Source organism: Delftia sp. GW456-R20 (assembly GCF_001622915.1).
Taxonomy (GTDB): domain Bacteria; phylum Pseudomonadota; class Gammaproteobacteria; order Burkholderiales; family Burkholderiaceae_C; genus Comamonas; species Comamonas acidovorans.
The window spans coordinates 1682977-1796281 of sequence record NZ_LWCN01000004.1 but is presented as its reverse complement, the minus strand read 5'-3'; the positions used below and the strand labels follow the sequence as shown (position 1 = coordinate 1796281).

At 64.7% G+C, this 113305-nt stretch carries 97 protein-coding genes, 2 pseudogenes and 1 riboswitch (2 of these 100 running past the window's edge); of the genes and pseudogenes, 57 read left to right on the top strand and 42 right to left on the bottom strand.

Annotated features, from left to right (window positions below; genetic code table 11):
• On the bottom strand, nucleotide 1 holds a 1-nt sliver of the coding sequence (locus A4F85_RS13350) for a GntR family transcriptional regulator (RefSeq protein ID WP_063326854.1). The gene continues 710 nt to the left of window position 1, outside the view; a 1-nt sliver of its 711-nt coding sequence is all that appears in the window; only part of the start codon is in view: it crosses the left edge, with 1 base visible at nucleotide 1; its stop codon lies beyond the left edge, outside the window.
• 147 nt (nucleotides 2-148) lie between these two features.
• On the opposite strand from A4F85_RS13350, the gene A4F85_RS13345 reads away from it, so the two are divergent.
• From A4F85_RS13345 to A4F85_RS13325, 5 genes are all read left to right on the top strand, one after another.
• On the top strand, nucleotides 149-1135 hold the full coding sequence (locus A4F85_RS13345) for a Bug family tripartite tricarboxylate transporter substrate binding protein (RefSeq protein ID WP_063326853.1): 987 nt from the start codon (nucleotides 149-151) through the stop codon (nucleotides 1133-1135).
• Nucleotides 1136-1150: 15 nt separating this feature from the next.
• Nucleotides 1151-2104: an SMP-30/gluconolactonase/LRE family protein gene (locus tag A4F85_RS13340; protein ID WP_063326852.1), complete on the top strand. Its 954-nt coding sequence runs from the start codon at nucleotides 1151-1153 to the stop codon at nucleotides 2102-2104.
• Between the two features lie 90 nt (nucleotides 2105-2194).
• On the top strand, nucleotides 2195-3922 hold the full coding sequence (locus tag A4F85_RS13335; protein WP_063326851.1) for an acetolactate synthase catalytic subunit: 1728 nt from the start codon (nucleotides 2195-2197) through the stop codon (nucleotides 3920-3922).
• Nucleotides 3922-4689 carry an SDR family oxidoreductase gene (locus A4F85_RS13330; RefSeq protein ID WP_063326850.1) on the top strand — a complete coding sequence of 256 codons (768 nt, stop codon included), beginning with the start codon at nucleotides 3922-3924 and terminating at the stop codon, nucleotides 4687-4689. The genes A4F85_RS13335 and A4F85_RS13330 overlap by 1 nt, the downstream gene beginning before the upstream one ends.
• Before the next feature lie 199 nt (nucleotides 4690-4888).
• Nucleotides 4889-5881 (top strand): tripartite tricarboxylate transporter substrate binding protein, encoded by a 993-nt coding sequence (locus A4F85_RS13325; protein WP_063326849.1) that lies wholly within the window; start codon nucleotides 4889-4891, stop codon nucleotides 5879-5881.
• A gap of 131 nt (nucleotides 5882-6012) precedes the next feature.
• On the opposite strand, the gene arsH is transcribed toward A4F85_RS13325, so the two are convergent.
• From arsH to A4F85_RS31255, 7 genes are all read right to left on the bottom strand, one after another.
• On the bottom strand, nucleotides 6013-6729 hold the full coding sequence (gene arsH / locus A4F85_RS13320) for an arsenical resistance protein ArsH (RefSeq protein ID WP_082848205.1): 717 nt from the start codon (nucleotides 6727-6729) through the stop codon (nucleotides 6013-6015).
• Nucleotides 6716-7147, bottom strand: a complete 432-nt coding sequence (gene arsC, locus A4F85_RS13315; protein WP_012204210.1) for an arsenate reductase (glutaredoxin) — start codon at nucleotides 7145-7147, stop codon at nucleotides 6716-6718. Before arsC ends, arsH begins: the two co-directional genes overlap by 14 nt.
• Before the next feature lie 25 nt (nucleotides 7148-7172).
• Entirely contained in the window at nucleotides 7173-7502 is a 330-nt protein-coding gene (locus A4F85_RS13310) for an ArsR/SmtB family transcription factor (protein WP_012204211.1), read from the bottom strand.
• Nucleotides 7503-7591: 89 nt separating this feature from the next.
• Nucleotides 7592-8689 carry a DNA glycosylase AlkZ-like family protein gene (locus A4F85_RS13305; protein WP_063327977.1) on the bottom strand — a complete coding sequence of 366 codons (1098 nt, stop codon included), beginning with the start codon at nucleotides 8687-8689 and terminating at the stop codon, nucleotides 7592-7594.
• A gap of 53 nt (nucleotides 8690-8742) precedes the next feature.
• Nucleotides 8743-9675 (bottom strand): DUF4349 domain-containing protein, encoded by a 933-nt coding sequence (locus A4F85_RS13300; protein WP_016454707.1) that lies wholly within the window; start codon nucleotides 9673-9675, stop codon nucleotides 8743-8745.
• A gap of 128 nt (nucleotides 9676-9803) precedes the next feature.
• A complete protein-coding gene (locus tag A4F85_RS13295; protein ID WP_013803533.1) occupies nucleotides 9804-10631 on the bottom strand; it encodes a hypothetical protein in 828 nt (275 codons plus the stop codon).
• Nucleotides 10622-10756: a hypothetical protein gene (locus A4F85_RS31255; protein ID WP_269447119.1), complete on the bottom strand. Its 135-nt coding sequence runs from the start codon at nucleotides 10754-10756 to the stop codon at nucleotides 10622-10624. The genes A4F85_RS13295 and A4F85_RS31255 overlap by 10 nt, the downstream gene beginning before the upstream one ends.
• A 227-nt stretch (nucleotides 10757-10983) precedes the next feature.
• Here A4F85_RS31255 and A4F85_RS13290 point away from each other — a divergent pair, with 227 nt between their 5' ends.
• The 3 genes from A4F85_RS13290 to A4F85_RS13280 all read left to right on the top strand — a co-directional run bounded on the left by A4F85_RS13290 (nucleotide 10984) and on the right by A4F85_RS13280 (nucleotide 14450).
• On the top strand, nucleotides 10984-12228 hold the full coding sequence (locus A4F85_RS13290) for an SAM-dependent methyltransferase (RefSeq protein WP_063326847.1): 1245 nt from the start codon (nucleotides 10984-10986) through the stop codon (nucleotides 12226-12228).
• 484 nt (nucleotides 12229-12712) lie between these two features.
• Complete coding sequence (locus tag A4F85_RS13285) at nucleotides 12713-13486, top strand: SDR family oxidoreductase (protein ID WP_016453872.1); 774 nt, start codon at nucleotides 12713-12715, stop codon at nucleotides 13484-13486.
• A gap of 40 nt (nucleotides 13487-13526) precedes the next feature.
• Entirely contained in the window at nucleotides 13527-14450 is a 924-nt protein-coding gene (locus A4F85_RS13280) for a LysR family transcriptional regulator (RefSeq protein WP_156517021.1), read from the top strand.
• Here A4F85_RS13280 and A4F85_RS13275 read toward each other — a convergent pair.
• Complete coding sequence (locus A4F85_RS13275) at nucleotides 14404-15528, bottom strand: sterol desaturase family protein (protein WP_047325819.1); 1125 nt, start codon at nucleotides 15526-15528, stop codon at nucleotides 14404-14406. The genes A4F85_RS13280 and A4F85_RS13275 overlap by 47 nt on opposite strands.
• Before the next feature lie 659 nt (nucleotides 15529-16187).
• Between A4F85_RS13275 and A4F85_RS13270 the strand changes: the two genes are divergently transcribed.
• From A4F85_RS13270 to A4F85_RS31430, 6 genes are all read left to right on the top strand, one after another.
• A complete protein-coding gene (locus A4F85_RS13270; protein ID WP_269447118.1) occupies nucleotides 16188-19043 on the top strand; it encodes an SNF2-related protein in 2856 nt (951 codons plus the stop codon).
• Nucleotides 19043-20857: an AIPR family protein gene (locus A4F85_RS13265; protein ID WP_063326844.1), complete on the top strand. Its 1815-nt coding sequence runs from the start codon at nucleotides 19043-19045 to the stop codon at nucleotides 20855-20857. The genes A4F85_RS13270 and A4F85_RS13265 overlap by 1 nt, the downstream gene beginning before the upstream one ends.
• Before the next feature lie 10 nt (nucleotides 20858-20867).
• Complete coding sequence (locus tag A4F85_RS13260; RefSeq protein ID WP_063326843.1) at nucleotides 20868-22556, top strand: site-specific DNA-methyltransferase; 1689 nt, start codon at nucleotides 20868-20870, stop codon at nucleotides 22554-22556.
• Nucleotides 22556-25291 (top strand): DEAD/DEAH box helicase family protein, encoded by a 2736-nt coding sequence (locus A4F85_RS13255; RefSeq protein WP_063326842.1) that lies wholly within the window; start codon nucleotides 22556-22558, stop codon nucleotides 25289-25291. Before A4F85_RS13260 ends, A4F85_RS13255 begins: the two co-directional genes overlap by 1 nt.
• 11 nt (nucleotides 25292-25302) lie before the next feature.
• Nucleotides 25303-26193 carry a GIY-YIG nuclease family protein gene (locus tag A4F85_RS13250; RefSeq protein WP_063326841.1) on the top strand — a complete coding sequence of 297 codons (891 nt, stop codon included), beginning with the start codon at nucleotides 25303-25305 and terminating at the stop codon, nucleotides 26191-26193.
• A gap of 132 nt (nucleotides 26194-26325) precedes the next feature.
• Nucleotides 26326-27564, top strand: a complete 1239-nt coding sequence (locus A4F85_RS31430; RefSeq protein ID WP_442856601.1) for a phospholipase — start codon at nucleotides 26326-26328, stop codon at nucleotides 27562-27564.
• Nucleotides 27565-27774: 210 nt separating this feature from the next.
• On the opposite strand, the pseudogene A4F85_RS31150 reads toward A4F85_RS31430, so the two are convergent.
• Nucleotides 27775-27949 (bottom strand): annotated as a pseudogene (locus A4F85_RS31150) (helix-turn-helix domain-containing protein); the annotation flags it as partial.
• 89 nt (nucleotides 27950-28038) lie between these two features.
• On the opposite strand from A4F85_RS31150, the gene A4F85_RS13240 reads away from it, so the two are divergent.
• Nucleotides 28039-28449 carry a hypothetical protein gene (locus tag A4F85_RS13240; protein ID WP_063326839.1) on the top strand — a complete coding sequence of 137 codons (411 nt, stop codon included), beginning with the start codon at nucleotides 28039-28041 and terminating at the stop codon, nucleotides 28447-28449.
• Between the two features lie 37 nt (nucleotides 28450-28486).
• On the opposite strand, the gene A4F85_RS13235 is transcribed toward A4F85_RS13240, so the two are convergent.
• On the bottom strand, nucleotides 28487-28837 hold the full coding sequence (locus A4F85_RS13235; RefSeq protein WP_012204227.1) for an ArsR/SmtB family transcription factor: 351 nt from the start codon (nucleotides 28835-28837) through the stop codon (nucleotides 28487-28489).
• Nucleotides 28838-29187: 350 nt separating this feature from the next.
• On the opposite strand from A4F85_RS13235, the gene fusA reads away from it, so the two are divergent.
• Entirely contained in the window at nucleotides 29188-31290 is a 2103-nt protein-coding gene (gene fusA, locus A4F85_RS13230) for an elongation factor G (RefSeq protein WP_063326838.1), read from the top strand.
• Nucleotides 31291-31739: 449 nt separating this feature from the next.
• Here fusA and A4F85_RS13225 read toward each other — a convergent pair whose 3' ends face one another.
• Nucleotides 31740-32654 (bottom strand): inositol monophosphatase family protein, encoded by a 915-nt coding sequence (locus A4F85_RS13225; protein ID WP_016449664.1) that lies wholly within the window; start codon nucleotides 32652-32654, stop codon nucleotides 31740-31742.
• Between the two features lie 216 nt (nucleotides 32655-32870).
• On the opposite strand from A4F85_RS13225, the gene A4F85_RS13220 reads away from it, so the two are divergent.
• The 8 genes from A4F85_RS13220 (at nucleotide 32871) to A4F85_RS29645 (ending at nucleotide 44179) form a co-directional block, all read left to right on the top strand.
• The gene (locus tag A4F85_RS13220; protein WP_063326837.1) at nucleotides 32871-33698 is read left to right on the top strand and encodes an RNA methyltransferase; all 828 of its coding nucleotides are present in this window, start codon (nucleotides 32871-32873) and stop codon (nucleotides 33696-33698) included.
• Between the two features lie 35 nt (nucleotides 33699-33733).
• Nucleotides 33734-34558, top strand: a complete 825-nt coding sequence (gene cysE / locus A4F85_RS13215; protein WP_047218742.1) for a serine O-acetyltransferase — start codon at nucleotides 33734-33736, stop codon at nucleotides 34556-34558.
• Between the two features lie 62 nt (nucleotides 34559-34620).
• Nucleotides 34621-35283 carry a nitroreductase gene (locus A4F85_RS13210; RefSeq protein WP_012204232.1) on the top strand — a complete coding sequence of 221 codons (663 nt, stop codon included), beginning with the start codon at nucleotides 34621-34623 and terminating at the stop codon, nucleotides 35281-35283.
• A 63-nt stretch (nucleotides 35284-35346) separates the two neighbouring features.
• Nucleotides 35347-35472, top strand: a riboswitch (TPP riboswitch).
• 265 nt (nucleotides 35473-35737) lie between these two features.
• Nucleotides 35738-37681, top strand: coding sequence for a phosphomethylpyrimidine synthase ThiC (thiC, locus tag A4F85_RS13205; protein ID WP_063326836.1), 1944 nt, complete (start codon nucleotides 35738-35740; stop codon nucleotides 37679-37681).
• A 507-nt stretch (nucleotides 37682-38188) separates the two neighbouring features.
• Nucleotides 38189-39508: a glycosyltransferase gene (locus tag A4F85_RS29655; RefSeq protein WP_082848203.1), complete on the top strand. Its 1320-nt coding sequence runs from the start codon at nucleotides 38189-38191 to the stop codon at nucleotides 39506-39508.
• 86 nt (nucleotides 39509-39594) lie between these two features.
• Nucleotides 39595-40827 carry a polysaccharide pyruvyl transferase family protein gene (locus A4F85_RS29650; protein ID WP_082848202.1) on the top strand — a complete coding sequence of 411 codons (1233 nt, stop codon included), beginning with the start codon at nucleotides 39595-39597 and terminating at the stop codon, nucleotides 40825-40827.
• Between the two features lie 89 nt (nucleotides 40828-40916).
• Nucleotides 40917-43259, top strand: coding sequence for a glycosyltransferase (locus A4F85_RS13190; RefSeq protein ID WP_082848201.1), 2343 nt, complete (start codon nucleotides 40917-40919; stop codon nucleotides 43257-43259).
• Nucleotides 43256-44179 (top strand): class I SAM-dependent methyltransferase, encoded by a 924-nt coding sequence (locus tag A4F85_RS29645; RefSeq protein WP_197485490.1) that lies wholly within the window; start codon nucleotides 43256-43258, stop codon nucleotides 44177-44179. The genes A4F85_RS13190 and A4F85_RS29645 overlap by 4 nt, the downstream gene beginning before the upstream one ends.
• Nucleotides 44180-44183: 4 nt before the next feature.
• Here the strand turns inward: A4F85_RS29645 and A4F85_RS13185 are convergent, their stop codons facing one another.
• The 4 genes from A4F85_RS13185 to A4F85_RS13175 all read right to left on the bottom strand — a co-directional run bounded on the left by A4F85_RS13185 (nucleotide 44184) and on the right by A4F85_RS13175 (nucleotide 48056).
• The gene (locus tag A4F85_RS13185) at nucleotides 44184-45446 is read right to left on the bottom strand and encodes an ABC transporter ATP-binding protein (protein WP_063326832.1); all 1263 of its coding nucleotides are present in this window, start codon (nucleotides 45444-45446) and stop codon (nucleotides 44184-44186) included.
• Nucleotides 45436-46254, bottom strand: a complete 819-nt coding sequence (locus A4F85_RS13180; RefSeq protein WP_063326831.1) for an ABC transporter permease — start codon at nucleotides 46252-46254, stop codon at nucleotides 45436-45438. Before A4F85_RS13180 ends, A4F85_RS13185 begins: the two co-directional genes overlap by 11 nt.
• Nucleotides 46255-46333: 79 nt before the next feature.
• Complete coding sequence (locus tag A4F85_RS29640) at nucleotides 46334-47020, bottom strand: 2OG-Fe(II) oxygenase (protein ID WP_082848200.1); 687 nt, start codon at nucleotides 47018-47020, stop codon at nucleotides 46334-46336.
• 235 nt (nucleotides 47021-47255) lie between these two features.
• Nucleotides 47256-48056, bottom strand: a complete 801-nt coding sequence (locus A4F85_RS13175; protein ID WP_063326830.1) for an IclR family transcriptional regulator — start codon at nucleotides 48054-48056, stop codon at nucleotides 47256-47258.
• Between the two features lie 278 nt (nucleotides 48057-48334).
• On the opposite strand from A4F85_RS13175, the gene A4F85_RS13170 reads away from it, so the two are divergent.
• The 10 genes from A4F85_RS13170 to A4F85_RS13125 all read left to right on the top strand — a co-directional run bounded on the left by A4F85_RS13170 (nucleotide 48335) and on the right by A4F85_RS13125 (nucleotide 58331).
• Nucleotides 48335-49339, top strand: a complete 1005-nt coding sequence (locus tag A4F85_RS13170; protein ID WP_063326829.1) for a sugar ABC transporter substrate-binding protein — start codon at nucleotides 48335-48337, stop codon at nucleotides 49337-49339.
• Nucleotides 49336-50886, top strand: a complete 1551-nt coding sequence (locus A4F85_RS13165; protein WP_063326828.1) for a sugar ABC transporter ATP-binding protein — start codon at nucleotides 49336-49338, stop codon at nucleotides 50884-50886. The genes A4F85_RS13170 and A4F85_RS13165 overlap by 4 nt, the downstream gene beginning before the upstream one ends.
• On the top strand, nucleotides 50876-51892 hold the full coding sequence (locus A4F85_RS13160; RefSeq protein ID WP_063326827.1) for an ABC transporter permease: 1017 nt from the start codon (nucleotides 50876-50878) through the stop codon (nucleotides 51890-51892). Before A4F85_RS13165 ends, A4F85_RS13160 begins: the two co-directional genes overlap by 11 nt.
• 54 nt (nucleotides 51893-51946) lie before the next feature.
• Nucleotides 51947-52696: an SDR family oxidoreductase gene (locus tag A4F85_RS13155; protein WP_063326826.1), complete on the top strand. Its 750-nt coding sequence runs from the start codon at nucleotides 51947-51949 to the stop codon at nucleotides 52694-52696.
• Between the two features lie 18 nt (nucleotides 52697-52714).
• Complete coding sequence (locus A4F85_RS13150) at nucleotides 52715-53605, top strand: fumarylacetoacetate hydrolase family protein (RefSeq protein WP_063326825.1); 891 nt, start codon at nucleotides 52715-52717, stop codon at nucleotides 53603-53605.
• A gap of 7 nt (nucleotides 53606-53612) precedes the next feature.
• A complete protein-coding gene (locus tag A4F85_RS13145) occupies nucleotides 53613-54890 on the top strand; it encodes an L-fuconate dehydratase (RefSeq protein ID WP_063326824.1) in 1278 nt (425 codons plus the stop codon).
• 3 nt (nucleotides 54891-54893) lie between these two features.
• Nucleotides 54894-55811 (top strand): amidohydrolase family protein, encoded by a 918-nt coding sequence (locus A4F85_RS13140; protein ID WP_063326823.1) that lies wholly within the window; start codon nucleotides 54894-54896, stop codon nucleotides 55809-55811.
• Nucleotides 55812-55827: 16 nt separating this feature from the next.
• A complete protein-coding gene (locus A4F85_RS13135; protein WP_063327976.1) occupies nucleotides 55828-56604 on the top strand; it encodes an SDR family oxidoreductase in 777 nt (258 codons plus the stop codon).
• Nucleotides 56605-56620: 16 nt separating this feature from the next.
• Entirely contained in the window at nucleotides 56621-56968 is a 348-nt protein-coding gene (locus tag A4F85_RS13130; RefSeq protein WP_063326822.1) for an L-rhamnose mutarotase, read from the top strand.
• Between the two features lie 307 nt (nucleotides 56969-57275).
• On the top strand, nucleotides 57276-58331 hold the full coding sequence (locus A4F85_RS13125) for a porin (protein ID WP_063327975.1): 1056 nt from the start codon (nucleotides 57276-57278) through the stop codon (nucleotides 58329-58331).
• A 25-nt stretch (nucleotides 58332-58356) separates the two neighbouring features.
• Here A4F85_RS13125 and A4F85_RS13120 read toward each other — a convergent pair whose 3' ends face one another.
• The 6 genes from A4F85_RS13120 to yjgA all read right to left on the bottom strand — a co-directional run bounded on the left by A4F85_RS13120 (nucleotide 58357) and on the right by yjgA (nucleotide 65759).
• The gene (locus A4F85_RS13120) at nucleotides 58357-59754 is read right to left on the bottom strand and encodes an efflux transporter outer membrane subunit (protein ID WP_063326821.1); all 1398 of its coding nucleotides are present in this window, start codon (nucleotides 59752-59754) and stop codon (nucleotides 58357-58359) included.
• A gap of 1 nt (nucleotide 59755) precedes the next feature.
• Nucleotides 59756-61702, bottom strand: a complete 1947-nt coding sequence (locus tag A4F85_RS13115) for a MacB family efflux pump subunit (RefSeq protein ID WP_063326820.1) — start codon at nucleotides 61700-61702, stop codon at nucleotides 59756-59758.
• Between the two features lie 2 nt (nucleotides 61703-61704).
• Nucleotides 61705-62886: an efflux RND transporter periplasmic adaptor subunit gene (locus A4F85_RS13110; protein WP_013803516.1), complete on the bottom strand. Its 1182-nt coding sequence runs from the start codon at nucleotides 62884-62886 to the stop codon at nucleotides 61705-61707.
• A gap of 178 nt (nucleotides 62887-63064) precedes the next feature.
• Complete coding sequence (locus A4F85_RS13105; RefSeq protein WP_012204238.1) at nucleotides 63065-64276, bottom strand: ABC transporter substrate-binding protein; 1212 nt, start codon at nucleotides 64274-64276, stop codon at nucleotides 63065-63067.
• 207 nt (nucleotides 64277-64483) lie between these two features.
• Nucleotides 64484-65089, bottom strand: a complete 606-nt coding sequence (mog, locus tag A4F85_RS13100) for a molybdopterin adenylyltransferase (protein WP_063326819.1) — start codon at nucleotides 65087-65089, stop codon at nucleotides 64484-64486.
• Nucleotides 65082-65759, bottom strand: a complete 678-nt coding sequence (yjgA, locus tag A4F85_RS13095; RefSeq protein WP_034391380.1) for a ribosome biogenesis factor YjgA — start codon at nucleotides 65757-65759, stop codon at nucleotides 65082-65084. The genes mog and yjgA overlap by 8 nt, the downstream gene beginning before the upstream one ends.
• 66 nt (nucleotides 65760-65825) lie before the next feature.
• On the opposite strand from yjgA, the gene pmbA reads away from it, so the two are divergent.
• Nucleotides 65826-67235, top strand: coding sequence for a metalloprotease PmbA (pmbA, locus tag A4F85_RS13090; RefSeq protein WP_012204243.1), 1410 nt, complete (start codon nucleotides 65826-65828; stop codon nucleotides 67233-67235).
• Nucleotides 67236-67290: 55 nt separating this feature from the next.
• Here pmbA and A4F85_RS13085 read toward each other — a convergent pair whose 3' ends face one another.
• Genes A4F85_RS13085 through A4F85_RS13070 form a run of 4 tightly spaced genes read right to left on the bottom strand, consistent with a single transcriptional unit; the run spans nucleotide 67291 to nucleotide 71214 of the window.
• The gene (locus A4F85_RS13085; RefSeq protein ID WP_063326818.1) at nucleotides 67291-68130 is read right to left on the bottom strand and encodes a fumarylacetoacetate hydrolase family protein; all 840 of its coding nucleotides are present in this window, start codon (nucleotides 68128-68130) and stop codon (nucleotides 67291-67293) included.
• Nucleotides 68131-68177: 47 nt separating this feature from the next.
• The gene (locus tag A4F85_RS13080; protein WP_197485488.1) at nucleotides 68178-69158 is read right to left on the bottom strand and encodes a Bug family tripartite tricarboxylate transporter substrate binding protein; all 981 of its coding nucleotides are present in this window, start codon (nucleotides 69156-69158) and stop codon (nucleotides 68178-68180) included.
• Nucleotides 69159-69190: 32 nt separating this feature from the next.
• Nucleotides 69191-70372 (bottom strand): CaiB/BaiF CoA transferase family protein, encoded by a 1182-nt coding sequence (locus A4F85_RS13075; protein ID WP_063326816.1) that lies wholly within the window; start codon nucleotides 70370-70372, stop codon nucleotides 69191-69193.
• Nucleotides 70369-71214, bottom strand: a complete 846-nt coding sequence (locus A4F85_RS13070) for an HpcH/HpaI aldolase/citrate lyase family protein (RefSeq protein WP_269447117.1) — start codon at nucleotides 71212-71214, stop codon at nucleotides 70369-70371. The genes A4F85_RS13075 and A4F85_RS13070 overlap by 4 nt, the downstream gene beginning before the upstream one ends.
• 113 nt (nucleotides 71215-71327) lie before the next feature.
• On the opposite strand from A4F85_RS13070, the gene A4F85_RS13065 reads away from it, so the two are divergent.
• Entirely contained in the window at nucleotides 71328-72245 is a 918-nt protein-coding gene (locus A4F85_RS13065) for a LysR substrate-binding domain-containing protein (RefSeq protein WP_063326814.1), read from the top strand.
• 191 nt (nucleotides 72246-72436) lie between these two features.
• Complete coding sequence (locus A4F85_RS13060; protein ID WP_063326813.1) at nucleotides 72437-74164, top strand: methyl-accepting chemotaxis protein; 1728 nt, start codon at nucleotides 72437-72439, stop codon at nucleotides 74162-74164.
• A 54-nt stretch (nucleotides 74165-74218) separates the two neighbouring features.
• On the opposite strand, the gene A4F85_RS13055 is transcribed toward A4F85_RS13060, so the two are convergent.
• Nucleotides 74219-77602 carry a mechanosensitive ion channel domain-containing protein gene (locus A4F85_RS13055; RefSeq protein ID WP_063326812.1) on the bottom strand — a complete coding sequence of 1128 codons (3384 nt, stop codon included), beginning with the start codon at nucleotides 77600-77602 and terminating at the stop codon, nucleotides 74219-74221.
• 372 nt (nucleotides 77603-77974) lie between these two features.
• Between A4F85_RS13055 and A4F85_RS13050 the strand changes: the two genes are divergently transcribed.
• Genes A4F85_RS13050 through A4F85_RS13040 form a run of 3 tightly spaced genes read left to right on the top strand, consistent with a single transcriptional unit; the run spans nucleotide 77975 to nucleotide 82837 of the window.
• Complete coding sequence (locus A4F85_RS13050; protein WP_012204247.1) at nucleotides 77975-79897, top strand: PrkA family serine protein kinase; 1923 nt, start codon at nucleotides 77975-77977, stop codon at nucleotides 79895-79897.
• A gap of 46 nt (nucleotides 79898-79943) precedes the next feature.
• Entirely contained in the window at nucleotides 79944-81212 is a 1269-nt protein-coding gene (locus A4F85_RS13045; protein ID WP_063326811.1) for a YeaH/YhbH family protein, read from the top strand.
• Nucleotides 81209-82837: a SpoVR family protein gene (locus A4F85_RS13040; RefSeq protein ID WP_013803510.1), complete on the top strand. Its 1629-nt coding sequence runs from the start codon at nucleotides 81209-81211 to the stop codon at nucleotides 82835-82837. The genes A4F85_RS13045 and A4F85_RS13040 overlap by 4 nt, the downstream gene beginning before the upstream one ends.
• Before the next feature lie 12 nt (nucleotides 82838-82849).
• Here the strand turns inward: A4F85_RS13040 and A4F85_RS13035 are convergent, their stop codons facing one another.
• The gene (locus tag A4F85_RS13035) at nucleotides 82850-83158 is read right to left on the bottom strand and encodes a hypothetical protein (protein WP_013803509.1); all 309 of its coding nucleotides are present in this window, start codon (nucleotides 83156-83158) and stop codon (nucleotides 82850-82852) included.
• A 69-nt stretch (nucleotides 83159-83227) separates the two neighbouring features.
• The gene (locus A4F85_RS13030; RefSeq protein ID WP_063326810.1) at nucleotides 83228-84568 is read right to left on the bottom strand and encodes an ammonium transporter; all 1341 of its coding nucleotides are present in this window, start codon (nucleotides 84566-84568) and stop codon (nucleotides 83228-83230) included.
• Between the two features lie 229 nt (nucleotides 84569-84797).
• Here A4F85_RS13030 and blaOXA point away from each other — a divergent pair, with 229 nt between their 5' ends.
• Complete coding sequence (gene blaOXA, locus A4F85_RS13025) at nucleotides 84798-85598, top strand: class D beta-lactamase (RefSeq protein ID WP_269447116.1); 801 nt, start codon at nucleotides 84798-84800, stop codon at nucleotides 85596-85598.
• A gap of 76 nt (nucleotides 85599-85674) precedes the next feature.
• Here blaOXA and A4F85_RS13020 read toward each other — a convergent pair whose 3' ends face one another.
• Complete coding sequence (locus A4F85_RS13020) at nucleotides 85675-86415, bottom strand: SOS response-associated peptidase (protein WP_013803506.1); 741 nt, start codon at nucleotides 86413-86415, stop codon at nucleotides 85675-85677.
• Nucleotides 86416-86547: 132 nt separating this feature from the next.
• Between A4F85_RS13020 and A4F85_RS13015 the strand changes: the two genes are divergently transcribed.
• Complete coding sequence (locus A4F85_RS13015; RefSeq protein WP_063326808.1) at nucleotides 86548-86955, top strand: hypothetical protein; 408 nt, start codon at nucleotides 86548-86550, stop codon at nucleotides 86953-86955.
• Between the two features lie 39 nt (nucleotides 86956-86994).
• Here A4F85_RS13015 and A4F85_RS13010 read toward each other — a convergent pair whose 3' ends face one another.
• The gene (locus A4F85_RS13010; protein WP_063326807.1) at nucleotides 86995-87798 is read right to left on the bottom strand and encodes a PhzF family phenazine biosynthesis protein; all 804 of its coding nucleotides are present in this window, start codon (nucleotides 87796-87798) and stop codon (nucleotides 86995-86997) included.
• A gap of 217 nt (nucleotides 87799-88015) precedes the next feature.
• Between A4F85_RS13010 and A4F85_RS13005 the strand changes: the two genes are divergently transcribed.
• The 7 genes from A4F85_RS13005 (at nucleotide 88016) to A4F85_RS12975 (ending at nucleotide 94000) form a co-directional block, all read left to right on the top strand.
• Nucleotides 88016-88615, top strand: coding sequence for a TetR/AcrR family transcriptional regulator (locus A4F85_RS13005; protein WP_012204257.1), 600 nt, complete (start codon nucleotides 88016-88018; stop codon nucleotides 88613-88615).
• A gap of 78 nt (nucleotides 88616-88693) precedes the next feature.
• Nucleotides 88694-89884 (top strand): NAD(P)/FAD-dependent oxidoreductase, encoded by a 1191-nt coding sequence (locus A4F85_RS13000; RefSeq protein WP_013803503.1) that lies wholly within the window; start codon nucleotides 88694-88696, stop codon nucleotides 89882-89884.
• 51 nt (nucleotides 89885-89935) lie between these two features.
• The gene (locus tag A4F85_RS12995; RefSeq protein WP_012204259.1) at nucleotides 89936-90364 is read left to right on the top strand and encodes a DUF1641 domain-containing protein; all 429 of its coding nucleotides are present in this window, start codon (nucleotides 89936-89938) and stop codon (nucleotides 90362-90364) included.
• 184 nt (nucleotides 90365-90548) lie between these two features.
• Entirely contained in the window at nucleotides 90549-91460 is a 912-nt protein-coding gene (locus A4F85_RS12990; protein ID WP_012204260.1) for an O-acetylserine/cysteine exporter, read from the top strand.
• A gap of 244 nt (nucleotides 91461-91704) precedes the next feature.
• Nucleotides 91705-92031, top strand: coding sequence for a DUF3649 domain-containing protein (locus A4F85_RS12985; protein ID WP_063326806.1), 327 nt, complete (start codon nucleotides 91705-91707; stop codon nucleotides 92029-92031).
• Complete coding sequence (locus tag A4F85_RS12980) at nucleotides 92028-93671, top strand: PepSY-associated TM helix domain-containing protein (RefSeq protein ID WP_063326805.1); 1644 nt, start codon at nucleotides 92028-92030, stop codon at nucleotides 93669-93671. Before A4F85_RS12985 ends, A4F85_RS12980 begins: the two co-directional genes overlap by 4 nt.
• Entirely contained in the window at nucleotides 93668-94000 is a 333-nt protein-coding gene (locus A4F85_RS12975) for a DUF3325 family protein (protein ID WP_063326804.1), read from the top strand. Before A4F85_RS12980 ends, A4F85_RS12975 begins: the two co-directional genes overlap by 4 nt.
• A 1-nt stretch (nucleotide 94001) precedes the next feature.
• On the opposite strand, the gene hpaI is transcribed toward A4F85_RS12975, so the two are convergent.
• Genes hpaI through A4F85_RS12955 form a run of 4 tightly spaced genes read right to left on the bottom strand, consistent with a single transcriptional unit; the run spans nucleotide 94002 to nucleotide 98919 of the window.
• Nucleotides 94002-94808 (bottom strand): 4-hydroxy-2-oxoheptanedioate aldolase, encoded by an 807-nt coding sequence (hpaI, locus tag A4F85_RS12970; protein WP_063326803.1) that lies wholly within the window; start codon nucleotides 94806-94808, stop codon nucleotides 94002-94004.
• A gap of 30 nt (nucleotides 94809-94838) precedes the next feature.
• A complete protein-coding gene (locus tag A4F85_RS12965) occupies nucleotides 94839-96326 on the bottom strand; it encodes an NAD-dependent succinate-semialdehyde dehydrogenase (protein ID WP_063326802.1) in 1488 nt (495 codons plus the stop codon).
• Between the two features lie 34 nt (nucleotides 96327-96360).
• On the bottom strand, nucleotides 96361-97890 hold the full coding sequence (locus A4F85_RS12960) for a UxaA family hydrolase (protein WP_063326801.1): 1530 nt from the start codon (nucleotides 97888-97890) through the stop codon (nucleotides 96361-96363).
• Nucleotides 97891-97923: 33 nt separating this feature from the next.
• Nucleotides 97924-98919, bottom strand: coding sequence for a Bug family tripartite tricarboxylate transporter substrate binding protein (locus A4F85_RS12955; protein ID WP_063326800.1), 996 nt, complete (start codon nucleotides 98917-98919; stop codon nucleotides 97924-97926).
• Nucleotides 98920-99056: 137 nt separating this feature from the next.
• Between A4F85_RS12955 and A4F85_RS12950 the strand changes: the two genes are divergently transcribed.
• From A4F85_RS12950 to A4F85_RS30605, 5 genes are read left to right on the top strand one after another with little or no spacing between them, the layout of a single operon-like run.
• Nucleotides 99057-100028 (top strand): LysR substrate-binding domain-containing protein, encoded by a 972-nt coding sequence (locus A4F85_RS12950; protein ID WP_063326799.1) that lies wholly within the window; start codon nucleotides 99057-99059, stop codon nucleotides 100026-100028.
• Between the two features lie 12 nt (nucleotides 100029-100040).
• Nucleotides 100041-100355, top strand: a complete 315-nt coding sequence (locus A4F85_RS30615; RefSeq protein ID WP_156517020.1) for a hypothetical protein — start codon at nucleotides 100041-100043, stop codon at nucleotides 100353-100355.
• 8 nt (nucleotides 100356-100363) lie between these two features.
• Complete coding sequence (locus A4F85_RS12945) at nucleotides 100364-100762, top strand: hypothetical protein (protein WP_156517019.1); 399 nt, start codon at nucleotides 100364-100366, stop codon at nucleotides 100760-100762.
• A gap of 18 nt (nucleotides 100763-100780) precedes the next feature.
• Nucleotides 100781-101188: a hypothetical protein gene (locus tag A4F85_RS30610; protein ID WP_156517018.1), complete on the top strand. Its 408-nt coding sequence runs from the start codon at nucleotides 100781-100783 to the stop codon at nucleotides 101186-101188.
• A 4-nt stretch (nucleotides 101189-101192) separates the two neighbouring features.
• Nucleotides 101193-101660 (top strand): hypothetical protein, encoded by a 468-nt coding sequence (locus A4F85_RS30605; RefSeq protein WP_156517017.1) that lies wholly within the window; start codon nucleotides 101193-101195, stop codon nucleotides 101658-101660.
• 176 nt (nucleotides 101661-101836) lie between these two features.
• Here the strand turns inward: A4F85_RS30605 and A4F85_RS12940 are convergent, their stop codons facing one another.
• From A4F85_RS12940 to A4F85_RS12925, 4 genes are read right to left on the bottom strand one after another with little or no spacing between them, the layout of a single operon-like run.
• Nucleotides 101837-102157, bottom strand: coding sequence for a 2Fe-2S iron-sulfur cluster-binding protein (locus A4F85_RS12940; protein WP_043822920.1), 321 nt, complete (start codon nucleotides 102155-102157; stop codon nucleotides 101837-101839).
• The gene (locus A4F85_RS12935) at nucleotides 102154-103389 is read right to left on the bottom strand and encodes an NAD(P)/FAD-dependent oxidoreductase (protein WP_063326797.1); all 1236 of its coding nucleotides are present in this window, start codon (nucleotides 103387-103389) and stop codon (nucleotides 102154-102156) included. The genes A4F85_RS12940 and A4F85_RS12935 overlap by 4 nt, the downstream gene beginning before the upstream one ends.
• A complete protein-coding gene (locus A4F85_RS12930) occupies nucleotides 103386-104438 on the bottom strand; it encodes a hypothetical protein (RefSeq protein WP_063326796.1) in 1053 nt (350 codons plus the stop codon). The genes A4F85_RS12935 and A4F85_RS12930 overlap by 4 nt, the downstream gene beginning before the upstream one ends.
• Before the next feature lie 10 nt (nucleotides 104439-104448).
• Complete coding sequence (locus A4F85_RS12925; RefSeq protein ID WP_034391421.1) at nucleotides 104449-105477, bottom strand: aromatic ring-hydroxylating dioxygenase subunit alpha; 1029 nt, start codon at nucleotides 105475-105477, stop codon at nucleotides 104449-104451.
• Nucleotides 105478-105593: 116 nt separating this feature from the next.
• On the opposite strand from A4F85_RS12925, the gene A4F85_RS12920 reads away from it, so the two are divergent.
• The gene (locus tag A4F85_RS12920) at nucleotides 105594-106370 is read left to right on the top strand and encodes a TetR/AcrR family transcriptional regulator (protein ID WP_063326795.1); all 777 of its coding nucleotides are present in this window, start codon (nucleotides 105594-105596) and stop codon (nucleotides 106368-106370) included.
• Here A4F85_RS12920 and A4F85_RS12915 read toward each other — a convergent pair.
• Nucleotides 106361-107440: a porin gene (locus A4F85_RS12915; protein ID WP_063326794.1), complete on the bottom strand. Its 1080-nt coding sequence runs from the start codon at nucleotides 107438-107440 to the stop codon at nucleotides 106361-106363. The genes A4F85_RS12920 and A4F85_RS12915 overlap by 10 nt on opposite strands.
• A gap of 375 nt (nucleotides 107441-107815) precedes the next feature.
• On the opposite strand from A4F85_RS12915, the gene A4F85_RS12910 reads away from it, so the two are divergent.
• Complete coding sequence (locus tag A4F85_RS12910; RefSeq protein ID WP_063326793.1) at nucleotides 107816-109117, top strand: MFS transporter; 1302 nt, start codon at nucleotides 107816-107818, stop codon at nucleotides 109115-109117.
• Nucleotides 109118-109136: 19 nt separating this feature from the next.
• On the opposite strand, the gene gorA is transcribed toward A4F85_RS12910, so the two are convergent.
• Both gorA and A4F85_RS12900 read right to left on the bottom strand, forming a co-directional pair.
• Nucleotides 109137-110486, bottom strand: a complete 1350-nt coding sequence (gene gorA, locus A4F85_RS12905; RefSeq protein ID WP_063326792.1) for a glutathione-disulfide reductase — start codon at nucleotides 110484-110486, stop codon at nucleotides 109137-109139.
• A 112-nt stretch (nucleotides 110487-110598) separates the two neighbouring features.
• Nucleotides 110599-112184, bottom strand: a pseudogene (locus tag A4F85_RS12900) (alkaline phosphatase D family protein).
• 167 nt (nucleotides 112185-112351) lie between these two features.
• Between A4F85_RS12900 and A4F85_RS12895 the strand changes: the two are divergent.
• Nucleotides 112352-113305 carry the 5' portion of a hypothetical protein gene (locus A4F85_RS12895; RefSeq protein ID WP_063327974.1) on the top strand. Its footprint extends 291 nt past the window's final position, so the window shows 954 of its 1245 coding nt (coding positions 1-954); its start codon is at nucleotides 112352-112354; its stop codon lies off the right edge, out of view.

Sequence of the window (113305 nt, the reverse complement as noted above, 5' to 3'; positions counted from 1 at the left end):
TCGGGCCTCCGCAACTGCTTGGGCGCAATGGTACCTCCCGGGGGATGGTGGGATGGCCGTCACATCCGAGCGTGACTGGTCCACGGGCTAACCCCATGTTTGGTGTTTGATGCATCAAGTACCATGCATCAAAATCCAGGGAGGACACATGCCCGTATCACCATCGAACCGCCGCCAATGGCTTGCCATGGGCACGGCCCTTATCAGCCTTTCTTGCGCGGCGTCCGCTGCATCCACCACCTATCCATCCAAGCCGCTGCGAATCCTGGTGCCCTATGCCGCAGGCGGGGCCTCGGACAACATCGCGCGCCAGATTGCGGCGGCCATCACGGGGCAGACCGGACAGGCCGTGGTGGTGGACAACCGCCCTGGCGGCTCGGGCGTGATCGCCGTGCAGGCCCTGCAGGCCGCACCCGCCGACGGCCATACCTTTGCGGTCTTCGATCCCTCGGTGGCGTCGATGAACCCGTTCCTCTTCAAGAAGCTGGCCTATGACCCGGAGCGTGCGCTGGCGCCGGTATCGGTGCTGGCGCGCAATCCGATCGCGTTGGTGGCCTTGCCTTCGTTTCCCGCAGGCAGTGTTCGGGAGCTGGTGGCCCATGCCAGGTCGCATGGCGACCTGAGCTATGCCTCCACCGGCAATGGCAACGGCACCAACCTCGCCATGGAGATGTTCCTGGCCGGCAGCGCCATCCAGATGGTGCATGTGCCCTACAAGGGCAGCGCCCCGGCCATGCAGGCCCTGCTGGCGGGGCAGGTGCCGGTCTTCATGTCCGACCTGCCCACCGTCGTGCCTTATGCCCGGTCGGGCAAGGTCCGGGTCATCGCCGTCACGGGAGACCGGCGCTCGCCGCATCTGCCCGATGTGCCGACCTTTGCGGAGGCGGGCGCGCGCGGCGTGGAAATCGCCAACCATTTCAGCGCCTTCGTCGCTGGCGGCACGCCGGCCGCCGTGGTGGTGCAGCTCAACGCCGTGCTGCACAAGGCCCTGGCTGATCCCCGGTTGCAGAAGAATTTCTCGGAAATGGCGCTGGAGGTTTCGCCGTCCACCCCGCAGGAGCTGCGCGCCATGGTCAGGGACGACTCCGAGAAATACGGTGCCGTGATCAGGCGCTTGAACCTGAGCATCGATTGATGGAGTGAGGCGCACATGACATACACGCTGCAAAAAACAGAACCCTCGCTCCGGGCACTGGCCGACGGCCTGGAGTTTCCCGAAGGCCCGGTGGCCATGCCCGATGGATCGGTCGTGCTGGTGGAGATCGCCAATGGCTGGCTGACCCGGGTGACGGCCGATGGCACAAGGCGGCAGCTCGTCCACCTGGGCGCAGGCCCGAACGGTGCCGCCATAGGCCCCGGCGGCAAGCTGTTCATCTGCAACAACGGTGGCTTCCAGTGGCACCGCAGTGCGGAGCATGGGCTGCGGCCCATAGGCCAGGCCAACGACTATTCAGGCGGGCGCATAGAGGCCGTGGACCTGGCCTCGGGCCAGGTCGAATGCCTGTACACGCAAAGCGGCAGCGGACCCTTGAAGGGCCCCAACGACCTGGTCTTCGACCGGTATGGCGGGTTCTGGTTCACCGACCACGGCAAGGTGCGCCCGCGCGAGGTGGACCGGGGCGGCGTCTGCTACGCGCTGGCCGATGGCAGCGCCATCCGCGAGGCAGCCTTCCCGCTGTGGTCGCCCAACGGAATCGGTCTTTCTCCCGATGAGAAGACGCTCTATGTGGCGGAGACCTTCACGGGGCGGCTGTGGGCCTTCGATATCGGCGAGCCCGGGCACATCCTGGCCCGGCCCTGGCCCGATTCGCCCAATGGCGGACGGCTGGTCTGCCGCCTGCCGGGCATGCAGAACATCGACTCCCTGGCCGTGGATGCCGAAGGGAACATCTGCCTTGCCACGCTGGGCGAGGGCGGCATCACCGTGGTCTCGCCGGCCGGGCAGGTGCTGCACCGGGTCGAGTTGCCCGATCCCATGACGACCAACATCTGCTTTGGCGGCCCAGACCTGAAGACCGCCTTCGTCACCCTGTCTTCATCGGGGCGGCTGGTAGCGCTGGACTGGCCGTGTCCTGGATTGCCTTTGAATTTCCTGAATAGATAAGTTCCCCCTGGCTTCCCTTTCCGTATCGCTGGCGATTGCCATGGCGAGGGAGCCGCTACGCCTTTTTTTGTTGAACGGAAACCGCAACCCATGTCGAAACCCCTGAGCAACCCTGGATTGAACAAGCAGGACACCGTAGGCCACCTGGTGGCCCGGGTCCTGAAGCGGCACGGCATCACGCAGTTCTTCGGGCAGAGCCTGCCCAGCATGTTCGTGCTGGCCGCCGAGGAACTGGGCCTGCGCCAGATCGCCTACCGCACAGAGAACGCGGGCGGGTACATGGCCGATGCCCATGCCCGCATGAGCGGCAGGCCGGCCGTGATCACCGCGCAGAACGGGCCGGCCGCAGCGCTGCTGGTGGCGCCGCTGGCCGAGGCGCTGAAGGTCTCCATCCCCATCATTGCGCTGGTGCAGGACGTGGCGCGCGACCAGACCGACAAGAACGCCTTCCAGGACCTGGACCACATGGGCCTGTTCAAGCCCGTGACCAAGTGGGTGCGCCGCGTGGACCAGGCATCGCGCGTGGAGGACTATGTGGAGCAGGCCATCATCGCCGCCTGCAGCGGCCGGCCTGGCCCCGTGGCGCTGATGCTGCCGGCCGACCTGCTCACCGAGCCTGCCCAGCCCTCCAGTGTGGCCCGGCCCGCTGCACTGGCCCGCTTTCCGTTGGACCGCGCCGTGCCCGAACGGCAATTGCTGGAACAGGCCGTGGGCGCGCTGCTCCAGGCCCGCGCGCCGGTCATCGTTGCCGGTGGCGGCGTGCACATCTCGGGCGCCAGCGAGGCACTGAGCGCCTTTGCCGATGCGTTGAGCCTGCCCGTGGCCACCACCAACATGGGCAAGGGTGCCGTGGCCGAGACGCATGAGCTGTCGCTGGGCGTGGTCGCCAACTGCCTGGGGCCCAACGGCTCGGGCCGCTACCTGAAGGATTTCGTGGCAGGCGCCGACGTGGTGTTCCTGATCGGCAACCGCACCAACCAGAACGGCACGGACAGTTGGACGCTGTACCCGCGCGATGCGCAATTCATCCACCTCGATATCGACGGCCAGGAGATAGGGCGCAACTACGACGCCATGCGCCTGGTGGGCGATGCGCGGCTGGCGCTGCAGGCCATGCTGGACATCGCCGGGCCGCTGGATCTGTCGGCCCGTACCGGCCAGCGCGCTGCCTTGGCCGCACACATTGCCGAGGGCAGGGAAAGGCACCGGCAGGAATCAGCCGAAGTGCGCCTGTCCAACGCCGCACCCATCCGGCCCGAACGCATCATGCATGAGCTCGACGCCCTGCTGACCGCCGAGGACACCGTGGTGGCCGATGCCAGCTACTCCACGCTGTGGGTCACCAACTACCTGACCGCGCGCCGGGCCGGCCAGCGCTTCCTCACTCCGCGCGGCCTGGCGGGCCTGGGCTGGGGCATGCCCATGGCCATGGGCGCGCGCCTGGCGCAGGACGGCGGCCAGGTGTTCTGCCTGGTGGGCGACGGCGGCTTCGGCCATGTGTGGTCGGAGATGGAGACCTGCAGGCGCATGGGCATCAAGGTCATCACCGTCCTCATCAACAACGGCATCCTGGGCTACCAGAAGCATGCCGAGCACGTGAAGTTCGGCGAGCACACCTCGGCCGTGAACTTCAGCGGCGTGGACCATGCGGCCATCGCACGGGCCTGCGGCATCCACGGCGTGCGCGTGGAATCGGCCGATGCCATCGCTCCCGCGCTGCGCGCCGCCATGGCCGCCGAGCGCTCCACGCTGATCGAGGTCATGTGCACCGAAGACGCCTTTCCCCCCATCACCTTCTACACGCCGGAGAGCCACTGATGAGCGCGCCTGAGAACTTCCCCATCCGCACGGCCCTGGTGACCGGCGCCGCACGCGGCATTGGCCTGGCCACCGCCATCGAACTGCTGCGCGACGGCCGCCGCGTGGTGCTGGCTGACCTGGCCGCGCCCGACCTGGATCTGGTTCCGCAGGAACTGCGTGCCCGGGCCAGCGCCGTGGTGCTCGATGTCTGCGACGAGGCAGCCCGCCAGCGCGTGGTCGCGGACGTGGTGCAGCGCCACGGCGGCGTGGACATCCTGGTCAACAACGCCGGCATCAGCCTCAAGAACGCCAGCGGACAGTCCAACGGCATCCTCGAAGTGGGGCTGGGCGAGGTGCAACAGATCCTGGACGTCAATCTGCTGTCCATGCTGCGCCTGTGCCAGCTGGCGCTGCCGGGCATGAAGCAGCGGGGCTGGGGGCGCATCGTCAACGTGTCCTCGCTGGCCGGGCGCGGCAAGTCCATCGTGGCCGGCCCCGCCTACATGCTGAGCAAGTCCGCCGTGCTGGGCCTGAGCCGCTCCATCGCCTCGGAGATGGGCCAGTACGGCATCACCACCAACTGCGTGGCGCCGGGCCGCATCCTGACGCCGATGGCGCAGCAGGCCGGCGACGAGGTCAACCGCCGCTATGCCGAGCAGATCCCCGTGCGGCGCCTGGGCGAGGCGGCCGAGGTCGGTGCCGCCATCCGCTACCTGTGCAGCGAGTCCGCAGGCTTCACCAATGGCGCGGTGATCGACGTCAACGGCGGCTTCTTCATGAATTGAGGAAGGACGACCCCCTGAGCGGCTGCGCCGCTTCCCCCTCTCGCTTCGCGGGGGGACGGCACCCTCGGTGCGGGGCGGCCCTTCCTCGGTGCCCCCACTTCCAGGGCGTGCCTGTTTCCCGGTCAGTGGGTAGTGCGCAGCACCGTGAAAGCACGACTTCCAAAGACGACAGAACCCAAGATCGCAACGAGAGACAACCATGCATGCATATCCATCCCCCGCATCTCGCAGATGCCTGCTTTCGGCCTTCTGCGCGGCAGCGCTGGCGGCCGCAGCCGGCGCCCCGGCGCTGGCCCAGGGCACGGACGCGTTTCCCGAGCGAGAACTGACCCTGATCATCAACTACGGCGCGGGCGGCAATACCGACGTGGCCTCGCGCGCCATCGGCAATGCCATGGAGGGCCTGCTCAAAAAGCCCGTGGTGCCCAACAACCGCGCGGGAGCGCAGGGCACGTTGGGCGTCTCGTCGCTGGCCCGGCAAAAGCCCGACGGCTATACGCTGGGCGTGGTGACGTTTTCGACCATCGCCATCACGCCCCACCTCATGAAGGTGGACTACAAGGTCGATGACTTCGACTTCATCGCAGGCGTGGCCCGCTACCGCTATGGCGTGGCCGTGCGCGCGGACTCGCCCTATAAAACCATGGCCGACCTGGTGGCCGCGTCCCGCCAGGGCAAGGGCATCTTCTTCGGCGCGCCGTCCGCGCCCAACAACCTGGCCATGTACGAGCTGGGGCGCAAGACGGGCGGCAGGTTCGAGGAGATCAACTACAAGTCCGGCGCCGAGACCGTGGCCGGCCTGATCGGCGGGCATGTCGATGTCATCGTGCAGAACCCTTCGGACATCGTCCAGCACGTCAAGGCCGGAAAAATGCGTCTGCTGGCCAGCGCCAGCCCCATGCGCTGGAAGGAGTTGCCCGAGGTGCCCACGCTCAGGGAGCAGGGCTACGACGTGGAGATCGACTCCTGGATCGGCCTGGCCTACCCCAAGGGCGTGCCCCCGGCACTGCGCGACAGGCTGGAACGCGTCGCCATGGCAGCCGCCGAGGGGCCCCAGGTGGCTCGCGTCTTCGAGTCAGCCGGCGTGGACCCGGCGCCGCTCACCGGCGCCGAATACCGCAGGAAGCTGGTCCAGGGCCATGAGTCCATGGGCGCGGCCATCAAGGCGGCGAATCTGCCGCGCATGAACTGAGGGCGGTCCGGCTGCCTGCCGGCCTTGATGCACGGGTACTGCTGCAGCATGTGCCGAAAGATCATGAAAGGCTATTCGTCGGCTGGGGAGCACCCGCGCCCGTGCCAGTGCCCGTGCCCGCGTGCGCTTTGCTAGATGCTGCCCTGGTTGACCCGCCGCGACAGCGCCTCGGCGCTCTCCCTGCGTTCGCTGTACCGGTCCACCAAGTAGCCGGTGCAGTCGCGCGTCAGCAGGGTGAACTTGACCAGTTCCTCCATCACGTCCACCACGCGCTCGTAGTAGGGCGAGGGCTTCATGCGGCCTGCGTCGTCGAACTCCTGGTAGGCCTTGGCCACCGACGACTGGTTGGGAATGGTGAGCATGCGCATCCAGCGGCCCAGCACGCGCATCTGGTTGACGGCGTTGAAGGATTGCGAGCCGCCCGAGACCTGCATCACGGCCAGGGTCTTGCCCTGGGTGGGACGCACGGCGCCGAAGGACAGGGGAATCCAGTCGATCTGGGCCTTGAGGATGCTGGTCATGGCGCCGTGGCGTTCAGGCGAGGTCCACACCATGCCTTCGGCCCAGCGGGCCAGCCCATGCAGTTCGCGGACCTTGGGGTCGCTGTCGGGCGCCGCATCGGGAAGGGGCAGGCCGTGCGGATCGAAGATGCGGGGCTCGGCACCCATGTGGCGCAGCAGCCGGGCAGCTTCTTCGGTGAGCAGGCGGCTGTAGGAGCGCTCGCGCACCGAGCCATACAGCAGCAGGATGCGGGGCGCGTGCGTGGCCCGTGCCTGCGGCAGCAGCCGCTGCAGGCTGGGGGCGTCAAACGATTGCGGGTCCAGGTTGGGCAGTTCAGTGATTGGCAACACGTTGTCCTTTCGCGTCGATGACGGCCTGGCCGTCTTCCTTGGAGAAAGCCCCTTGCTGTGCGCCAGGCAGGATGTCCAGCACGGTCTCGGACGGACGGCACAGGCGCGTGCCCAGCGGCGTCACCACGATGGGGCGGTTGATGAGGATGGGGTGCTGGAGCATGAAGTCGATCAGCTGGGCATCGGTCCATGACGGCTCGCCCAGGCCCAGTTCGTCGAAGGGCGTGCCCTTTTGCCGCAGGACATCGCGCACGGGCAGGGCCAGGGCGACTAGCAGCTGCTGCAGCGTGGCGCGGTCGGGCGGTGTCTTCAGGTACTCGATGACGGTGGGCTCTTCGCCGCTGTTGCGGATCAGGGCCAGCACGTTGCGGGACGTGCCGCAGGCCGGGTTGTGATAGATGGTGATGGTGCTCATGGCGGTCTCCGTAACCGTGTGGGAGTCAGGCGGCGGCGCCGCAGGCGGGCGCATCGGCCACAGCGCAGGGGGCGCCCTGGCAGCAGTTTTCGGTGAGATAGGCGAGCAGGTCGTTCATGGCGGCAAAGGCCGCCCGGTACAGCACATTGCGGCCCTGGCGCTCCTGGCTCACCAGTTGCGCATGGGACAGCTCCTTCAGATGAAACGACAGCGCATTGGGCGCGATGCACAGCTGCTCGGCCAGCGCGCTGGGCGTCAGGCCCTCGGGACCGGCAACGACCAGTGCGCGGAACACGCGCAGCCGCGCTTCATGCGCGAGGGCGGAAAGGGAGCGGATGGCTTGGGTTTCCTGCATACGTCAATGATACAAGAAATGTTGAAATATTGAATTGATTGAGCGCATTCCCGCCGGCCCTGCGCCGAAGGGCGCGCAGGGCGGGCATCTCAGCGCGGCGCCAGGAACAGCTCCATGCGCTGCAGCTCCTCATCCAGCGCGCTGCGAAAGGCGGCATCGCCGGGCGCCGTGCCGGCCACATAGCCGAATGACGGCTCCAGCCGGCCGTCGCGCGCCTGGAGGTTGGCCCAGCCGATCACCTGGCCCTGCCAGAGCATGGGCAGGGCGTAGTAGCCCAGCTGGCGCCGGGCCGGTGGCGTATAGGCCTCGAACTTGTAGGTCCAGCCCCAGAGCAGCGTGAAGCGGCGCCGGTCCCAGACCACGGGGTCGAAGGGCGCGAGCAGGCGCAGCCGCTCGTCGAAGGCATGGCGGCGCGAGCGCGGGTTCTCGTCGGCGGGCCAGTACCAGGTGGTTCCGTCGATGCGGCAGCTGGCCAGTCGCTCGCGCGCCAGCCGCAGCGCCGCCTGGGTCTGCTGCGCCAGATGGGGGGCGCCGTAGCCCAGCAGGCGCACCAGGTAGGTCAGGCTGGGGGCCGGCAGCGGTGCGTACTTGCGCACCACCAGGTCGATCAGCGCGGCGGCGCGCCGGGCGCTGGCGGCGGGGCTGTCGTCGGCAGGCGGGTGGGCGATGGCCTCGTAGACGCGCGTGCCGCTGTCACGGCGCTTGACGCGCAGCAGGCCGCGGTAGTGCATGCCGTCGAGCAACTGCGTGCTGGCGCTGCCCGAGCCGCCCCAGTAGTTCTTCACGCTTCCGTGCGAGAAATGCTGCTCCACCTCGCGCGGATGCACGGTGCCGCGCTCGCGCACGAAGGCCAGCACCTCGGCGGCCTTGCGCTGCGTCTCGGCATCCCAGGCCTTGCGGGCCTGGCGCGGGTGCATCAGCGCCAGGTGCTCGCTGGGCAGAAAGCCGTAGTTGACCAGGCAGTCCTCGTCGATCGCCAGGCGCGCGTAGCGGCGCTCCAGGTCGCCGGCGCGGTAGTCCTTGACGCGGTGGCGCAGCGTCAGGTCCTGCGCCCGGGCCGGGGCGCGGATCGGGTCTGCCTGCACAAAACCCAGGCGCTGTATGGCCGCAGGCAGGGTGGTCGGTGTGAACAGGGTGCGCGCCACGGCATGGCGGCGCAGGTCGTCAAGGCTCGGTTCGGTGGGCATGGCTTGATTGGAGCACGGCAGGGCCGCCGTACTTCCTGATCCTGCCGTGCCGCTCAGGCCTTCCTGGCGCGCCTGCGCCGCCACAGCGCGCGCAGCACCCAGCCCAGCGGCAGCACCACCAGCACCAGCCAGGGCAGCACGGCCGCCACGAAGGTGATCAGGGCGGCCATGCTCTCGCCCAGCACATGGCCGGCATCGCGCAGCGCGCGGCCTATGGGGCTGTAGCTGGTGCCGCCCTGCACCAGGGCGCGGGTGGGCGTGAACTGGATCTGTATGTGCTGCTTGCTGGTCTGCTGCTCCAGCACCTTGCGCTGGGCGGCCATGGCGTCCAGCTCGGCCTGCGTGTCCGACAGCGTGCGCTGTATCTCCAGCAGGTCGGACATGGTGCGCTTGGTCGTGGTGTCGCGCAGCATCAGGCGCAGGCTGTCGCGGAACTCGGTACGGTTCCTGATGCGCGCCTCCACGTCGATCACCTCGGCCGTCTTGTCCTCGCTGATGGTGTTCTGCGACACGATGGTGGCCACGCCGGCCAGCGTGCCCAGCAGCCGCTGCACATCGGCCGGCGCCACGCGCATCTCCAGCATGGCGTTGCCGGGCTGCTGGGGCGTCTCGCGCAGCAGCGATGCCGACAGCAGCTCGCAGCGCAGCGTGGCACACAGGTCGCGCACCTGGCCCCAGGCATCGGCCAGCTGCGCCTGCGGCACTTCCACGTTCAGCTCCTGGCGCACGGCCAGGAAGCGCTGGGCCATCTCGTCCTGTGCCGATGTCTCTGGTGCGGCTGCTGCCGCATCCTCGGCCTGCACGGTGGCGGCGCGGCCTTGCTTCATGCCGGCGCCGCCCGCCATGGGCGCGGGGGCGGGCGCAGATTCCAGGGCTGCCGTGTCATGCCGCTGGTTGCAGCCCGCAAGGGCCAGCGTGGCAGCCAGTGCCAGCACGGCCGGCAATGCCATGCGGGAGGGCAGAGTGGAAGGCCGGGGATGCGTCATGAATTTCCTCTTGAAGACAGGCAAGAACAGGCCGCTGTCAGGACTCAAAGCTCAGGGCTCAGGGCTCAGGGCTCAGGGCTCAGGGCTCAGGGCTCAGGGCTCAGGGCTCAGGGCTCAGGGCTCAGGGCTCAGGGCTTGCCGCCGGGGCCGAACATGGTGTCCACCTCGGACTGCAGCTCGAAGATGTCGGACACGGTGTAGAGCCAGTCGCCCTTTTGCAGATGGCCGGGGTCCGGCGGCGTCTCCACGCAGGCCTTGACCAGGGTGAACTGGCCGGCTGGGTCGGGCAGGAACTTCAGGCCCGATATGGAAAACCGCGCCACCCGCCCCACGCCATCGTTGTAGCGCCGGCCCCGGGCGCGCACGTCGGCCAGCTCCGCCATCTGCGGCAGGTGGTCGAACACCGCGTCGTAGAACTCGACGATGGGGCTCTGGTTCGTCCTGGCGCAGCCGTGCACGTACAGCGCGTGGAAGCGCCCGTCCAGCTCCATGGCCACCACGTCGGCCGCGCGGTAGAAGGTCAGGCTGTCGGGCAGGCCCGGCGAGCGTTTGGGCGGCGCGGGCGGCGTGTCCAGGAAGTCCTGGCGGATCTGCGCCGACTTGCGAAAGAAGTCATCGCTGAGCGCCACCTCGGCATTGAGCACATCGATGGCCGTGCGCGCCGCCGCGTTCAGGCCCGCGTCGGCCAGGCCGTTCCTGTGCAGCACGATGGCCAGGGCCAGCGCCGTCTTGTGCCGGTACAGGGCGGTTGCCTTGGCATCACCGGCCTGCAGCACGCAGCTCCAGCGCCGCAGCAGGGGCGGCAGCGCATGGCCGCCGTAGTTGGCCGCGATAGCGGCATCGTGCCGGCCCAGCGCAAACGTGCGCGCCATCACGCGCGCCACGTCTTCCTCCAGGGTCTGCACCAGGGTGTCGGCTGCCAGCTTGGACAGCGCCTGGGTATGGGTCATGGCCATGGCGTCACTGGCTCCAGTTCGATGGCAGGTTCCTGAAATCCGGCCGGCAGGCCATAGCCGCCGGTGCTGCGTTGTTCGTTGCGGTGCTCGATGCAGTGTTCGATGCTCAGGTCAAAGGCTTGCATGGGTCTGTCGCAGGCGCTTTCGCGCCGGGGCAGTTGGAACGCCGGCCAGTGTGCCCCAAGCCGGGCCGCTGGCGGGGTGTGGGCGCCATCGGGTCTGTATCGATCCGCTACCGGCGCGGGCTCCCGGCCTGACGTCTTGCCGTCACATGAACCGGCAAGACTGGTCATTTGCTTTTCATGCGGGTCATGTCAAAAGGGGGGCGCCGCCAGCCCCGGGGAGATGCAAGATGCTCTGGGACAAGAAGCTCAGGCGCTGGGCCGAGGCCGTGCGTGCGCAGGCCGATCTGCCGGCGCGGCTGGTGCTGTGGAATGGCGAGCAGTTCGACTTCGGCCGCTTCGAGCAGCCGCGCGTCACGCTCACCGTGCGCAGCGCCTCGGCCCTGCCGCTGCTGCTGGACCCCAGCCTGGACCACCTGGGCCAGGCCTATGTGAAGGGCCAGATCGACATCGACGGCCGCCTGCCCGACGTCATCGACTTCGGCTATGCGCTGGCTCGCCGCATGTCCAAGACCCAGGGCGCGGGCAAGGGGCCGGGGCGGCTGGCGCTTGCGGCGCGCGCGGCCAGGCGCTTTCGGCACAGCCGCAGCACGGACCGCGAATCCATCCAGTACCACTACGACGTCTCCGATGACTTCTACCGGCTCTGGCTGGACGAGGGCATGGTCTATTCCTGCGCCTACTTCGAGAACGGCGACGAGGACCTGGCCACCGCCCAGCGCAAGAAGCTGGACCACATCCTCACCAAGATCCGCCTGCAGCCCGGCCAGCGCCTGCTGGACATCGGCTGCGGCTGGGGTGCCCTTGTGCTGCGCGCGGCCCAGCACTTTGGCGCGCACTGCGTGGGCGTGACGCTGTCGCGCAACCAGTTCGAAGCGGCCACCGAGCGCGTGCGCGCCGCAGGCCTGGCCGACCGCATCGAGATCCGCCTGCAGGACTACCGCGACGTACAGGGGCGCTTCGACCGCATCACCAGCGTCGGCATGTTCGAGCATGTGGGCCGCCGCAACCTGCCCATGTACTTTGCGCACATGCGCGAGCTGCTGGCCGATGACGGCCTGGCGCTGAACCACGGCATCACCTCCACCGATGCCGACGTGGGCGCCACGGCCCTGGGCGGCGGTGCGTTCATCGACCGCTATGTGTTTCCTGATGGCGAACTGCCCCACCTGAGTCTGGCGCTGGAGGGCATGCAGCGTGGGGGGCTGGAGGTGCTGGATGTGGAGGGGTTGCGGCGGCATTACGTGCGCACGTTGCAGTTGTGGCTGGAGCGGTTTGAGGCTTGTGTGCCGGAGATTCGGGCGTTGGTGGAGGAGGAGAGGTTTCGGATTTGGAGGGTGTATTTGGCGGGGTGTGCTTATGCGTTTGAACACGATGACGTGTCTATCTTTCAGGTGGTTTGTCGGAGGGCGGGGCAGGGGGCTGCTTCGTTGCCTTGGTCGCGGCGGTATATGTACGAGCGGACCTTGTCGTGAGGCTTGTCTTGTTCGTCTGGCGTGACGCGGGTTTGGCTTTTTGACCCTGCCGGGTGGTGTTTTTTCGAGGCCGGGTCTCGGCCCGGCGGCCGACCTACTTTCCTTTGTTTCGCCAAAGGAAAGTAGGCAAAGCAAAGGCGACCCGAATGCCCGCGACCCCTTCGCTGCGCTGCGGGGCAACCTGCGTCGGGCCGCCTGCGGGGTTCGCCGTGAAACTCACTTCGCGCTGCGCGCTCCGTTCAGACAATCACGGCGAGTCAGATGACGAAGCAGTCCTGTCCTGCGGCAGGACTGCAACCCCGCAGGCGGCCCGACGCAGGCGCGGGCATACGGGAGGGGGAGCGGAGCGGGCTGCCGGGGGCAGGGGTCGCTGGCGCGGCTGATTGTTCTGGTTTTCTGGATGATCCATCCCGGCTGCGCGGGTTTATCGCGGGGGGCGGGCTGCCTAAGCTGGGTGCTTCATCCAAGCACAAGGAGCGTTTCCATGGCAGACCATTCCATTCGCGGCAAGGTGGCGCTGATTGCAGGCGGCGGCAAGAATCTGGGCGGGCTGATTGCCCGTGATCTGGCGGGGCACGGCGCGCGGGCCGTGGTGGTGCACTACAACAGCGAGTCTTCCCGGGCTGAGGCAGAGACCACGGTGGCCGCAGTGCGTGCGCTGGGCGCAGAGGCCGTGGCGCTGCAGGGTGACCTGACGCGCGCTGGCGCTGTGGAGCGGCTTTTTGCAGAGGCCGTGGACGCCGTGGGCCGGCCGGACATTGCCATCAACACCGTGGGCAAGGTGCTCAAGAAGCCGCTGATGGAGATCAGCGAGGCGGAGTACGACGAGATGGCTGCCGTCAACGGCAAGTCGGCGTTTTTCTTCCTCAAGGAGGCGGGGCGCCATGTCAACGACCACGGCAAGATCGTGACCCTGGTGACCTCGCTGCTGGGCGCGTTCACGCCGTTCTATTCTTCCTATGCGGGCACCAAGGCGCCGGTGGAGCATTTCACGCGGGCGGCGGCCAAGGAGTTCGGGGCGCGGGGCATTTCGGTCACGGCCGTGGGGCCGGGGCCCATGGACACGCCGTTCTTCTACGGCCAGGAAGGCGCGGACGCCGTGGCCTATCACAAGAGCGCGGCGGCGCTGTCGCCGTTCTCGCCCTCGGGGCTGACGCACATCGAAGACGTGGTGCCCTTCATCCGCCACCTGGTCAGCGACGGCTGGTGGATCACCGGGCAGACCATCCTGATCAACGGCGGCTACACCACCAAGTAGGCCAAGTAGAAGGACTGCTGCACGGACTATGCTGCGTCCCATGGACCGACTCGACCGATACCGGATCTTCATGCAGGTGGCCGAGATGGGCAGCTTCATCAAGGCCGCCCATGCGCTGGACCTGCCACGCGCCACGGTGTCCGCTGCCGTGCAGCAGCTGGAGGAGCAGGTGGGCGCAAGGCTCTTGCACCGCACCACGCGCCAGGTCAGCCTCACGGCCGATGGCGCCCAGTTGCTGGAGCGTGTGCGCCCGCTGCTGTCAGAGGCCGAGGACGTGGAGCAGATGTTCCAGGCCCGCACGCGCCAGGCCACGGGCCGGCTGCATGTGGACGTGCCCAGCCGCATCGCGCGCCGCCTGCTGGCGCCTGCGCTTCCGGGGCTCATGCGCCGGCATCCGGGGCTGCAGCTGGTGCTGGGCTCGTCAGACCGCGCCATCGACCTGGTGCAGGAAGGCGTGGACTGCGCCGTGCGCGTGGGCACGCTGCATGACAGCAGCCTGGTGGTTCGCCCGCTGGGCTGCATTGCCCTCATCAACTGCGCCAGCCCCGCCTACCTGCGTGAGCACGGCCTGCCCGAGCAGCCGCAGGACCTGCTGCACGGCCACTGGAGCGTGGGCTATGCCTCGCCGCGCACGGGGCGGGAACTGCCCTGGGAATGGAGTGGGGCGAGCGATGTGGATGGAGTGGATGGGCCGCAGACCCTGGCCGTGCCCAGCCGCGTGGTGACCAACAACGCAGAAAGCTATATCGCCTGCTGCCGCGCCGGCCTGGGGCTGATCCAGATCCCGCGCTATGACGTGCAGCACCTGCTGGACACGGGTGAGCTGGTGGAAGTGCTGCCCGCCCACCGCGCAGCGCCCATGCCCGTGGCGCTGCTGTACCCGCACCGCCGCCAGCGCTCGCGCCGGCTGGCGGTTTTCATCGACTGGTTCGAGGCGCTGATGCGGCCGAACCTGGAGCCGTAGGCGCAACCCCGGCCGCCCCAGTCACCGCAGCCGCCCCGGCCGCAGGATGGGGCTGGGCCCCATCGTCGTCATGAATGGGCCGGTAGCCCGGCCCGAAGGACACATCGCCCAGCCGCCAGCCCTCGCGCCGGCGAAACGCCCCCCAGAACCGCTTGAGCGTATGCCACTGCATGGCCACCAGCCCGCGCTCGTTGTCGGCGTCCACCTCGGGGTCGCTCACGCCCGTGGGGCGCACGGGCTCGTCGGTGTACAGCGCCGTGCCAAACAGCATGTCCCACCAGGGCAGCACCTGCCCAAAATTGCAGTTGTGGCGCGTGGGCCGATCGGGGTCGCGCAGCATGTGGTGGTGGCGGTGGAACAGCGGGCCCACCAGCACCCGCTCACCCACGCGGCCCAGCCAGCCCAGGCGCAGCCGCACATTGGCGTGCGAGAAGTTCTGCACCAGCTCGCTGAGCAGCCCCAGCAGCGCAAACTCCGAAGGCTCCACCCCCATCGCCAGCCCCACCGTGGCCAGGATGAAGGACTGCAGCATGCCGTCCAGGTAATGGCTGCGGTCATTGCTCCAGCAGCTCATCTGGCGCTGGCTGTGGTGCATGCTGTGCATGGCCCACCACCAGGGAATCACATGCTGGGCGCGGTGCATCCAGTAATACACCAGGTCGTAGACCACGTAGTACACCAGGAACAGCGCCACCGGATGGTCCGCAAACCACGGCACCCAGTGCTTGAGCCCCGTCGCCTCCTCGGCCGCCGGCCCGCCGCCCAGCATGCTGGCAAACGGCATCAGCACCAGAAAACTGAACAGCGGAAACAGCCCCAGCAGCATCAGCAGCGTGTAGTTGCGGTCCACCGTGGTCAGCCGCCGGTCGCTCCAGCGCTCCGCCGGAAACAGGCTCTCCAGCGGCCGCATCACCCCCGCGATCAGGAACAACTGCAGCCCGGCAATCAGCACCGCCTCGGCAATCTCACGCGGATCGCCGGCCGCCTGGGCGATGTCCAGCCAGTGGACGGTGGGGGTTACGGCGTGGGTGGCGAGCCAGGTGATGGCTGCCTGCCACAGCTCGGTCAGTGAAGTCATGTCTTGTGCCTGCAAGAAGGGCCGGGGGAGGGCTGGGGGTTGCGGGCGGGATTATGGGGTGGGGGTGTGGAGGGAGTGTGTGGGGTAGGTAGGGGTCATTTTTATGAGGTCGGTTTGCAATCAACCGTTACTGCTGGCAGTGGCATAACCAGCTACCGGCTACTTTGCTGCAGCAGCGGCCACCTAGACTCACGCCATGTAGGGTCGGCCGTTGTTACAAGTGAACTACGCAGCATGTAGGCAGATTCGCCGCTCCAGGGATAGACCTCCCTTCTTACTTCCTCCTCCACTGGCTCAAGCTTGGCCTATGGCTTATTAAATACCTTGTGTATGTGGGAAAATCGACTGATTTGGCAATCAGGTTCCGTCGCAGGCCAAAAACAAAGGCAACCGATGACTTGTTACAGATGGCGAATCCTGACACTCGACGAGGTCGCCGCGTACCTCAAGGCCGAGAAGTGGACGGTCTGTCGCACTGCTCAAAAGGGTGAGATTCCCGCGTTCAAGCTTGGCGGCACTTCACTCCAAGTTGGATAGTTGGATCGCCAAAAGCTTCAACAAGAAGAAGCCGGAGGCGGAGTGACCGTGCGCCAAGACTACAACCGAATCACATCTTGTCAGGTACACAGGGAGGATCGCAGTTGATAACGCAGCAGCTTTTGACACAGCATCAAAGCCAGTACTACGCGTGGCTTTTGACGCGGCGTGCGGCAGGTGACACAGTCGAGTCGCTGGCCTCCACCCTCGTCGACTCGCAGGTTGACCTCAACCCCCATCAGGTCGAGGCCGCACTGTTCGCCTGCAGCAACCCACTCTCGCGCGGCGTCATCTTGGCAGACGAGGTCGGGCTCGGAAAGACCATTGAAGCCGGGCTTGTGATCTCGCAGCGCTGGGCCGAGCGCCGTCGCCGCATACTGATCATCGTGCCTGCCAACTTGCGTAAGCAGTGGCATCAGGAACTGCAAGACAAGTTCAGTCTGCAGGGCCTGATCCTGGAGGCCAAGAACTACAACACCATCCGCAAGCAGGAACGCCAGAACCCATTCCTGATGGCATCGGGGCCGGTTATCTGCTCGTACCAGTTTGCGAAGTCCAAAGCGGACGATATAAAGGACATCGCTTGGGACTTGGTCGTCCTCGACGAAGCGCATCGTCTGCGCAATGTCTACAAGACCAGCAACGTCATCGCCAAGACGCTGAAAGAAGCGCTGGCCCATGTTCACTCCAAGGTGCTGTTGACCGCCACGCCGCTGCAAAACTCGCTGCTGGAACTCTACGGTCTGGTCAGCATGATCGATGACCGAGTTTTCGGCGACATCGACAGCTTTCGATCCCAGTTCGCCGCCCAGCCCAGAGAACAGGCATTTGCCGCGCTGCGAACTCGACTTGGCCCCGTCTGCAAGCGAACGCTGCGCCGCCAGGTTCAGCAGTACGTTCCGTACACGGCGCGCAGAGCTATCGTTGAGGAGTTCACCCCATCCTCTGAGGAGCGGGAACTGTCCAACCTCGTCGCTGACTACCTGCGGCGACCCAATCTCAAGGCGCTACCGGAGGGCCAGCGCCAGTTGATCTCCCTAGTACTTTGGAAGTTGCTCGCGTCCTCTACCCACGCCATCGCCGGGGCACTGGAAACGATGGCCAAGCGCCTGCAGGGAGAGCTGGACGAATCCTCGGACGTTCTTGATCTTGCCGAAGTGCTGGACGAAGACTATGAATCGCTAGACGAAACCGCCGACGAGTGGAATGGGCAGGACCCAAGCACAGCGCCGCCGACGCCCAACGAGCGTGATGCCGTAACGCAGGAGATTGCCGAGCTTTGGCACTTCAAGACGCTGGCGACGAACATACGCGACAACGCCAAAGGCAAAGCGTTGTTGACTGCGCTGGATCGGGCGTTTTCAGAACTGGAGCGCCTCGGGGCTGCCAAGAAAGCCATCATCTTTACCGAGTCAAAGCGTACGCAGGAATACCTCCTCTCGCTCTTGGCGGAGACGCCCTACGGAGAAGGCATCGTGCTGTTCAACGGCACCAACAGCGATGCCCGAGCACAGGCCGTCTACAAAGACTGGCTCAAGCGCCACGAGGGAACGGATAGCATCACGGGCTCAAAGACCGCCGACACCCGAGCCGCATTGGTCGAGCACTTCAAAGAGCGCGGCACCGTGATGATTGCGACGGAGGCCGGTGCCGAAGGCATCAACCTCCAGTTCTGCTCACTGGTCATCAATTACGACCTGCCCTGGAATCCGCAGCGCATCGAACAACGCATCGGGCGCTGCCATCGGTATGGACAGAAGTTCGACGTGGTGGTCGTGAATTTCGTTGACCGCAGCAACGAGGCAGACGCGCGTGTCTATGAGCTGCTGGCGCAGAAGTTTCAGCTCTTCGAGGGCGTCTTCGGAGCCAGTGACGAGGTGCTGGGTGCGATTGGCTCGGGCGTGGAATTTGAACGGCGCATCGCCGACATCTACCAGAACTGCCGTGATCCGGATGCCATCAAGGCCAGCTTTGAACAGCTGCAGCTCGACCTGTCAGGCGAAATCAGCGAGGCTATGGTCAAGACTCGCCAGATCTTGCTCGAAAACTTCGACGAGGAAGTCCAGGACAAGTTGCGCGTCCGCGCGGAGGACAGTCGCGCTGCACGTAACAAGTACGAACGAATGCTGATGGATCTGACTAGGGCAGAGTTGGCCGGCTGCGCCACTTTTGACGACGATGGATTCGTACTTCAAAGCGCGCCGGAAGGGGCCTTTGACGGCATCGATCTAGGACGCTACGAGCTTCCCCGACGCTCCGGTGATGCATACCTCTACCGGATCGGACATCCGCTCGCGGTCTGGGTGGCCGATCAAGCGAAAACCCGTCAACTCGCCAGCACACGGCTCGTTTTTGACTATGACGCTTACGGCACGCAGATGAGTACGCTTAAGGCCTATCGAGGCAAGACCGGCTGGTTGACCCTGAAACTGGTATCCGTGGAAGCGCTCGGCAACGAGGAGCAGCACTTGGTGGTGGCGGCCAGTACTTCAGATGGCCACGCCCTCGCAGAGGATGACCCGGAGAAGTTGCTGCGCCTGCCTGCGCGGTCGCAGTTGGCGGGGCTTTTCAGCACGGCAGACGCGCCCCTTGTGGAGGACGTGGAGGCCCGCAAGATTGCCCTGCTCCGTGAGATCAACCAGCGCAACCTCGGCTACTTCGACCAAGAAGTCCAGAAGCTGGATGCTTGGGCCGATGACTTGAAGCTGGGACTTGAGCAAGAGATCAAGGCCATCGATTCCGAGATCAAGGAAGTGCGTCGTACCGCAGCAACTTCACCGACACTCGAAGAAAAGCTGGCCCACCAGAAGCGCCAGCGCGAGCTTGAAGCAAAGCGCTCCAAGTTGCGGCGCGAGTTGTTCGCCCGACAGGACGAGGTCGAGAGCCAGCGCGACGGCCTGATTACCCAACTGGAAGTCCAGCTGCAGCAGCAGGTTGTCGAGCACACGCTGTTCACCATCGAATGGGAGCTCGTGTGATGGCTGCGCTCGAACCTCACTACATGACCATTCTGAAGAAGGTGCTGGCCGCGCGCTTCGTGCCGTCACTTCCGCCGCTGCTTGGCAAAGTCGGTGCAGCCGATCAGGCTGCAAAGCAACTATCGCGAGCTTTCAGCGCCTTTGCCCTGCACAAGCTCCTCGACATCACTCCGCAGGCTGCCGCCGCGTCCGTGGTGGATGACTTTCAGGACAAGGGTATCGACGCGATCCACTACGACGCGCCAACGGAAACGCTGTATCTGCTGCAGACAAAACTGAAGGAGTCGGAGCAGTTCAAACAGGAAGATGCACTTCCGTTCTGCGAGGGCGTCCGCTTGCTGCTCAAGCAGGACTTCAGTGCCTTCAACGCGAATGTGCAGAACCGCAAGGCTGACATCGAGAGCGCACTCGACTCGTGCAGCCACATCAAGCTGGTGGTGCCCTACACCGGCGATGGCGTCTCGCAGACCGCCAGCGATGCTTTGCAGGCGCTGCTTGAAGACGAAGACCTCGACGAAGAGCGGTTGGTCAAGCAGGTGGAGTACTACTCAGCGCCCGAAATCGCCCGCGATCTTCTGGCGGAACAGGCATATCAACCGGTGCACACCGACATCTCGCTGCAAAAGTACGAGAAGGTCGAGCACCCGCGAAGCACGTACTATGGTGTTGCACGGTTGGGCGACTTGGTGGCGCTGCACCAGACGCACGGCAAGGCCCTGTACGAAAGGAACATTCGGTACTTCCTCGGTAGTAGCAAGTCCGATGTCAACAAGGCCATCAAGACCACCTTGCACGACGCTCCAGGTGATTTCTTCTATCTCAACAATGGTGTCACTGCCGTCTGCGACCTGATACAGCCGAAGGCCACTAAAAACGGGGTGAAGAAGTTCAAGTTGCGCGGCCTGTCCATCATCAACGGCGCACAAACAGTGGCCTCGGCCGCCGAGTTCGCGCGCCAGCATCCGGACAGGAACATCGACGACGCAAAAGTGATGCTTACCCTGATTAAGGCCCCAGCAGATGGGCCATTCGGGAAGCGGGTGACAAAGGCTCGCAACCATCAAAACCCTGTCCAAACCGCCAACTTTGCTTCGCTCGACGAAAACCAGGAGCGGCTGCGGCAGGAAATCGCACACCTTGGTTTCGAATATCACTATCGTCCCGAAGTGGTTGCAACAACTGGCACCAAGGCCATCACACTCGATGAGGCGCTGCGCGCACTGGCACTTCATCAAAATGATCCGCGCTTTCCTATTTGGCTCAAGAGCGAACCTGCACGACTCGCCAATCCTGATTCAGTGGAATACCAATCACTGTTCACCACGGAGCTGGCTGGTGCAACGCTAGTCAACGCTGTCCTATGTCACCGTGCCGTTCGATCCCTGGTCGTTGACTATGAACAGAAGGCGCCAGCACGCAGCCAAGAACGCTTGATCTACCGCCACGGCATCCACGTTATCACGGCAGTCATGTTGAAGCGTTTGCGCACCCGTGTTGGTGCCGCAAACGTCATTGAGCCGACTGCGATTCTCGCGCTTATTAGTCAACAGCTGGATCAGTTAAGGCAAGAGGCAGTTGATCTTGCAGTCGATCCAGTAACAAAGCGTTTAAAGCTTGCCGAGGGGCCTTTGGCGCACTTCAGGAAGATGGAAAGAGCGATTCCATTTCTCAATGATTTGATGAAGATGCACTTTGGCTTATCCCATTTCCAGATAGAAACCAACCCGGAGCGTTTGAATACGCTGGCCGCTGAGAAAAAGTCACTTGCACACGATTTGGCGGAGCGCTTGGTAAAAGCCGCTCCGCAACTATGAGAGCAACCCAATGAGCAAACAAAAACTAGAACTCACCTGGATCGGTAAGGAAAAGCGACCAAAGCTTGAGCCGCGCATCTTGGTTGAAAAGCCTGAGAAATCGTATCATGCTAAGCGTCGATTTTCGGACTCCGACATCTTCGACAACCGCCTGATCTTTGGCGATAATCTGTTGGCATTGAAGGCTCTTGAACAAGAATTTTCAGGCCGAGTAAAGTGCATCTTTATTGATCCACCTTACAACACCGGTAGTGCGTTTACACATTACGAAGATGGGTTAGAGCACTCGATTTGGCTGGGCTTGATGCGTGACAGGTTGGAGATTATCAAGCGTTTGCTCTCTTCCGATGGATCACTTTGGATAACGATTGATGACAACGAGGCGCATTATTTAAAGGTCTTGTGTGATGAGATATTCGGAAGAGCCAATTTTATATCCAATGTCGTTTGGCAGAAGAAATTCTCTCCTCAAAACGACGCCAAGTGGATTAGTAGCAGTCACGATCACATACTTTGCTACGCATTAGACAAGAGCCGCTGGTTTCCAAATGCTCTCCCGCGCTCGGCGGAAATGAACGAAAGATACAAAAATCCGGATAACGATCCACGAGGTCCATGGACAGCGACTGATCTTACTCGTGCGGAGCATAGAGATCGAGACTACTGGGGTTTAATTACTCCTTCTGGAAAGACCGTATTTCCGGCTAAGGGACGCAGCTGGAGTCGTCCAAAAGAAAATATTGAGAAACTCAAGGCGGATGAGCGGCTTTGGTTTGGTCCCAATGGTAGTAATCTTCCGCGCCTAAAAAAGTATCTCAGCGAGATGGAGGGCGGATTAACGCCACAATCAATCTGGTTCCATGGCGAAGTCGGAAACAACCAAGAAGCCAAGAAGGAAATTCTACAAATTGATGCTGACACGGTGTTTGACACGCCAAAGCCGGAGCGGCTCATCTATCGGATTCTTCATCTGGCAACTGTTTCCGGTGACCTTGTGCTCGATTCGTTCGCAGGTTCAGGAACCACCGGTGCAGTAGCCCATAAAATGGGCCGGCGTTGGATCATGGTCGAACTGGGTGAGCACTGTCACACGCACGTTATTCCTCGCCTGAGGAAAGTCATTGATGGCGAAGACAAGGGTGGAATTACCGACGCAGCAAATTGGATAGGCGGCGGCGGATTTCGCTATTTCACCCTTGCATCTACCTTAATCGTCAACGATCGCTGGGGCAATCCGATAATCAACCCGGAGTACGACGCGACTCATCTCGCAGAAGCGTTGTGTAAGTTGGAGGGGTTCAACTACGCACCATCTGAAGTGCAATGGTGGCAACACGGCCACTCAAGTGAACGGGACTTCATCTACGTGACAACGCAGAACCTCTCTGCGGAGCAGTTGCAAGCACTTTCCGACGAGGTCGGAAGCGACCAAAGTCTGCTCGTGTGCTGTGCCGCCTTCCACGGCGTCACGACTGCCAAGGCATCGGAGCGCTGGCCGAACCTGACGCTGAAGAAAATTCCCAAGATGGTGCTGGCCCGTTGTGAATGGGGCCACGACGACTACAGCCTGAATGTGGCAAACCTGCCAATGGCTCAGGTAGAAAAATATGCGCCCGCAACTGACACTGCAGCACCTAAAGCGAAGAAATCTGCCTCCGCGAGCACTGGGCAAGGCGGCCTGTTTGGGGAGGATGAATAATGAATGCACGCGTTCAGAATGCCGTTACAGGCCGATTGTCTCTTCGTCCGCCCCAGACGGAATCGCTCTCGAAATTGGTTCGAGCGCTTGGGTCTGCGCCCAGCTTGCTCGGCCACGACCAGGACGTGGCGGAGATTCTCTCCAACCTGAAGGCAGAGTTTCCAACGTTGGAGGACTTCGAGCGGGAGTTTCCGTCGTTGTGCTTCGCCCTCGCCACCGGCGTCGGCAAGACCCGATTGATGGGCGCGTTTATCGCGTACCTCCATCTGGCGCACGGCATCAACAATTTCTTCGTGCTGGCACCGAACCTGACGATTTACAACAAGCTGATCGCAGACTTCACGCGCAACACGCCGAAGTACGTTTTCAAGGGCATCGCCGAGTTCGCGCAGCAACCTCCGCTGATCATCACTGGCGACAACTACGACCAGACCGGCGCAGTTGTCGCCGATCAGCCAACAGGCTTTGCCCACGACATCCGCATCAATATCTTCAACATCTCCAAAATCAATTCCGAGGTGCGGGGCGGCAAAGAGCCACGCATTAAGCGGATGAAAGAAGTGCTTGGGGACAGCTACTTCAACCATCTGGCCAACCTGCCAGATCTCGTGCTGCTGATGGATGAGTCGCACCGCTATCGCGCCAGCGCTGGGGTTCGATCCATCAACGAACTTAAGCCGCTGTTCGGCCTGGAGGTGACGGCGACACCGTTCGTGGAATCCACGCGCGGCCCCGTCCCGTTCAAGAACGTGGTGATGGACTACCCATTGGCGCGTGCGATGGAAGATGGCTTCGTCAAGGAGCCCGCCGCCGTGACCCAGCGCAACTTCGACGCCAAGGCCCACACGCCCGAAGAGATCGAAAAGACCAAGTTGGAGGACGGTGTTCGCCTGCACGAAACCACCAAGGTGGAGCTGCTGACCTACGCCCGCGAAAACGGCGTCAAGGTGGTGAAGCCGTTCATGCTCGTGATTGCGCGTGATACCACTCACGCAGGGCAACTTTTGGCGCTTCTAGAGTCAGAAGCGTTCTACGAGGGACGCTATCAAGGCAAGGTGATTCAGGTCGACTCCAGCCGCACGGGCGCGGAGGAGGAAGAGATGATCACGCGCCTCCTCGCAGTGGAGAGCGTGGACGAGCCGACGGAGATCGTCATTCACGTCAACATGCTCAAAGAGGGCTGGGACGTCACCAACCTCTACACCATCGTTCCGTTGCGTGCGGCCAATGCGCGCACGCTGATTGAGCAGTCCATTGGTCGCGGGCTGCGGCTGCCCTATGGCAAACGCACCGGCGTGGCAGCGGTTGATCGCCTCAACATCGTCGCGCACGACAAGTTTCAGGAAATCATCGACGAAGCCAATAGGGGCGACTCACCGATCAGGCTGAAGCAGGTGATCCTCGAGGCGCCGAGCGCCGATGACAAGAAGGTGAGCGTCCAGGTCGGATCGGGTGCGATGACGCGCCTGGGACTTGCTGACGCGCCCACTATCGCCAGCGCTCAGGCAAACGCAGGCACGGCTCCGGCCAGTCCAGCCCCCGCGCCAGTATTCGCCACGGAACGCGAACGCCAGGCCGCCCGCGTTGTGATGGACGTCATCGGCAAGTACGAGGTCAAGCGCGATCTCGTTCCGACCAGCGGCGCACTGCTCAACGCGGAAGTGCAGGCCGCGATCCTGGCTGAGGTGACCCAGCGCCTGAAGCCTGCTCAGGGCGAGTTGCTGGCGGGAGTCGACGACGGGATGCCTGCACTCGACCTCTCGGCCGTGGTAGCCAAGACCACTGAGATCGTCGTCCAGCAAACCATCGATATTCCCCGAATCGCGGTGGTGCCAACCGGCGAGGTCACCACGGGCTTCCACCCGTTCAAGCTCGATGTCGCTCAGTTGCATCTTCAGCCCGGCGAGCGCGAGATCATCATTCACAACCTGCACACCAACGAGCAGGACACGCTGGCATCTGAAGTCGGCCTTAAAGAGCAGCGGTTGGAGGACTACATCGTTCACGCGCTGGTGGACTTCGACGACATCGACTACTTCACGCATGCCGATCTGCTCTATGACCTCTCAGGTCAGATGGTGCAGCACCTGCAGGGGTACCTTTCCGAAGCGGAAGCCAGAGGCGTGCTGGATCGGGATCGCCGGCTGATCGCTCGTGAAATTCACGCGCAGATGATGACGCACTTCTGGGAGGAAGCGACCGAGTACGAGGTGCAGGTCAGCCGTGGTTTCACGGAACTGAAAGCCTGCAACTACACGGCCACTGCCGGTCAGACGGCTCACCACTTCCGGGAAACCGTCACCGAGCTGGGCCGGATCAAGCAGATGCTGTTCGGTGGCTTCGCGCGCTGTCTCTACCCGTTGCAGAAGTTCGACTCCGACACGGAACGTCGCTTCGCCGTCATCCTGGAGCGCGACGCGTCGAAGTGGTTCAAGCCTGCCAAGGGCCAGTTCCAGATTTACTACAAGCTGGGCACTGAGCAGCCAGAGTACATCCCTGACTTCGTGGCGGAAACGGATTCGACCATCTTCATGGTGGAAACCAAGGCCAGAGCCGACATCAATACTCAGGAAGTTCAGGCCAAGGCTGCTGCCGCTGCGCGGTGGTGCAAGCACGCTTCGGATCACGCGGCAACAGTCGGCACCAAGCCGTGGCGGTACTTGCTGGTGCCGCACGACGAGATCGCCGAATCAAAGCGGCTCACCGACTTTTTGCGCTTCGAAGTAAAGATTTGAGCGAGGTACCTATGCAACCTTTCTCAATCACGCTTTTCGCAACCACCGGTGATCCCGAAGGCATTCGCCACCTCGACAAGTCGAACTGGTCAGGCTACGGCGTCGTCTTCAACAGGGAGCTTTTCCACCTGTTGAAGCAGGAACCGGGCTTCTCCCAGGCCGGTATCTACATCCTTGTGGGCAATGCTGCCGAAGAGACGATCTACATCGGTGAGGCCGATCCCGTCGGTGATCGCTTGAAGAACCACGTCTCAAACAAGGAGGGATGGGTGTGGGGCGTCTACTTCTTCGATCGCAACCATAAGATTGGTAAGACGGAGGTCCAGTACCTGGAGTCGGCATTGGTTTCTTTGGCCAAGAAGCACGATAGAGCCATTCTTCTGAATAAAAACAACTCGACTGCACCCACTATGGCCCCGGCAGCAAGGGCAACGGCCCAGGCGTTCCTGGCTGACATGTTGTTGATTCTTCCGATGCTTGGAATCAACGCCTTCACGCCGCCCAAACAGGACGACACGAGAGATCAGGTGCAGCCCGTCGGTTCAGAGAGCGAAAAGTTTGACACCATCGTTGTGCCAGCGCGCGAGGAAGGGTTCAAGCAACGCTTTCTGAATGAACATTGTTGGTTCGCTGTGCGGATTAATGCGAAACATATCTCGAAACTGAAGTTCATCGCCGCCTATCAGGTCTCCCCCGTTGCTGCCATCACCCATATCGCCGAGATAGATGCCATCGTTCCGTACAACGATACGGGAAAGTACATGATCAAATTCCGCGGCGCGGCAACTGCGATCGTTCCTATCCCGCGTCCGGACAGCAGCGAGGTCAATATGCAGTCTTCCCGATACGCGTTGCGGGACAAACTGGCAGTGGCTAAAAACCTCGATCAGGTTTGGGCGTAGAGCTGGGTCAAAAGGACTATGAGATTTATCGCAGGCCCTCTGAACAAACAGCTTCTGCAGAACTTGCTAGCCGAGCTGATAGAGCCCTGCACACGTGTTCGTGCGGCAGTCGCCTACGTCAGCCGAGACAACATGCAGTTGTTCGATGCATGTTCGCGAAACTTGAAGCCGCTGGAGTTCTTCGGCCGTTACGACCACACCGTAGCTGTCGATCCAGCCGTTTTAAAGTGGTTCCTCGACAAGGCCAGCCCGAATTTCGACTGCAAGCTCGTACCTGACATCCTGCATGCGAAGGTCATCTGGTGGGTGGATGCCGGAGCTTACATCGGGTCCGCCAATTTGTCGGATCGTGCCTGGATCTCGAACATCGAAGCGGGTACCTTCCTGCCGCATGACGAGCTCGTTGAGACGGGCATGGAACGAGAGCTGCTGCGCTTCTTCGAGGAGGTGGATGACCGTGCACGGCCACTGACTAAAGAGATCTACCAAGAGCAGTTGCGTCTGGCGGACCGGCGGTCAGAACTTTCGAAGCGCGAATATGGGCTTGAGCAGCAGTTCGACAAGGACCGTTTGTTGCCGAAGAATCAGGGGTTGGTGTTCGTCGACACGAAGCGGTCGTCCGAGAAGCGCTTTCAGAAGTTTGAGCAGGACTGGAACGATACGCTTCAGGTGATGCGATCCATCGCAGCCAGAGTTTCCACGACGGGGGTCAAGCCGGGATGGATCGACGCATCGGTGGCCCCTGGAGTTCAGGCCGACCAGTTTCTGCATGCCTATTACTACAAGCGTGTCAAGGAAGGAAACCGACATCCCTACGAAGAGTTCTTCGCCAGGAACTCCAAGAACCCGGAGCTGGCGCTTCAGAGCGCGCTGGAGTGGTGGCATGCCGCCGACTTCGACCACTCGTTTGAGGAGCGCACTATCAATGAGTGGGCGCCGCGACTGCGTGAGCTGTTGGCGCGCGATCGTATTCTGACGCTCAGTGAGGAGGAGTTTGTCGATGCAGTCTCCCGTGTACACGCAATCCGCGACCACGCGATCAAACAGGAGAACGAGCACTTGGGTTTGCCAGATCGACCGCAGTCTAGCGATGACAAAGTTGAGAAATTCGGCGAATGGCTCTGGCAGCAACGGTCCCGAGAGGGTAAGACAGTTCTCGAGTTGTTGAATTACGTCGTTTGGGGTACCGGCAACGTTTCGGCAAGAATTTGGAATGCTATCCGCAGCGACGATTGGGCGATCCCGCACATCGGGTTAAGCAGCCTCGGTGAGATTATCGGCTGGGGCCGCCCCGACGAATTTCCACCAAGAAATATGCGCACCAGTAAGGGGCTGCGGGCGCTGGGGTACAACGTCAGGATTAATGTGTAGCTGACATAACGAAAACCGCTTCTTTTTCGCGTCGCCTGACTGGTCTCTGCAGTGCATTCGCGTGACATTAAGACCAAGGTCGTCGTACGTGTGCGGCAGAAATTTAGTCCTGTTGGTTTGTTTGTCGTCGCAACTTCGAGGTTGATCTGACAGTATGAAGTTGTTTCAAGGCGAGAGCGCCACCAAGCCTCTTCCAGCAGGACTTGGCCTCTAGCCTGCCGCTCCCAGCTCCTCCTCGGCCCTCCCCATCACCTCAGCCGCACTACACCCCAGCCCCCGCGCAATCCTTGAACACGATAGTCGAGGTCGGCATGTGCTCGCCACGCTCCACCTGGTCCATGTACGAGCGCTCAATATCGGCGAGGTTGGCTAATGACGGCTGGCTTTTGAAGCCTGCGCTGATCGTTTGCCCCCCCGGCTATGAGTTAAAGAAAACGTGGTCCCGTTCTCCCCGCGAATCAAGAATTGTGAGCCATGACTCACGCACACCCAGGTTCATTTGAGCAACGAACCTTCGCCACCACTCCCCAACCCAACCTCGAAGACCTGGCCATCGACGCCGTCTTGCACCTTGGCGCCGCGCTGGACGTTCTGGATCTGCACGCCCGCCACAACATCACGGCCATCAACTGCGTGTGCCGCGACCTGCTGCGCATCTACTACGCCAAGGCAGATCAGGCGCAGTCGCTGGAGCCGCAGGACCAGGAACTGCTGGGCCTGCTGCACGACACGGCGGTGGACCTGGGCTATGCCATCGAGGTGGTGGACCATCTGAATGGCGACGAGGCCGACGACCCCATCCTCTATGCCGTGAGCTATCTGCTCAAGGCGGCCAAGCGGTTTGCGGATGAGGGCGTTGCTGCGGCGCTTGCCGTGAAGGGGTAGGGCGCAGGGCTGCCGCCTGCGTTGCAGGGGCCGGGCTTCAAGGGCAGGGTTTGAGGTGGGCGGCCGTGGCCTGTTCGGTGAGCGGGTCTTCGGCCAGGGCCTGCAGCAGCGCGTCCAGCAGGCCGGGAAAGCGCGCGTCCAGGTCTTCGCGGCGCAGGGAGAGCAGGTTTTCCCGGCCATCGGGGCGCTGCCAGATCACGCCGCTGTCGCGCAGCACGCGCCAGTGGTGGGTCATGGTGGATTTGGATTGGCCCTGCAGCAGCGAGCCGCAGGCGCGCTCATGGCCTGCGGCCAGCGCGCGCACCACGGCCAGGCGCAGGGGGTTGCCCAGGGCGTTGAGCAGGTTTTCCAGGCGTATCTGTTCGCGGTCGGGGTGGTTGGCAAGCATGAATCGTCCTCAGGACTTACGCAAACAGGTTGCAGCAACGCGCTGCGCCCTGTGGAAGAACGCTGGTGGCGTTCCTTCTTGCGTAAGCCGCAATCCTGTCGATGGGGCGCCACTGTGCCATGGAAGCAATGCCGCACGTCGCTGATGCGGCGTGGCGCGGGCAGTTATCTGGCAGACAGGGGCATGGCGTGGTGAAAACATGAATCGTTCTGCAAGAAGTTGCGGAAGATAGTACGATTGTCTTCGTACATTCAAATTGTCATCAACCCTCATTCAACCCCCGCGAGAATCCGACCCTTCGAACCGGCAGATCACGCACTTACGCTTTCGTAGCACCCAGGAGTCCTTTCATGGCCCGCCATACCCCCATAGAACGCTATCGCAACATTGGTATCTCCGCGCACATCGATGCCGGCAAGACCACCACGACCGAGCGCATCCTGTTCTACACCGGGGTGAGCCACAAGCTGGGCGAGGTGCACGAAGGCGCCGCCATCATGGACTGGATGGAGCAGGAGCAGGAGCGCGGCATCACCATCACCTCGGCGGCCACCACCTGCTTCTGGAAGGGCATGGACGGCCGCTTTGACCAGCACCGCATCAATATCATCGACACCCCGGGCCACGTGGACTTCACGATTGAAGTGGAGCGCTCCATGCGCGTGCTCGACGGCGCCGTGATGGTCTATGACGCCGTGGGCGGCGTGCAGCCGCAGTCAGAGACGGTCTGGCGCCAGGCCAACAAGTACAAAGTGCCGCGCCTGGCCTTCGTCAACAAGATGGACCGCACGGGCGCGGATTTTCTGCGCGTGCGCCAGATGATGATCGACCGCCTCAAGGCCAACCCCGTGCCCATCGTGCTGCCCATTGGCGCAGAGCAGCAGTTCACCGGCGTGGTGGACCTGCTCAAGATGAAGGCCATCATCTGGGACGAGGCCACGCAGGGCATGAAGTTCGAGTACCAGGACATTCCCGCCGCCATGGTGGCAGACGCCAAAAAGTGGCGCGAGTCCATGGTGGAGGCGGCTGCCGAGGCCAGCGAAGACCTGATGAACCGCTACCTGGAAGAGGGCGACCTGCCCGAGACCGACATCCTGCGTGGCCTGCGCCTGCGCACCATTGCGGGCGAGATCCAGCCCATGCTGTGCGGCTCGGCCTTCAAGAACAAGGGTGTGCAGCGCCTGCTGGACGCCGTGGTCGAGCTCATGCCTTCCCCGCTGGAAGTGCCGCCCGTGGAAGGCCATGCGGAAGACGGCTCCATCATCGTGCGCCATGCCGATGACAGCGAGAAGTTCTCTGCCCTGGCCTTCAAGCTGATGACCGACCCCTTCGTGGGCCAGCTTACCTTTGTGCGCGTCTACTCGGGCGTGCTCAACAAGGGCGACAGCGTGCTCAACTCCGTCAAGGACAAGAAGGAGCGCATTGGCCGCATCGTGCAGATGCATGCCAATGAACGCCTGGAGGTCGATGAAATCCACGCCGGCGACATTGCCGCCTGCGTGGGCCTGAAGGACGTGACCACGGGCGAGACTCTGTGCGACCCGTCCGCGCCCATCGTGCTGGAGAAGATGGTCTTCCCCGAGCCCGTGATCGCCCAGGCCGTGGAGCCCAAGTCCAAGGCCGACCAGGAAAAGATGGGCATCGCCCTGTCGCGCCTGGCCGCCGAAGATCCGTCCTTCCGCGTGCGCACCGATGAGGAATCGGGCCAGACCATCATTGCCGGCATGGGCGAGCTGCACCTGGAAATCATCGTGGACCGCATGAAGCGCGAGTTCAACGTGGAAGCCAACGTGGGCAAGCCCCAGGTGGCCTACCGCGAGACCATCCGCAAGAAAGTCACCGATGTGGACGGCAAGTTCGTGCGCCAGTCAGGCGGCAAGGGCCAGTACGGCCACGTGGTCTTCACGGTCGAGCCGCAGGAGCCTGGCAAGGGCTTCGAGTTCGTCGACGCCATCAAGGGCGGCGTGGTGCCGCGCGAGTACATCCCTGCGGTGGAAAAGGGCGTGGTCGAGGCCCTGACCAGCGGCGTGCTGGCCGGCTACCCCGTGGTGGACGTCAAGGTCACGCTGACCTTCGGCTCCTACCACGACGTGGACTCCAACGAAATGGCCTTCAAGATGGCGGCCATCTTCGGCTTCAAGGAAGCGGCGAGAAAGGCCAGCCCCGTCATCCTGGAGCCCATGATGGCCGTGGAAGTCGAGACGCCTGAGGACTACGCCGGCACCGTCATGGGCGACCTGTCCTCGCGGCGCGGCATGGTGCAGGGCATGGACGACATGGCCGGCGGCGGCAAGTCCATCAAGGCCGAAGTGCCGCTGTCCGAAATGTTCGGCTACGCCACCTCCCTGCGCTCGCAAACGCAAGGCCGTGCCACCTACTCCATGGAGTTCAAGCACTACGCCGAAGCACCGCGCAACGTGGCCGAGGCTGTGATCAACGCACGGGTCAAGTAAAAGAGCTCCGCGCCACAGGCCAGGCCGTGAGGCCATGGCCGTGGCCCGCACCCCTCCCGTATGCCCACGCCTGCGTCGGGCCGCCTGCGGGGTTGCAGTCCTGCCGCAGGACAGGACTGCCTCGTCCTCTGACTCGCCGTGATTGTTTGAACGTAGCGCGCAGCGCGAAGTGAGTTTCACGGCGAACCCCGCAGGCGGCCCGGCGCAGGTTGCCCGCAGCGAAGCGAAGGGACGTGGACATTCGGGTCGTCTTTCTTTGGCCTACGTTTCTTCGGCCGGCGTACCGGTGACGAATCAAAGAAAGGTAGGTCGGCCGCCGGGCCGAGACCCGGCCTCGAAAAACACCCCCCCGGCAGGGACAAAAACAAGCGCCCCGTCCCAAATCCAAAGGCCCAATGAAAAACAGCTCCTTGAAGGAGCTGTTTTTCATAAGAGAGTAGAAGCCGGAATCAAGCCTCAGGCTGCTGCTCAGACTCAGCAGTTTCAGCATCAGCGACGGGAGCCGCCTCTCCAGAATCAGACAGCGCCTGCCGCACACCAGCCTTCTCACCAGCAGAAGCAAACTTGCTGTACTTGCCAACGATGCCGACCAGCGCACCATAGATGCGCGGATTGCCCGCCAGGCATTCCTTCTGCTCCAGGAAATCCGCCTCGCCCGTGAAGTTGCCGACCAGGCCACCGGCCTCGGTCACCAGCAGGCTGCCGGCGGCCACGTCCCAGATCTGCAGGCCGCTTTCGAAGAAACCGTCGGCAAAGCCGGCTGCCACGTAGGCCAGGTCCAGCGCGGCGGCGCCGGGGCGGCGCACGCCTGCGGTTTCCTGCATCACGTCGCCCAGCATGTTCATGTACTGCTTGAAGTTGTCGCCACGGCGGAAGGGGAAGCCGGTGGAGATCAGGCTGTCCTTGAGCTGAATGCGCTTGGACACGCGGATGCGGCGGTCATTCAGGTAGGCGCCGCGGCCGCGCGTGGCGGTGAACAGGTCGTTGCGCGAGGGGTCGTACACCACGGCATGCTCGACCTTGCCCTTGAAGGACAGGGCAATGCTCACGCAGTACACGGGGAAGCCGTGGATGAAGTTGGTGGTGCCGTCCAGCGGATCGATGATCCAGACGTAGTCGGAGTTCTTGGCGCCGAACTCGTTGCCCGATTCCTCGGCCAGGATGCCGTGGCCCGGGTAGGCGCCCAGCAAGGTTTCGATGATGGCCTGCTCGGCCGCCTTGTCCACCTCGGTCACAAAGTCGTTGACCTGCTTTTGTGCGACACGCACGGATTCCACGTCAAGAGCCGCGCGGTTGATGATGGCGCCGGCGGCGCGTGCGGCCTTGATGGCCACGTTGAGCATGGGATGCAGGTTGGTCGACATAGATTGTGAGGCGTTGGCGGAGCAGCGGCTGTGCAAGGAGAGGACGGTCCTCTCTGGCAAAAGCAGGCTGTTTGACGCGGGTAAGAACGGAAAAAGCCGCGTCCGGCGATGCGGGGCGGCGACAATAGCGCGCAATTTTACCCGCCTTGTCCGTTTTGTGCTGCGCAACCTGTCCCGTCTTGGGGGCTCTGCCGGCGCCGGCAGGCCAGCGATGCCATGAAAACCCGATTCGTACTGATAGAAACCAGCCACGCCGGCAATGTGGGCGCCGCCGCCCGCGCCTTGAAGACCATGGGCTTTGACGACCTGGTGCTGGTGCGCCCGCGCTGGCCCAACGTGCTGCGCAAGGAAGAGACCATCCAGCGGGCCAGCGGCGCGCTGGACGTGCTGGGCAATGCGCGCGTGGTCGAGACGCTGGAGGAGGCGCTGGACGGCATCAGCCACCTGTGCGCCACGGCCATGACGCCGCGCGACTTCGGCCCGCCCACGCGCACGCCGCGCCAGCATTTCGAGCTGCTGCTCAGCGGGGCGCTGGATGTGCTGGCTGCACCCGATGAGGCCGATGCGCCCGATGAAGCGGCGCCGACCACCGATGCATCCGTGTCCGCACCGGCTCCCACGCCGCGCTGCAACCAGTCCGGCGTGGCCTTCCTGTTCGGCTGCGAGCGCTTCGGCATGAGCAACGACGATGTCTACCGCAGCGATGTGGCGCTGTCGATTCCGTCCAATCCGCAGTTCGGCTCGCTGAACCTGGGGGCAGCCATCCAGGTGGTGGCCTACGAGTGGCGCCAGGCGCTGGGCGGCTTTCCCGTGGTGGAGCACACGCCCGCGCCGCAGCGCGCCGACGCGGCCCAGGTGGCCGGCATGCTGGGCCATTGGGAGCAGGCGCTGGCGCATATCGGCTTTCTTGATCCGGCCGCACCCAAGAAGCTCATGCCGCGCCTCAACCAGCTTTTCAACCGCTCGCAACTGACCGCCGAGGAAATCCACATCCTGCGCGGTGTTGCGAAGGCCATGCTGCAGAGCACTCCAGCGAAACGCTAGACTGAGCGGTCTTGTCAACAATAACCAGCCCCTAGATGCTTGACCGCCTGCGCTCCGATATCCAGTGCATCCTCGACCGCGACCCTGCGGCACGCAGCACCTGGGAGGTCATCACCTGTTATCCGGGTCTGCATGCGATCTGGCTGCAGCGCCCGGCGCACTGGTGCTGGAACCATGGCCTCAAGTGGCTGGGGCGCTTCATCTCGCACATCGGCCGCTGGCTGACCGGCATCGAGATCCACCCCGGCGCCGTCATCGGCGAGCGCGTGTTCATCGACCACGGCATGGGCGTCGTCATCGGCGAGACGGCCGTGGTTGGCGACGGCTGCACCATCTACCACGGCGTGACCCTGGGCGGCACCTCGCTGTACAAGGGCGCCAAGCGCCATCCCACGCTGGGCCGCGATGTGGTGGTCAGCGCGGGCGCCAAGGTGCTGGGCGGTTTCGAGGTGGGCGACGGTGCCAAGATCGGCAGCAATGCCGTGGTCATCAAGCCCGTGCCCGCAGGCGCCACGGCGGTGGGCATTCCGGCGCGCATCATCGCCAGCAAGAACGGCCACAGCGCCGATGTGACCGAGCACGACCTGGCATCTGCCAGGTCCGAGGCCATCAAGGTCCCGTCGGCTGCCGCGCCCCAGCCGTTCACGGCCTACGGCATCACCCAGGAAATGGACCCCGTGGCCCAGGCCATGCGCGGCCTGAGCGATGGCGCGGCCGCGCATGAGCAGCAGATCGCGCTGTTGTGGGAGGCCATTGCCAAGCTCTCTGCCGGCAGCAAGGTGGGCGACTGCGTGCCCTGCGAGTCCGAGCGCCCGCAGGCGTTTCAGAAGGACAAGATCGACCAGATCATGGGCAAGTAGGCCTGCAGAAGATCACCAAAGATCCCCAAGATCCCCCAAGAAGACCGGAGACTCCGACCAGCATGAACGTTGAACAGGCCTTGCATGCGCGCCGCTCCGTGCGCGCCTTCCTGCCCCAGTCGCCCGATGCGGCGCTGGTGCGCTCCCTGATGGAACAGTCGGCACAAGCGGCCTCGGGTGGCAACCTGCAGCCCTGGCGCGTGCTGGCGCTGACGGGCGAGCCGCTGCAGCAACTGCTGACCGCCGTTGCCGAAGCCGAGCCCCAGGACGCCCAGCCCGGCCTGTCCTACCCGCCCAACCTCTGGGAGCCCTACCGCAGCCGGCGCTTTGCCAATGGCGAAGAGCTGTACCAGTCGCTGGGCATTCCGCGCGACGACAAGCCCGCGCGGCTGGAGCAGCTGGCGCGCAACGGCCAGTTCTTCGGCGCGCCCGTGGGCCTGATCGTGGCGGTGGACGAGCGCATGGGCCTGCCGCAATGGGTGGACCTGGGCATCTACCTGCAGTCCTTCATGCTGCTGGCCTGCGCCAATGGCCTGGCCACCTGCGCCCAGGGCTTCTGGCGCCGCTACAACGACGCCGTGACCCAGGCGCTGGCGCTGCCCGAGGGCTACCACGTGGCCTTTGGCATTGCGCTGGGCTACGAGGACAAGGATGCCCCCATCAACGGCTGGCGCGCCACGCGCGCACCGGTGGCCGAATGGGCGCAGATGCGCGGCTTCGACTGAGCAGGGCTTTCAGGCCCCTGGGCAAACCCGCAGGGCAAGGGCGCCTTGCCATCCCCTATACTGCGCTCTGCTCCGGGGTGTGCTGATGCACTGAGATGCCAACCGGTCCATGCGCTGCATGGGCCAGGCGGCGAACCCGACGAACTTGATCCGGTTGATACCGGCGGAAGAAGAGCGGGACCCTGAAGCGGGGCCGAAGTCAGAGGATGGAAGTCCGCCACGGCGGATACACGCAGGGCCGCAACGGCCAGGCAGGCCACCATCCAACGCACATCGTCCCTTGCCAACCAAGGCTGCTCGTGCGCCTTGGCGTGCGTGGCAACCAGGGGCCAAGGCCATACGGCCCTGGCAGGCCCACACTGGCATAGCCCGGTGCGCGGCCTTTGGCACAGCCCAAGGAGTGTCCGGTTCCCGGAGCGTTGTTGATCGACGCTTTGAACGCAAGGAACCCGACATGAACGCTCCCGATTCCATCTTCACCCCCGCAGCCGGCGAAGCTCCAGACGCACAGCGTTTTTCCGACCTGCTGGCGCAGTCGCGCAAGCCGTTCCCGGCCTCCACCAAGAGCTATCTGCAAGGCAGCCTGCATGCCGGCCTGAGCGTGCCCGTGCGCGATATCCAGCTGACCAATGGCGAGCAGGTCAGTGTCTATGACACCTCGGGCCCCTACACCGATCCGGCCGTGGCCATCGATGTGCGCAGCGGCCTGCCGGGCGTGCGCAATGCCTGGATCGAGTCGCGCGGCGACAGCGAGTACTACGCCGGCCGCCTGCGCCAGGCGCTGGACGACGGCGGCAAGCGCGGCGAGGAGGACGAGCGCGTGGCCCGCCTGCGGGCCGAGGCCGCTTCGCTGCAGCGCCAACCCCGCCGCGCGAAAAGCGGTGGCAACGTCTCCCAGATGCACTACGCGCGCAAGGGCATCATCACGCCCGAGATGGAATACGTGGCCCTGCGCGAGAACGGCCGCCGCGAATGGATGGCCGAGTACCAGCAGGACGCCGCGCGCGAGGCACGCCTGGCCGGCAACGGCCTGGGCGCCGCCATCCCCAAGATCATCACGCCCGAATTCGTGCGCGACGAAGTGGCGCGCGGCCGCGCCATCATCCCGGCCAACATCAACCACCCCGAGATCGAGCCCATGGCCATCGGGCGCAACTTCAAGGTCAAGATCAACGCCAACATCGGCAACTCGGCCGTCACCTCCAGCATCGAGGAAGAGGTCGAGAAGCTGGTCTGGGCCATCCGCTGGGGTGCGGACAACGTGATGGACCTGTCCACCGGCAAGAACATCCACACCACGCGCGACTGGATCATCCGCAACTCGCCCGTGCCCATCGGCACCGTGCCCATCTACCAGGCGCTGGAGAAAGTGGGCGGCATCGCCGAGGACCTGACCTGGCCCATCTTCCGCGACACCCTGATCGAGCAGGCCGAGCAGGGCGTGGACTACTTCACCATCCACGCCGGCGTGCGACTGGCCTACATCCACCTCACGGCCCAGCGCCGCACGGGCATCGTCTCGCGCGGCGGCTCCATCATGGCCAAGTGGTGCATGGCCCACCACCGCGAGAGCTTCCTGTACGAGCACTTCGAGGACATCTGCGACATCATGAAGCAGTACGACGTCAGCTTCTCGCTGGGCGACGGACTGCGCCCCGGCAGCGCCTCGGATGCCAATGACGAAGCCCAGTTCGCCGAACTCAAGACCCTGGGCGAGCTGACCCAACTGGCCTGGAAGCACGACGTGCAGACCATGATCGAAGGCCCCGGCCACGTGCCCATGCACATGATCCAGGCCAACATGACCGAGCAGCTCAAGCACTGCCACGAGGCGCCGTTCTACACCCTGGGCCCGCTGACCATCGACATCGCGCCCGGCTACGACCACATCGCCAGCGCCATCGGCGCGGCCATGATCGGCTGGTTCGGCACCGCCATGCTGTGCTACGTCACGCCCAAGGAACACCTGGGCCTGCCCGACCGAGACGACGTCAAGCAGGGCATCATCGCGTACAAGATCGCCGCCCACGCGGCCGACGTCGCCAAGGGCCACCCCGGCGCCCGCGCCCGCGACGACGCGCTGAGCCAGGCCCGCTTCGACTTCCGCTGGCAGGACCAGTTCAACCTGGGCCTGGACCCCGACACCGCCCAGGCCTACCACGACGAAACCCTGCCCAAGGACAGCGCCAAGGTGGCGCACTTCTGCTCCATGTGCGGCCCCAAGTTCTGCTCCATGAAGATCACCCAGGAAGTGCGCGAATTCGCCGCTGCCAAGGGCGTGGCCGAGCAGGAAGGCATTGCCGCCGGAATGCAGGCGAAGGCCGAGGAATTCAACCGCGCCGGCGGGGAGTTCTATATCCCCATCGTGGCGGCCAGCAGCGATACGACGGCGCGTTGAAATCCGCTGACTCCTGATCGGGATTGCGCCGTGTAGGCTGATATTTCCCCACGCTCGATCCAGTTCTGGATCGCATCCCTGACACCGCAGGCGCTGATGTGCCTGCGGTGTTTTTGCTTTGGGGTTCAAGGCGAAGGGCGTAGCCGCTGATCGACAGGGCCTGATACCAGAGTTGCCGCCCAAGCCCCTCGCAAGGCTGAATATCTGCAGAATTTAAATAGTTATCAACTATCGAAATTAAATTATCAATATTTTTATGAAAAACTCATGCTACGAAGCGTCGCACAGGCGACACGTTTTTAGAAACTGCTAGCCAGGCGGCCGCTTGTGCCGTCGCTTCATATTGAAGATAGATGTGGTGCCATGCTTTTTATTGAGGTAACATGAAATGCGATAAGAGGCGGCGCGACGTATGCGGCATACCGATAGAAAAATGAATTCCCTAAAAGGGTATTGAATGCCTCTCGAGACAAAGAATGCGCCTGGAATAATGCTGAAACAGGACCCATGAATAGTGACCATGCGCATTCTCCTGATCGCTTACGAATTTCCCCGATAATTTCAGGTCAATCGCTGCGATGGTTTTATCTGGCAAACGAATTTGCAAAACTGGGTATTGAAGTCCATGTGCTCTGTCCGAATATGCCGGCGCTACCTCCATTCAGTGAAGAACTTCATGGTGATGTGATCGTGCATCGAACATGGGCCGGGCCGTATGTGGGTGTTTCACAGAGCATCTATCTGCTCATGTCCAGATTGAAGAATCAGAAGGACTCTCCAGGCAAGGTCGCTCCAGTGGATCCATCGCACCAGACTACCACCTTGTTGAAAATATACCGTTGGGGTCGGCAGTTTCTCGATCGAATCATATTTCCCGATCTCCGGAGTGAATGGGTTTTTTCTGCCTCGCTGCGATTGATCCAGTTGCTTGGATCGAAATCATATAACGCAATTGTGTCTTCCCATGAGCCTGGTGCGAGCCTGATTCTGGGATTGCTAGGCAAACGGATCTCCCAGCTACCCCTCATTGCCGATCTGGCCGACCCGGTTGTTGCGCCACATGCGCCAAAATGGCGCTACCGCTTTGACCTTGCCTTTGAAGCCATGGTGCTCAAGCGGGCCGACGCCGCCGTTGTGACAACGGAAGCTGCTTCCGAATTGTTCATGAATCGCCATGGCCTGCAGGATATCCGTGAAAAATTCTCATGCGTGACACAAGGCTTTCCAAGCAGAGGTGAGAAAAGCACTCATATCGGTCATCGGTGCTCAGAACTACTGAAAATAGTCTACACAGGGAATTTCTACGAGGATTTCCGATCGCCAGCGCAACTTGCCATCGCTCTGAAGTCGCTGGAAGACTTGACTATTCAGGTTGATTTCTACGGAAATCACACTGCCTATCAATCGCTGTTCGAAGGAATTGGGCATGTCATATTCCATGGGGCCGTGGATCATCACATCTGCCTGATGGCTCAACAGAGCTGTGACGTTCTTCTCAGCCTGGGTAACCGACAGGCATTTCAGGTTCCGGGGAAAATTTATGAATACTTGGGCGCGGGAGTTCCCATACTGCATATTGCCATGTCTGAAACGGACGAGGCCGGACTGTTGATTTCGAATGTTGGCGCCGGATGGGCTGTGTGTAACGAATCAGGCCATATAGCAGGGGCAATAAGAGATCTCCATGCAAAGTGGCTGGAGAATGGTTTGAAAGGCGCGCTGGCACGCCGTGAAGATGCCATTGAAGAATATTCCTGGAATCGAAGAGCAGCTCAATATGCAAAAATCATAAGGCGAGTCGCTGATATTTCGGGTGGCATCAACTGATTGATTTTGCGAAGAGAAATGAAAATCAAGTTGCTAACGATATTATTATTTGAGTTTAGGTAGCACCGCACTTGGGATACGAAAATATGACTAAATTTGAGTCAGATACGCAAGAAAAAAAGAGACCATGGCGCATAGGTATCTTTGGTACTTTTGACGTTCAAAACTATGGAGATTTGCTTTTTCCGATACTTGCGGAAATGGAGCTTTCGCAACGGCTGGGTTCGGTGGAACTGATTCCGTTTTCATACCATGCCAAATCTCTGAAGGATTGGCCATACAAGGTGGTTTCTCTTGCCGATCTGCCCAACATGGCGATTGAACTCGATGCCATTTTGATAGGTGGTGGTTTCATCATTCGCTTCGACTCATTCGTCGCGCCTGGATATGTGCCGACCGAAGCGTGGATTCATCATCCCACAGGATATTGGTTGACCCCAGCCTTGATCGGGGTCCAGCTTGGAATACCGGTCATCTGGAATGCTCCGGGCATGCATTGCAATGAAATACCGCAGTGGAGCCATCCGTTGCTTTCCTTGGTGTTGCAGTCCAGCCCCTACATTGCGGTGCGTGATGAGCCCAGCAAGAAGGCACTGGAACAATTCGTGGATCATGACCGTGTGAAGCTGGTTCCCGACACGGCATTTTCGTTGGGTCAGCATATGAATGACCACCCTGCGCAAGAAGAGGCCAGAATTCTTAGGGAGCAACTGGGCCTGAGGAAGCCTTATGTAGTCATTCAGGCGACCCAGAATCTGGAAAAATTCACAGACCACATCAAACGGTTTCGTTCCGAGTTGCCAGACCTCGAATTTCTTCTCTTGCGTCTGGGCCCGGTGCTGTGTGACCATGAGGCGTTCATTGATCGAGAATTGCCAAATACCTACAGCCTGCCTGAATGGCCATCGCCCATGGTTCTCGCGGCACTGGTCGCAGAATCAGAAGGTGTTGCTGGTCATAGTTATCATCTTGCGATAACTGCACTTTGTGCAGGAATTCCTGTATTTACGCCCAGTGATATTTCAATAGGGAAATTCACCGCACTGTCGAGGTTCAGCACCGTGTATCCATTGTCTACGATGGATTGTGATGATCCACACTGGCTGAGCAGTCGTATTGGTCGAAAGAGTCCATTGGATTTGATGGCGAATGCGCGGGATGAAGTGAGGCAGCATTGGGACCAGGTGGCTGATTCCATCAAGTCCAGCGGCTCGAGTTCAAGGATCGCAATGAACAAATTCCTGATGTCACTGCCGTTTCTTCTTGAGAGTGATAAAAGCGGAACAGCGGAGACGGGATTGCAGGGGAAAATTGATTGAGTCAATGCAGGCCTGCTGATGATTCATTGAAAGAGCGTCCGAGGTCATACCAACCAGCCATTCGATTCGGATCCATCCTATCAATTTCCATGAAAAATAATACTGAAGAGCAATCGCTATGTTCCTCCACTGTCGGTATCCCAGAAGGGGAGGTAGATCAGTCCGGCATGGGAGGGCAATCTGGAGTTTCACGTGGGGAAATCCTCGCCTTGCGACAGACCATTGATGAGCTGGAGCGGGAGCTGAAACACAGCAAAGATATCATTGCATCGCGTGATGTGGGGATTGCATGGCTCAGGAGCGAAGTTGCTGCAATAAAGTTGACGCTTGAGCGGCGAAGGAAAAGCTTCCGATACCTGATGGTCGATGGCCTGCATCTGATTGCAGACCGCTCCCGATTGGCTCGAAACCTGGGGAACATGCTGCTACCCAGCCGGTTAAAGGCCCTGTTGCACTCGGAGTCTCTCAAGAACCAACTGTCAAGCCAGCTGCACGCCCTTCAATCTCTGCAAGGAGATGAGCAAGCATTGTTTCCTGGGGTCAGCAACGGGAAAATGGATATTGTCTGTTTTGCCAACATCGAGTGGTCTGCCCGTTACCAGCGGCCGCAGCATATCATGTCTCAATTCGCGGCCAAGGGGCATCGCATTTTCTATATTGCGCGCTCCATCATGCCGGCACAAGGCGAACCGTATGTCATGAAGCAGGTTGCCTCGAATATCTATGAAATAGGGCTTGAGTTTCATGATTCCGAAGACTTCTATGCGCACAGGATGTCTCAGGAAAATAGGGGCGCCGCCAACAGATCATTGGCACGGTTGATGGTGGACGCCAAGATCAGAGAGGCGCTGATCGTTGTTCACCTGTCTTACTGGACAGCATTGGCGGTCGAACTCCAGCAGAAGCGAGCCTGGCGCCTCCAATACGATTGCATGGATGAGTGGGCAGATTTTCCAGATATAGGTCAGCAACTTCTCCAGGAGGAAGAAATCCTGATCGACAAAGCTGATCTGGTGACTGTCACGGCTTCCTTGCTTGAGAAGAAGTGGCAGGCCGCCAGCAAGAAATGCATCCTGGTCAGAAACGGGGTGGAGTTTGAATTTTTCTCGTCCAACTGTGTGAAGAATGAGCTTCTGGCACACTTGGAAAAACCAGTCATCGGATTCTACGGTGCACTGGCTCCCTGGGTTGATTTCCAACTCGTGCATTATTTGGCGGCACACCGCCCGAACTGGAGCTTTGTGCTTGTCGGCGATTGCTTCGTCAAGGATCTGGCTGGAATAGATCGGTTGCCCAATGTGCACTTGCTGGGGAAGAAGGCCTACGAATACATGCCACGCTATCTGCATGGCTTTGATGTCTGCCTGATCCCATTCAAATTGAACAAGGTCACCCATGCGGTGGATCCTGTGAAATTCTATGAATACATAAGCGTGGGCAAGCCCGTTGTCAGTGTTCCTCTGGAGGAGATGACAATATATGGAGACTACGTTTACTTCGCCCGGGAATATGCGGATTTCCTGAACAAGGTCGAGGTTGCGCTGAAGGAAAATGATCCAGGTCTGACCCAGCGCCGAATTCAGCTGGCCAAAAATAATGACTGGCACCACCGCTATCTTTCAATGGAACAGGCGCTGCAGACCTTGTATGAAAAATGTTCCATCGTCGTCGTCAGCTACAACAACGCCGATCTGACGCGACAGTGTATTGAGAGCATTGTGGCCCGTACGATGTATCCCAACTACGAAGTGATCATCGTGGACAATGCTTCCCAGGATGACACTCGTGACATGCTACGCAGCATGCAGCGTCAATTCCCGGGCTTGAAGTTGAAATTGATCATCAACGATCAAAACCGTGGCTTCGCTGCGGCCAACAACCAAGGCATTGCGCAGGCCGAGGGGAAGTATGTCGTACTCCTCAACAACGATACCGTGGTCACCAACGATTGGCTGGAGTCCATGCTTCGGCATTTGCAGAACAGTGACATAGGTCTGGTGGGGCCGGTAACCAACTCCGTGGGAAATGAGGCGAAGATCGCCGTTGACTACGTCAATATAGAGCAAATGCACGAGTTTGCCGCTCGCTATACGATTGCAAACGAGGGGCGTCACTTTGAAATTTCCGTATTGGCCATGTTTTGCGTGGCAATGCGTCGTGAGGTGTTCGATGAAATCGGTGAGCTTGATGAAGCGTTCGGCATTGGCATGTTTGAAGATGATGACTACTGCCGCCGAATACAGTCGGCTGGGTATCGGACTGTGTGTGCGGAAGACTCCTTTGTTCATCACTATGGACAAGCTTCGTTCAAGAAGCTGATTGACTCAGGTGAGTATCAGGCGATCTGGGACCGGAATCAGGCGTATTTCGAGAAAAAGTGGGGTGCATGGACGCCCCATACCAATAACCGCAACACCGAAAGGCTCACATGATTTCTGACGAAGAAATTACCGCGGCGCACTGGTCGAAGAATGTGGCGAGCTCCGATGCGTTTTCTCCGCAACTGTACTGGCTTGCCATTCCGGTCGTACAGCGGCGTTTTCAGAGAAAGGCCTGTGCCGGTACCCGGCATGAATGGTGGGGAACCTATTGCATGGAGGAATTTTTTGATCGCCCGCAGTCCTCCGCAAAAATGTTGAGCATTGGTTGCGGAAGTGGCTCTCTGGAACGCGAACTGTTCCGGTTGAACGCTTTTGGAGAATTTGATGCCATTGATATTGCCTCTGGCGCCATCGATATTGCCAGAGCCGAGGCTCGTTCAATGGGGGCAGACAATATCAACTATTTTGTCAGGGATGTTCAAAGCGTTCCGCTGGGAAGCGGGATCTACGACGCTGTCTGGTTCAATGGATCTCTGCACCACATAAAGCATCTGGAATTGGTTTGCCAATCCGTTCGTGCGGCACTTAAGCCTGGGGGATGGGTGTTTTTCAATGAATACGTAGGAGCAAATCAGTTTGCGTTCAACGAATTCCAGCGTACCGTCATCTCCAGCGCGTTTCAATTGCTGCCACCTGCGTATCGTCGGTCTTTTCAAGTGGAACATTTTGGAAAGGTGCAGCATGCAGTCCAACTGCCCGATCCGATTGAAGTGGCAAGGGTTGACCCGTCCGAGGCCATCAGGTCACAGGATATACGAAAAGTACTGTCCGAGAACTTTGTTGAATGTGCATTCAATCCCTGTGGTGGGAATATATTGCAATTTGCCTTGCACGGAATTGCTGGAAATTTTGTGGAAAGCAACCCGCGTTCAATGGCATTGCTTGAAATGCTGTTTCAGATAGAGGATGCGTTGATCTCGAACAGTTTTCTTGAATCGGATTTCGCTGTCGGTGTCATGAGGGCTCCCTGATCCATCAGGTTGATTTCTGGTTGTTGGGCGCCGATGTATCCAGCTCAATCCCCAGATCTACGATTCCGAGAAATGGAGTATTGCGCCCGGTGACCGTGTCAAAGCTCAATAACCCCACTTGTTTGTCGATCAGCAGAGATGTCTCTTCAGTATGTCCATTCATCAATTTGATGGTGATGTGATACCGACCGGGTGCCAGCTTGGCTGGAAAGCGGAAGGTGAGGCTTGCTTCCAACCATTCGCCACACGGCATGCGGGAAGAGATTTGAAAGTTTTTCCCACCCACCACAAGAAGTCTTGCCTCTTGTACGGTGAGGCTGATATTGGGCAAGAGGACGGATTGATGAAATCGACAATTGATTCTGATGTCGATGGTCTCGCCAAATACGAATGATGAGTAGTGACTGCCTGTGTTGGTGAAGTGGGCGGAGATGATTTCACCCTCTGTAGTGCCGAAGGCGATACGCGCATCATTCACTGTGGTCTTCAATGCTACAGGCGTGGCGCCGCCGCTGGCCCATTGGCGTTGCTCATCCCTCATATCGAGTAAGTACATTTCCGCCATCTCTTCAGGGGAGCCTATTGATTTCAACCTTCCTTCACTGAGGTAAATGGCCTTGTTGCAGAATCTCTTAACCATGCTCATATCGTGAGATACAAAAAGCAGTGTCGTCCCTTTTTGTGCCAGTGCCTCCAGCCGCCCGAGACATTTGAACTGGAATGAGGCATCTCCCACCGCCAATGCTTCATCAATGATCAGAATATCTGGGTCGATACATACAGACACGGAAAACGCCAGCCGAACAAGCATTCCGCTTGAATAGGTTTTGGTGGGTTGATCCATGAAATCACCGATATTTGCAAAATCAGCGATTTCATCAAAGCGGGCATCCATTGCCGCTTTGTCCATGCCGAGCAATGCGCCATTGAGGTAGACATTTTCTCTGCCTGTGAACTCGGGGTTGAAGCCTGAGCCCAATTCCAGCAAGGCTGCGATCTTCCCTCTGGTCACGATATTTCCAGCACTGGCATTGAGTGTGCGACAAATCAGCTGCAATAAAGTGGATTTTCCGCTCCCATTTCGACCAATGATCCCGACGGCATCGCCTTTGTTGACGCGAAAAGAGATATCCTTCAGTGCCCAAAACTCGCGAAATCGTCGCCGTCTCCCAAAGGGAAGCATCTGCATGAACCGGTCCTGCGGGCTGTCATAGACCCGGTAGCATTTGCTCAGCGCTTCAACCTCGATGGAGAAATCAAAGGACATCGGCAAACCCCTCACGGCTTTTCTGGAAGAAGCAGAGTCCCAGGAAGGCGAAAAGACCGGACGCAAGAGTTGATGCAAGCAAAGGCATCGCATCCGGTGTTTTCCCCCAATAGAGCACCATCCGTGCATTCTCGATGACTTGAGCCAATGGATTGAGTTCGATCAGGCCTTTCAGCTCAGCAGGCAAAGTGCTTGTCGGATAGAAAATGGGAGTCAAAAACATCAAAGGCAATAGTAGCGCACCAATGATGTGCCCCACATCCCTAAAATAAACGCCGATGGCACTGAAGATCCATGAAAGTCCCGCCGTCATGAGTAGCAGCGGCAGCAATATCACAGGGTAGAGAATGACAGTCCAATGAGGCAGCCCGATCACCAAGCTGTAGAAAGCAAGCAAGACCAGCAGGCTGATACCCATGTGAAATACCGCTACTCCAAGGCTTGTCCATGGCAAGATCTCAAGAGGAAAGACTATTTTCTTCACATAGTTGGGTGTGGATGTGATCAATGCCGGCGCACGGGTGACACATTCTGAAAATAGCCCAAAAACCGTCATTCCAATGAATATGAGAATTGCAAACTCAAAAGATGAGCCGTTACCTCCGATCCATTTGACTGAGAATACATTCTTGAATACCAGGGTATAAACCATCAGCGTAAAAAATGGGCTGATGATTGACCATAGCCAACCCATGACCGAGTTTCTATAGCGCGAATCTATTTCGCGCATGACAATGGCCTGTATCAAATGCCTGTGCTGCCACGGAATAATTGGCTTGGCGATGTCTCCGAATGCTATTTTGGGCATATGCTTCTAGTTTCGAGACAGGCCGAAGAAATGCTCATCAATATGCAAACGGCGATTGTGCTGGTTGGTGCAAGCTGCTTCAGCCTCCAACATAGTCGTGCAATTCCAATTCCGAGCCAGGTGGCCACATTGAGCTTATGGACCCCGGCTGATAGAAAGTCACTGTCACACTGCGACGCGATTCACGTACCCGTGCAGAGACCTGGGTCACCTCATGCCAGGAATCATCTGAACGCACGAAGGCTGCCGAGTTCCCGACAATGGGGTTGACAAGGGCTGCGACGTCCTTTGCATCTGATGAGTTCAATATTGCAAGGCAACCACCGTCTGCCGGAAGCCAGTGCTCATTGAAATAGAACACATGCGTAACCTTTTTCTCTGGAAGATCACGGTGTGGCCCGAGAAGTGCCCCGGATCCATAGTGGTAAAGATTCGCCTCCATGGGGAAATTGGACAAATCGATGCCTGTGAGGGATGACATGGCATTGCGGTAATTGTTGGAAATCAAGTCTTGAGCGAACCTTACCCAGCTAGGACTTAGGTATTCTGGGCGGGATATGCGATTTTCGCCCATGGGAACCAAGGAGCGGGCATCGTATCGATAGTCTTTTTCTCCCCCATAGGCTTCTATGGTCCGGAAGTGATCGGATGGGTAAGTCTGAGCAAGCGAAGCACAATCCTGTGCGGAATACAGGTCAGATATTTCCGCCCAGCGGAAAGGAGTTGCATTCAATTGGCAATTCAAAATTTTATTGAAATCGAGCATCGCTTTGAATTATGGAGTGGTAATTAATTATACGATTTTCATAAGAATAATCAACGCCCGAACTGCAACTCTTGCGTTAGGTCATGCATGACTTCACAGTGTGATGAAAGTATTAGTTTTTAACCAATAACACGGCTGTGCGAAAGATGGAATGGGGTTGTCTACCTGTTTGGTGCGGTAGCGGCACATGCGTCCCTGGCTGTCCATGCGCCCGGCAAGTCTCGCTTGCCAACCCTCATCCTTCACCGTGCGTTTGCCTGTTGAGTGATAGCTGTCCCGTGGCCTGCAGCAGCAGTGCACGCGCAGCGTCCAGCGAGGGACCCGCATGCTCATCGATCCGCCGGATATAGGGAGATGTGAGCACAGCCATGGCCTGACCATCGGGTCCGAGGATGGGGTAGGAGATGTCCACCACACCATAGGACTGCAGGCTTTCGCTCTGCCTGTAGCCCGTGCTGCGTATCTGTTCCAGCATGTCGTGCAGCTGTGCCTCGGGCAGATGTACCTCGCCTTCCAAAGGCGTGTGCTCGGCCAGCATCTGCGCGCGGCGTTCGGGTGTCTGGCAGGCCAGCAGCACATGGCCTGACCCGGTGTCCAGCAGCCCGACGCGTGCGCCCAGCCTGATCGACAGGCCCCAGTTCCCGGGGCCGGGGACCTGGGCCACGATCAGGACATTGCCACGGTCGTAGAGGCCCAGGTGGCAGGACTGCTCGGCCTGCCGCGCATAGGCATCCATGACGGGCAGGGCCTGGGTCACGAGGCGGTTGACGGGCGGGTGGCGGTGCGCCAGCGCGAACATCTTGAGGCTGAGCGCATGGCGGTCACCGCCGGCTGAGCGCATCACGTATTGCCGGGCCACCAGCCGCTCGAGCATGCGGTAGATCTCGCTGGGGCCCCGGCCCAGTTCCTTGACGATCTCGGCCCGCGTCAGTCCATCGGGGTGCTCGGCCAGCAGCTCCAGGATGTCCAGCCCCTTGTCCAGTGCCGGCGCGCGGTAGCGCTCGCTGTCTTCTGCGTTGTCCAGTGCTTTGCTCATGCGTGCAGATCTTACGTTCGGGATAGGACTGATCCTGTTTTGGAGGATGCCTTGCGCATCGGGGCAATGCTCTGGGTAAACCATAGGTGCCGAGTTTGAATTTATTCATAAATAATAAATTCATGGATGAATGATCTTGCCGAGCCAAGGCATTTTGGTCATAGGCAAGAGGCGATCCCGTCACACCGCCGCACCGCCGGAGTCCCGGCACACATGAGGAGGCCAGTTCCATGGCAGCACTGCATGGCGTTTCTCAGGCACCGGCCAAACGGGTCGGCATGGCTTGGCGGTTCTCAGCCGCTGTCGCGGCGCTGGCATGCGCGGGGGCTGCGCTGGCGGTGGAACCCGGCCCGGCGCAGGGCAGGATCGGGGTCAACCTGCCGCTGCTGACCTCTCCGTTCTGGCAGGCCTACAACGGCTACCTCCCGCAAATGGCGAAGGCCATCGGGGTCGACATCCTGGCGCCGGTGAACTCCAACCAGGACCCGGCCCAGCAGATCACCGATGTGGCCAATCTGATCAACCTCGGCGCCAAGGGGTTGGTGGTGGCGCCATTGGATTCGGCGGCCATTGGTCGCGCGCTCGCCTTGGCCGAGCAGGGGAAGATTCCTGTGGTGGCGGTGGACGTGGCGCCTACCCGGGGCAAGGTGGCGATGGTGGTGCGTGCCGACAACCGCGCCTATGGCACGCGGTCCTGCCAGTACCTGGGCGCGCAGGTGAAGGCGGGCAAGGTGGTGCAGATCATGGGCGACCTGGCATCGGTCAACGGCCGTGATCGGGCTGAGGCTTTCCGCAGTTGCATGAAGGATTTCCCGGCGCTGCAGGTGCTGGAGATTCCCGCGGCCTGGAAGTCCGATGCCGCCGCTGCCGCGCTCGATGGCCTGCTGTCCGCCCATCCGGACCTGAAGGGCATCTACATGCACGCGGGCGGCGTCTATCTGGCGCCTACGCTGCAGACGCTGCGGCGCAGGGGGCTGCTGTATCCGGCCGGCGATCCGCGGCACATCGTGGTGATCAGCAACGACGGCATCGCCCAGGAACTGGACGCCATCCGCAAGGGCGAGATCGACGCCACCATCTCGCAGCCCGCCAATCTTTACGCAAAGTTCGGCCTGTACTACATCAAGGCAGCGCTGGCCGGGCAGAAGTTCAAGCCCGGGCCCACCCCGCATGGCAGCCGCATCGTGGAGGTGGCTCCGGGCATTCTGGAGGACCAGTTGCCCGCGCCCGTCGTGACGCGCGAGAACGTGGATGACAAGTCGCTGTGGGCGAACCAGCCATGACGATGCCACCTGTGTCCCCGCTGGACAGACCGGGCACGCCGGTGATGGAGGCGCGTGGGCTCGGCTTGCGTTTCGGCTCCACGACGGCCTTGCACGATGTGAGCCTGGCGGTCATGCCGGGCGAGTCGCATGCACTGGCAGGCCGCAACGGCGCAGGCAAGTCCACCTTGGTCGCCCTGCTGACCGGCCTGCACCAGCCCGGCACGGGAAGCATCCTCTTCAACGGCCAGCCCGCGCCTGCGGTGGCCGACCGCATGGCCTGGCGCCAGCATGTGGCCTGTGTCTACCAGCATTCGACCATCATCGGCGAGCTGTCGGTGGCCGAGAACCTGTTCATCAACCGGCAGCCGCTGCGCCATGGCTGGATTTCCTGGCGGGTGCTGCGGCGCGAGGCAAGGGCCTTGCTGGATGCCTGGCAGATCGATGTGCACGAGGATGCGCTGGCCGGGGATCTGACGGTTGAGGCGCGCCAACTGGTGGAGATCGCACGGGCGCTGTCGCTGGGCGCGCGCTTCATCATCCTGGACGAACCCACGGCGCAGCTGGACCACGATGAGACGCGGCGGCTGCTCAGGCGCGTGCACGATCTGCAGCAAGGCGGCGTCACGTTTCTCTTCATCTCGCACCACTTGCAGGAGATCTATGAGATTTGCCAGACGGTGACCGTGCTGCGCGATGCGCGCCATGTGGTGACGGCGCCGGTGGCGCAGTTGCCCCGGCGGGCACTGATCGAGGCCATGACGGGCGAGCGGGACAGCCTGGCCGGCTCGCCTTGCGCCGCCCACGCACCCCTGGCAGGCTGGGGCACGGGCGTTGCCCCCGTGGTGCTGGCGCTGCAGCAGGTGTGCGGCAAGGGTTTCGGGGCTGTCAGCCTGCAGGTGCGGCGTGGCGAGATCGTGGGGCTGACAGGCTCCACCAGCAGCGGGCGCACGGCCGTGGGCGAGGCGGTGGCGGGCCTGCGGCGCACCACGGCAGGCCGGATCCTGGTGTCGGGCCGCGTGCTGCCGCCCGGCGATGTAGGCGCCGCGCTGGCGCACGGCGTGGGTTGCGTGCCGCAGGACAGGCACCGCCAGGGCCTGGTGCCGGGGCAGTCCATTGCCGAGAACGCCACCATGACCATCATGGACAGGCTGGGCCGGTTCGGCTTCGTTGCGCCGGCGCGCCGGCAGGCGGCAGCGTTGTCGGCCATGCGTGCACTCGATGTGGCGGCCAGCGGGCCGCAGCAGGCCGTGTCCGGCCTGTCGGGCGGCAACCAGCAGAAGGTGGTGATGGCGCGCGCCCTGGCCAGCGAGCCCGATGTGCTGGTGCTCATCGATCCCACTGCGGGTGTGGATGTGAAGTCCCGGCAGGCATTGCTGGCCGTGGTGGAGGGTGAGCGAAGGCTGGGCCGGGCCGTGCTGCTGGCGAGCAGCGAGCTGGACGACCTGCGCATCTGCGACCGCGTGCTGGTGATGTCGCATGGCCATGTGGTGGCCGAACTCGCCAGAGGCTGGGACGACGGTGAACTGATTGCCTCCATGGAAGGAGTGAGCCTGCATGCGCACTGAAGCCTTTGTCTCGCCGAACACGGCTGTGCCCGTGCCGGCCGCCGGGCGGCTCGCCCTGCACCGGCTGCGCGACTATGCGCTGGTCCCTGCGCTGGCCCTGCTGTTCGTGCTGGGAGCCTTGACCAGCCCCAGCTTTCTGACACCGGCCAACCTGGTCAGCATCCTGGGGGCCTCGGCAGCCCTGGCGCTGGTGGTGCTGGCGGAGTCGCTGATCATCATCACGGGCAAGTTCGATCTGTCGGTGGAGTCCACGGTGGGCATTGCGCCAGCGGTGGGCGCCATGCTGGTGATTCCCGCAGCCTCGGGGGGCTTTGGCACGGAATGGCCGGCGGCGGCGGGGCTGCTGGCCATCGCGGCCGTGGGCGCATGCACGGGTTTTCTCAATGGCCTGTTGGTCGTCAGGCTGCGGCTCAATGCCTTCATCGTCACGCTGGCGATGCTGATCGTGCTGCGCGGCGTGCTGGTGGGCGCGACCAGGGGCGGCACCCTGTTCGACATGCCGCAGCCTTTCTTCGCCCTGGCCACGGCCACGCTGCTGGGGCTGCCGCTGTCGGTCTGGCTGGCGGCGCTGGCGTTCGGCACGGCTGCCGTGGTGCTGCGCCACCACCGGCTGGGCCGCGCGCTGTATGCGATTGGCGGCAACCCCCATGCGGCGCGCGCGGCGGGCATCAATCTGGACCGTATTACCTGGGGCGTCTTCGTGCTGGCCGGTGTGCTGGCCGCAGTGGGCGGGCTGGTGGTCACGGGCTATGTGGGCGCCATCAATGCCAACCAGGGCAGCTCGATGATTTTCACGGTGTTCGCGGCGGCCGTCATCGGCGGGATTTCGCTCGATGGCGGCAAGGGCTCCATGTCGGGTGCGCTGTGCGGCGTGCTGCTGCTGGGCGTGGTGCAGAACCTGCTGACGCTGGCCCAGGTGCCATCGTTCTGGATACAGGCCATCTACGGCGCCATCATCCTCGGTGCCCTGATGCTGGCCCGGCTCGCAGGTGAGCAGCAGCAATAGGCGCGGCCCGCGAATCGCCCGTGCAGAACCCTTTTCAAGGGAAGGAATGGCTCCATGAGACTCGCCGGAAAACACATTCTCGTCACCGCAGCCGGGCAGGGCATAGGGCGTGCCTGCGCGCTGATGTTTGCCCGCGAGGGGGCCAGCGTGCTGGCCACCGACATCAATCTGCAGGCGCTGGCCGAGCTGGAGGGCAGGGATGGCCTGCGCACGCGGCGGCTGGATGTGACGGATGCGGCCGACATCCTTGCACTGGCCGGGCAGGAGAGGGCCTTCGACGCACTGCTCAACTGCGCGGGCTTCGTGCACCACGGCAGCATCCTGGACTGCAGCGACGAGGACTGGGCCTTTGCGTGGCAGCTCAACGTCACCTCCATGCACCGCATCATCCGCGCCCTGCTGCCCGCCATGCTGGCCCAGGGCGGCGGCTCGATCATCAACATGTCGTCCGCGGCCTCCAGCGTGAAGGGCGTGCCCCTTCGCCATGCCTATGGCACCACCAAGGCTGCCGTGGTCGGGCTGACCAAGGCCGTGGCGGCCGACTTCGTCACGCAGGGCATACGCTGCAACGCCATCTGCCCTGGCACGGTGGAGTCCCCGTCGCTGCAGGCGCGCATCGCCGGCCAGGCCCGGCAGCAGGGCGTGCCGCTGCAGCAGGTGCGCGCGGCCTTCGTGGCGCGCCAGCCCATGGGGCGGGTAGGCCAGCCCGAGGAGATCGCCGCGCTGGCCACCTATCTCGCCAGCGATGAATCCCGCTTCGTCACCGGCACGCTGAGCGTGATCGACGGTGGCTGGTCCAACTGAACTGCACAGGAGCGCGCCATGAAATTGCTGCGATACGGCCCCAGGGGCCATGAAAGACCGGGCCTGCTCGATGCGCAAGGGCGTGTGCGCGACCTCTCGGGCGTGGTGGACGACATTGCCGGCCCTGTGCTGCTGCCGGACAGCCTGGCGCAACTGGCCGCCCTGGACCCCTTGCAACTGCCCCTGGTGGAGGGCGTGCCGCAGCACACGCTGCGTCTGGGCCCCTGCGTGGGGCGGGTGGGCAAGTTCGTGTGCATAGGCCTCAACTACTCGGACCATGCGGCCGAGGCCGGCATGCAGGTGCCGCCCGAGCCCGTGGTGTTTGGCAAGTGGACCAGTGCCATCTGCGGCCCGGACGACGCCATCGAGATTCCGCCCGGCTCCGTGAAGACGGATTGGGAGGTGGAGCTTGGCGTGGTCATCGGCCAGGGCGGGCGCCATATCGACGAGGCCCGGGCCATGCAGCACGTGGCGGGCTATTGCGTGGTCAACGACATCTCCGAGCGCGAGTACCAGCTCGAGCGCGGCGGCACCTGGGACAAGGGCAAGGGCTGCGACGGCTTCGGCCCGCTGGGGCCCTGGCTGGTCACGGCCGACGAGGTGCCCGATCCGCAGGCGCTGCGCATGTGGCTGGATGTGGACGGCCGGCGCATGCAGGACGGCAGCACGGCCACCATGGTGTTCGGCGTGGCCTTCCTCATCAGCTACCTGAGCCGCTTCATGAGCCTGCAACCGGGCGATGTGATCTCCACCGGCACGCCGCCGGGCGTGGGCATGGGCCAGAAGCCGCCCATGTACCTGCGTGCCGGGCAGGCCATGCGGCTGGGCATCGCCGGCCTGGGCGAGCAGCGCCAGACGATGGTGGCGGCCCGCGTGCAACCGAATCCCTCGACAACCGGCAAGGCATGAGAAGACCATGACGCGAATCCTGTCCCTGCGCGTGCTCGATGTGCGCTTTCCGACCTCCAGTCACCTGGATGGGTCTGACGCCATGAACCCGGACCCGGACTACTCCGCCGCCTATGTGATCCTGGAGACGGATACGCCCGGCCTTGAGGGGCACGGGCTGACCTTCACCATCGGGCGCGGCAACGAGGTCTGCTGCGCTGCCATCGCGGCCATGCGGCACCTGGTGGAGGGCGCGGAGCTTGACTGGATCCGGGAGGACATGGGGCGCTTTTGGCGCCACATCACCTCCGACAGCCAGTTGCGCTGGATCGGCCCGGACAAGGGGGCGATGCACCTGGCCACCGGCGCCGTGGTCAATGCCGTGTGGGACCTGTGGGCCAAGGCCGAGGGCAAGCCGCTGTGGCGCCTGGTGGCCGATTTCACGCCCGAGGAGTTCGTCCGCGCGCTGGACTTCCGCTACATGACGGATGCCCTGACCGAAGCCCAGGCGCTGGAGCTGCTGCATCGCCAGTCGCCGCGCAAGGCCGAGTGCATCGGCGTGCTGGAGCGCGAGGGCTATCCCTGCTACACGACCTCGGCTGGCTGGCTGGGCTATGACGACGACAAGCTGCGCCGCCTGTGCCGCGAGGCGGTGGCCGGCGGCTTCAACCACGTCAAGCTCAAGGTGGGGCGCAGCCTGCAGGACGACATCCGGCGCGTGTCCATCGCGCGCGAGGTGCTGGGGCCGGACCGCCAGCTGATGATCGACGCCAACCAGGCCTGGGAGGTGGGGCAGGCCATCGGCTGGGTGCGGGAGTTGGCCTTTGCCAGGCCCTGGTTCATCGAGGAGCCGACCAGCCCTGACGATGTGGAGGGCCGCCGCGCGGTGCGCGAAGCCGTTGCCCCGGTCCAGGTCGCCTCCGGAGAGATGTGCCAGAACCGCATTCTCTTCAAGCAATTCATCCTGCGTGGCGCCATCGACGTGGTGCAGATCGACGCCTGCCGGCTGGGAGGGGTCAACGAGGTGCTGCTGGTACTCCTGCTGGCCGCAAAGTACGGTCTGCCCGTGTGTCCGCATGCCGGGGGCGTGGGCCTTTGCGAGTATGTGCAGCATCTGTCCATGATCGATTTCGTATGCGTGTCCGGCACGCGTGACGGGCGCGTGATCGAGTACGTGGACCATCTGCACGAGCACTTCGTGGATCCCTGCGTGGTGCGCAATGCGGCCTATATGCCTCCCGGTGCGCCCGGCTTTTCCATCACGATGAAGCCGGAATCTCTCCACAGATACCGCTTCCCGGCCTGAGCCATGGACGAAGCACCTTCCCTTCAGCGCATAGACGCGCATCTGCACTTCTGGCATTACAGCGCCCGGGACTATCCCTGGATAGGCGAGGGCATGCAGGCGCTGGCGGTGGATTGCACGCCGGAGCAGGTATTGCCGCAGTTGGAAGCCTGCGGCCTGACCGGCGCCATTGCCGTGCAGGCCAGGGGCAGTGTCGATGAAACGCGATACCTGCTGGATCTGGCGCGGCGGCACGGCGGGATTTGCGGCGTCGTGGGATGGGAGGATCTGGTCTGCGACGGCATTGGCGAGCGCCTGCAGTCCTGGCGTGCCGAGCCGGCGCTGTGCGGGTGGCGCCATCAGGTGCAGGATGAGCCTGATGCCTCGGCTTTTCTGCGCTCTGCGGCATTCGCACGCGGTTTGTCCGTGCTGCAGCGACAGGGCTGGGCCTACGACGTGCTGGTGTTCGACCACCAGATGGACGCGGCCGTCGCCTTGTGTGCACGGCATGACGCGCACTGGATGGTGCTGGATCACCTGGGCAAGCCGCCACTGGCCGGGCTGGCGCGGGACCAGCACAAGGGCCAGGCCCAGGCCGCGTTCGGCCGCTGGCAGGCATCGCTGCAGCGCTTCGCCCCGCTGTCGCATGTCGCGTGCAAGCTCTCGGGCCTGGTGACCGAGGCCGACTGGCGATCCGGCCTGCGCGAGCCTGACCGGGCCTGCCTGCTCCAATGCCTGGACACGGCCTTGCAGGTGTTCGGTCCGCAGCGGCTGATGTTTGGCTCCGACTGGCCGGTCTGCCTGCTGGCCGCGCCATACGCCACGGTCTTTGAGCTGGTGGATGGTTGGGCGTCGTCGCGGCTGTCGGCCTCCGAGCGCGAGGCGCTGTGGGGCGGCACCGCCGCGCGCTGCTACGGCCTGCAGCCGCAAGGCATGACCTGACCACATGGGAGGCAGCATGGACCTGAACCTGAAAGACAAGACCTTCATCGTCACGGGCGGTGCCAGCGGCATCGGGGCGGCCATCTCGCTGCGGCTGGCCGGCGAAGGTGCGGTTCCGCTGATCTGCGGCAAGGACACCATGTCCGCGCGGTTCGAGGCGCAGCTCATGGAGCTGCAGCCCCGGGCCCGCCACTTCCGCTTCGACCTGGTCGATGAACAGGCATGCGGGGAGATGGTGGCCCGCGCTGCGGCGGACTGCGGCCACATCGACGGCCTGGTGAACAACGCGGGCATCAATGACGGCGTGGGCCTGGAGGCAGGGCGCGACGCCTTCGTGCGCTCGCTGCAGGCCAACCTGGTGCACTACTACGTCATGGCCCACCATTGCCTGCCGCACCTCAAGGCCAGCCGTGGCGCCATCGTCAACATCTCGTCCAAGACCGCGCTGACCGGGCAGGGCCAGGCCAGCGGCTACTGCGCGGCCAAGGGGGCCCAGCTTTCGCTCACCAGGGAATGGGCTGCCGCGCTGGCAGCCGATGGCGTGCGCGTCAATGCCGTAGTGCCCGCCGAGGTGATGACGCCGATGTACCTGCACTGGCTGGGCCGCTTCGACGCCCCCGGGCGCCAGCTGGAACAGATCAGCGCCCGGATTCCGCTGGGCCGGCGCATGACGGCGGCCGAGGAGATTGCGGACACGGTCGTCTTTCTTCTGTCCGAGCGGGCATCGCACACCACGGGGCAATGGCTGTTCGTCGATGGCGGCTACACCCACCTGGACCGCGCGCTGACCTGACCACCATGGAGACACCATGCGCCAATGCCTTGCACTCGACCTCAGGGATGATCCGGCGCTGATCGCCCGGTACGAAGCCCTGCATCACCGGATCTGGCCGGAGGTGGCGGCGCATCTGCGCAGCCATGGCGTCACCGGCATGGAAATCCACCGCCTTGGCACGCGCATGGTGATGGTCATGGAAACCGATGACGCGGTGCATGACCCCCGGGCCATGTCCCTGGCCGCTGCCATCGACCCGAAGCTGCGCAAATGGGAGGCGCTGATGTGGACCTTCCAGGCGCCCACGCCCTGGACACCTCCCGGCGACAAGTGGACTCCCATGGCCTGCATTTTCCGGCTGGCAGATGCTGCGGCGGACTGAGCATCCGGCGGCCATGCCCCATCCCCGAACGTCGCTCCGCCCCCCTTCCAGGGGAAAACACCGGGGCACCCGCGCCGCAAATGCATAGGTCTGCGCATGAATCGTTCAGGCCCGGCGCCATCCCTGCGGAGAATTCATGAAAGGAGCCTGCAGGGCATCGCAACCACGGGACTGCATGCGCCCGCAAGAACAAGAAGCACAAGAACAAGAAAAAGGGCTGGCGACCGGCTTCAAGCTGCTCCCCATGGCAGCCGTGCTGCGGCCATGGGGGTTTTCGCCAATCGGCAATGTCAAGGAGGAGAGGGAGATGAATAAACGCATGATCCGCAGCGCTGGCCTGGCCGCGCTTGCATTGGGCACGGCCCTGGCGGCCCAGGCCCAGAGTTCGGTCACGCTCTATGGGCGTGTGGTCGCGGGGGTGGACTACCAGAGCAATGTGTACGACCCGGCCACGGGGGGCTCTGGCAATCTGTGGCGGGCCGTGGGCAACCAGTGGGGCACGAGCATGCTGGGTTTCAAGGGGGAGGAGGATCTGGGCGGCGGGCTGCACGCGCTGTTCACGCTGGAGTCGGGCTTCAGCATCGACGATGCCAAATTCAACGGCGCAGGTTTCTTCAACCGCCGCACCTTCGTGGGCCTGCGCGGCGGCTGGGGCACGCTGAAGCTGGGCAAGGACCTGTCGATCTCGGATGCGCACTGGGCGCTGGACCCCACGGGCCAGCAGTTCATCGGCTCGGCCACGCTGGTGCGGGGGCGCAACTGGGGCGGGCATGACAACATGATTTCCTACGAAACGCCCAGCTGGGGCGGACTGCGCGTGCTGGCGCTGACCGGCCTGGGCGAGCAGCCGCAGGGCGCATCGCGGCTGCGCAAGGATGCGCTGTCCGTGTCCTATACCGCGCCCACGTTCGAGTTGCGCGCCATCTACGACGTGGCCCGCGATGCCAATGGCCGCTTCAGCGATCTCTACACCACCTCCCGCAACCTGACGCTGGGCGGCACGGTGACGCTGTCCGCGCTCAAGCTGTTCGCGGGCTATGAGCAGCTGTCCGCGCCCGACAGCGCGGCCGGCGTGCCCAACAAGGCGCGGCAGTACTGGATGGGCGCGCGCTACAAGGTGTCAGGCCCGCTGACGCTGATCGGGGCGGGCTACCGCACCACGGTCAACAAGGGCGGCGGCAGCGCCAACCTGTTCATGGCGGGCGCCGACTACGCGCTGTCCAAGCGCACGCTGCTGTACGCCAGCGTGGGCAATGTGCGCAATGGCGGCAATGCGAACTTCTCGGTGGAGACCACCAACAACAACCCGGCGCCTGGGGGCAGCCAGACCGGCTTCTACGTGGGCATGGCGCATTCGTTCTGACTCTGGCGGACCGTGGGTGGTGGCTTCAGGAAGCCGGCCACCCTCCGCCTAGGGCCTTGTGCAGCGTGAGCTGGTTCTGCAGGCGTGCCAGGTGCAGCGCGGACAGGGCCAGCTGCGCTGCGCGGCGGCGCTCCTGGGCGTCCAGCCAGGTGCGCAGCGGCACCTGGCCGGCGCGGTAGCGCGCTTCGTACAGCCGCGTGATTTCCACGGATTCCTGCGTGGCGCGCTGCTGGGCCTCTTCCTGGCGGGCCAGTTCGGTGCGGGCGGACAGGGATTTTTCCGTTTCGGCCAACGCGGCGTACAGCGTTTTGCGGAAGTTGACCACCGCCTCTTCGTACTGGCTGCGTGCAATGGCGGTGTTCAGCCGCATCTCGCGCACATTGAGAAACGGCAGGGCCAGGTTGGCGCCCAGGGCCGCCACGGGATTGGCCAGCACATCGAGCAGGGTGCTGCTGGAGGTGCCCAGGCCGCCGGTGAGCGATAGCCGGGGGTAGTAGCTGGCGGCCGTGGCATCGCTGCCGGCCAGGGCGCCGCGCAGCCGCAGTTCGGCGGCGCGCAGGTCGGGGCGGCGTCCCAGCAGGTCGGCGGGCAGGCCCGCCTGCACGGCGGGCAGGTCGGCCACGGGCAGCGCCTGGGGCTCGCCACCGGGCGGCTCGGCGCCCTGCAGCAATTCGGCCAATGCCTGGCGCAGTTCGGCGCGGGCCTGGGTGTATTGGCTCAGCAGGGCCTGCTGCTCGGCCAGGGTCTGCCGGGCCTCGCGCAGCTCCAGGCCGGACACTGCGCCGCTGCGGTACTGGGCCTGCACCAGGTCGTTGGTGCGGCGCACGTACTCCAGGCTTTGGCGTGACATGTCCAGGCGCTCGTTGGCCAGCGCCAGTTGCCAGTACAGGCTGGCCGTGGTGGTGGTCAGCGACAGCGCCACGGCATCCTTGTCCTGCACGCTGGCCTGTGCTTCGAAGACGGCGGCATCGCGCTGCGCGCCCAGCCGGTCGAACAGGTCCAGCTCCCAGGCCACGCCCAGTGTGGCGCTGGCGTTCTCCAGGGTGCTGCGCTGGCTGCCCGACAGCGGGCGGCTGGCGCCCGTGCCTACGCTGCCGCTGGGCTGGGGCAGCAGCGCATGGCCTGCCAGTTGCGCCTGCAGCGCGGCACGCCGCACGCGGATGCCGGCCGTGGCCATGTCTGGGTTGCGCGCCAGCGCCAGGTCAATCCAGGCATCGAGCCGCGGATCGCCGAAGCCGCGCCACCAGGCATCGGTCATGGGCGTGGGCGTGGGCGTGGGCGTGGCTGCCGGGGACGATGCCTGCGCATGTTCGAACTGCGCGGGCAGCGCCACCTGTGGCGCTTCGTAGGGGGTGCGCGTGATGGCGCCGCAGCCCGCAAGGGCCACGGCGCATGCCAGCGCGCTGGTCTTGAGCATATGCATGTCAATCTCTGGAGAGGGCCTGGACGGGGTCCAGGCGCGCCGCGCTGCGCGCGGGCAGGAAGCCGAAGGTGATGCCTATGAGCGAGGAGCAGGCGACGGCCAGCACGATGGAGGCGGCCGAGAACGACAGCTGGAAGCTGGAGCCCGACAGGCTCACTGCCAGGCCCAGGCTCAGCGCCAGAGAGACACCCAGGATGCCGCCCACGATGCAGACCAGCACGGCCTCGATCAGGAACTGCTGAAGGATGTCCGACTGGCGCGCGCCGATGGCCATGCGCACGCCGATCTCGCGCGTGCGCTCGGTGACCGACACCAGCATGATGTTCATCACGCCGATGCCGCCCACCAGCAGCGCGATCATGGCGATGGCAGAGACCAGCAGCGTCAGCGTGGTGCTGGTGCGCGTGATGGCCTGGCGGATCTGGTCGGAGTTCCAGACGAAGAAGTCCTTGGTGCCGTGGCGTTCCGTGAGCAGGCTGGTGGCCGCCTTCAGCGCGATCTCGGCCGGCACCTCGTCCTTGATGCGCAGCGTGATGCTGTCCAGGTGGTACTTGCCGACCAGGCGCGTGGCGGCTGCCGTGTAGGGCACGAAGAAGGTGGGCGTGGAGCCGCCGAAGCTGTTTTGCGCGGGGCGCAGAACTCCCACGATCTCCACGGGCATCTCGCCCAGCATCACCACCTCGCCCAGCGGGCTGGGGTTGCCGGGGAAGAGCGCGGTGGCGGTCTTTTGGTCGATGACCGCGACCTGGGCGTGCAGGTCCACGTCGCGCTGGTCGAAGAACCGCCCTGACGCCAGGCGCAGGCCCTTCACGCGGAAATGCTCGAAGCCCACGCCCGTCACCTGGGCCATGGCCGCGTTCTCGCGGTACAGCGCCGTGACGCTGACCGACACATTGGGCGTGGCGCTGTCCACGTAGGGCTGCTCGGCCAGGGCCTGGGCATCGGCGGCGACCAGGGTCTCGATGGCGGCGGCGCGCGTGTCGCCGAAGTCCTTGCCGGGGAAGATGTCCAGCGTGTTCGTGCCCAGCTCGCTGATCTGGTTCATCACCTGCTGCTGCGCGCCGCGCCCCAGCGCCACCACCGAGACCACGGCAGAGATGCCGATGATGATGCCCAGCATGGTCAGGAAGGTGCGCAGGCGGTGGGCGTTCATGGCCCGCAGCGCCATGCGCAGCGCTTCGCCGAAGCGGTCGCCGAACATGCGCCAGGAGGCGGCGCGCGGGGCGGCTGTGGCCTCCAGCGGGGGCTTGCTTTCATGCGGGGCGCTGCGCCGGTCCGCGATGATGGCGCCGTCGCTGATCTCGATCACGCGCGAGGCGTGGGCCGCCACGGCCATGTCGTGCGTGACCAGGATGATGGTGTGGCCGTCGGCATGCAGCTCCTGCAGGATGCGCATGACCTGCTCGCCGCTGGCCTTGTCCAGCGCGCCCGTGGGCTCGTCGGCCAGGATGACGGCGCCGCCGTTCATCAGCGCGCGGGCAATGGACACGCGCTGCTGCTGCCCGCCCGACAGCTGGCCCGGCCGGTGCTGCATGCGGTCGGCCAGGCCCAGGCGTTCGAGCAGGGCGGCCGAGCGCGCATGGCGGTCCGTGGGCGCCGTGCCGGCGTAGACCGATGGCAGCTCCACATTGCCCTGGGCCGTGAGGTCGGCCAGCAGGTGGTAGCGCTGGAAGATGAAGCCGAAATGCTCGCGCCGCAGCGCGGCCAGCGCATCGGGGCCCAGCTCGCCGGTCTCGCGGCCGGCGATGCGGTAGCTGCCCGAGGTCGGATGGTCCAGGCAGCCGAGGATGTTCATCAGCGTGGACTTGCCCGAGCCCGAGGCGCCGACGATGGCCACCATCTCGCCGGCCTCGATGGTCAGGTCGATGTCCTTGAGCACGGCGACCGTGGTGTCACCGGCGGGGAACTCCCTGCGCAGTCCCCGCATTTGCAGCAATGGCTGGTCCATGCTCACATTCCCATGGGGTCGGCGGCGGGGGCGTTGTTCGGGCCCGCCTCGCCGATCACCACCTGCTCGCCCGCCTCCAGGCCCGAAAGCACCTGGGCCTGGGCATTGGTGCGCAGGCCGATGCGCACCTTGCGCTCGGCGACCTTGCCTTCGCCGTCGCGCACGCGCACGGTGTAGCTGTCATCCTCTGCCCGGCTGCCCAGTGCGGCGGCCGGCACCAGCACGGCCTTGTCGGCCTGGGCCACGCGCACGGTGACCTGGGCGGTCATGGAGGGGCGCAGCTTGCCGTCCGGGTTGGGTACATCGAACTGGGCGTTGTAGTAGATGGCCTTGGCGGCAGGCGTGGCCGCAGCGGGCGAGGCGCCGCCGCCCGCGTCGTTGACGATGGAGGTCGGTGCGGGCTCGATGCGCTCTATCTTCGCCATGTGTTTTTGGCGGTTGCTGCCCAGCGTGGTGAACCATGCCGTCTGGCCGAGCTGGATCTTGTCCACGTCGGCCTCGGCAATCTCGGCACGCACGGTCATCACGTCGAGCTTGGCCAGCATGACGATGGTGGGCGTGGTCTGGAAGGAGTTCAGGGTCTGGCCCTGCTTGGTGACCACGGCCACGATCACGCCGTCCATGGGCGCAACGATGCGGGTGTAGCCCAGGTTGATGCGCTCGGTCTCCACCTGGGTGCGTGCCTGCTCGATCTGGGCCTGCAGGGCGCCGACCTCGGCCTGGGCCGTGTCCAGCGCCGCCTTGGCGGCCTCATGGTCGGCGCGCGAGGTGGCGTCGGCCTGCAGCAGTTCCTGCTGGCGCTGGAAGGTGAGCCGGGCCTGGACGAGGGCCGCGCGCCGCGCGGCCAGCTGGGCCTGCAGCGCGGTGACCGAGGCCTCGGCATTGCGCAGCTTGATGCGCTGCGGCTGGGCATCGACTTCGGCGATCAGGTCGCCGGCCTTGACCTGCTGGCCCAGTTCCACATGCAGGCGCTTGACCTGTCCGGAGACCTGGGCGCCCACGGCAACCAGCTCCTTGGCATGCAGCCGGCCTACGGCCAGCACCGTCTGCTCCAGGTTGCCCACGGTGACGGCGGCCGTCGCGTACCGGGTGGCGGGCTTGGCGCTGGCCTTCCACAGTGCGCCCCCGGCGATGATGCAGGCACCCACCACGGCGCCAATGGTCCACTTGCGATTGAACTTCATTCTTCCCCTGCCGCGCGGTCGGCCGCAGGGGAAGAAGTTCCTGCCCGGCGCCGCGCCCAATGCTCGAACTTACCAGTCTGGCGCGGTTCGATGTCCCGGCATTGACCAAGGCATGGAGATTCAGTGGAGAAAAGCGAGGGGCGGGAGCGGCCGGGCTGCCCCCCGGCTCACCGCAAGTTCAGCGCCAGTATTGGCACTTGCTCTCGGCCTTGGTGGTCCAGACCTGCTCGGCCGGCAGCTTCTTGACCAGCTTGTAGTAGTCCCAGGTGCCCTTGGATTCGGCGGGGGATTTCACTTCCATCAGGTACATGTCGTGCACGTAGCGGCCGTCCTCGCGCAGGTAGCCGCTGCCGAAGAAGTCGTCCATCTTCATGCCGCGCCAGGTGGCCATGACCTTGTCGGCGTCCAGCGTGCCGGCCTTCTCCACGGCCTTGAGCCAGTTCATGGTGGCCGAGTAGTCGGCCGCCTGGATCTCGCTGGGGCGGCGCTGGGTCTTGGCCATGAAGGCATCGGCGAACTTGCGCGAGGCATCGTTCATGTCCCAGTACCAGCTGGTGGTGAACTGCATGCCCTGGGTGTTCTTCAGGCCCAGGCTGTGCACGTCGGTGAAGAACACCAGCAGGCCGGCCAGCTTCATGTCCTTGGTCACGCCGAACTCGCGCGCGGCCTTGATGGAGTTGATGGTGTCGCCACCCGCATTGGCCAGGCCCAGGATCTGGGCCTTGGAGTTCTGCGCCTGCAGCATGAAGCTGGAGAAGTCGCTGGCGTTCAGCGGCGTCTTGACCGAGCCCAGAACCTTGCCGCCACGCGCCTCGATGATCTTGGTGGTGTCGGCCTCCAGCGCATGGCCGAAGGCATAGTCGGCCGTCACGAAGTACCAGCTCTTGCCGCCGGCCTCCACCACGGCCGCGCCCGTGCCCTTGGCCAGGGCCACGGTGTCGAAGGCGTAGTGCACGGTGTAGGGGCTGCACTGCTCGTTGGTCAGCGCCGAGCTGCCAGCGCCGTTGTCGATGAAGACCCGCTTTTTCTCCTGTGCCACCTTGGCCATGGACAGGGCCGTGGCCGAGTTCGTGCCGCCAAACACCAGGCTGATGCCCTGCGTGTCAATCCACTCGCGCGCCTTGCTGGCGGCAATGTCGGCCTTGTTCTGGTGGTCGGCCGTCAGCAGCTCGATGGGCTTGCCCAGCAGCTTGCCGCCGTAGTCGTCGATGGCCATCTGTATCGCCACGGCGCCGTTCTTGCCCTCGACATCGGCATAGAGACTGGACATGTCGGTGATGAAGCCGATCCGAACCTTGTCCTGCTGCGCCAGGGCCGGCGTTGCCAGTGCGGCGGCGCACAGTGCCAGGGCCAGCGGTGTCATCAGCGATGTCTTGGGGCGTTGCTGCATGAAGTCTCCTTGCTTTGGATGGAAAAAGCCCGCTGCTGTTGCGCAGGGGCCGGGGTGATTCCATGCTGGCAGGGACAGGGGCCTGCCGCATTGGGGCAAGCACGGGCTTGGTGGCCCCGGTGCGACAGTCAGGCCGTGCGGCCGCAAAAAAGGCAGCCCTGAGGCTGCCTTGTTGGATGCACCTGAGGGGCCTCCTGGCCCTGGACCTCAGTCAGCAGTGCGCGGTGCGCGCACGGCATTCTTGGGCCGGAAGGCCTTGCACACGCTGTCATCCGTTTCCAGATAAGGCCCGCCGATCAGGTCCACGCAATAGGGCACGGCCGCAAAGATGCCGTTGACCGTTTGCGTGCCATCAGGGTTTTGCAGGCCTTGCAGAGTCTCGGCAATCGCCTTGGGCTGGCCCGGCAGGTTGATGATCAGGCTCTTGCCGCGGATCACCGCCACCTGGCGCGACAGAATCGCCGTGGGCACAAAGGCCAGGCTGATCTGGCGCATCTGCTCGCCAAAGCCCGGCATTTCCTTGTCGGCCACGGCCAGCGTGGCTTCGGGCGTGACATCGCGCGGCGCGGGGCCGGTGCCGCCCGTGGTCAGCACCAGGGAGCAACCTGCATCGACCAGTTCGATCAGCGTGGCGCTGATGCCGGCCTGCTCGTCGGGGATCAGGCGCGGCTCGAACGTGATGGGGTTCCTGAGCGCGCGGGTGAGCCAGTCCTGCAGGGCCGGCAGGCCCTTGTCCTCATAGACGCCGCTGCTGGCACGGTCGCTGATCGAGACGATGCCGATGCGCACAGCGTCATGGACGGGTTCACTCATCGTCAGCTTCCTCGCCAGCGCCGTCACCGTCCTCGGCAGCCTCGCGGCCCGTGCCGCCCAACTGCTGGCGAACCAGCTGGAACAGGTCGCGGTAGGCGCGGCCCTTGCGCTGGGCCAGGCCGGTGGATTCCTGCACATTGGCCTCATGGGCGCCCGGCATGTCCTTGCGGGCCTGGCGGATCAGGGCGCGCAGCTGCTGGGTGTCGGTGTCGGGGAAATGGTCCAGCCAGATGGACAGGGCCGATTCCTCGGCAATCAGGCGGTCGCGCCATTGCTCGGCGGCGTGCAGGGCCATCTTCTCGGCGGCCGAGCCGTTGTGCTGCTCGTCCAGCGCGGCGCGCACGGCGGCGATCTCGGTCTCGTCCAGCTTGCGCATGAGCTTGCCGACGAATTGCATCTGGCGGCGCTTGCCTTCGAAATTGGTGATGCGCTTGGCCTCGGCCAGGGCATCGGCCAGCTGGTCGGGCAATTGCAGGCGCTTGAACAGGTCGGAGCGTAGCGTCAGCAAATCCTTGCCGAGGTCCTGCAGGGCGTCGGACTCGCGCTTGAGATCCGTCTTGCTGGAGTCGGGGGTGCCTTTGAGTTCGGCCTTGAGCTGCAGGTCGAGTTCGCTGCCTTCGGCAACGAAGTGACCTTTGACGTAGTAGCCTTTTTTGGGTTTGCGTGACATGGGGTAGGGGACAAATGCAGTGGCGGCGCGGAGAGCGCTGCAGTGGCGGCTATCATAGCCGCCGCTATGAAAAAACCCCGTCCCCGCTCGGCAAGCACCGCCAAACCGCAGGCTGATTCCGGCTTCAGCTACAGCCAACCGTTTTTTGAAGACTTGGTGGACCGTGCCCTGGTCCACGCCAAGAAGCTCGGCGCCACCAACGCCGGGGCCGAGGCTTCCGAGGGCTGCGGCCTGAGCGTGAGTGTGCGCAAGGGGGCTTTGGAGACCGTGGAGCGCAACCGCGACAAGTCGCTGGGCGTGACCGTCTACCTGGGCAACCGCCGTGGCAACGCCAGCACCTCTGACTTCTCGGATGCAGCCATCCAGCAGACCGTGCAGGCCGCCTACGACATCGCACGCTTCACGGCCGAAGATCCCATGGCCGGCCTGCCCGATGCGGCCGACATCGCCCAGCCCGGCACCCACCGCGACCTGCAGCTGTTCCACCCCTGGGACCTCACCAGCGAGGCTGCGGCCGAACTGGCGCTGCAATGCGAGGAAGCCGCGCTGCGCACGCACAAGCGCATTACCAACAGCGAAGGCGCGGGCGTTTCGGCCCAGCAAAGCCATTTCTTCAGCGCCCACACCAATGGTTTCCGTGGCGGCTACGCCAGCTCGCGCCACAGCCTGTCGGTGGCGCCCATTGCCTCGCTGCCCGGGCGCAATGGCGAGATGCAGCGCGACGCCTGGTACAGCTCCATGCGCAACGCGGCCGACCTGGCCTCGCCCGAAGCCGTGGGCCGCTACGCCGCCCAGCGCGCCCTGAGCCGCCTGGGCAGCCGCAAGATCCCTACCACCGAATGCCCGGTGCTGTTCGAGTCCACGCTGGCCGCAGGCCTGCTGGGCAGCTTCGTGCAGGCCGTCAGCGGCGGCGCGCTGTACCGCCGCAGCACCTTCCTGCTCGACTCGCTGGGCAAGCCCGTCTTCCCCAAGCACATCGACATCACGGAAGACCCCTTCATCCTCGGCGGCAAGGGCAGTTCGCCCTTCGACGAGGAAGGCGTGCGCGTGCAGGCCCGCAAGGTGGTGGATGCCGGCCGCGTCGAGGGCTACTTCCTGTCCAGCTATTCGGCCCGCAAGCTGGGCATGAAGACCACCGGCAATGCCGGCGGGTCGCACAACCTGGTCATGACCTCGCGCCGCACCAAGGCCGGCGACGACCTGCCCGCCATGCTCAAGAAGCTGGGCACGGGCCTGTTCGTGATCGAGCTCATGGGCCAGGGCGTGAACTACGTGACGGGCGACTACTCGCGCGGTGTCAGCGGCTTCTGGGTGGAGAACGGCGAAATCGCCTTCCCCGTGCATGAGATCACCATCGCCGGCAACCTCAAGGACATGCTCAAGGGCATCGAGGCCGTGGGCGCAGATGCCTACAACTACGGCGCCAAGACCGTGGGCTCGATCCTGATCAACCGGATGAAGGTGGCGGGCAGCTGAGCGCTGGTTCAGCTCAAAAATAAAGCGGCTTTTTGAAGCCGCTTTTTTTGTGGATCTACACCACTCGCTGCCTCTGCACGCCCAGCCCCTCGATCCCCAGCTCCATCACATCGCCAGCCTTCAGATAGCGCGGCGGCTTCATGCCCATCCCGACTCCCGGGGGCGTGCCGGTGATGATGAGGTCGCCGGGCTCCAGCATCATCACGCGGCTGCAGTGGCTGATGAGTTCGGCGCAGCCAAAGATCATTGTGCGCGTGCTGCCGCTCTGGCGGTGCTCCCCGTTCACATCCAGCCATAGCTGCAGGGCCTGCGGATCGGGCACTTCGTCGCGCGTGACCAGCCAGGGGCCGATGGGGCCGAAGCGGTCGAAGCCCTTGCCCTTGCTCCACTGGCCACCGCTGCGGTCGATCTGGTATTCGCGCTCGGACACATCGTTGGCAAGGCAGTAGCCGGCCACATGCTCCAGCGCATCGGCCACGGACACATTGCGCGCGCGCTCGCCGATGACGATACCCAGTTCCACCTCCCAGTCCATGCGTGTGCTGCCCTCGGGCAGGGGGATGTCGTCGTCGGGGCCGCAGGCGCAGCTGGGCCATTTGGCGAAGAGGATGGGCTCCTTGGGAATGGGCATGCCGGCTTCCTCGGCATGGTCGCGGTAGTTCAGGCCGATGGCGACGAACTTGGACATGCCGCTCCAGGGCATGCCGATGCGCACCGGGCCTTGCACCAGGGGCAGCCTGGCGGGGTCGATGGCGGCCAGGGCCCGCAGCGCCTCGCGGCCCAACAGGCGGGGCGTGTAGTCGTCCAACAGGGCGGACAGGTCGCGGATCTGGCATTCGGCATCCAGCAGGCCGGGCTTTTCCTGGCCCTCGGGGCCGAATCTCAGCAGTTTCATGGAGTCTCCTTGGAATGCTCTGGAATGTCTTGAAATGGGCCGGCTGCTTAGTCCACCTGGATGCCTGCCTGCCGGATCAACTGGCTCCAGCGTGCCAGGTCGGCTGCCGTCTGCAGCCGCAGTTCTGCAGCCGTGGGGGCGTAGACGCTGGCGCCCATTTTGCGGAATTTCTCGCGCAGTCCCGGTGATGCCTGGGCCTTGTCCACGGCCTGGCGCATGCGCTGCACTTCCTGCGAGGGTGTGTCCTTGGGCGCGTACAGCGCAATCCACAGGTCGCCAACCAGGCCGGCAACGGTGTCGCGGGCCAGGGGCAGGTCGGGCAGGAACTCGCTGCGCTGGTCGGAGAACACGGCCAGGGCTTTGACGTCGCGGCTTTGCAGGTAGGGCATGGCCGAAGGCAGGGTGCTGATCAGCATCTGTATGCGCCCGGCCATCAGTTCGGTCATGGCCGGGGCCACGCCACGGAAGGGGACATGGGAGGCATCCACCTTTTCGGCGCGCTTGAGGAATTCCATGAGGATGTGCGAGTAGGTGCCGTTACCGGCAGAGCCGAAGAAGTACCTGCCCGGCTCCCTGCGCAGCAAGGCCAGCAGCTCGGGCAGGGTGGACGGCGCAAAGTCCTTGTTGACCAACAGCACATGGGGCACGCTGGCAATGCCGGCCACGGGCACGAAGTCGCGCAGCGTGTCGAAGCCGGGGTTGGCGAACAAGCCGGGGTTCATGGTGACGATGCTGGCTGATGTCAGCAGCCAGATGTTGCTGCCGGCTTCGGCGCGTGCCACGTAGGCTGCGCCGACATTGCCCCCGCCGCCGCCCCGGTTCTCGACCACCACGGGCCGGTCGAGTTCGCCGCGTAGCAGCGGCTCCATGACGCGCGCCACGATGTCGTTGGAGCCGCCCGGCGCGGCAGGCACCACCAGGGTGACCAGTTGCGCAGGGGCCGCGTGGGCTGGCAAAGAGAGCAGGGCGGCGTGGCCCAGGGCTGCCGTTGTGGCGACCCTGGTGAGCAAAGTCCTGAGAAAGGCCATGGTATGTCTCCTTCGTTGTATGGGCTGAGGGTTCATTCGGTCGGGGCAGGGTGATCGCTCCAGGCGCCCGGTGGCACCAGGTGCTGGTGCTCTCCCAGCGCAGGGCCCAGGCTGCGGATGGACCCGGGCGTGCGCGACAGGCGCGGAAAGACGTTGTGCATGGGCAGGGGCTGGCCGTCGGCATCGGGGATGCAGGTGATGCAGGCCCTGGCGCGCACATGCTCGTCGGCCAGCAACTGCTCCACGTCAAGCACCGGCCCCACGGTCACCTCCCATTGGCCGAAGTGCAGCAGGTTGTCCTGCAGGCTGCGCTGTGCCACAAAGCCGGCGATCAGCGCGTCCAGCGCATCGACATGTCGCAGCCGTGCCGCGTTGGTGGCGAAGCGGGGATCGCTGCACAGGTCCTTGCGGCCCATGGCCTCGAAAATCCGTTCGGCCATGCGCTGGGTGGAGCCCGACATCACCAGCCAGCGCCCGTCGGCGCACTGGTAGGCATTGCGCGGTGCGGCGATGTCGGCACGGTTGCCCATGCGCCGTGGCCGCCGGCCGGTGCGCTGGAAGATGGCAGGGTCGGGGCCGAGCACGGCCAACATGGGTTCCAGCAGCGACAGGTCCACCACCTGGCCGCGGCCACCATTGGTTTCCACTTCGCGCAGTGCGAACATGGTGGCGCCCACGCCCGCCAGGCCCGCGATCATGTCGGCCAGGCCGAGGTTGGGCAGGGCGGGCGGCTTGTCGGGAAAGCCATTCTTCTGGGCAAAGCCCGAGAAGGCTTCAACCAGGGTGCCAAAGCCGGGCCGTTGCGCATAGGGACCGGTCTGGCCCCAGCCTGAGATGCGCACGATCACCAGGCGGGGATTGCGCTGCAGCAGGACATCGGGTCCCAGTCCGAACTTTTCCAGTGCGCCGTGGCGAAAGCTCTCCACCAGGACCTGTGCCGATTCGGCCAGCTGCAGAAGACTTTGCACATCGGCCCCGTCATGCAGGTCCAGGCAGATGCTTTTCTTGTTGCGCGCGTAGATCTGCCACCACAGCGGCTGGCCGTCGTTCTTCCAGTCGCGCAGGGTATCGCCGCCCGGCGCCTCGACCTTGATCACTTCGGCGCCGAAGTCGGCCAACTGCAGCGTGAGCATGTTGCCTGCAGCCAGGCGCGACAGGTCGAGCACGCGGATGCCGCGCAGGGGCAGGGCGCCTGTGTTGTCCGTGGCGTTCATGCGGCTTCCCCGGTGCTGCGCAGCAACTGGCGTGCGCGCTCAGCAATGGGTGCATCGACCATGCGGCCGTCAACAGCCGCGGCGCCCTGTCCCTGCGCCAGCGCCTGTTCATAGGCCAGCACGGTGTCGCGCGCCTGGCGCAGATCCTCTTGGCTGGCTCCGAAGGCTGCGTGCACGGCCGCCAACTGGGCCGGGTGGATGCAGGCGGCACCTTGCATTCCCAGTGCGCGGGAGATCCGGGCCAGTTCGCCGAACTGCGCAAGATCCGCATAGCCGCCGATGCTGCCTGCCAGCCCCATGGGATGCAGCCCGGCTGACACGGCTGCGATGACCACGGCCTGTGCCGGCATGGCAAGGGCCTGGGGCGTGGGCGCCACGCCCAATGCAGTGGCGAAGTCCTCGCTGCCAAAGGCCAGCGACACCAGCCGGGGCGAGGCCTGGGCAATGTCCTGCAGGCGCATCAGCCCGGTGGGTGTCTCCACGATGGCCTGCAGCAGCACCGGCGGGCTGCCGTGGATATCGGCCAGGGCTGCGATGCGCTGCACATCGGCGGCAGATTCCACCTTGGGGATGACCAGGCCATCGCAACCAGCCTGCAAGGCGGCCTCGGTATCGGCCTGTGCCAATGCCCTGTCCGCGTTGATGCGCACCAGCACGGGGCACGGCCCGCGCAGGCTGGCGATGGCCGGTTGCAGCATGGCGCGGGCCTGCGCCTTCTGCGCCGGGGCAATGGCGTCTTCCAGGTCCAGCACGAGGGCATCGGCACCGCGCCGCCCTGCGCTGGCCAGCATGCGTGCGGAGGTTGCAGGAACATATAGCAGGGATCGGGGGCGGAACGGCATGGGGCTTGGGTAGCGGAGTGGCGGTAAGCACAATGTAGGCAGCACCTCGCAGCGCATGGCTGAGGAATTCAGAACCGGCCTTCGTGCAAATCGAACCCCTCTTCGGACCTGACATGGAATTGCGCCAGCTCAGATACCTGATTGCCGTGATCGATGCCCAGAGCATCACCCGCGCCTGTGATGTGCTGCACGTGGTGCCATCCGCCGTGAGCCACCAGCTCAAGCTGCTTGAGCAGGAACTGCAAAGCACGCTGCTGGTACGTGGCGCGCTGGGCGTGCAGCCCACGGCCACGGGCCGGCTGCTGTACGGCCAGGCACAGGCCATCCTGCGGCAGGTGGCCGATGCGCGGGCCTGCGTTCAGGTCGAGGAATCGCAGGTGGCCGGTTCTGTATCGGTGGCCATTGCGGGCAGCATCGCCCAGGTGCTGGCCGTTCCCCTGCTGGCCGCCTGCCGTGAGCGCTGGCCGGCCGTCATCCTGTCCATCCACGAAGGGCTGAGCGGCCATCTGGTGGAGGGCGTGCACAGCGGCCGCTTCGACATGGGGGTGCTCTATGCCTCGGAGGCCACGGCCAAGCTGGAGACGCGGCCCGTGGCACGCGAGCCTTTCTTCTTTGGCTGCGCCCGCGCCCTGGCGCCCGAGGCGGATGGCAAGCCCATGTCGCTGCAGGATCTGGCACGGCATCCACTGCTGCTGCCCAGCCTGCCCAATGCCACGCGCGGTGCGCTGGACCGGGCCTTTGCGGCGCTGGACACCGGCTACCAGGTGGCAGGCGAGGTGAACTCCACTGCCACCCAGATCGGTGCGGTGCGCGCAGGGCTGGGCGCCAGTGTGCTGCCGTGGATCAGCCTGCGCATGCTGCGGCCACGGCGCTCCACGGTGATCCGCCCCCTCGACGTCGAGCACCTCTACCGCGACGTGCTCACGGCCACGAAGCCGCAGGCCGTCCGCAGCCGGGCCAGCGCCATGGTGCTGGCGCAGCTGGAGCACTTGCTGCGGGATATCTACGCGCCCCTGGCTTCCCATCGCTGACTGCAGACCGCTGGCAGCCCGATGCCTGCATGTCGGCAAGGCGCTGTCCTACTGGATGTGCAGGGTTTGGGAAGGCGACACGACTGATTCAAATTGTCAAATTTGTTCATGAATGTGTTTCTTCCGTGCCAGCAGTCTGGCCGGTTTGCGTAGGTGGTTCGAGGGAGAGCGACGTGGGTTTTCTGAGGCGTATGAAGTTGGGAACCATGCTGGGCATGGGTTTTTTCGCGGTGATCGTGGTTTGCGTATGCGTGGCAGCCTTCGGCTGGATGAAGTTGCGTGACCAGGGCGAGCAGCTGCGCGTGCTGGCCGAGGACCGCATGGGCAATCTGGCCCGGCTGCAATCGCTCAAGGACAACGCCAATGCGTCGGCACGGGTGGTGCGCAATCTGGCGCTGATCACCGATCCGGCGCAGATGACCGAGGAGAGCCGCCGGCTGGATGAGGTGGTTGCCAGGAACGGCCTGGTCATGAAGGAGCTGGACCAGCGCCTGCAGACCGAGCAGGCGCGCCGGCTCTTTGCCGACATACGGCAGGCGCGCCAGCCTTTCGTGGAGACCATGCGCCAGGCCGGGGACCTGGGCCTGGCCAACCAGGGCGATGCCGCCAGGGATCTGATCATGGGGCGCCTGCGCTCCTTGCAGACGACCTATTTCGATGCGGTCGAGGCACTGGTCGATTACCAGAAGGCACAGACGCAGGCCACGGTGGACGGCTCGCTGCGCCGCGTGGCCGAAGACGGCGTGGCCATGCTGGTGCTGACGCTGCTGGCCGCCGCGCTGGGCGGTTTGGTGGCCTGGATGATCACCAGGACGGTCAAGCAGCAACTGGGCGGAGAGCCCTCCTATGCCGCCGGGGTGGCACGCCAGATCGCGCAGGGCGATTTGTCCGTGCGGGTGCAATTGGCGCCCGGCGACACCTCCAGCCTGCTGCGCGCCATGGAGGACATGCGGGCCGGTCTGGCGCGCGTGGTTGCCGATGTGCGGCAAAGCAGCGAATCCATCGCGACCGGCGCCAGCCAGATTGCCTCGGGCAATGCGGACCTGAGCCAGCGCACGGAAGAGCAGGCCAGCAATCTGGAGCAGACCGCCGCCTCCATGGAGGAGATGAACGCCACCGTCAAGCTCAATGCCGATACGGTGCGTACCGCCACCCAGCTGGCCGCTTCGTCGAGCCAGGCCGCCACCGGCGGCGGCAAGATCGTGGACCGCGTTGTGGCCACCATGGAGCAGATCACCGCGAGTTCCCGGAAGATCGAGGACATCATCGGCGTGATCGACTCCATTGCCTTCCAGACCAACATCCTGGCGCTCAATGCCGCCGTGGAGGCCGCGCGGGCGGGCGAGCAGGGGCGAGGCTTTGCGGTGGTGGCATCCGAAGTGCGCAGCCTGGCCCAGCGCAGCGCGGGGGCAGCCAAGGAGATCAAGGCCCTGATAGGCGAGAGCGTGTCCAAGGTGGACGAGGGCTCGGGCCTGGTGAGCGAGACGGGTTCCGCGATGAAGGACATCGTTCAGCAGGCGCAGCGCGTTGCCGACCTGATCGGCGAAATAGGCGCGGCCACGGCCGAGCAGGCCGACGGTGTGGCGCAGGTGGGCGATGCCGTCGTACAGCTGGACCAGGTCACGCAGCAGAATGCGGCCCTGGTCGAGGAGTCGGCGGCGGCTGCCGCTAGCTTGAACGCGCAGGCTGCCAGGCTGGTCGATCTGGTCAGCCTGTTCAAGCTGGACGGGGTGTCCTCGTCCGTGCCCCTGCCCGCGTCCTCACCGGCCCAGGCGCCAGCGCCGGCCGCCGCAGGCAGCAAGGGCGGCCATCGGACGATGGCGTCCGCAGCGGCACCCAGGGTTGCTGCAGCGCCTGCCAAGGTCACCCCGCTGCGCAATGCGGGCGAGCGTGTGGACGAGAACTGGGAAGTGTTCTGACCGCGAGCGGGGCAATGCCGCGCTGTGAGCGTTGAACCGGGGGACTTGCCGGCCTCATGCCGTCGGATGGGGTGGGGTCTGCCCAGATGCCTGCCCAGGTGCCTGCCCCGGTGCATGGGCCGGCATGTTGCGCACATGCAGGTCCAGCTGCGGGAAGGCCACGGCAATGCCAGCGTCCTTGAGCCGGTCGTTGACGCGGCGGTTGAGGTCGTGGCGCACGGGCAGGCGGTCTTCGACCTTGCCCACGTAGGCGCGCAGCTCGAAGCGCTGGCCGTTGCCTTCCAGCGCCATGAACCAGCAGTTGGGCTCGGGTTCGCGCAGCACCTGGGGGTGTTCCCTGGCAATGCCCAGCAGCATGTCGCGCACTCGCTCGGGGTCATTGCCGTGGGCCACGGGCACGTCGATCACCAGGCGGGTCACGTCGTCGCTCAAGGTCCAGTTTGTCACCTGGCCCGTGATGAAGGTCTTGTTGGGGATGACGATTTCCTTGTTGTCGAAGTCCAGCACCGTGGTGGCCCGCGTGCGGATGCGCGTGACGGTGCCGGTGAGGGTGTCGATGGTGATGACATCGCCCACGCGGAAGGGCCGCTCCACCAGCAGGATCAGGCCCGAGACGAAGTTGGCGAAGATCTCCTGCAGGCCGAAGCCCAGACCCACGGTGAGCGCCGCCACCATCCACTGCAGCTGGCCCCAGCGCAGGCCCAGCAGCGTGAAGGCGCTGACCGTGCCCGCGATGGTGATGGCGTAGCGCGCCAGCGTGGCCAGGGTGTAGCGCGCGGAGCTGCTGATGCGGTTGGAGGCCGACAGCGTCACTTCCAGCAGGCCCGGCAGGTTGCGTGCAAAGCTGAAGGTGAGCAGCAGGATCATCACGCCCAGCAGCGCATCCATCAGGCTCACGGGGGCGGCATGCGCGATGCCGTCGGCGCCGGTGTTGGTGGTGTACCAGAGCACCACGCCTTCGGAGCGCAGCAGCGCAGGCAGCACGGGCAGCCAGGCGTAGACCAGGGTCAGCACGACCAGCACTTGCTGCAGCAGGCCCAGCAGCCGGTGCGCCTGGGCGCCCACGGTGACCAGGGCCATCTGGGTGGCTTCGTCGGTGGGTGCCTTGCCGGTGTCCACGCCCGAGCCGCTCTGGGCCAGCCTGGCGGCTTCGCGCAGCCGGTTCAGCGCCAGGCGCCGCTCGCCCAGCAGCAGCCAGCGCCGCAGCAGGTTGACCACGACCTCGACCGCGCCCAGGAACACGAAGCTGGCCATCAGGGCCTGGATGAATTCGGTGGCCGTGTAGACATAGCCGAGCACGATGCCCACGGCCAGCGCGCTGAGCATGAGCATCAGCACCACGCTGACGATCTGGCCCCAGTGGATGCCGGGCCGCTTTTGCTGCATGACACGGCGAAAGTACAGCCAGGCCATCCAGGCCAGTCCCAGCGACAGCATGAGGATGGAGATGCGCCCCCAGGTGCTGATGGCGTGGTTGTCATGGCTGTAGAAGGCCAGGCCGCCCAGCAGTTCGGCAGGCACGATCAGCCAGGCGGCGCGGCGCACCATCTGGCGCAGCATCTGCACGCGAGCGGCCGGCCAGCCGAAGTGGGCCAGTGCCAGCCCGCCCGGGCAGAACAGGGCGTTGAGCAAGGTGGCCACGAAGATGAAATCGCTGAGCTGGACCAGGGTGGCGCCCAGCGGCTCCAGCGCCGTGCCCACGGTTTCGGGGCCTTGCAGCAGGCTACCCAGCGCCGCGGCCGCAAAGCTCCAGGGCAGGGTGTAGAGCAGGCTCCAGCCCAGCGCGAGCAGGCTCAGCCCGAAGTTGTCGCGCATGAAGTCGCCCACGCGCACGGAGATGGCCTGCAGCTGGCGCAGCGCATAGCGGCGCAGGCCCAGCAGCAGGGCCACGATCAGGCCGACGGCGCCAAAGGCCCAGGGATCGTTCCAGATGCTGGCGGCCAGGGCGCGCGCGGTTTTCCAGGGGGAGCTGCTGCCTTCGATGTCCTGCTCCAGCGCCTGCCACTCGCTGAGCCAGGTGCGGTCCATGGGGCGGTGGCTGGGGAACCACAGCAGTTCCTTGTCCAGCACCTGGCGCAGTTCGTTGCCGCTGCGCAGGGCGGCGCGCAGGGCTTCATCGGTCTGCTCCAGCACGGCAATGCGGCGCAGCAAAACGGGCTGCAATTGATCGGTGAGCGCCACCTGCCGGGCCAGCAGGGCGGTCTGCTGTGCCGAGTTGGATGCATTGATGGCCGTGGTGGCGCTGGCGGCAGGTTCAGGTGCCGCCACGCCGCCTGCATCCGCAGCGTCGGCCGGGGCCTGTGCCGCCGTGTCCGCGCCGGGGTTCTGGCGCCATTTGCTGGAGTTGAACAGCATCAGCCGCAGCTCGGCCAGCTGGCGCTGCACGGCGCGGTGCCTGGACTGCAAGGTGTTGCCGGAGGACAGCTCCACGCGCTGCTGCCACAGCCACTGGCCCACGGCCGCGCTGCCACCGCCCAGCCGCAGGCGTGCCTGGGTGTCGCGCAGCGTGGCGCTCAATTGGTCGCGGACATATTCGTCATTGGCCAGGGTCTTGCGCTCCTGCGCCAGTTCATTGGAGTTCTTGAGGATCTGTGCGGCCAGCGCCGCATTGCGCTGGGCCAGGTCGCGTATGGCGGGATCGGCGGCGGAAGCGTGCTGGGCGGCCAGCTCCATCTCCTGCACCTGCTGCTCCAGTTGCTGGCGGCTGCGCTCGGCAATGCGCTGGGTCAGCCAGGCGGCGCGCGGCATGCGCTCGAGCAGCTCGCGGCGCTGGGCCTGCAGCTGGGCGGCCAGCAGGCGCTGGCGGGCTTCGATGGTGGACTGCTCTTCCTGGCGCAGCGCCAGCTCCAGCAGGGCGCGGCGGTGCTCCGCGCTGCGCCGTGCCTGGCGGGCCTGGGTGAGGTCGGGGGCTTCGCCGGGCTCGGCGGTCACGGGCTCGGCGTTTTCCTGCGCGCGTTGCTGGAGGATGGACAGATCGATGCGTCCCGGGCCGGGCTGCGAGACCAGGTTGGCCTGGTCGGCCGCGGATTTTTCGATGCCCACCTTGAGTGCGGCGATGGCATCGCGTTCATCGGCCAGCAGGCGTTCCAGCACTTCCTGGCTGGCGTTGGCGGGAACGCGTTCCTTCCAGCGATCGAACAGGCTGCCCAGCTGCTCGTCGCTCAGCGGCGCGGGCAGGGCAGGCACGGGCGTGCGTGCCCTGGCGCGCAGGCGGTCCAGTTCCTGCGCCAGCGCATCGGCTTCCTTTGTCGCCGATGCGGCGGCATCCAGTTGGGCCTGAATGGCGTTGCTTCGTTCCTTGTCGGACGCGGAGCCACCGCCCAGCGTGCCCTGCAAGGCACCCAAAGGGCCTGCTGCCGGTGCGGCCTTGGCCAGGCCCGGTGCCAGCAGGGCGAGCAGCAGGCCGAGCACCAGGCACATGGCCCGCAGCAGGTGCATCGGCGTCACGGCAGCCAGTTTGCGCGATGGGCGACCGGCGGCAAGTAGGGGGTTGTCGGCAGGAGACATCGGTTCTGAATTCGGGCCTGTGCCGCTGTGTGAGTGCGGACTATCATTTGTCAAAAGTGGGAGCGTCAGGCGCTGTATTCACGGGCCTTGCTGCAGGCCCGGCTGGCTCAAGCCCCTGTCCCGGCGCCGCAAAAAGCGGGGTAGTCCAGGAACCTGACATTGTGACCTCGCGCGCAATGCAGACATGTGGGACGTATGAGCTATTCAAAGCCGATGCAAGGTGCTACAACAGTTCCACACGGTAGCGAATGCCTTGCAACTTCGCGGCACTGTTCGCCCTCGGGTGCCGCCGGGAGAGGTCGTATGGATGTCATCAGCAACTCGGCTGCACGTTACGTTCGCCTTCGCGAAGAAGAGATGTCGCTGGACGAATTTCTCGCCCTGTGCCAGCGCGATCCCATGGCTTACGAAGGTGCTGCCCAGCGCATGCTGGCAGCCATCGGCGAACCTGAAATGGTGGACACGCGCAATGATCCACGCCAGTCGCGGCTGTTTGCCAACAAGGTCATCCGGCGCTATCCGGCCTTCGCCGAGTTCTACGGCATGGAAGACTCCATCGAGCAGGTGGTGAGCTTCTTCCGCCATGCGGCCCAGGGCCTGGAAGAGCGCAAGCAGATCCTCTATCTGCTGGGTCCCGTGGGCGGTGGCAAGAGCTCCATCGCCGAGCGCCTCAAATACCTGATGCAGAAGGTGCCGTTCTACGCCCTCAAGGGCTCGCCCGTGAACGAGTCGCCGCTGGGCCTGTTCGACCCCGTGGAGGACGGGCCGCTGCTGGAGGAGCAGTTCGGCATTCCCCGGCGCTGCCTCAACCATGTGCTGTCGCCCTGGGCCGTCAAGCGTCTGGAGGAGCTGGGCGGCGATATCCGCCAGTTCCGCGTGGTCAAGCGCTATCCCAGCATCTCCAGGCAGGTGGGCATTGCCAAGACCGAGCCCGGCGACGAGAACAACCAGGACATCTCCAGCCTGGTGGGCAAGGTGGACATCCGCAAGCTGGAGAACTTTGCCCAGGACGATACCGACGCGTACAGCTACTCGGGCGGCCTGTGCCTGGCCAACCAGGGCCTGCTTGAGTTCGTGGAAATGTTCAAGGCGCCCATCAAGGTGCTGCACCCGCTGCTGACGGCCACGCAGGAGAGCAACTACAAGGGAACGGAAGGCTTTGGCGCCATTCCCTTCGACGGCATGGTGCTGGCCCACAGCAACGAGAGCGAGTGGAAGGCCTTCCGCAACAACCGCAACAACGAGGCCTTCCTGGACCGGGTCTACATCGTCAAGGTGCCGTACTGCCTGCGTGTGTCGGAGGAGGTGCGCATCTACGAGAAGCTGATCCGCGAGTCGTCCCTGGCCAGCGCCGTGTGCGCGCCCGGCACGCTCAAGATGATGGCCCAGTTCGCCGTGCTCACGCGGCTGAAGGAGCCCGAGAACTCCAGCATCTTCAGCAAGATGCAGGTGTATGACGGCGAAAGCCTCAAGGACACGGACCCGCGCGCCAAGAGCTTCCAGGAGTACCGCGACTATGCGGGCGTGGACGAGGGCATGTCGGGCATCTCCACGCGCTTCGCGTTCAAGATCCTGTCCAAGGTCTTCAACTACGACAGCACCGAGGTGGCGGCCAACCCGGTCCACCTGATGTATGTGCTGGAGCAGCAGATCGAGCGCGAGCAGTTCCCTGCCGAGCTGGAGACCAAGTACACCAGCTACATCAAGGAGTACCTGTCGCCGCACTATGCCGAGTTCATCGGCAAGGAAATCCAGACCGCCTATCTGGAAAGCTACAGCGAGTACGGCCAGAACATCTTCGACCGCTACGTCACCTACGCCGACTACTGGATACAGGACAGCGAGTACCGCGACAACGATACCGGCGAGGCCTTCGACCGCAACGCGCTCAACGCCGAGATGGAGAAGGTCGAGAAGCCCGCGGGCATTGCCAATGCCAAGGACTTCCGCAACGAGATCGTCAACTTCGTGCTGCGCGCGCGGGCCAACAACCAGGGCAAGAACCCCAGCTGGACCAGCTACGAGAAGCTGCGCGTGGTGATCGAGAAGAAGATGTTCTCCAATACCGAGGAGCTGCTGCCCGTGATCAGCTTCAATGCCAAGGCCAGTGCCGAGGACGCGCGCAAGCACGAGGACTTCGTCACCCGGATGGAGGCCAAGGGCTATACGTCCAAGCAGGTGCGCCTGCTGTGCGAGTGGTACCTGCGCGTTCGCAAGAGCAACTGACGGGTGGGTGCGCCGCCCTTCGGCGCGCCCGGGCTGGGGGGAACAGATGGCATTGCAAATCATCGATCGCAGGCTGGCCGGCAAGAACAAGTCGGTGGGCAACCGCGAGCGCTTCGTGCGCCGCTACAAGGCGCAGATCGCCGAGGCGGTGCGCCGCGCGGTGGACAAGCGCGGCATCCGCCACATGGAGGAGTCCGAGAGCGTCTCCATCCCGCGCAAGGACATCCGCGAGCCCGTGTTCCACCACGGGCAGGGCGGCGTCCATGACACGGTGCACCCGGGCAACACCGAGCATGTGCGCGGCGACCGCATTGCCCGGCCGCAGGGCGGCGCAGGCGGCGGCGGCTCCCAGGCCAGCGACAGCGGCGAGGGCGAGGACGACTTCACCTTCACCCTGACCAAGGAAGAGTTCATGGAACTGTTCTTTGAAGACCTGGCCCTGCCGCGGCTGCTGCGCACCCACATCGGCAACACCATGCAGTACAAGACGCGCCGCGCCGGCTACAGCCACGACGGCACGCCGCACAACCTGGCCCTGCTGCGCACCATGCGCGGCGCCCTGGGCCGGCGCATTGCGCTGACCAAGGCCCCGCACCGCGAACTCAAGGCACTGGAGGAGCAGCTGCAAGCGCTGCTGGCGCAGGACGATGGCACCAGCGAGGCGGCGGCCGAGCTGCAGCAGCGCATCGATGCGCTGAAGCTGCGCATGGGCACGGTGGCCTTTCTCGACCCCATCGACCTGCGGTTTCGCAACCGCACGCGCGTGCCTGCGCCCATCAGCCAGGCCGTGATGTTCTGCGTGATGGATGTGTCCGGCTCCATGGACCAGGGCCGCAAGGACCTGGCCAAGCGCTTCTTCATCCTGCTGTACCTGTTCCTGACGCGGCACTACGAGAAGATCGACATCGTCTTCATCCGCCACCACACGCAGGCGGCCGAGGTCAGCGAGGACGAGTTCTTCCACTCCCAGGAAAGCGGCGGCACGGTGGTCAGCAGTGCGCTGGTGCTGCTGGACCAGATCATCCGCGCGCGCTATCCGTCCGGGGACTGGAACATCTACGTGGCCCAGGCCAGCGATGGCGACAACTTCGGCGACGACGGATCCAACTGCCGCAACCTGCTGGTCGAGAAAATCCTGCCGCTGGTGCGCTACTTCGCCTATGTGCAGGTGGTGCAGGAAGAGCAGAGCCTGTGGCAGGAGTACAGCCAGGTGCTGCCGCTGTTCTCGCATTTCGCCATGCGCAAGGTGTCGGACGCCAGCGAGATCTATCCCGTGTTCCGCGACCTGTTCAAGAAAGAGGGGGTATCGGTATGAACCTCTCTCACTATCCCGTGCTGGCGCCCCGCCATGCCACGCCGCAGTGGAAATCCCATCTGGCCAGCGACCGGGCCCAGCGCATCGTGCCCTCCGCGCCGCTGCCGGCGGGGGCGCGGCCGGCCGAGCCTCTGCCCGATCCCAGCGACTGGACCTTCGAGCTCATCGAGCGCTATCACGCAGCGATTGCGGCCGCCGCCGAACGCTACGGCCTGGACACCTATCCCAACCAGCTGGAAGTGATCTCGGCCGAGCAGATGATGGACGCCTACGCCAGCGTGGGCATGCCCGTGGGCTACCGCCACTGGAGCTATGGCAAGGAATACATGGCGACGGAGCGGCGCTACCGGCGCGGCCACATGGGCCTGGCCTACGAGATCGTCATCAACTCCAATCCCTGCATCAGCTATCTGATGGAGGAGAACACCACCGCCATGCAGGCCCTGGTGATCGCCCATGCGGCGTACGGCCACAACAGCTTCTTCAAGAACAACTACCTGTTCGGCATGTGGACGGATGCGGGCAGCATCATCGACTACCTGGTCTATGCGCGCGACTTCATCTCCCAGTGCGAGGAGCGCCACGGCCTGACGACGGTGGAGCAATGGCTGGACTCCTGCCACGCCCTGTCCAACCTGGGCGTGGACCGTTACCGCCGCCCCTCCAAGAAAAGCCTGGCGCGCGAGCGGGCCGAGCGCGAGCAGCGCGAGGCCTATGCCCAGCAGCAGGTCAACGAGCTGTGGCGCACCCTGCCGGCCCGCCCCGGCAAGGACAGCGCGGCGCAGCACAGCGAGCGCTTTCCCAAGGAACCCGAGGAAAACCTGCTGTACTTCATCGAGAAGAACGCCCCGCTGCTGGAGCCCTGGCAGCGCGAGATCGTGCGCATCGTGCGCAAGATCGCCCAGTACTTCTACCCGCAGCGCCAGACCCAGGTGATGAACGAGGGCTGGGCCACGTTCTGGCACTACACCCTGCTCAACACCCTCTACGACGAAGGCTGGCTGACCGACGGCGTGATGATCGAATGGCTGTCCTCCCACACCAACGTGATCTACCAGCCGCCCGCCGGACACCGCGCCTACAGCGGCATCAATCCCTATGCGCTGGGCTTTGCCATGTACCGCGACATCCGCCGCATCTGCCAGGACCCGACCGAGGAAGACCGCCGCTGGTTCCCCGACCTGGCCGGCACGCCCTGGCTGCCGGCGCTGCACCATGCCATGCAGAACTTCAAGGACGAGAGCTTTGTCGGCCAGTACCTGAGCCCGCAGCTGATGCGCGACATGCGCCTGTTCTCCATCCATGACGATGCCAGCGAACGCGAGCTGCTGGTCAGCGCCATCCACGACGACGACGGCTACCGCACCCTGCGCCAGACCCTGTCGCAGCAGTACGACCTGGGCGCGCGCGAGCCCAATATCCAGGTCTGGAACGTCAATCTGCGCGGCGACCGCTGCCTGACCCTGCGCCACACGCGCTACCAGGGCCGACCCCTGTCCGACGATGCGCTGGAAGTGCTCAAGCACGCAGCGCGCCTGTGGGGCTTTGGCGTGCAGATGGAAAGCGTCAACGGCGATGGCGATGCGCCCGTGCTGCTGCACTCCGTGCCCGCGCCACCGGCCTGATCAGGCAAGACGCTAGCGCAGCGTGCCCACGTACTTGCGGTTTTCCGCGCGCTGGCGCATCAGCTCGCCGGCGCGCTGCATGAGCGGTGAGCGCTCGGCGGGCCCGGCCAGCGCGGCATTCCAGGCGGCTTCGAAGCGATGGGTCCAGTCCACCAGTTCGGGCGTGCTGCGCGCCCCTTCCTGCTCCCGCGCGAAGCGGATGATTTCGGCGGCGTACTCGGCATTGGCTGCCAGCCATTCGGTATCGGTCACGCGGCCGCAGCTTCTGCGCAGCAGCACATGCAGGTGCGCGGCAATGGCCAGGAGTTCGCTTTCGGGCATGTAGGGGCACTCCTTCGGTTTGACGATCATCGGGCGATCGGGTGCCGGGCCGCTTTGCGGCCCGGCCGTTCATCCACTCAGGCGTTCGCGGTGCAGCGCCAGGTCCAGGCCCTGCAGCTCGCTTTCCTCATCCACGCGCAGGCCGATCAGCATGTCCAGCAGCCACAGCAGCACGGCCGTGGCCACCAGCGTGAACAAGGCCACGGCCAGCACGCTCACGGCCTGGGTGAGTACGCTGCCCTGCACGCCGCCGATCTGCGGGCTGGCAAACACGCCGGTCAGCAGCGATCCCAAGATGCCGCCCACGCCATGCACGCCAAACACATCCAGCGAATCGTCCGCGCCCAGCAGCCGCTTGAGGCCGGTGGCGCCCCAGTAGCAGGCGACACCGGCGATCAGGCCGATGCACAGCGCCGACAGCGGCGTCACGAAGCCGGCCGCCGGCGTGATCGCCACCAGCCCGCCGACCAGTCCCGAGCACAGGCCCAGCAGCGTGGCCTTGCCGCGCACCACATACTCGGCCAGCGACCAGGCCAGGGCGCCCGCGCTGGCGGCAATGTGGGTGACGGCCAGCGCCAGCGCCGCCCGGCTGTCCCCGGCCAGCGATGAGCCGGCGTTGAAGCCGAACCAGCCCATCCACAGCAGGGCCGCGCCCATCATGGTCAGGGCCAGGTTGTAGGGCTCGAAGGGCTCGTGCCCGTAGCCGCGGCGCGGCCGCAGGAACCAGGCGCAGACCAGGCCGGCCACGCCCGCGTTCACATGCACCACGGTGCCTCCGGCAAAGTCCAGCGCGCCCATGCGCGCCAGCCAGCCCCCGGGCTCCCACACCCAGTGCGCCACCGGCGCATAGACCAACAGGCTCCACAGGCCCACGAAGATCAGCATGGCACCGAAGCGCATGCGCTCCACCCAGGCGCCCACCAGCAAGGCGGCGGTGATCACGGCAAAGGCCAGCTGGAACATGGCATAGGCCGCTTCAGGCACATGCGGCGCCAGGTGGCTCACGGCCACCAGGCCCTTGGCGGCGTTGAAATCCAGCCCCGCGAACCAGGCGCGCGAATCACCGCCTATCCACGCATTGCCGGGCGTGAAGGCCAGCGAATAGCCGAGTGCAAACCACAGAATGCTCACCAGGCAGGCAATCGCCACCACGCTGGCCATGGTGTTGAGCACGTTCTTGCGGCGGACCATCCCCGCATAGAACAGCGCAATGCCGGGCAGCGTCATCAGCAGCACCAGCACCGTGGCCGTCATCAGCCAGACCGTGTCCACGGCGCTGATGGATTCCACCGCCACCAGCGACGGCCGCGTGATCGCCTGCTCGGCCGCCTGCGCCGTCTGCGCCGCACCCAGGACCGCGACCCATCCTCCCCCCACCAATGTTCTCAATGCCCGTGCGCACCTGTGCATGCAATGACTCCCTTGTTTGTTGTGGTCATGGGGCCGTCTGCCGTTGCCGCCATGGCTGCATTGGCCGGCCTGCAGCGGCCTTGCACAAGTCGTGCCAGCGCACACGGGGCCCTTGGGGCCCGCGCGATGCGGCAGGAACACCAAAACGGGAAAACAGCGAGTCAAAACAGGGCAGCCGGGCGGGCGGTGCACCATCGCCGTGCGGTGGTGCCGCTCTTAAACTGCCTGCATGAATCGAAGAAATCTGATGTGCGCCGCGTTGCTCGCCTGTCTGTCACAGGCGGCTCTGGCGGCTGCCGAACTGCAGGACAAGCCCGAGTGGGACCGCTTCTTTGCCGATGCCAAGGTCGATGGCAGCATCGTCGTGGTCGATGCCAGAGGCCAGGCCGAAGCCGTCTACGTCCACAACCGTGACCGCGCGACGCGGCGCTACTCGCCCGCTTCCACCTTCAAGATCCCGCACAGCCTGTTCGCGCTGGACGCCGGGCTGCTGCGCGATGAATTCCAGCGCATTCCCTGGGATGGCGTGAAGCGCCAGTTGCCGACCTGGAATGCCGATCAGGACCTGCGCTCGGCCATGCGCAACTCCACCGTCTGGGTGTACGAAGGCTTTGCCAGGGAGCTTGGCAGCGCGCGTGAGGCTGCCTACATGCGCAAGATCGACTACGGCAATGCGCTGGCCACGGGCGAGGCGCCGTTCTGGGTGGAAGGCGACCTGGCCATCTCGGCGCTGGAGCAGGTGGCCTTCCTGCAGCGGCTGTACCGCAATCGGCTGCCATTGCCGGTGGAGCACCAGCGGCTGGTGAAGGACGTGATGATCAACGAGGCCGGCCCGGACTGGATACTGCGCGCCAAAACCGGCTGGACGGGCCGTATCGGCTGGTGGGTGGGCTGGGTGGAATGGCCTGCCGGCCCCGTGTTCTTCGCCATGAACATGGACACGCCCCACCGGCTGGCCGACCTGCCCAAGCGCCAGGGCATCACGCGCGACATCCTGCGCTCCATCAACGCGTTGCCCAAGGCGCCGTAGCGCGAGGGACAAGGGCCATGCCAGCCCGTCAGCCCGTCATCCCATCAGCCCATCAGCCCATCAGCCCATCAGCCCATCAGCCCATCAGCCCTGGAGGCCGCTTGTCGGCCTTGCGCTCCACCGGATTGGCGGTGAGCCAGTTGGAGGGGTACTGGCGCATGAACTCGCGCGCCTTTTCCACGCGCGCGTTGAGCCAGGCGTCGTAGGCGCCTTCGTTGAGAATCGCCGGCATGCGCTTTTCCGCGCCGGGCTGCTGGTAGCGGTGCAGCAGCGCATGGCTGTTGGCGTTGACCGTGAGCAGGGCGTAGCTCAGCAGCACCTCGCCGTCCGGGCCCGTCCACTGCGCCCACACGCCGGCCACGCCCATGGGCTTGCCGTCGATGCGCGAGATGCGCGTGGGCAGGGCCTTGCCGTTGCGGTAGTCATCCTCGAAAAAGGCGGCCATGGGCACGATGCAGCGCTGGCCATTGAGCCAGGCATCGCGGAAGGCCTGGGCCGTGGACACCGTTTCGGAGCGCGCATTCACCAGCTTGAGCGCGCGCAGCCGGCCGTCGGAGGCCGACTTCACCCAGTGCGGCACCAGGCCCCATTGGGCGGCAACCAGCTCGCGTGCGGGAGTGGTGGGTGCTGCAGGCGGTGTGTCGGGAGCTGCAGGTTCTGCCTGTTCAGCGGCTGCCTCTGCAGCCACGGCGACGCTGCGGATGAAAAAGCCGGACTTGCGCGGCGTCATGTTGCGCTCGCTGGCCGCGGGCGCTTCCACGTCGAAGGCGTCGCGGTAGGCGTCGGCTTGCGACAGGGATTCGTAGTGGGTACTCATGCGCGGATGGTACCTGCGTGTCCCGGGGGTATCGGCAAGGCGAGAGACTATTCCCTGCGCATTGCGAGCCCGGCGCCGCTGCCGGGTCGATACACTGCCGCGGATTCCATGGCCTCTGGAAAGGAAGCGTGAATGCGGATATGGGTACTGGGCCTTGCAGGCCTGTTGAGCGGCTGCGCAATCTCTGCAGGCATGTGCGATGCCCTGGGCCCAGGCACAACCGCGTCGCTGGTCCTGCCCCAAGGCGCCTCGGTCGAACAGGCCTTTGCCTGCCTTGACGAAGCCATGGCCGGCGAAGAGGGCGCCTACCACCTTGGTAACGGCCATGCCATCCGTGACACCCGGGCGGGCGTGCTGGAGACGGCCGACTACGGCGCGCCCAACGTGGCGGGCTTTCGGTTGAGGGCCGAGGTTTCCAGGAGCGAGCCTGCCACTCTGGATCTGTCACTGCGCGGGGCTGGCGCCTATTGCGCCGACCTGGGCGTGGACAGGGAAATGGCCCGCCTGATCGATGGCGCCGGTCGCTGCCTGCGGCGCTGATGCGCCTTCCGCGTCGGCTCCATCGGGACGGGCCCGCAGTCAGACGGTGATCGTCCCGGTCAGGTAACGCGCGCAGTGGCCAGCCACCTCGACGCTGGCATCGGTCACTTCGCAAAACAGCGTGCCCGTGCGGCGCGAGGCCTGGTGGCCGATCAGACGGTTCTTGCCCAGCCTGCCCGCCCAGTAAGGCGCAAGCGCCGCATGGATGGAGCCTGTGACGGGATCTTCCTCGCCGCCATTGGCGGGCCAGAAATAGCGGCTGACGAAGTCATACGCGGCGCCCGCATCCGCAGGCGCCGCCACCACCACGTCCAGCGGGCCCAGCGACTTCAGGCGTTCCAGATCCGGCTTGACGGCCAGCACATCGGCCTCGGCGGCGTAGACCGCCACGTAGGCCTGCTGGTTCACAAGATAGGCCGTGGGTGCAGGCGTCAGGCCTTCGCGCAGCGCGGCCGGCACCTCATCCAGCGGCTTGGCATCGCGGCGCGGGAAGGTCATGACGATGCGTCCGCCATCCTCCTGCGTGGCGGTGACCTTGCCCACGGCAGCGGCCCAGAACGTGATGCTGCGCAGCGCGGGGTCGGCCTCGAACAGCACGAAGGCGCTTGCCAGCGTGGCATGGCCGCAGAACGCGATCTCCGTGAGCGGGGAGAACCAGCGGATCTCGAAGGCGTCGCGCTCGGCACTCCAGACCAGGAACGAGGTTTCCGAGAGATTGTTCTCTGCGGCAATGGCCTGCAGCGTGGAATCGGCAAGCCATGCATTCAGGGGAATGACGGCGGCCTGATTGCCCTTGAATCGTTCCGATGTGAATGCGTCGATGACGTGGATGGGAAGTTGCATTTGCAAAAGGCCTTTGGATCGGATTCGTGTGCAGCCTGTCATTGTTGTCTCGGTCTCCAATGGCTGCGCGCGGATTCTACGGTCCCGCAGGTCAAAGGCCGGGAATGGGCCAGGCATTGCGGCTGATGCACTGGATACCGTCTTTTCTGGAAAACCCTGGTGTAGTTTGCAAGTGCTTGTGAAAATAGAATGAAGATTCGTTCTACTATCGGTTCTCATGCAAGACGAGGCTTGGACCTTCTTTCCGCACGCGGGATCGCGCCATGTGCAGACGCTGCGCGTGGCGCTCAGGCTGTTTGTGGAGCGGGGCTTCTTCAATACCTCGATACAGGACCTGTGCGCCGAGGCCGGCGTGTCCATCGGTTTCTTCTACAACCACTTTGCCGACAAGGAAGGCATTGCGCGCGAGCTGTACCGGCATTTGCTGGCGCGCATGAATGTGCTGCTCGACGATATCGAGGAGCGGCACGCGGGCAGCGCCCAGCGCTGCCGCGAGGTGCTGCGCATGCTGTTCGGGCTGGCCGAGGCCGAGCCCGAGGCCATGGGCTTCGTGGTCAATGCACGCCACCGAGAGTTTCTGCCCGACGAGCAGGCCATCTGCTCGGCCTCGGCCTTCGTGCGCATGCGCGGCTTCGTGTTCGCCGGCATGACCGATGGCGAGATCCGCCAGATGGAGCCCATGGTGGCGGCCAGCCTGATGTACGGCAGCGCGATCCGCATGATCTGCCTGCGGCTGGACGGCATCATCGACACGCCCATAGAGCCCCTGTTCGATGCGCTCTGGGACGGGGTGTGGCGATCGCTCAAGCCTGACTGAGCGGCGCATTTTCCGGCGCTGGCGCCGTGCGGCGCCAGCGGTTGTTCCACTGAGGCGAAAGCACAAGGAGTAGCAGGGATGGCGCATCACATATTGATCATCGGAGGGGGCATTGGCGGCACCATGACCGCCAACCACCTGGTCAGCAAGCTGTATCCGGAGGTGGTCACGGGCAAGGTGCGCATCACCATGCTGTCGAACTCGCCCTGGCACTACTACAAGCCGGCCTTCATGTACGTGGCCTTCAATGCCTTCTTCCGCGACGAGTTGCGGCGCAGGCAGCGCGGCCTGCTGCGGCCCGAGATCGACTTCCAGGTGGAAGAGGTGGAACGCTTCGACTTTGCGCTGCAGGCCGTGCACTGCAAGAGCGGCAAGCGCTTCGGCTACGACCATCTGGTGATCTCCACGGGCTGCGTGCCGTCGCCCGAGCGCATCGAAGGCCTGGCCGAGGCCGGCGACCACTTCTACCAGCACGCACCCGCGCGGCAGCTGGCCGACAAGCTGGCGCGCATAGAAAAGGGCCGCATCTTCGTCACCGTCACCTTTCCCAAGACGCCCAATGTGCCGCACCAGTGCGGCATCGCGCCCATAGAGACCACGCTGATGCTGGACGACCTGCTGCGCCGGCGCGGCGTGCGCGACAAGGTGGAGATCGTCTACACCTATCCCACGGTCTCGCAGCTGCTGCGCAACTGCCTGTTCCTGCAGAAGGACACCTGCGAGATCCTGCCCACGGTGTTCGAGCAGCGCGGCATTCGCCACCAGCGCGGCTTCACGCTGGCGCGCGTGGACCCCGAGGCCAAGGTGGCCCACTCGGAAGAGGGCCAGGCCGAGGACTTCGACATCCTCATGGCCACACCGCCCATACGCGCCGTGCAGGCCGTGCGCGACTGCGGCCTGTCGCAGGCGCAGGACGGCGAAGGCTGGCTGCCCACCGACCACGAGACCATGCAGGTGCTGGGCCAGAGCCATGTCTATGTGCTGGGCGATACGGTGGACCTGCCGGTGAGCAAGGCCGGCGGCGCCTGCCACAACCAGTCGCCCGTGGTGGTGAACAACATCGCCTCGCAGATCCGCTTCGGCCGCACCAGCGATGCCTACGACGGGCGCGTGGTGGCCATCGCCCAGATGGGCCTGGACGGCGGCATGCCGCTTTGGTACGACTACCAGGTCGACGTCAAGCCCACGCCGCCGACCAAGGTCGGCTCGATGATGCGCAAGGGCTTCAACCGCGGCATGTACTGGGCCGTGGCCCGCGCCCTGGTCTGAGGCCAGGGCCTTTGCATTGTCATTCCAAGCACGAAGACAAGGAGCACCGAGATGAACATCGCTTCCGACATTCCCGTGGCGCAGCCCGCCGCTGGCGGCCTGCTGCAGGACGACGCCGCGCTGCAGGGGCTGGCCGAACTGATGGGCAAGCTGGAGCCGCTGCTGGCGGGCCGGCGCCTGAACCGCGTGGTCGATCTGCTGTCGGCCACGGCGGACCTGGTGGACATGGCAGACGACTACATGGTCGAGAAGGTCGCCAAGGCCTTCGAGGATGGCGTGGGCGGGGCCTGGGCCGCGGGCAATGCCGCACGCATGGCGGCGGCCCAGGTGCAGGCCATGGAGGAAACGCCCACCCTGATCGGCCTGATGCGCATGGCACGCGAGCCCGATGTGCGGCGCGGCCTGGCCTTCATGCTGGCCATGGCCGGCGCGCTGGGGCGCCAGCATGCCCACGACCCCATCGACTACGCGGCGGACTGAAACGCAGGGCCGAGCCACGGCCGCCCGGCAGCGCACGGGCTGCGGTGGTACAAACGCCGGGGGCGGATGTGATCCGCCCCTTTTCTTTTTGCCCATTGCCCGCCATGCCTTCTTCCTGTTCCTTGCCGGTGCTGCCGGCCGCTGTCCCTGACCATTGCGGGCCCCGCTGCACCGAGGGCAGGGCATGACCGCGCAGCACCTGAGCCGTGGCGACTGGGCGCGTGCGCTGCTGGTCATCCTGATCTGGGGCACCAACTTCGTGGCCATGAAGTTCGGCCTGCTGACGCTGTCGCCCATGCTGCTGAGCGCGCTGCGCTTCGTGGTGGCGTCGCTGCCCTTTTTGCTGTTCGTGCGCCCGCCCAAGTCGGTGGGCTGGCGCTATCTGGCCGCCTATGGGCTGGTGCAGGGCGTGGGCCAGTTCGGCATGCTGTTCCTGGGCCTGAAGCTGGGCATGCCGGCCGGCATGGCCTCGGTGGTGCTGCAGACGCAGGCCTTCGTCACGCTGCTGCTGGCCGCCTTCCTGCTGGGCGAGCCCGCGCGCCTGTGGCATTGGCTGGGCCTGGTGGTGTCGCTGGGCGGGCTGGTTGCCATTGGCAGCGCCCATGGCGAGGGCGACAACGCCATGACGCTGGCCGGCTTTTTGCTGACCGTGGGCGCAGCCTGCATGTGGGCCGTGTCCAACATGATCACGCGCTATGCGGCGCGCAGCGGCCCCTACGAGCCCTTCCCCTTCATCGTCTGGAGCAGCATCTTTCCCATCGCGCCGCTGATGGCCCTGGCCGTCTGGACCGATGGCGCGGATACGGTCGTGCAGCAACTGGCGGGGATCGACCTGACCGCCGTGGCCTCCATCCTGTACCTGGCGCTGCTGGCCACGCTGCTGGGCTATGGCCTGTGGACGCGCCTGCTGCAGCGCTATGCGGCCGGCACGGTGGCGCCGCTGTCTCTGATGGTGCCCGTGGTGGGCCTGGTCTCGGCCATGCTGCTGCTGGGCGAGCGGCCCACCCTGATGCAGTGGATGGGCACGCTGGCCGTGCTGGCGGGCATGGTGATCAACCAGTTCGGCGGGCGCTGGCTGGCGGGGCGGGCGCGATAGGGGAAAAGGCGCCAGGGAGATGGTCGGGGCCGGTGGCAGGAGGCCGGCTTTGCATTTCTTTAAATGACTCGGGTAATAAAAATCATTATCATTCCCGCTCTTTGAAAGGCGGCGTGCTTCAGGCGCGCGGCCAACGCCCGGCGCCGCACAGACCTTGAACTGTTGTGGCGCCTTTGTCCGTCCGGGCCTGCGCTGCGGCCGCGGCGTCCGGAACGGGCAACGATCCGCAAGAAAGGTCATCTCCATGCAAGCCTCGACCCCGGGAGGGTCCTCTCCATCCTTGCTGCGCTACCGCGTGGCCGTGGCCTCGCGCGCCTTGGCAGCGATCGGCGGCGGCTATCTGCTGTCGGCCGCCTGCGCCGTCACGGGCGCGCGCGCCATGGTCTGGCTGGGCGTGGAACGGGCCGATGCGGCGCTGGGCTCGACGCTGCTGGCCTTCATCATCTACGCCGTGGCGGCCATGTGGGCCTTTGGCTGCGCCAGCGCCTGGCGCGCCTGGGCCGTGATCGGCCTGCCTGGCGCGGGCCTGGGACTTCTGGCCTGGGTGCTGTCGAACGGAGCCGCCGCATGAGGGCAGACGGCAAACCCGAGGGACTGCGCCAGTCCATGTCCTGGCTGCACACCTGGAGCGGCCTGCTGCTGGGCTGGCTGCTCTACGCGGTGTTCTTCACGGGCACCCTGAGCTACTTCCGCGACGAGATCAACGACTGGATGCGGCCCGAGCTGCACGGCTCGGTGCAGGACGCCGACACCGCGCAGCGCGCACTGGAGGCCATGCAGCGCATCGCGCCGGAAGCCACGACCTGGACGCTGGGCCTGCCCGGCCCGCGCCAGGTGGCGGTGGCCGCATCCTGGCGAGAGCCCGGCGCCGCCACGGGCCGCGCAGGCACCAAGCGCGCCGAGATCGACGCCGCCACGGGCGAGAAGCTGGAGCCGCGCGAGACACGCGCCGGCAACTTCTTCTACCGCTTCCACTTCGAGCTGCACGCCATGCCGCGCATCTGGGGCCGCTGGATCGTGGGCTTCGCCACCATGCTGATGTTCGTGGCCATCATCACGGGCGTGATCACGCACAAGAAGATCTTCACGGACTTCTTCACCTTCCGCCCGCGCAAGGGCCAGCGCTCCTGGCTGGATGCGCACAACGCCACGGCCGTGCTGGCATTGCCGTTTCACATCGTCATCACCTTCAGCGGCCTGGTGCTGCTGATGTTCATGCTCATGCCCTGGGGCATACAGGCGGCCTACAACGGCGACACCAATGCCTACTTCGCCGATGTGCGGGGTGCGCGCGGTCAGGCGGCCAACCAGGGCCCGGGCGCGCGCGGTGGCAAACAGGAGCGCCAGGCCGCCGCGCTGGCCGATATCGCGCCCATGATGGCCGAGGGCGCGCGCCGCTGGCCCGAGCACGGCGTGGGCAGCATCACCGTCAACGCGCCCGGCACCTCGCGCGCGGTGGTCGAGCTGCGCGAAGGCGGCGGCATGAGCCTCATCAACCGGGGCCAGTCCGAGACCCTGCGCTTCGACGGCGTGACCGGCCAGTTGCAGGCCAGCCCCGAGGCGCCCGCCATCTCCTGGGTGCGCGCCACCGGCAACGTGATCACCGGCGTGCACCTGGGCCGCTTTGCCGAGCCGGCCATGCGCTGGCTGCTGCTGCTCAGCGGCGTGATCGGCACCTTCATGGCCGCGTCGGGCATGGTGCTGTGGGTGGTCAAGCGCATGCCCGAGCGCCGCAAGCTGGGCCGCACGCCCTTCGGCCACCGTCTGGTGGAGGTGCTCAACGTGGGCTCCATCGCGGGCCTGTCGGTGGCCGTGGCCGGCTTCTTCTGGCTCAACCGCCTGCTGCCCGTGCCCATGCAGGCACGCAGTGATTGGGAGATCAACGGCTTCTTCATCATCTGGCTGCTGTGCCTGCTGCATCCGCTGCGGGTCTCGCACCGCAATGCCTGGCTGCAGCAGATGGCGCTGGCCGCCGTGCTGTATGCGCTGCTGCCCCTGCTCAACCTGCTGACGGGCGGTGCTTCGCTGGTGCAGACCCTGGCCAACGGGCAGTGGAGCATCGCCAGCTTCGAGCTGCTGATGCTGGGCCTGGCCGCCATCCACGGCGTGGTGGCCTGGTGGCTGCTGCGCGGCAAGCCGGCAGCGGCTGCAGTGCCCCGCACGCAAGCCCGTGCCGCCAGCCATGCCCCCACGCTGGAGCGCGCGTCATGATGATTCTTGCCGCCTTTTTTCTGGCCTTTGCAGGCTTTGCCGTCATCGCCGCTTCCATGGACCGGCACCAAGACCAGCTGGGCACCGAAGGCCTGGCACCCGCGCGCCTGAAGGCTTGGCGGCTGGCCGGCTACGCGCTGCTGGCCCTATCGCTGGCGCCTTGCCTGCTGCGCTGGAATGCCTCGGTGGCCTTGGCCGCCTGGCTGGGCCTGCTGACCTTTGCGGCCCTGGCCCTGGGCCTGCTGCTGACCTATGCGCCGCAGTTCGCGCGGCGTGTGGCGGCCGCTGCAGCGGCGGCGGGGCTGCTGGCCTGGCTGGTGGCTGTCTGATTCAATAGGCGGCAGCTGCCTGCTGTGCAGGCGCGGCCACCGGCGAATCATCGAACTGCCCCCGCAGCCTGCGCGCCGCATTCGCAAACAGCAGCACATCCACGCCCACAGCCACGAAGCTGCAGCCCAGATCCAGGTAGCGGCGGGCCAGGGCGGGGTCCGAGGTCAGGGTGCCGGCCGCCTTGCCGCTGGCGATGATGGTCTTCATGGCGGCTTCGATGGCGGCCTGCACCTCGGGGTGGCCGGGGTTGCCGCGGTGGCCCATGGAGGCGGCCAGGTCGGCGGGGCCGATGAAGACGCCGTGCACGCCGTCCACCGCGCAGATGGCTTCAAGGTTGTGCAGCGCGGCCACGGTCTCGGCCTGCACCAGCAGGCAGACCTCGTCGTCGGCCACCTGCAGGTAGTCGGCGCGTGCGCTCCACTGCGATGCGCGGCCCACGGCGCTGCCCACGCCGCGCACGCCCAGTGGCGGGTAGCGCGTGGCGGCCACCACGGCGCGCGCCTGTTCGGCCGTGTCCACCATGGGCACGAGCAAGGTGGTGGCGCCTATGTCCAGCATCTGCTTGATCAGGGCCGTGCTGCCTTCGACCACGCGCACCACGGCCTGTGCCGGGTGCGGGGCCACGGCCTGCAGCGCGGCCAGGGTGCTGCGCACGTCGTTGGGCGCGTGCTCGCCGTCGATCAGCAGCCAGTCGTAGCCGCAGGTGGCTGCAGCCTCGGCCAGGTAGGGGTCGGCCATGGACAGCCACAGGCCGATGCGGGGCTGGCCTGCGGCCAGGGCGGTCTTGAAGGGGTTATGGGCTGGCATGGTGTCCGGTGATTTCGTTGAGGGAAAGATTCAGTCCAGCAGGCCCTGGCAGACGTACTTGGTGTGCAGGTAGTCGTCCAGGCCGTGGGTGGAGCCCTCGCGGCCGTAGCCCGACTCCTTGACGCCGCCGAAGGGCGCTGCCTCGGCGGCCAGTGCGCCTTCGTTGATGCCGACGATGCCGGTCTCCAATGCATCGGCCATGCGCCAGATGCGGCGTGCGTCGTTGCTGTAGAAGTAGGCGGCCAGGCCGAAGGGTGTGTCGTTGGCGGCAGCGATGACCTCGTCCTCGCTGTCGAAGACGGTGAGCGGCGCCACGGGGCCGAAGGTTTCCTCGCAGGCGCAGGCCATGGAGGCATCGGCGCCCGTGAGCACGGTGGGCGCGTAGTAGTTGGCGCCCAGGGCATCCAGGCGCCTGCCGCCCGTGAGCACCCTGGCGCCGCGCGCCACGGCGTCCTGCACATGGCGCTCGATCTTTTCCACGGCGCGCGCATTGATCATGGGGCCGATCTGCGAGGCCGGGTCGCTGGCCGGGCCCACATGCAGCGCGGCCACGCGCGCGGCCAGCTTCTGTGCAAACACCTCGTGCACGCTGCGGTGCACGAAGACGCGGTTGGGGCACACGCAGGTCTGGCCGCCATTGCGGAACTTGGCGGCCATGAAGCCGTCGACGGCGGCATCGATGTCGGCGTCCTCGAAGACGATGAAGGGCGCATTGCCGCCCAGCTCCAGCGAGAGCTTCTTGAGCGTGTCGGCGCTGCGCCGCGCCAGGTGCTTGCCCACGGGCGTGGAGCCCGTGAAGGTGATCTTGCGCACGCGCGCGTCGTCCAGCCAGACATCCACCACCTCGGGCGTCTTCTCGCGCGAGGCCGTGACGATGTTGAGCACGCCGGCCGGCACGCCCGCCTCCTGGGCCAGCAGCACCAGGGCCAGTGAGGTCAGCGGCGTGTCTTCCGCGGGCTTGCAGACCACGGTGCAGCCGGCGGCCAGCGCGGGCGCGATCTTGCGGGCGATCATGGCGGCCGGAAAGTTCCAGGGCGTGATGGCGGCCACCACGCCCACGGGCTCGCGCAGCGCAAACATGCGCCGGCCCGGCACGGGCGCGGGAATGATCTCGCCGTTCATGCGCGTGGCCTCTTCGGCAAACCATTCGATGTAGCTGGCCGCGTAGGCGACCTCGCCCTTGCCCTCGGCCAGGGGCTTGCCCTGCTCGCGGCTGATGAGGCGGCCCAGGTCGTCCTGGTGGGCCAGCACCAGGTCGTTCCAGCGCTTGATGATGGCGGCGCGCTGTTTGGCGGGCGTCTTGCGCCAGGCGGGGAAGGCGGCATGCGCGGCGTCCAGCGCGGCGCGGGCCTCGGCGGCGCCGGAGTCGGGCACCTCGGTGATCAGTGCGCCCGTGGCGGGGTCGGTCACGGCCAGGCGCGGGGCAGGTGCGGCGGGCGTGGCCGTCGCGGTCGTCCATTGGCCGGCGATGAAGTTGGCGCTGCGCAGCAGCTCGGGGCGGGTCAGGGTCAGTGGCATGGAATCGGTGGATGCAGGTGTTGTAAAGGGCGGCTCAGCTCACGATGCCCAGGTGCCAGGGCACGAACTCATGGTCGCCCAGGCCCAGGGCCTCGCTCTTGGTGGGCTCGCCGCTGGCGTGGCGCAGGATCTGCGCGAAGATGCGCTGCCCCATCTCGGGCACGCCGCATTCGCCGTCCACGATCAGGCCGCAGTTGATGTCCATGTCTTCCTCCAGGCGGCGGTACATGGGCGTGTTGCTGGCCAGCTTGATGGTGGGCGCGGGCTTGCTGCCGAACATGGAGCCGCGCCCCGTGGTGAAGCAGATCAGGTGCGCGCCGCTGGCAATCTGGCCCGTGGAGGCCACGGGGTCGTAGCCCGGCGAATCCATGAAGACGAAGCCCGGCTCGGTGATGGGCTCGGCGTATTCATAGACGGCGCGCAGCGGCGTGGTGCCGCCCTTCATGGCCGAGCCCAGCGATTTCTCGAAGATGTTGGCCAGGCCGCCGGCCTGGTTGCCGTGGCCGACCACGCCGTTGAACTGCGCGTTCTGGCCGGCCGCGTAGCGCTCCCACCAGGCCAGGCGGTCCAGCAGCTTCTGCCCCACGGCAGGCGTGATGGCGCGGCGCGTGAGCATGAATTCCACGCCATGGATCTCGGGCGTTTCCGACAGGATGGCCGTGCCGCCGTGGCGCACCAGGATGTCCATGGCCGCGCCCAGGGCCGGGTTGGCCGTGATGCCCGAAAACCCGTCCGAGCCGCCGCACTCCAGCCCGATCTTCAGGTGGCTGGCACTGACCGCGCTGCGCCGCGCGGCGTCGGCCTCGGGCAGCATCTCTTCGATGGCGCGGATGCCCGCCTCGATGGTCACGCGCGTGCCGCCGACCTCCTGCATCACCAGGGTGCGCATGAGCCGGCCTTCGCTCAGGCCCTGCGACTGCACCAGGGCATCGACCTGGTTGCGCTCGCAGCCCAGGCCCACGATGAGCACGCCGGCCAGGTTCGGGTGGCGCGCATAGCCGGCCAGCGTGCGGCGCAGCACGTCGAAATGCTCGCTGGGCGAGGACATGCCGCAGCCGCTGGTCTGGGCAAACGCCACCACGCCGTCCACGTTGGGGAAGGCCGCCATGCGCTCGGCCGTGAAATGCGCGGCAATGCGCTTGATCACCGTGGCCGAGCAGTTCACCGACGACAGGATGCCGATGAAATTGCGCGTGCCCACGCCGCCGCCGGCGCGCACAAAGCCCTGGAAGCTGGCGCGCTGCGCCTCCGGCACATAGTCCACGGGCCGCACATCGGCGCCGAAGGCCGGGTCGCGGTAGTAGTCCACGATGCGCAGGTTGTGGCTGTGCACATAGTCGCCGGCCTCCAGCTCGCGCATGGCCACGCCGATCACGGTGTCGTACTTCTTCACCTGCTCGCCCTCTGCGATGCGGCGCGCGGCGATCTTGTGGCCCGCAGGCACCTGGGCGCGGGCGCGCACGCCCAGTTCGGGAATCTCCTGGCCCAGCGACAGAGCGGTCTTGGCAACCAGCACGTTGTCGTTGGGATGCAGGTGCAGCAGGGGGCTATCGGTGCGGGACATGCGGGGCTTTCATCGGTGTGGGTTCGCGGGCTGTCAGCCCTTCATCAATTCGCGCAGCTTGAGCTTGTCGATGAGCACGGTCTCCTTCTGGTAGATCGTGTTCACGTACTTCTCGTAGTCCGGGCCGTCCAGGTACAGCAGCGGCGCATCCAGCTTCTCGGCCACGGACTTGAACTCGGGGCTGGCCACGGCGGCGCGGAAGGCCTCGCGCAGCCTGGCCGCCACGGCCGGGTCCAGGCCACGCGGCGCGCCAATGCCGTTGGGCGCATCGACCACCACGTCGTAGCCGCATTCGCGCAGCGTGGGCACGTCCTTGAAGCGCGCCGTGCGCTGCTCGCCCCAGGTGGCCAGCAGGCGCAGCTTGCCGGCCTCCACATGGGGAGCCCAGGAGCTGGAGTCGGCCAGCGCATCCACATGGCCGCCCAGCACGCCCTGCAGTGCCTCGGCGCCGCCCTTGTAGGGCACATGGTTGAGCTGTATGCCGGCCACGCCCGCAAACTCCTCCATGCCTACATGCGTGGCACCGCCCACGCCTGCATGGGCATAGGTCACCTGGCCGGGCCTCGCCTTGGCGGCGGCCACGAAGTCCTTGAGCGTCTTGAACGGCGAATTGGCGGGCACGGCAATGCCGAAGGTCTGGCCCGAGGTGCGCGCGATGTAGGTGTAGTCCTTGCGCGGATCGGCCTGCAGGCTGCCCAGCTGCGAAAAGCGCGTGACCGAGATGGGAATCTGGCCGATGGTGTAGCCGTCCGCCCTGGCCGAGGCCAGCGCCTTGGCGCCGATCATTCCCGATGCGCCCGCGCGGTTCTCCACCGCGATCGGCTGGCCCAGCAGCTTGCCGGCCACGGTGCACAGCGCGCGCATGGACTGGTCGGCCGTGCCGCCCGCCGGCCAGGGGCAGATGAAGGTGATGGCGCGTTCGGGCCAGTTCTGGGCGAAGAGGGGGCCGGTGGCGGCCAGTGCGCTGGCGCCGAGGGTGGCGAGCACGAATTCGCGCCGGCTTGCATGGCGTGTGCGTGGGGTGTTCATCGCTTGTCTCCTGTATTGGCTTTTTGCAGCCCTGTGATCCGGGCCTTGGGCTGACTGGCGCGATTGTTCAGCGCCTGATCATGACAATCCAATGAAAAGATAGACTGGCTTCATAACCTCAAAGCTATGAAGACCCCATGAGCAAGATAGACCGCGTGCTGCGCTCCAACCTCAAGCTGCGCCACCTGCAGCTGCTGGTGGCGCTGGACCAGTTCCGCCACCTGGGCCGCGCCGCCGAGTTCCTGACTGTGACCCAGCCCGCCGTCTCCAAGACCCTGGCCGAGATCGAGCGCATGCTGGACATGACGCTGTTCGAGCGCTCCACGCGCGGCACCGAGCCCACGGCGGCCGGGGTCAGCATGGTGCGCTTTGCGCGCTCGGTGCTGGCGGGCTTCGAGCGCACGCGTGATGAAATGGCGGCCGAGGCCAGCGGCACGCGCGGGCGCACCAGCGTGGGCGCCATGGTCGTGGCCACGCCCGTGCTGCTGGCCCGCGCCGTCGAGCAGTTGAAGGCGCGATCGGCCCAGACCACGGTGATGGTCGAGGAGGGCGATCTCACGCGGCTGCTGCCCAAGCTGCGCATGGGCGAGCTGGACCTGTTCGTGGGCCGGCTCGAACCCGGCTATGCCTCGCCCGACCTGGAGACCGAAGCCCTGTACGACGAGCCCATGGTCGCCGTCGTGCGCCCCGGCCATGCGTTGCTGGCGCAGCCTGCGAGCTGGCAGGCGCTGGCCGACATGCCCTGCGTCATGCCCCCGCCCTGGGCATCGCTGCGCGTGAAGCTGGAGCAGCAGTTCTTCGCCCACGGCCTGCATCCGCCGGCCGATCTGGTCGAGTCCGCCTCATTCCTGTCGCAGATCAGCTTCCTGCACCAGCGCGGCGCCGTGGCCTTCATGGCGCGCGGCGTGGCGCAGCATTTCGCGCAGCAGGGGCTGGTCGCCGTGCTGGACCTGCCCGTGCCCATCGACCTGCCGCCCGTGGGCCTGATCACCCTGCGCGGCCAGCCGATGACGGCGACGACGCGGTTGCTGGTGGAGTGTTTGCGGGCGGTGGTGGGCAAGTCGTTGGCTACAGCACGCCACGGCGAGCAATTGCAACATGGCAGATAAGGAAACGCAGCAATGTCTGAAGGTAATCCATGGCCCAGCGGCGAATCAAAGCCGGTCATCCTGTTGTCTGATGGGCCTTCGGAGCTGTCCAGAAAGCACGGACTGCATTTTGTGAGAGATGTTGACGATCTGGATGTCTGCCATTATTGCTATGCCTTGGATAAGGATGTTGGTACCATCCTCTTTCATTTCTACGTGAATTCGCCAGCCAAAGGAACAGCGATCTATGTGGACAGAGGTGTTGAGACGGTTTTTGCCATCAACAAGCTGATGGCGAATTTTTCCATTCACCCATCTGAGGTGAAGTGGGTTCAGTCGGACATGTAGATGCGCCCATGAAGAACATGCTTGTAGTATCGAAAACCTGCGATGCGGGCAAAATTCAATCCAGTCCGCTTCCGCATGGCTGTTTCGTTGTGACGGGGAAGGGTAAGGACCCCGGATTCAATCTTGCAATAACGAGGCTGCTGGAGATCGGATGTGAATTCTTTGCGACGTGGGGAGACTACTCTGGCGCGGAAGAGATCATTGATGACTTGATTCTGGACGCCGGCGATATGGATGCTGTCACTATCTCCCTGAGCGAGAGCTTGGAGAATGCCGTTGAATTCTTCGCTCATGGGGCATTTCCCGGTCTCAATTGCGTGAGGTTTGTATTGCTGATTTGCCAAGATGCACCAGAGAGTCTGATGTTGAAAGCGATATCTCTGTTTGAAAAGGAGTTGAATCTGTAGGAATGTCTTGGGTTTCTGTTGGCTGAAGATGATTTAAGAATCCATCTGGATGAGATTCAATTCATGATCTGGAATAATTTTCTTGTAGACGGCGTTCATGAGGCTGCAGCACTGCTCGGTTATCTTGCGAGTTCTTTGGATCTTTCTCCTGGTGATGTTTGTGCAATAGATTCAGTCGAGCAGCTCGTGCAGCAAAAGGCAAAAATTGTTTTGCTGATTGAAGATTCTCATGAATTCCAAGGGGTGAAAATGGTCACTGTATATCTTGAAGAGGATGTTGTGGTGGAGAATTCAATCCTTGCTTTTATGGCAAGGAATTTCAAGATTGATATTTATTTGCCTGACGAAGATTCCGGATATTATCGTGATCTTGTTTTGCTGGATAAAACGGGTGGAATGAAGAAAGTCACCCTTCAGGGGAGTTGACTCAATGAGTACAATTATCCAGGATATTGCGGAACAGGTTCTGGTGAAATATGGTTCATTGCGTGAACCCAATTACTCTGAATTATCTGTTCCATCTTGTGATGCCAGTGCGCTGAAAGAATTGATTGAGCATATCGCTGAGGCACAAGACTATTCAGATGTGAACGATGATGTGTGCTATCGTCTTGACATCAATGGCAGTATCGGTTGTTATGAGATTTTTATTTCCTGGGTCGGAAATTATGTGGCCATCCTGGAAAATTCTGATAAATCAGGCAGGCAGGTGATTTCAGGGGCAGGGTGCGATCATTTGTTGAATCAAATAATTGAAAAGATAGTATCGGCTGGATTTGTCATTCTGAAAAAGAGTGTTCTTTTGATGAATATGGATTTCACGCTGATAAATTCAGACGATGATTTTTCTCCGGTATACAAGGTACTATTTACCGACCACGATCTCAGGTTCTCTTGAGATATTTGATTACCCAATGTAGTTGGCTGAGATAGCCCTTCGCCCTCTCGATTCCAGGCAATGGCTTGCGGTGCCGCTTGACGCGTTCCGGAACCCACGGCCTTGCGTTAGGTGACATGGGTGGTGCGCGATTGCAGGGCGGGCTGTCCGGGGTCGCATCCCCATCTGCACAGCCCTCAGCTCTGCGCCACCGGCATGCCCACCACCAGCCCATTCAGCTGTGGCGATACCGTGATCTGGCAGGCCAGCCGCGAGTCTCCGCGCACGTCGAGGGCGAAGTCCAGCATCTCCCTTTCGCCGCCCTGGGCCGGGCCCACGCGGTCCAGCCACTCCGGTTGTATGTAGACATGGCAGGTGGCGCAGGCACAGGCGCCGCCGCATTCGGCATCGATGCCCGGCACGCCGTTGGAGACGGCGGCGCGCATGAGGCTCTGGCCGTCCGTGGCCTGTACCACGTGCTTGCGGCCGCTGTGTTCTATGAAGGTGATGGTGGTCATGGCGTGGGCGGGGCTTTTGGGGGAAGGGGCGGGAAACCGGGGTCGGCGCAGTGCGTGGCGGCGATGGCCTTGCGCGCTGCCATGAATTCGCCCGGTGAGTTCACGCATTCGGCGGCGCACAGCTGGCCACCGCGCAGGTGCAGGACGGCGAACCTGCCGCTGGCCGGGCCGCCGCGCAGCACGGTCTGGTCGCCATGGCCGGGCAGGCCGGCGATCTGCAGCTTGGTGTCGTACTGATCGGACCAGAACCAGGGCGCTTCATGGGCGGGCAGTGCGCGGCCCGTGATGGCGCAGGCTGCGCGCCGGGCCTGTTCGAGCGCGCTGGGCACGCTTTCGAGCCGGTGCAGCCCGGGGTAGCCGGCCAGGGGGCGGCGCGTGGCATCGCCTATGGCGTAGATGCCGGCCATGGCGGTACGGCCTTCGCCGTCCACGGCAATGCCGCCCGCGCAGTCCAGGCCGAGGGACTGCGCCAGCTCCACGCTGGGCGCTGCGCCCACGCCGATGAGCACGGCATCGCACTCCAGGCGGGAGCCATCGGCCATCCTCAGGCCCGTGATGCCGGTGGGGCTGTCGCCCTGGATGGCGGTGACCGAGGCGTTGAAATGCACCTCCACGCCCTGGCCTGCATGCAGGCCGTGCAGATGTGCGGCCATCTGGGGCGAGGCGCTGCGCGACAGCAGCCTGCCTTCGCGCTCGATGACCCGGACCTGCACCCCCAGCTTGCGGGCCGTGGACGCGACTTCGAGACCCACATAGCCGCCGCCGATGATGGCCAGGCAGCGGGCGGTCTGCAGGTGGCCCCGCAGCGCCTGCGCGTCTTCCATGGTGCGCAGGTAGGTCACGCCGGGCCGCTCACCCCCGGGCAGGGCCAGCCAGCGCGGTGCGGCGCCTGTGGCAATGACCAGGTGGTCGTAGTGCAGTGCCGACCCGTCGTTCAGCGCTACCTGCCGCGAGCCCGGCTCTATGGCCATGGCGCGCACGCCCAGGCGCAGGGCAATGGCCTGGTCGGCATAGGCGCTGGCGGGCCGCAGCAGCAGATCGTCCAGGCCCATGGCCTGCTGCAGCCAGGCCTTGGACAGCGGCGGGCGCTGGTAGGGCGGCAGGGCTTCGCCGCCGACCAGGGTGATGGAGCCCGGGTGGCCGTACTGGCGCAGCAGGGCGGCCAGGGTGCCGCCGGCATGCCCGGCGCCGATGATGACGGCGTGGCCTTGGGGGTGTTGTGCGGGGGTCATGATGCACCTTTGCACGAGGTCTGGACTGCGGGGCGGGCGCAGATCTCGTCCCAGGCTTGCCGCATGAAGCGTGCGGCCGCCACGTTCTGCGCCAGCAGGTCATAGCGTGCGCCCAGGCCGTAGTCGGGCAGGTTGATGAATTCGGTGGTGAGGTGGCGCAGCGGGCTGTGCGGGTGCGCGTGGTGGTAGGCCAGCACCTTGCGGATGGCCTCTTTGGAGGGCTCCAGCAGATAGGCGTGCCAGGGCGAATGCCATTCGCCGGGGCCGGGCCGCAGCATGGGGTACTGGATGCCCCGGCCCGGGCTGCCGTCCTCGTTGCGGTGCCACAGGTTCAGGGGCTGGTTGGGGCCGGCTGCGCGCAGCTGGGCCCAGCGCACGATGCCCATGTCCAGCCATTGTTCGCACAGCGAGCCGGGCTCGAAGGGGTCCAGCACCAGTTCGCCGCTCTCGACCAGCTCGCGCACGCCCGACAGTTCCTGCTCGGCCGGGTTGCCGATCTTGAAGTTCACATGGCTGTAGTCCAGCGTGAAGTGGAAGGGCACGCCATGCGCCTGCACGCGCCGGGCCACCTCGCGTACGCGCAGGAAATCCTCGGTCCACATGTTGACGTGCAGCTCGAAGCTGGGCTCCACGCCCAGAGACATGGCGTCGTCGTAGACGCGCAGGTAGTGGTCGGTGATCTCGGCATCGTCCAGCACATGGCCGTCGCGGTGGTGCTTGAAGGTCATGATGTTGTGGCAGCGCGCGCCTATGGCCTGGCAGATGCGCAGGTTGTGGGCCAGCAGGGCCTCGTCCTCGCCCAGGCGGTAGAACCAGCTGGCCGTGTGCACGGGCAGGTTGAACTCGGCGATGGCGGCCTCGTACTCGGCCATTTGCGTGCGCAGAGGCAGGCGGTCGAAGCAGTCGAAGGCGCCGGTTTCACTGACCAGGCGGAACTGCTCGCGTATGGGCAGCTCCTGAAGGCCGATGGGCTGGTGGCGCGAGGAGCGCTGCACGCCACGGCCGTTGCAGCCGATCGGCGGGAGGGTGGGGTGGGTGTCGTCGTGCATGGCCCGCTCCTCAGCCGCCCGTGGGCGCGCCCTCGATCATGCGGTCCACCATGCGGCGCATGCGCCGGGGGGCCGCATCGATGGCGATCTTGATGGTCTTGCGCGTGGCAAAGCGCTTTTCGTTGCGCTCTATGGCTTCGAGGATGGCCTTGTCCTCGGCGAAGGCGACGCGGAAGTCGGCAGAGAGGGCCGCATTGGTGTCGGCATCGGCCGTGAAGTTCTTGACGTGCAGCCAGTGGTCGATGGAGGTGTTCCGGTCCACGGGCGTCATGAAGTGGCAGGCATAGATCTGCATGCAGTTGTCGCGCCGGCCCTCGGGGGCGCCCGTGCCCGTGGCGGCACTGCCGAAGTCGATGATGGCGATGCTGGGCGCGTGGTAGTGGTAGTAGTGCCAGCGGTCCACGTTGCCGCTGAAATTGCCGTACTTGGCGAACAGCGGAATGGCCGGCGCATCGATGATCCAGCGCCAGGTGACGATGCGGCCGTCCAGTTCCTCGTGGTGCACGGGGATGTCCTCGCTGGCCGCGTTGCCCAGCGTGCTCAGGTGCACGAAGCTCACATGGGCCGGATCGCAGAGGTTGTCGGCCAGGTTCAGGTAGTTGGCCTCTATGCGCAGCGCATCGCCTTCGACGGCGCTCCACGCCGGGTCGTGGTACTGGGGCAGGTCGAACACCGGCACGCTGTCGGCGCGCGAGGGATCGCCCATCCAGATCCAGACCAGGCCCATGTTCTCCTTGACCGGATAGGTGGTCACCACGGCGTTGCCCGGGATCATGTCCTGGCCCGGCACGCGCGTGCAGCGGCCGCTGCAGTCGAAGGTCAGGCCGTGGTAGCCGCATTCGATGGCATCGCCCTTGAGCTTGCCCATGGACAGCGGCAGCAGGCGGTGGGGGCAGGCGTCCTCCATGGCCACGACGGCGCCGGCCTCGGTGCGGTAGAGCACCACGTCGCGTTCGACGATGCGGTGCGCCGACAGCTGGCGGCCCACGTTGCGCGACCAGGTCAGCGGGTACCAGGTATCGAGTACATAGGTTTCCATGGGGACTCTCCTTGTTGAGTGTTCACTCAATTTTGTTTGAGTGAAAACTCAATTTCAATATGGCGTTTTTCCCTAGAATGGCCGACGCAACGCCCCCTTCACCTGACGCCGTGCCCATGACCACTGATCCCGAGGAAGTTCCCGCCACCCCGAAGCGCAAGGCTGCGCCCGCCAGGAAAGCCGCTGCGAAGTCGGCCGTTGCCAAGGCCCCTGCCAAGGCGTCTGCGGGGCGCAAGCGGACTGCCAAGACCGGCAAGACGACCAAGGAGGCCATCTTGCTGGCGGCCGAGATCGAGTTCGCCAGAAGTGGCTACGACGGCGCCAGCGTGCAGCGCATCGGCAAGCAGGCCAAGTGCTACGAGAGCCTTCTCTACTACCACTACGGCAGCAAGGACAAGCTGTTCGCCGCCGTGCTGGAGAACGCCTACCGCAAGCTGGTGGAGGCCGAGGCGAAGCTGCTGGTGGACTTCGACGATCCGCGCGCTGCGCTGGAGGCCGTGGTGCGCTTCATGTGGCGCTACTACCAGGAGCACCCGGAGCTGATCTTCCTGCTCAACACCGAAAACCTGCTCAAGGGCAAGCACCTGAAGAAGGCCTCGGGCATACGCGACTTCTTTCCCAACGCCATCACGCTGCTGCGCAAGGCCGTGGAATCGGGAATGGCTCAGGGCCTGTTCCGTCCCGATGTGCACATCGACGATCTCTACATCACGGTCATGGGACTGGGCTACTTCTACCTCTCCAATCGCCACACGCTGAGCGCCTTCTTCGACAAGGAGCTGCTGCAGCAGGCCGAGCTGCAGCGCTGGGGCGACCACATGGTGGAGACGGTGTTGCGCGTGGTGCAGCAGCCACCGGCCCAGCCCCAGCCCCAGCCCAGGGCTCAGAAATAGTGGCGCAGGCCCAGGCCCCAGGTCTGGCCGCTGCCGGCGCCCGTGCCCGTGATGCGGTCGTGCAGGCTGTTGAGGTAGATGTCCGTGCGCTTGGACAGGGGGTAGTCATAGCCCACGGCCCAGGTGTTGCGCCTGGCGTCTTCGGCGCCCGAGGTGCGCGCATGGCCATATGAGGCCAGCACGGCGCCCGGGCCTGCGGGAATGGACAGGCCGAACTGGCCGCTGTTCCTGCGGCGGTCCGCGCCGGCCACGGTGTCGGCCAGCCGCTGGTATTGGGCGAACAGCTTGACCATGCCCAGATCGTAGGAGCCGCCCAGCAGCCAGGCGCTCTGGCGGTCAAAGCCGGTGGCGGTAGCGGTGGTGGCGACATTGGGATAGGCCACGCTCTGGTAGGCGAGGGCGGCGGCGAATGCGCCGCCCGCATAGCTGAGGCTGGCGCCGTGCTTGTCCGCATCGCGGCGCTGGGATGCGGGCGTGCCGGCAGGCGGCTCGAACGAATACTGCAGCCGTGCCGTGAATCCGCCCCAGGACGGGCTGGTGTAGAGCAGGCTGTCGCTCCAGCCCGAGTCGCCCCGCAGTGGCGCGGCGGCCGTGCCGTTGGGCCCGAAGCTGTGCAGCACCGCGGGTGAGAACGAAAAGGACCCTGCATACGGGTTGAAGGCGATGGTGGCCAGCCAGTAGGGGGTGGTGTTGCGCCCCAGTTGCAGCGTGCCCCAGCCGCTGCTCAGTCCCACATAGGCGCTGCGCGCAAAGAAGGCGTCATTGGCAAAACGCCCTTCGGCGCCGCTGTCCGCGCGGTAGAAGGCCTCCAGTGCAAACACGGCCTTCAATCCAGAACCCAGGTCCTCCGTTCCGCGCAAGGCCCAGAAATTCGTCTGCATGCCGCCTGGCGTGAGCACGCCCGTGCCCTTGTCCGCGCCCAGAGGGCGCGAGAACCCCGCGAAGGCATCGATCTGACCCTGCAGCGTGACCTGCGCGCCCGCCGGCAGCGGTGCGATGGCATGGAGCAGGGCAAGTGCCGGGGCGGCCAGGGCAATGGCTTGTCCTGTCCTTGAATGCAGTCTGGGCATGGGGTGTCTCCTTGGTTCTGATCACGGATGTCATTCCGCGGATTCGGGGTTTTGAAGCGTATGCACTTGAATTGAGTCGGGTTCACTACAAAGGAGCACCAAGGCATTGCGTGAGTTGACGCCCCTTGTTTCTCTTGCGTACAGGGATTTTTGTGCGACTTGATCGATGATTGCTATCGGGAAACTACTTGATTTGTTTTTGACTATCGTGCGTAGCATTGAGCGTAGGCACTTGAAATTTCCACTGCAGACAGATGTTTCCGCCGGATCCGGCTGCAGTGCGCCAACGCGGCGACGCAGGGCCATGAACGGTGGCAATGGTCAACACAGCAAGGAGCTGAAATGTCAGTTCACAGCAATGCAGGCATTGGCGGTATGCGGGGGCAGGGGGTCCATTTGCGGGAGCAGGAGAAGGAGCGGCGGCAGCTGTACGGGCGCGTGACGTGGCGGCTCGTGCCCTTCTTCTGCCTGTGCTACCTGGCCGCCTATCTGGACCGCATCAACGTGGGGCTGGCGAAGCTGCAGATGCAGCAGGACCTGGGCTTCAGCGAGACGGTCTACGGCCTGGGTGCGGGCCTGTTCTTCGTGGGCTACATCCTCTTCGAGGTGCCCAGCAACCTGGTGCTGGCGCGCATGGGCGCGCGGCTGTGGATCGCGCGGATCATGATCACCTGGGGCCTGATCTCGGGCGCGACCATGTTCGTGAGCACGCCCATGCAGTTCTATGTGCTGCGCTTTCTGCTGGGTGTGGCCGAGGCGGGGTTCTTTCCCGGCGTCATGCTGTACCTGACCTACTGGTATCCCACGCGCATGCGCAGCAAGATCATGGCGCTGTTCCTGATCGGCCTGCCGCTGGCCAGCCTGGTCGGGGCGCCGCTGTCGGGTTGGATCATGACGGCCTTTGCCGGCGTGCGTGGCCATGCGGGCTGGCAGTGGCTGTTCTTCCTGGAGGCGATTCCCTCGGTGGTGCTGGGCCTGCTGGTCTTCGTCTACCTGCCCAACAGCATCGAGTCGGCCCAATGGCTGTCGCCGCGCGACAAGGGCGTGCTGCGCGCCAACCTCGACAGCGACAGGCTGGCCGAGTCCCACCATTCGCTGTGGGCGGCGCTGTCCAGCGGCCGGGTCTGGCTGCTGGGCCTGATCGACCTGAGCCTGATGATGTCCACCTATGCCATCAGCTTCTGGCTGCCCACCATCATCCGCGAGGCCGGGGTCAGGAGCACGGCCGAGATCGGCCTGCTCACGGCCGTTCCCAATGCCTTTGCCATCGCTGCGCTGCTGCTCAACGGCATCAGCTCCGACCGGCGCCGCGAGCGGCGCTGGCACATCGTGCTGCCGGCACTGGCGGGCGCGGCCGCCATGGCGCTGAGCACGCTGTACACCGGCCATGTGTTCGCCACCGTGCTGCTGTTCTCTCTGGCGACGGCGGGCATCATGGCAGCCTTTCCCGTGTTCTGGTGCCTGCCCGCCACGTTCCTGACGGGGCCGGCGGCGGCCGCAGGCATTGCGCTGATCGCCTCCATTGCCAACCTGGGAGGCTTTGCGGCCACCTATTTGCTGGGCTGGCTCAAGGATCTCACGCACTCGTCGAGCGCAGGTTTGCTGCTGTTCGCCGCCTGCCTGGTGGCCGGCAGCCTCTTGACGCTGGCCCTGCCCAAGGCCGTGGTCAACCGCTGAGGTCAGCCTGTGCGCCTGTTCAGCGCATGGTCACGAACTCCTCGGCCGCCGTGGGGTGGATGGCCACGGTGTCATCGAAGTCGCGCTTGGTGGCGCCCATCTTGAGCGCCACGGCAAAGCCCTGCAGCATCTCGTCCATCCCCAGGCCGATGCCGTGTATGCCCACGATGCGTTCCTCTGGGCCCACGCAGACCAGCTTCATGCGCGCGGGCTGGCGGTGGCGCGTGACCGCCGTGTACATGGCGGTGAAGGCCGATTGGTAGACCTTGACCTGATCGTCGCCAAAGCGCTCGCGCGCCTGCGGCTCGGTCAGGCCCACGGTGCCGATGGGTGGGTGGCTGAAGACCACGGTGGGTACGTTGTCGTAGTCCAGGTGCTCGCCGGTCTTGCCGTTGAACAGGCGCTCGGACAGGCGCCGGCCGGCGGCCACGGCCACGGGCGTGAGTTCGATGCGGCCCGTGATGTCGCCCACGGCGTGGATGCCGGGCACATTGGTGTCCTGGAACTTGTCCACCGCGATGTGGCCGCTGTCCTGCAGCGCCACGCCTGCGGCCTCCAGGTTCAGGCCCGAGGTGTCGGGTCGGCGGCCCACGGCCCAGACCACGCAGTCCACGGTGTGGCTGCTGCCGTCCTGCAGTTGCAGGTCCAGGCTGCCGTCTGCGTTGCGGACCACGGCCTTCGGGGTGGCCTGGCGGTGCACGGCGGGGCCTTCGGCCTCCATGATCTCCATCAGGGTTTGGCTCAGCAGCGGATCGAACCCGCGCAGTGCCGAGTTCTGGCGCAGGAACAGATGGGTCTGCGATCCCAGCGCGTGCAGCACGCCGGCAATCTCCACGGCGATATAGCCGGCACCCACCACGGCCGTGCGCGCAGGCAGGGCCTTGAGGGCGAAGAAGCCGTCCGAGTCGATGCCCAGCTCGGCGCCCGGAATGTCGGGCCGTGCCGGCCGCGTGCCCGTGGCGATGAGGATGTGATCGGCACTGAGCCGCTGGCCGCCCACCTCCACGGTGCGCGCATCCACGAAGCGGCCAAAGCCCTGGATCAGCTCGACCTTGTTGCGCGCCAGGCCGCTTTCATACGAGGCATGGATGCGGTCGATGTAGGCGCTGCGGCTGTCCAGCAGGCGCTGCCAGTCCAGGCGGTTGACGGTGGCATCCCAGCCGTAGTCGGGGCCGTAGCGGTGCATGGCCTCGCCGATCTGGGCCGCATGCCACATGACCTTCTTGGGCACGCAGCCCACGTTGACGCAGGTGCCGCCGATCTCGCCGGCTTCGATCAGCGCGCAGTGGCGCCCGTGCATGGCGGCGCGGTTGACCGATGCAATGCCGCCGCTGCCGCCGCCGATGACGATGTAGTCGTAGTGCTTCATGGAGATTCCGTGCTGTGTCTGAGCGGCCCGAATGCCGCAGCCGGCCATCTTGCCCTGTTCGCCGGCCAGGGGCCTGCGGCGGGGGCAATGCCGTGATCTCCAGGCGGCAGGCTCAGCTGCGCTGCGGCTCCAGCGTCTTCGTGTACAGCGCCTTGCCGTCCAGGTCCTTGAGCACCACGGTCAGCGCCTGGCTGCGGGGGTCTATGTCGAGCTGGCCGAAGAACTGGAAGCCTTCGCTGGGCGCCGAGTTGGCGTGGACCGCGCTTTTCTGGAAAACGACTTCGCCGCCAAAGGTCCTGTCCATCTCGTTGGGGCCGAAGCCGCCCGCGTTCAGCGGGCCGGAGACGAATTCCCAGAACGGGTCGAAGTCCTGGAAGCTGGCGCGCTCGGGGCTGAAATGGTGGGCCGCCGTGTAGTGCACGTCGGCCGTGAGCCAGACCACGTTGTGGATGCCCGCATCCTTGATGCCCTTGAGCAGGCGCGCCATCTCCAACTCGCGGCCCCGGGGTGCGCCATGCTCGCCATTGGCCACGGCCTCCCACTGGGCGCGGCCCTCGGCATCCTTGCCATCGGGCACGAAGAGGCTGATGGGCATGTCGCTGGCGATCAGCTTCCAGGTGGCGCGGCTGCGCTTGAGGCCGTCCAGCAGCCACTGCACCTGCGGGCGGCCCAGCATGTCGGTGTCCGGGCCTTCGGCCGCCTGCAGGTTGTGGCTGTTGGGGCCGCGGTGGCTGCGCATGTCGATCACGAAGATGTCGGCCAGCGGGCCCTGGGGCAGGCGGCGGTACAGGCGCTGGTGCATGGCCGCGCCGAAGGGACGCATGGGCGCGTATTCCATGAAGGCGCGCTGGCCGCGTGCGGCCAGCAGCTGCACGTTCTTTTCGGTGTAGCGCGTGTCGTTGGCCACGCTCTTGCTGTCCGAGTAGTTGTTGGTGACCTCGTGGTCGTCCCACTGCCAGATCTGGGCGACCTCGCTGCCCAGGGCGCGCACGTTGGCGTCCATGAGGTTGTAGCGGTGGCGGCCCCGGAATTCGTCCAGCGTCTCGGCCACCTTGGCGACCTCGGGCGTGACCAGGTTCTTCCACAGCGTGCCGTCGCGCAGCTTCATCTGCGCGGCAATGGGGCCGTCGGCATAGATGGTGTCGCCGCTGTGCAGGAACACGTCGGGGTCGGTCCTGCGCATGGCCTCGTAGATGCGCATGCCGCCAAAGGCCTCGTTGATGCCGAAGCCCTGGCCTGCGGTGTCTCCGCTCCACACCAGCGCAGCGGCCGCGTGGCGGGCATGCCCGCCGCCAGCGGCGTGCGAAAGCGCCCCTGCACGGCGGGCGAGCGCACATTGGCGCTGGCAAAGTCCTCCAGCACCACGCGGTAGAAGATGTCCTGGCCCGCAGGCAGGCCCTGCAGGTCGATGCGGCCCGTGCCGTCGCTGCTGTCCATCAGCAGATCCGGCCCGCGCACGCGCGTGGGGTTGGCAAAGCCGGAGGTGGTGGACCATTCGATCCACATGCGCGCATCGCGGCTGGCGCGCGCCCAGACGATGGCGCGGTCAGCCAGCACATCGCCGCTTTGCAGGCCCGAGGGCAGCAGCGGCCGCGCCGCGTCGCGCGTGATGGCGGCGGGTGCGGACTGGGCCCGGAGGATGGAGGGCAGCAGCGAGCCGGCAGCCGTGGACAGCAGAAGATGGCGGCGGAGCATCATGGCGGGGGAGTGGGTGTGGCAAAGCGTTTGGCAGAGCGTTTGGCAGGGCGTTTGGCAGGGCGTTTGGCGACCCAGCCTAGCGCCCACCGATGACCGGGCCGTGACCGTGCGTTGGCCCGGGATGGATTGCAGGCACAGCCGTGCCGCACACGATGGATGGGATGGGCATGGATTCTCTGATCACGGCGGCGGCCCGTGCGCTCGCGGTTGGCGACCCCCTTGGTGCGCTGAACCGGGTGGCGCTGCGCGACGATGCGCCCGCGCTGGCACTGCGTGGCATCGCCATGGCGCAACTGGGCGATCTGGTACGGGCCCGGGCCTTGCTGCGCAGCGCTGCGCGCGCCTTCGGCACCCATGAGGCCGTGGCCCGCGCCCGCTGCGTAGTGGCCGAGGCCGAGATTGCACTGGCCCTGCGCGAGCTGGCATGGCCGGCCCGCAGGTTGGTTGCGGCGCGGGCAGTGCTGCAGGCGCATGGCGATCCTGTGAACGCCGCGCATGCAGGCTATCTGGAAATACGCCGTTGCCTGCTGCTGGGCCGCCTGGGCGAGGCCGAGGGTCTGCTGGGCGGACTGCGGCCCGCGCTGCTGCCTGCCGCCTTGCAGGCGTTCCATGCCCTGGCCCTGGCGGGTATCGCCATGCGCCGATTGGACATCCGTGCGGCGCACAGTGCGCTGGCCGATGCCGCGCAGGCGGCCGGCGCCGCCGGCATTGCAGCACTGGCCGCCGAGGTGGGGCAGGCCGCCCAGGCCCTTCACGCGCCTGCTGCGGTGCTGCTGGAGCGCGAGCCGGCCGGACCGCAGGCTCAGAAGCTGCTGTCGCTGGATGAGGCCGGGACCCTGCTGGCTTCGGGCGCGCTGGTGGTGGATGCCTGCCGCCATGCGGTGCGCGCCGGAGCGGTGGCGGTCTCGCTGGCGGGGCGCCCGGTGCTGTTTGCGCTGGCGCGCGCGCTGGGCGAGGCCTGGCCCGGCGATGTCTCACGCGAGGCGCTGGTGGCGCAGGTATTCCGCGCCCGGCAGGCCGATGATTCGTACCGTGCGCGTCTGCGTGTCGAGATTGGCCGCCTGCGCCGCCTGCTGCGGCCGCTGGCCGAAGTTCACGCCACGCCCCTGGGATTTGTGCTG

What these genes read in the sequence shown, in the direction of transcription:
- A4F85_RS13305 (WP_063327977.1), bottom strand. Translation starts at nt 8,689, where the DNA reads ATGCCCACCGAACCGAGCCTTGACGACCTGCGCCGCCATGCCGTGGCG.
- A4F85_RS13115 (WP_063326820.1), bottom strand. Translation starts at nt 61,702, where the DNA reads ATGGACCAGCCATTGCTGCAAATGCGGGGACTGCGCAGGGAGTTCCCC.
- gorA (WP_063326792.1), bottom strand. Translation starts at nt 110,486, where the DNA reads ATGAAGCACTACGACTACATCGTCATCGGCGGCGGCAGCGGCGGCATT.
- A4F85_RS13335 (WP_063326851.1), top strand. Translation starts at nt 2,195, where the DNA reads ATGTCGAAACCCCTGAGCAACCCTGGATTGAACAAGCAGGACACCGTA.
- cysE (WP_047218742.1), top strand. Translation starts at nt 33,734, where the DNA reads ATGCTTGACCGCCTGCGCTCCGATATCCAGTGCATCCTCGACCGCGAC.
- A4F85_RS13065 (WP_063326814.1), top strand. Translation starts at nt 71,328, where the DNA reads ATGGAATTGCGCCAGCTCAGATACCTGATTGCCGTGATCGATGCCCAG.
- thiC (WP_063326836.1), top strand. Translation starts at nt 35,738, where the DNA reads ATGAACGCTCCCGATTCCATCTTCACCCCCGCAGCCGGCGAAGCTCCA.
- arsC (WP_012204210.1), bottom strand. Translation starts at nt 7,147, where the DNA reads ATGAGCACCATCACCATCTATCACAACCCGGCCTGCGGCACGTCCCGC.
- A4F85_RS13050 (WP_012204247.1), top strand. Translation starts at nt 77,975, where the DNA reads ATGGATGTCATCAGCAACTCGGCTGCACGTTACGTTCGCCTTCGCGAA.
- A4F85_RS12985 (WP_063326806.1), top strand. Translation starts at nt 91,705, where the DNA reads ATGCAAGCCTCGACCCCGGGAGGGTCCTCTCCATCCTTGCTGCGCTAC.
- A4F85_RS13120 (WP_063326821.1), bottom strand. Translation starts at nt 59,754, where the DNA reads ATGCATATGCTCAAGACCAGCGCGCTGGCATGCGCCGTGGCCCTTGCG.
- A4F85_RS13185 (WP_063326832.1), bottom strand. Translation starts at nt 45,446, where the DNA reads ATGTCCTTTGATTTCTCCATCGAGGTTGAAGCGCTGAGCAAATGCTAC.
- A4F85_RS13290 (WP_063326847.1), top strand. Translation starts at nt 10,984, where the DNA reads ATGCTCTGGGACAAGAAGCTCAGGCGCTGGGCCGAGGCCGTGCGTGCG.
- A4F85_RS13265 (WP_063326844.1), top strand. Translation starts at nt 19,043, where the DNA reads ATGGCTGCGCTCGAACCTCACTACATGACCATTCTGAAGAAGGTGCTG.
- A4F85_RS13240 (WP_063326839.1), top strand. Translation starts at nt 28,039, where the DNA reads ATGACTCACGCACACCCAGGTTCATTTGAGCAACGAACCTTCGCCACC.
- A4F85_RS12995 (WP_012204259.1), top strand. Translation starts at nt 89,936, where the DNA reads ATGAACATCGCTTCCGACATTCCCGTGGCGCAGCCCGCCGCTGGCGGC.
- A4F85_RS12915 (WP_063326794.1), bottom strand. Translation starts at nt 107,440, where the DNA reads ATGCCCAGACTGCATTCAAGGACAGGACAAGCCATTGCCCTGGCCGCC.
- A4F85_RS13210 (WP_012204232.1), top strand. Translation starts at nt 34,621, where the DNA reads ATGAACGTTGAACAGGCCTTGCATGCGCGCCGCTCCGTGCGCGCCTTC.
- A4F85_RS13285 (WP_016453872.1), top strand. Translation starts at nt 12,713, where the DNA reads ATGGCAGACCATTCCATTCGCGGCAAGGTGGCGCTGATTGCAGGCGGC.
- A4F85_RS13155 (WP_063326826.1), top strand. Translation starts at nt 51,947, where the DNA reads ATGAGACTCGCCGGAAAACACATTCTCGTCACCGCAGCCGGGCAGGGC.
- A4F85_RS12960 (WP_063326801.1), bottom strand. Translation starts at nt 97,890, where the DNA reads ATGTCCCGCACCGATAGCCCCCTGCTGCACCTGCATCCCAACGACAAC.
- A4F85_RS13080 (WP_197485488.1), bottom strand. Translation starts at nt 69,158, where the DNA reads ATGGCCTTTCTCAGGACTTTGCTCACCAGGGTCGCCACAACGGCAGCC.
- blaOXA (WP_269447116.1), top strand. Translation starts at nt 84,798, where the DNA reads ATGAATCGAAGAAATCTGATGTGCGCCGCGTTGCTCGCCTGTCTGTCA.
- A4F85_RS13340 (WP_063326852.1), top strand. Translation starts at nt 1,151, where the DNA reads ATGACATACACGCTGCAAAAAACAGAACCCTCGCTCCGGGCACTGGCC.
- A4F85_RS12950 (WP_063326799.1), top strand. Translation starts at nt 99,057, where the DNA reads ATGAGCAAGATAGACCGCGTGCTGCGCTCCAACCTCAAGCTGCGCCAC.
- A4F85_RS13110 (WP_013803516.1), bottom strand. Translation starts at nt 62,886, where the DNA reads ATGAAGTTCAATCGCAAGTGGACCATTGGCGCCGTGGTGGGTGCCTGC.
- pmbA (WP_012204243.1), top strand. Translation starts at nt 65,826, where the DNA reads ATGAAAAAACCCCGTCCCCGCTCGGCAAGCACCGCCAAACCGCAGGCT.
- A4F85_RS13130 (WP_063326822.1), top strand. Translation starts at nt 56,621, where the DNA reads ATGCGCCAATGCCTTGCACTCGACCTCAGGGATGATCCGGCGCTGATC.
- A4F85_RS12920 (WP_063326795.1), top strand. Translation starts at nt 105,594, where the DNA reads ATGACCACTGATCCCGAGGAAGTTCCCGCCACCCCGAAGCGCAAGGCT.
- A4F85_RS13045 (WP_063326811.1), top strand. Translation starts at nt 79,944, where the DNA reads ATGGCATTGCAAATCATCGATCGCAGGCTGGCCGGCAAGAACAAGTCG.
- A4F85_RS13075 (WP_063326816.1), bottom strand. Translation starts at nt 70,372, where the DNA reads ATGAACGCCACGGACAACACAGGCGCCCTGCCCCTGCGCGGCATCCGC.
- mog (WP_063326819.1), bottom strand. Translation starts at nt 65,089, where the DNA reads ATGAGTGAACCCGTCCATGACGCTGTGCGCATCGGCATCGTCTCGATC.
- A4F85_RS31255 (WP_269447119.1), bottom strand. Translation starts at nt 10,756, where the DNA reads ATGCAAGCCTTTGACCTGAGCATCGAACACTGCATCGAGCACCGCAAC.
- fusA (WP_063326838.1), top strand. Translation starts at nt 29,188, where the DNA reads ATGGCCCGCCATACCCCCATAGAACGCTATCGCAACATTGGTATCTCC.
- A4F85_RS13275 (WP_047325819.1), bottom strand. Translation starts at nt 15,528, where the DNA reads ATGACTTCACTGACCGAGCTGTGGCAGGCAGCCATCACCTGGCTCGCC.
- A4F85_RS13255 (WP_063326842.1), top strand. Translation starts at nt 22,556, where the DNA reads ATGAATGCACGCGTTCAGAATGCCGTTACAGGCCGATTGTCTCTTCGT.
- A4F85_RS12935 (WP_063326797.1), bottom strand. Translation starts at nt 103,389, where the DNA reads ATGACCCCCGCACAACACCCCCAAGGCCACGCCGTCATCATCGGCGCC.
- A4F85_RS12930 (WP_063326796.1), bottom strand. Translation starts at nt 104,438, where the DNA reads ATGCACGACGACACCCACCCCACCCTCCCGCCGATCGGCTGCAACGGC.
- A4F85_RS13060 (WP_063326813.1), top strand. Translation starts at nt 72,437, where the DNA reads ATGAAGTTGGGAACCATGCTGGGCATGGGTTTTTTCGCGGTGATCGTG.
- A4F85_RS13280 (WP_156517021.1), top strand. Translation starts at nt 13,527, where the DNA reads ATGGACCGACTCGACCGATACCGGATCTTCATGCAGGTGGCCGAGATG.
- A4F85_RS13345 (WP_063326853.1), top strand. Translation starts at nt 149, where the DNA reads ATGCCCGTATCACCATCGAACCGCCGCCAATGGCTTGCCATGGGCACG.
- A4F85_RS13235 (WP_012204227.1), bottom strand. Translation starts at nt 28,837, where the DNA reads ATGCTTGCCAACCACCCCGACCGCGAACAGATACGCCTGGAAAACCTG.
- A4F85_RS13005 (WP_012204257.1), top strand. Translation starts at nt 88,016, where the DNA reads ATGCAAGACGAGGCTTGGACCTTCTTTCCGCACGCGGGATCGCGCCAT.
- A4F85_RS12990 (WP_012204260.1), top strand. Translation starts at nt 90,549, where the DNA reads ATGACCGCGCAGCACCTGAGCCGTGGCGACTGGGCGCGTGCGCTGCTG.
- A4F85_RS29655 (WP_082848203.1), top strand. Translation starts at nt 38,189, where the DNA reads ATGAATAGTGACCATGCGCATTCTCCTGATCGCTTACGAATTTCCCCG.
- A4F85_RS12910 (WP_063326793.1), top strand. Translation starts at nt 107,816, where the DNA reads ATGCGGGGGCAGGGGGTCCATTTGCGGGAGCAGGAGAAGGAGCGGCGG.
- A4F85_RS13085 (WP_063326818.1), bottom strand. Translation starts at nt 68,130, where the DNA reads ATGAAACTGCTGAGATTCGGCCCCGAGGGCCAGGAAAAGCCCGGCCTG.
- A4F85_RS13020 (WP_013803506.1), bottom strand. Translation starts at nt 86,415, where the DNA reads ATGAGTACCCACTACGAATCCCTGTCGCAAGCCGACGCCTACCGCGAC.
- A4F85_RS13295 (WP_013803533.1), bottom strand. Translation starts at nt 10,631, where the DNA reads ATGGCCATGACCCATACCCAGGCGCTGTCCAAGCTGGCAGCCGACACC.
- A4F85_RS13040 (WP_013803510.1), top strand. Translation starts at nt 81,209, where the DNA reads ATGAACCTCTCTCACTATCCCGTGCTGGCGCCCCGCCATGCCACGCCG.
- A4F85_RS29645 (WP_197485490.1), top strand. Translation starts at nt 43,256, where the DNA reads ATGATTTCTGACGAAGAAATTACCGCGGCGCACTGGTCGAAGAATGTG.
- A4F85_RS13165 (WP_063326828.1), top strand. Translation starts at nt 49,336, where the DNA reads ATGACGATGCCACCTGTGTCCCCGCTGGACAGACCGGGCACGCCGGTG.
- A4F85_RS13260 (WP_063326843.1), top strand. Translation starts at nt 20,868, where the DNA reads ATGAGCAAACAAAAACTAGAACTCACCTGGATCGGTAAGGAAAAGCGA.
- A4F85_RS13330 (WP_063326850.1), top strand. Translation starts at nt 3,922, where the DNA reads ATGAGCGCGCCTGAGAACTTCCCCATCCGCACGGCCCTGGTGACCGGC.
- A4F85_RS12945 (WP_156517019.1), top strand. Translation starts at nt 100,364, where the DNA reads ATGAAGAACATGCTTGTAGTATCGAAAACCTGCGATGCGGGCAAAATT.
- A4F85_RS29650 (WP_082848202.1), top strand. Translation starts at nt 39,595, where the DNA reads ATGACTAAATTTGAGTCAGATACGCAAGAAAAAAAGAGACCATGGCGC.
- A4F85_RS13160 (WP_063326827.1), top strand. Translation starts at nt 50,876, where the DNA reads ATGCGCACTGAAGCCTTTGTCTCGCCGAACACGGCTGTGCCCGTGCCG.
- A4F85_RS13170 (WP_063326829.1), top strand. Translation starts at nt 48,335, where the DNA reads ATGGCTTGGCGGTTCTCAGCCGCTGTCGCGGCGCTGGCATGCGCGGGG.
- A4F85_RS13190 (WP_082848201.1), top strand. Translation starts at nt 40,917, where the DNA reads ATGAAAAATAATACTGAAGAGCAATCGCTATGTTCCTCCACTGTCGGT.
- A4F85_RS13325 (WP_063326849.1), top strand. Translation starts at nt 4,889, where the DNA reads ATGCATGCATATCCATCCCCCGCATCTCGCAGATGCCTGCTTTCGGCC.
- A4F85_RS13070 (WP_269447117.1), bottom strand. Translation starts at nt 71,214, where the DNA reads ATGCCGTTCCGCCCCCGATCCCTGCTATATGTTCCTGCAACCTCCGCA.
- A4F85_RS12965 (WP_063326802.1), bottom strand. Translation starts at nt 96,326, where the DNA reads ATGCCACTGACCCTGACCCGCCCCGAGCTGCTGCGCAGCGCCAACTTC.
- A4F85_RS13145 (WP_063326824.1), top strand. Translation starts at nt 53,613, where the DNA reads ATGACGCGAATCCTGTCCCTGCGCGTGCTCGATGTGCGCTTTCCGACC.
- A4F85_RS13035 (WP_013803509.1), bottom strand. Translation starts at nt 83,158, where the DNA reads ATGCCCGAAAGCGAACTCCTGGCCATTGCCGCGCACCTGCATGTGCTG.
- A4F85_RS12940 (WP_043822920.1), bottom strand. Translation starts at nt 102,157, where the DNA reads ATGACCACCATCACCTTCATAGAACACAGCGGCCGCAAGCACGTGGTA.
- A4F85_RS12955 (WP_063326800.1), bottom strand. Translation starts at nt 98,919, where the DNA reads ATGAACACCCCACGCACACGCCATGCAAGCCGGCGCGAATTCGTGCTC.
- A4F85_RS31430 (WP_442856601.1), top strand. Translation starts at nt 26,326, where the DNA reads ATGCAGTTGTTCGATGCATGTTCGCGAAACTTGAAGCCGCTGGAGTTC.
- A4F85_RS13125 (WP_063327975.1), top strand. Translation starts at nt 57,276, where the DNA reads ATGAATAAACGCATGATCCGCAGCGCTGGCCTGGCCGCGCTTGCATTG.
- yjgA (WP_034391380.1), bottom strand. Translation starts at nt 65,759, where the DNA reads ATGTCACGCAAACCCAAAAAAGGCTACTACGTCAAAGGTCACTTCGTT.
- A4F85_RS13300 (WP_016454707.1), bottom strand. Translation starts at nt 9,675, where the DNA reads ATGACGCATCCCCGGCCTTCCACTCTGCCCTCCCGCATGGCATTGCCG.
- A4F85_RS13010 (WP_063326807.1), bottom strand. Translation starts at nt 87,798, where the DNA reads ATGCAACTTCCCATCCACGTCATCGACGCATTCACATCGGAACGATTC.
- A4F85_RS13015 (WP_063326808.1), top strand. Translation starts at nt 86,548, where the DNA reads ATGCGGATATGGGTACTGGGCCTTGCAGGCCTGTTGAGCGGCTGCGCA.
- A4F85_RS13225 (WP_016449664.1), bottom strand. Translation starts at nt 32,654, where the DNA reads ATGTCGACCAACCTGCATCCCATGCTCAACGTGGCCATCAAGGCCGCA.
- A4F85_RS12980 (WP_063326805.1), top strand. Translation starts at nt 92,028, where the DNA reads ATGAGGGCAGACGGCAAACCCGAGGGACTGCGCCAGTCCATGTCCTGG.
- hpaI (WP_063326803.1), bottom strand. Translation starts at nt 94,808, where the DNA reads ATGCCAGCCCATAACCCCTTCAAGACCGCCCTGGCCGCAGGCCAGCCC.
- A4F85_RS13030 (WP_063326810.1), bottom strand. Translation starts at nt 84,568, where the DNA reads ATGCACAGGTGCGCACGGGCATTGAGAACATTGGTGGGGGGAGGATGG.
- A4F85_RS29640 (WP_082848200.1), bottom strand. Translation starts at nt 47,020, where the DNA reads ATGCTCGATTTCAATAAAATTTTGAATTGCCAATTGAATGCAACTCCT.
- A4F85_RS13220 (WP_063326837.1), top strand. Translation starts at nt 32,871, where the DNA reads ATGAAAACCCGATTCGTACTGATAGAAACCAGCCACGCCGGCAATGTG.
- A4F85_RS13310 (WP_012204211.1), bottom strand. Translation starts at nt 7,502, where the DNA reads ATGCAGGAAACCCAAGCCATCCGCTCCCTTTCCGCCCTCGCGCATGAA.
- A4F85_RS13175 (WP_063326830.1), bottom strand. Translation starts at nt 48,056, where the DNA reads ATGAGCAAAGCACTGGACAACGCAGAAGACAGCGAGCGCTACCGCGCG.
- A4F85_RS13180 (WP_063326831.1), bottom strand. Translation starts at nt 46,254, where the DNA reads ATGCCCAAAATAGCATTCGGAGACATCGCCAAGCCAATTATTCCGTGG.
- A4F85_RS13000 (WP_013803503.1), top strand. Translation starts at nt 88,694, where the DNA reads ATGGCGCATCACATATTGATCATCGGAGGGGGCATTGGCGGCACCATG.
- A4F85_RS12975 (WP_063326804.1), top strand. Translation starts at nt 93,668, where the DNA reads ATGATGATTCTTGCCGCCTTTTTTCTGGCCTTTGCAGGCTTTGCCGTC.
- A4F85_RS13250 (WP_063326841.1), top strand. Translation starts at nt 25,303, where the DNA reads ATGCAACCTTTCTCAATCACGCTTTTCGCAACCACCGGTGATCCCGAA.
- A4F85_RS30605 (WP_156517017.1), top strand. Translation starts at nt 101,193, where the DNA reads ATGAGTACAATTATCCAGGATATTGCGGAACAGGTTCTGGTGAAATAT.
- A4F85_RS13105 (WP_012204238.1), bottom strand. Translation starts at nt 64,276, where the DNA reads ATGCAGCAACGCCCCAAGACATCGCTGATGACACCGCTGGCCCTGGCA.
- A4F85_RS13055 (WP_063326812.1), bottom strand. Translation starts at nt 77,602, where the DNA reads ATGCACCTGCTGCGGGCCATGTGCCTGGTGCTCGGCCTGCTGCTCGCC.
- A4F85_RS13140 (WP_063326823.1), top strand. Translation starts at nt 54,894, where the DNA reads ATGGACGAAGCACCTTCCCTTCAGCGCATAGACGCGCATCTGCACTTC.
- A4F85_RS30615 (WP_156517020.1), top strand. Translation starts at nt 100,041, where the DNA reads ATGTCTGAAGGTAATCCATGGCCCAGCGGCGAATCAAAGCCGGTCATC.
- A4F85_RS12925 (WP_034391421.1), bottom strand. Translation starts at nt 105,477, where the DNA reads ATGGAAACCTATGTACTCGATACCTGGTACCCGCTGACCTGGTCGCGC.
- A4F85_RS13135 (WP_063327976.1), top strand. Translation starts at nt 55,828, where the DNA reads ATGGACCTGAACCTGAAAGACAAGACCTTCATCGTCACGGGCGGTGCC.
- A4F85_RS13150 (WP_063326825.1), top strand. Translation starts at nt 52,715, where the DNA reads ATGAAATTGCTGCGATACGGCCCCAGGGGCCATGAAAGACCGGGCCTG.